This window comes from Humibacter soli (assembly GCF_054779035.1).
The window spans coordinates 1-87,716 of the sequence record NZ_BAAGYX010000004.1 but is presented as its reverse complement, the minus strand read 5'-3'; the positions used below and the strand labels follow the sequence as shown (position 1 = coordinate 87,716).

Annotated in this window: 65 protein-coding genes, 1 tRNA gene and 1 other RNA gene; 14 read left to right on the top strand and 53 right to left on the bottom strand. The window is 67.7% G+C overall.

Annotated features, from left to right (window positions below; translation table 11 throughout):
• Positions 1-81: 81 nt before the first annotated feature.
• Positions 82-1,275 (bottom strand): S1C family serine protease, encoded by a 1,194-nt coding sequence (locus ACYVDN_RS18210; RefSeq protein WP_460574019.1) that lies wholly within the window; start codon positions 1,273-1,275, stop codon positions 82-84.
• A gap of 137 nt (positions 1,276-1,412) precedes the next feature.
• Between ACYVDN_RS18210 and ACYVDN_RS18205 the strand changes: the two genes are divergently transcribed.
• Positions 1,413-2,306, top strand: coding sequence for an LLM class flavin-dependent oxidoreductase (locus tag ACYVDN_RS18205; protein WP_460574017.1), 894 nt, complete (start codon positions 1,413-1,415; stop codon positions 2,304-2,306).
• Between the two features lie 142 nt (positions 2,307-2,448).
• Here the strand turns inward: ACYVDN_RS18205 and ACYVDN_RS18200 are convergent, their stop codons facing one another.
• From ACYVDN_RS18200 to ACYVDN_RS18165, 8 genes are all read right to left on the bottom strand, one after another.
• Entirely contained in the window at positions 2,449-3,741 is a 1,293-nt protein-coding gene (locus ACYVDN_RS18200) for an alpha/beta hydrolase family protein (RefSeq protein WP_460574024.1), read from the bottom strand.
• 161 nt (positions 3,742-3,902) lie between these two features.
• Complete coding sequence (locus ACYVDN_RS18195; protein WP_460574015.1) at positions 3,903-4,733, bottom strand: carbohydrate ABC transporter permease; 831 nt, start codon at positions 4,731-4,733, stop codon at positions 3,903-3,905.
• On the bottom strand, positions 4,730-5,671 hold the full coding sequence (locus tag ACYVDN_RS18190) for a carbohydrate ABC transporter permease (RefSeq protein ID WP_460574013.1): 942 nt from the start codon (positions 5,669-5,671) through the stop codon (positions 4,730-4,732). The genes ACYVDN_RS18195 and ACYVDN_RS18190 overlap by 4 nt, the downstream gene beginning before the upstream one ends.
• Positions 5,668-6,936 (bottom strand): sugar ABC transporter substrate-binding protein, encoded by a 1,269-nt coding sequence (locus tag ACYVDN_RS18185; RefSeq protein WP_460574012.1) that lies wholly within the window; start codon positions 6,934-6,936, stop codon positions 5,668-5,670. Before ACYVDN_RS18185 ends, ACYVDN_RS18190 begins: the two co-directional genes overlap by 4 nt.
• 108 nt (positions 6,937-7,044) lie before the next feature.
• Positions 7,045-7,794 carry a sugar phosphate isomerase/epimerase family protein gene (locus ACYVDN_RS18180; protein WP_460574010.1) on the bottom strand — a complete coding sequence of 250 codons (750 nt, stop codon included), beginning with the start codon at positions 7,792-7,794 and terminating at the stop codon, positions 7,045-7,047.
• Complete coding sequence (locus ACYVDN_RS18175) at positions 7,791-8,795, bottom strand: Gfo/Idh/MocA family protein (protein ID WP_460574008.1); 1,005 nt, start codon at positions 8,793-8,795, stop codon at positions 7,791-7,793. Before ACYVDN_RS18175 ends, ACYVDN_RS18180 begins: the two co-directional genes overlap by 4 nt.
• The gene (locus ACYVDN_RS18170; RefSeq protein ID WP_460574006.1) at positions 8,792-9,250 is read right to left on the bottom strand and encodes a cupin domain-containing protein; all 459 of its coding nucleotides are present in this window, start codon (positions 9,248-9,250) and stop codon (positions 8,792-8,794) included. The genes ACYVDN_RS18175 and ACYVDN_RS18170 overlap by 4 nt, the downstream gene beginning before the upstream one ends.
• A gap of 90 nt (positions 9,251-9,340) precedes the next feature.
• The gene (locus ACYVDN_RS18165; RefSeq protein WP_460574004.1) at positions 9,341-10,792 is read right to left on the bottom strand and encodes an aminotransferase-like domain-containing protein; all 1,452 of its coding nucleotides are present in this window, start codon (positions 10,790-10,792) and stop codon (positions 9,341-9,343) included.
• 64 nt (positions 10,793-10,856) lie between these two features.
• On the opposite strand from ACYVDN_RS18165, the gene ACYVDN_RS18160 reads away from it, so the two are divergent.
• Positions 10,857-12,074 carry a Tm-1-like ATP-binding domain-containing protein gene (locus tag ACYVDN_RS18160; RefSeq protein WP_460574002.1) on the top strand — a complete coding sequence of 406 codons (1,218 nt, stop codon included), beginning with the start codon at positions 10,857-10,859 and terminating at the stop codon, positions 12,072-12,074.
• A gap of 34 nt (positions 12,075-12,108) precedes the next feature.
• Positions 12,109-12,942 (top strand): phosphoenolpyruvate hydrolase family protein, encoded by an 834-nt coding sequence (locus ACYVDN_RS18155; protein ID WP_460574000.1) that lies wholly within the window; start codon positions 12,109-12,111, stop codon positions 12,940-12,942.
• A gap of 152 nt (positions 12,943-13,094) precedes the next feature.
• Here ACYVDN_RS18155 and ACYVDN_RS18150 read toward each other — a convergent pair whose 3' ends face one another.
• A complete protein-coding gene (locus tag ACYVDN_RS18150) occupies positions 13,095-14,114 on the bottom strand; it encodes a LacI family DNA-binding transcriptional regulator (RefSeq protein ID WP_460573998.1) in 1,020 nt (339 codons plus the stop codon).
• 196 nt (positions 14,115-14,310) lie between these two features.
• On the opposite strand from ACYVDN_RS18150, the gene ACYVDN_RS18145 reads away from it, so the two are divergent.
• Positions 14,311-16,167: a glycoside hydrolase family 127 protein gene (locus ACYVDN_RS18145; protein ID WP_460573996.1), complete on the top strand. Its 1,857-nt coding sequence runs from the start codon at positions 14,311-14,313 to the stop codon at positions 16,165-16,167.
• A 182-nt stretch (positions 16,168-16,349) separates the two neighbouring features.
• Here ACYVDN_RS18145 and ACYVDN_RS18140 read toward each other — a convergent pair whose 3' ends face one another.
• The 9 genes from ACYVDN_RS18140 to ACYVDN_RS18100 form a co-directional block, all read right to left on the bottom strand.
• Complete coding sequence (locus ACYVDN_RS18140) at positions 16,350-17,351, bottom strand: proline racemase family protein (RefSeq protein WP_460573994.1); 1,002 nt, start codon at positions 17,349-17,351, stop codon at positions 16,350-16,352.
• A gap of 1 nt (position 17,352) precedes the next feature.
• Positions 17,353-18,279 (bottom strand): dihydrodipicolinate synthase family protein, encoded by a 927-nt coding sequence (locus tag ACYVDN_RS18135; RefSeq protein ID WP_460573993.1) that lies wholly within the window; start codon positions 18,277-18,279, stop codon positions 17,353-17,355.
• Between the two features lie 5 nt (positions 18,280-18,284).
• On the bottom strand, positions 18,285-19,826 hold the full coding sequence (locus ACYVDN_RS18130) for an FAD-dependent oxidoreductase (protein ID WP_460573991.1): 1,542 nt from the start codon (positions 19,824-19,826) through the stop codon (positions 18,285-18,287).
• Positions 19,823-20,164 carry a (2Fe-2S)-binding protein gene (locus tag ACYVDN_RS18125; protein ID WP_460573989.1) on the bottom strand — a complete coding sequence of 114 codons (342 nt, stop codon included), beginning with the start codon at positions 20,162-20,164 and terminating at the stop codon, positions 19,823-19,825. Before ACYVDN_RS18125 ends, ACYVDN_RS18130 begins: the two co-directional genes overlap by 4 nt.
• Positions 20,161-21,345: an NAD(P)/FAD-dependent oxidoreductase gene (locus ACYVDN_RS18120; protein ID WP_460573987.1), complete on the bottom strand. Its 1,185-nt coding sequence runs from the start codon at positions 21,343-21,345 to the stop codon at positions 20,161-20,163. The genes ACYVDN_RS18125 and ACYVDN_RS18120 overlap by 4 nt, the downstream gene beginning before the upstream one ends.
• 50 nt (positions 21,346-21,395) lie before the next feature.
• Positions 21,396-22,082: a GntR family transcriptional regulator gene (locus ACYVDN_RS18115; protein WP_460573985.1), complete on the bottom strand. Its 687-nt coding sequence runs from the start codon at positions 22,080-22,082 to the stop codon at positions 21,396-21,398.
• Positions 22,083-22,203: 121 nt separating this feature from the next.
• Complete coding sequence (recR, locus tag ACYVDN_RS18110) at positions 22,204-22,800, bottom strand: recombination mediator RecR (RefSeq protein ID WP_460573983.1); 597 nt, start codon at positions 22,798-22,800, stop codon at positions 22,204-22,206.
• Positions 22,801-22,806: 6 nt separating this feature from the next.
• Complete coding sequence (locus tag ACYVDN_RS18105; protein ID WP_460573981.1) at positions 22,807-25,545, bottom strand: DNA polymerase III subunit gamma and tau; 2,739 nt, start codon at positions 25,543-25,545, stop codon at positions 22,807-22,809.
• 79 nt (positions 25,546-25,624) lie between these two features.
• A complete protein-coding gene (locus ACYVDN_RS18100) occupies positions 25,625-31,222 on the bottom strand; it encodes an IPT/TIG domain-containing protein (RefSeq protein ID WP_460573979.1) in 5,598 nt (1,865 codons plus the stop codon).
• A 436-nt stretch (positions 31,223-31,658) separates the two neighbouring features.
• Here ACYVDN_RS18100 and ACYVDN_RS18095 point away from each other — a divergent pair, with 436 nt between their 5' ends.
• Complete coding sequence (locus tag ACYVDN_RS18095; RefSeq protein ID WP_460573977.1) at positions 31,659-32,489, top strand: hypothetical protein; 831 nt, start codon at positions 31,659-31,661, stop codon at positions 32,487-32,489.
• Positions 32,490-32,680: 191 nt separating this feature from the next.
• On the opposite strand, the gene ACYVDN_RS18090 is transcribed toward ACYVDN_RS18095, so the two are convergent.
• The 4 genes from ACYVDN_RS18090 to ffs all read right to left on the bottom strand — a co-directional run bounded on the left by ACYVDN_RS18090 (position 32,681) and on the right by ffs (position 39,198).
• Positions 32,681-33,865, bottom strand: coding sequence for an acetate/propionate family kinase (locus ACYVDN_RS18090; RefSeq protein ID WP_460573975.1), 1,185 nt, complete (start codon positions 33,863-33,865; stop codon positions 32,681-32,683).
• A gap of 53 nt (positions 33,866-33,918) precedes the next feature.
• On the bottom strand, positions 33,919-36,093 hold the full coding sequence (gene pta, locus ACYVDN_RS18085; protein ID WP_460573974.1) for a phosphate acetyltransferase: 2,175 nt from the start codon (positions 36,091-36,093) through the stop codon (positions 33,919-33,921).
• Positions 36,090-38,573, bottom strand: coding sequence for a phosphoketolase family protein (locus tag ACYVDN_RS18080; protein ID WP_460574021.1), 2,484 nt, complete (start codon positions 38,571-38,573; stop codon positions 36,090-36,092). The genes pta and ACYVDN_RS18080 overlap by 4 nt, the downstream gene beginning before the upstream one ends.
• Before the next feature lie 528 nt (positions 38,574-39,101).
• An RNA gene (ffs, locus tag ACYVDN_RS18075) (signal recognition particle sRNA small type) lies at positions 39,102-39,198 on the bottom strand.
• Between the two features lie 166 nt (positions 39,199-39,364).
• On the opposite strand from ffs, the gene ACYVDN_RS18070 reads away from it, so the two are divergent.
• Positions 39,365-39,452: transfer RNA gene (locus ACYVDN_RS18070), tRNA-Ser, on the top strand.
• A 120-nt stretch (positions 39,453-39,572) separates the two neighbouring features.
• Entirely contained in the window at positions 39,573-40,283 is a 711-nt protein-coding gene (locus tag ACYVDN_RS18065) for an alpha/beta hydrolase (protein WP_460573972.1), read from the top strand.
• Between the two features lie 10 nt (positions 40,284-40,293).
• On the opposite strand, the gene ACYVDN_RS18060 is transcribed toward ACYVDN_RS18065, so the two are convergent.
• From ACYVDN_RS18060 to ACYVDN_RS18020, 9 genes are all read right to left on the bottom strand, one after another.
• A complete protein-coding gene (locus tag ACYVDN_RS18060) occupies positions 40,294-41,739 on the bottom strand; it encodes a DUF3761 domain-containing protein (RefSeq protein WP_460573970.1) in 1,446 nt (481 codons plus the stop codon).
• A gap of 153 nt (positions 41,740-41,892) precedes the next feature.
• Positions 41,893-44,916 carry an InlB B-repeat-containing protein gene (locus ACYVDN_RS18055; protein ID WP_460573968.1) on the bottom strand — a complete coding sequence of 1,008 codons (3,024 nt, stop codon included), beginning with the start codon at positions 44,914-44,916 and terminating at the stop codon, positions 41,893-41,895.
• 3 nt (positions 44,917-44,919) lie between these two features.
• Complete coding sequence (locus ACYVDN_RS18050) at positions 44,920-47,067, bottom strand: phosphocholine-specific phospholipase C (RefSeq protein WP_460573966.1); 2,148 nt, start codon at positions 47,065-47,067, stop codon at positions 44,920-44,922.
• A gap of 205 nt (positions 47,068-47,272) precedes the next feature.
• On the bottom strand, positions 47,273-47,974 hold the full coding sequence (locus ACYVDN_RS18045; protein WP_460573964.1) for an L-threonylcarbamoyladenylate synthase: 702 nt from the start codon (positions 47,972-47,974) through the stop codon (positions 47,273-47,275).
• A gap of 10 nt (positions 47,975-47,984) precedes the next feature.
• Complete coding sequence (locus ACYVDN_RS18040; protein WP_460573962.1) at positions 47,985-48,737, bottom strand: GntR family transcriptional regulator; 753 nt, start codon at positions 48,735-48,737, stop codon at positions 47,985-47,987.
• Positions 48,738-48,885: 148 nt separating this feature from the next.
• Positions 48,886-49,335, bottom strand: a complete 450-nt coding sequence (locus ACYVDN_RS18035; RefSeq protein WP_460573960.1) for a GNAT family N-acetyltransferase — start codon at positions 49,333-49,335, stop codon at positions 48,886-48,888.
• A 46-nt stretch (positions 49,336-49,381) separates the two neighbouring features.
• Positions 49,382-49,855, bottom strand: coding sequence for a GNAT family N-acetyltransferase (locus ACYVDN_RS18030; RefSeq protein WP_460573958.1), 474 nt, complete (start codon positions 49,853-49,855; stop codon positions 49,382-49,384).
• A 20-nt stretch (positions 49,856-49,875) separates the two neighbouring features.
• Positions 49,876-50,790: an NADP-dependent oxidoreductase gene (locus tag ACYVDN_RS18025; protein WP_460573956.1), complete on the bottom strand. Its 915-nt coding sequence runs from the start codon at positions 50,788-50,790 to the stop codon at positions 49,876-49,878.
• A gap of 145 nt (positions 50,791-50,935) precedes the next feature.
• The gene (locus ACYVDN_RS18020) at positions 50,936-51,697 is read right to left on the bottom strand and encodes a class II glutamine amidotransferase (protein WP_460573954.1); all 762 of its coding nucleotides are present in this window, start codon (positions 51,695-51,697) and stop codon (positions 50,936-50,938) included.
• A 206-nt stretch (positions 51,698-51,903) separates the two neighbouring features.
• On the opposite strand from ACYVDN_RS18020, the gene ACYVDN_RS18015 reads away from it, so the two are divergent.
• Positions 51,904-53,049 carry a carboxylate-amine ligase gene (locus tag ACYVDN_RS18015; protein WP_460573952.1) on the top strand — a complete coding sequence of 382 codons (1,146 nt, stop codon included), beginning with the start codon at positions 51,904-51,906 and terminating at the stop codon, positions 53,047-53,049.
• On the opposite strand, the gene ACYVDN_RS18010 is transcribed toward ACYVDN_RS18015, so the two are convergent.
• The 3 genes from ACYVDN_RS18010 to ACYVDN_RS18000 all read right to left on the bottom strand — a co-directional run bounded on the left by ACYVDN_RS18010 (position 53,028) and on the right by ACYVDN_RS18000 (position 57,214).
• Positions 53,028-55,451 carry a glycoside hydrolase family 5 protein gene (locus tag ACYVDN_RS18010; RefSeq protein WP_460573950.1) on the bottom strand — a complete coding sequence of 808 codons (2,424 nt, stop codon included), beginning with the start codon at positions 55,449-55,451 and terminating at the stop codon, positions 53,028-53,030. The two genes, ACYVDN_RS18015 and ACYVDN_RS18010, sit on opposite strands and share 22 nt — an antisense overlap.
• A gap of 306 nt (positions 55,452-55,757) precedes the next feature.
• A complete protein-coding gene (locus tag ACYVDN_RS18005; protein ID WP_460573948.1) occupies positions 55,758-56,624 on the bottom strand; it encodes a sugar phosphate isomerase/epimerase family protein in 867 nt (288 codons plus the stop codon).
• Between the two features lie 116 nt (positions 56,625-56,740).
• The gene (locus ACYVDN_RS18000; protein ID WP_460573946.1) at positions 56,741-57,214 is read right to left on the bottom strand and encodes an SRPBCC family protein; all 474 of its coding nucleotides are present in this window, start codon (positions 57,212-57,214) and stop codon (positions 56,741-56,743) included.
• 16 nt (positions 57,215-57,230) lie between these two features.
• Here ACYVDN_RS18000 and ACYVDN_RS17995 point away from each other — a divergent pair, with 16 nt between their 5' ends.
• Both ACYVDN_RS17995 and ACYVDN_RS17990 read left to right on the top strand, forming a co-directional pair.
• Entirely contained in the window at positions 57,231-57,650 is a 420-nt protein-coding gene (locus ACYVDN_RS17995; protein ID WP_460573944.1) for an ArsR/SmtB family transcription factor, read from the top strand.
• A gap of 529 nt (positions 57,651-58,179) precedes the next feature.
• Entirely contained in the window at positions 58,180-60,351 is a 2,172-nt protein-coding gene (locus ACYVDN_RS17990) for an NEW3 domain-containing protein (protein WP_460573943.1), read from the top strand.
• Positions 60,352-60,421: 70 nt separating this feature from the next.
• Here ACYVDN_RS17990 and ACYVDN_RS17985 read toward each other — a convergent pair whose 3' ends face one another.
• Entirely contained in the window at positions 60,422-62,284 is a 1,863-nt protein-coding gene (locus tag ACYVDN_RS17985) for a glycoside hydrolase family 15 protein (RefSeq protein WP_460573941.1), read from the bottom strand.
• 221 nt (positions 62,285-62,505) lie between these two features.
• Between ACYVDN_RS17985 and ACYVDN_RS17980 the strand changes: the two genes are divergently transcribed.
• A complete protein-coding gene (locus tag ACYVDN_RS17980; protein WP_460573939.1) occupies positions 62,506-63,801 on the top strand; it encodes an MFS transporter in 1,296 nt (431 codons plus the stop codon).
• On the opposite strand, the gene ACYVDN_RS17975 is transcribed toward ACYVDN_RS17980, so the two are convergent.
• Both ACYVDN_RS17975 and ACYVDN_RS17970 read right to left on the bottom strand, forming a co-directional pair.
• Positions 63,779-64,132: a YciI family protein gene (locus ACYVDN_RS17975; protein ID WP_460573937.1), complete on the bottom strand. Its 354-nt coding sequence runs from the start codon at positions 64,130-64,132 to the stop codon at positions 63,779-63,781. The two genes, ACYVDN_RS17980 and ACYVDN_RS17975, sit on opposite strands and share 23 nt — an antisense overlap.
• A 94-nt stretch (positions 64,133-64,226) precedes the next feature.
• Positions 64,227-64,397, bottom strand: a complete 171-nt coding sequence (locus tag ACYVDN_RS17970; RefSeq protein ID WP_460573935.1) for a hypothetical protein — start codon at positions 64,395-64,397, stop codon at positions 64,227-64,229.
• 264 nt (positions 64,398-64,661) lie between these two features.
• Between ACYVDN_RS17970 and ACYVDN_RS17965 the strand changes: the two genes are divergently transcribed.
• A complete protein-coding gene (locus ACYVDN_RS17965; protein ID WP_460573933.1) occupies positions 64,662-65,219 on the top strand; it encodes a hypothetical protein in 558 nt (185 codons plus the stop codon).
• 37 nt (positions 65,220-65,256) lie between these two features.
• Here the strand turns inward: ACYVDN_RS17965 and ACYVDN_RS17960 are convergent, their stop codons facing one another.
• The 15 genes from ACYVDN_RS17960 to ACYVDN_RS17890 form a co-directional block, all read right to left on the bottom strand.
• Positions 65,257-65,859 carry a GNAT family N-acetyltransferase gene (locus tag ACYVDN_RS17960; protein WP_460573931.1) on the bottom strand — a complete coding sequence of 201 codons (603 nt, stop codon included), beginning with the start codon at positions 65,857-65,859 and terminating at the stop codon, positions 65,257-65,259.
• A 70-nt stretch (positions 65,860-65,929) separates the two neighbouring features.
• Positions 65,930-67,300: a multidrug effflux MFS transporter gene (locus tag ACYVDN_RS17955; RefSeq protein ID WP_460573929.1), complete on the bottom strand. Its 1,371-nt coding sequence runs from the start codon at positions 67,298-67,300 to the stop codon at positions 65,930-65,932.
• 298 nt (positions 67,301-67,598) lie between these two features.
• On the bottom strand, positions 67,599-68,501 hold the full coding sequence (locus ACYVDN_RS17950; protein ID WP_460573927.1) for a 1-phosphofructokinase family hexose kinase: 903 nt from the start codon (positions 68,499-68,501) through the stop codon (positions 67,599-67,601).
• Between the two features lie 61 nt (positions 68,502-68,562).
• Positions 68,563-69,765 (bottom strand): ROK family transcriptional regulator, encoded by a 1,203-nt coding sequence (locus ACYVDN_RS17945; protein ID WP_460573925.1) that lies wholly within the window; start codon positions 69,763-69,765, stop codon positions 68,563-68,565.
• A gap of 221 nt (positions 69,766-69,986) precedes the next feature.
• Positions 69,987-71,423 carry a glycoside hydrolase family 1 protein gene (locus ACYVDN_RS17940; protein ID WP_460573923.1) on the bottom strand — a complete coding sequence of 479 codons (1,437 nt, stop codon included), beginning with the start codon at positions 71,421-71,423 and terminating at the stop codon, positions 69,987-69,989.
• 155 nt (positions 71,424-71,578) lie between these two features.
• Positions 71,579-73,576 (bottom strand): beta-galactosidase, encoded by a 1,998-nt coding sequence (locus tag ACYVDN_RS17935; protein WP_460573922.1) that lies wholly within the window; start codon positions 73,574-73,576, stop codon positions 71,579-71,581.
• Positions 73,573-75,909: an alpha-xylosidase gene (gene yicI / locus ACYVDN_RS17930; protein ID WP_460573921.1), complete on the bottom strand. Its 2,337-nt coding sequence runs from the start codon at positions 75,907-75,909 to the stop codon at positions 73,573-73,575. The genes ACYVDN_RS17935 and yicI overlap by 4 nt, the downstream gene beginning before the upstream one ends.
• A 62-nt stretch (positions 75,910-75,971) precedes the next feature.
• On the bottom strand, positions 75,972-76,841 hold the full coding sequence (locus ACYVDN_RS17925; protein ID WP_460573919.1) for a carbohydrate ABC transporter permease: 870 nt from the start codon (positions 76,839-76,841) through the stop codon (positions 75,972-75,974).
• A complete protein-coding gene (locus ACYVDN_RS17920) occupies positions 76,838-77,725 on the bottom strand; it encodes a carbohydrate ABC transporter permease (protein WP_460573917.1) in 888 nt (295 codons plus the stop codon). Before ACYVDN_RS17920 ends, ACYVDN_RS17925 begins: the two co-directional genes overlap by 4 nt.
• A 162-nt stretch (positions 77,726-77,887) precedes the next feature.
• The gene (locus ACYVDN_RS17915) at positions 77,888-79,189 is read right to left on the bottom strand and encodes an ABC transporter substrate-binding protein (protein WP_460573915.1); all 1,302 of its coding nucleotides are present in this window, start codon (positions 79,187-79,189) and stop codon (positions 77,888-77,890) included.
• A 212-nt stretch (positions 79,190-79,401) separates the two neighbouring features.
• On the bottom strand, positions 79,402-80,547 hold the full coding sequence (locus ACYVDN_RS17910; RefSeq protein ID WP_460573913.1) for an ROK family transcriptional regulator: 1,146 nt from the start codon (positions 80,545-80,547) through the stop codon (positions 79,402-79,404).
• 71 nt (positions 80,548-80,618) lie between these two features.
• A complete protein-coding gene (locus ACYVDN_RS17905) occupies positions 80,619-81,713 on the bottom strand; it encodes a Gfo/Idh/MocA family protein (protein WP_460573911.1) in 1,095 nt (364 codons plus the stop codon).
• Positions 81,710-82,465 (bottom strand): ThuA domain-containing protein, encoded by a 756-nt coding sequence (locus ACYVDN_RS17900; RefSeq protein ID WP_460573909.1) that lies wholly within the window; start codon positions 82,463-82,465, stop codon positions 81,710-81,712. The genes ACYVDN_RS17905 and ACYVDN_RS17900 overlap by 4 nt, the downstream gene beginning before the upstream one ends.
• A 59-nt stretch (positions 82,466-82,524) precedes the next feature.
• The gene (locus tag ACYVDN_RS17895; protein ID WP_460573907.1) at positions 82,525-83,532 is read right to left on the bottom strand and encodes a sugar phosphate isomerase/epimerase family protein; all 1,008 of its coding nucleotides are present in this window, start codon (positions 83,530-83,532) and stop codon (positions 82,525-82,527) included.
• 21 nt (positions 83,533-83,553) lie between these two features.
• Positions 83,554-84,735: a Gfo/Idh/MocA family protein gene (locus ACYVDN_RS17890; protein ID WP_460573905.1), complete on the bottom strand. Its 1,182-nt coding sequence runs from the start codon at positions 84,733-84,735 to the stop codon at positions 83,554-83,556.
• Positions 84,736-84,864: 129 nt separating this feature from the next.
• Between ACYVDN_RS17890 and ACYVDN_RS17885 the strand changes: the two genes are divergently transcribed.
• Positions 84,865-85,935, top strand: coding sequence for a LacI family DNA-binding transcriptional regulator (locus ACYVDN_RS17885; RefSeq protein WP_460573903.1), 1,071 nt, complete (start codon positions 84,865-84,867; stop codon positions 85,933-85,935).
• Between the two features lie 253 nt (positions 85,936-86,188).
• Entirely contained in the window at positions 86,189-87,508 is a 1,320-nt protein-coding gene (locus tag ACYVDN_RS17880; RefSeq protein WP_460573901.1) for an ABC transporter substrate-binding protein, read from the top strand.
• Positions 87,509-87,716: the final 208 nt, after the last annotated feature.

Genomic DNA, 87,716 nt, shown 5'->3' with positions numbered 1-87,716 from the left:
GGGGGGGCGGGGGGGCGGCGGCGGGGCGGGGTGCCGGGGGCGGGGTGCGGCGGCGGTGCGGGACGCAGCGCCGCAGAACCCCTACGGCTGCCCGACCAGCGTCGCGGTCACGTTGTGCTCGGTGCCGTCGCGCACGTACGTGAGCTGCACCGTGTCGCCGGCCTTCCTGGTGAGCAACAGGGTCGTCAGCACGTCGGCGCGGTTCGCCGCCTGGCCGTCGATCTTCGTGATGATGTCGCCCTGTTGCAGGCCGGCCTTCGCGGCCGACCCCTGCGGATCGACGGACTGCACGTAGAGGCCGTCTTCGATACCCCACCGCTCGGCGACGGCCGGAGGGATCGGCGTCACCTGCACACCGAAGTACGGGTAGACGACCTTTCCGTTCGTGATCAGGTCATTCGCGATGCGGCTCGCGAAGTTGACCGGCACCGCGAAGCCGATACCGACGGAGCCGCCGCCGCCAGTCCCCTCTTCGTTCGGCACCGTCGCGATGGCCGTGTTCACACCGACGAGATGGCCGTCGCAGTCGACGAGGGCGCCACCCGAGTTGCCGGGGTTGATCGAGGCGTCCGTCTGGATGGCGCCGGCCAGGGTGGTGGTCTGGCCGTTGTCGGTCGGCACGGGCACGTTGCGGCCGAGGGCGCTCACGATGCCGGCGGTCACCGTGCTGGAAAGGCCGAGCGGTGCGCCGAGTGCGACGACCGGCTCGCCCACAGAGACGTTCTCACTGTTGCCGAGGTCGATGACGGGCAGTTCGGAGCTCGAGCTCACCTTGAGCACGGCCAGGTCGGACTGCGGATCGCGTCCGACGAGCTTCGCCGCCTCGGTGTGCCCGTTCGAGAATGTGACCGCGATGTCGCCTCCGTTCGCCGCTGAGGAGATCACGTGATTGTTGGTGACGATATATCCGTCCTTGCGGATGATCTCGCCACTTCCGACCCCGTTGCCGCCCGGCGCAGAGACGTTGATCGTCACGATGGTCGGCAGCACTTCGTTCGCGATGCGCACGGCGTCGCACGAACCCGGCCCCGTGGTGCCGGAGGCGTTCTGGGATGTCGAGCCCGTTGTGCCACCCCGTGCCAGCCATCCACCGAGCCATCCCGCGCCGATGCCGAGCACGATCGCGATGATCGCGGCGACCAGCCAGACGAGCCACGCCGGCAGACCGGGCCTGCGCGGTTCGGATGCCCCGGCATCCGACGAGACAGCGGATGACCCCGACGGGGTGTCCGCAGAGTCGTTCGTCGAACCCTGGCCTGCGTTCGGATCGGTCATCCCGCACCCCTGACGTGTCGGCCGTGAGCGGTGCTGACCCCGATCACGGCATCCTGGCGAGGCGTTGCAACGCCCGCACGACTCGACTGTATCCATGCGGCACGGTGTCGCGGGAGGGGCGCTCCTATGCTCGAACCATGCGCTTCGGAATCGTGATCCTTCCTCAAGAGACCTGGCCGGTGGCGCGGGAGCGCTGGCGGGCGGCCGAGGAGCTCGGCTTCGACAACGCGTGGACCTACGATCACCTCTCCTGGCGCGACCTCTCCGGCCAGCCCTGGGGCGCGACGATGCCGCTGCTCACCGCCGCCGCGACCGTGACGGAGCGCATCAAACTCGGCACGTTCGTGAGCAATCCGAACTTCCGTCATCCCGTGCTCTTCGCGAAAGAGCTCGCGACTCTGGATGACATCAGTGGCGGCCGCACTGTGCTCGGGGTGGGGTCGGGGTCGGCGACCGCACACGATGCGCTCGTGTTCGGCGAGCGCGAATACTCACCCCGCGAACGCCACGACCGGTTCGAGGAGTTCGTCGCGCTGCTGGATCGGCTGCTGCGCTTCGAACAGGATGGCCGGGGAATCGAGTTCGAGGGCACGTGGTACACCGCGCGCGGCGCCCGCATGGTCGGCATCCCCGCGCAGAAGCCACGGCTGCCGTTCGCTATCGCGGCGAACGGGCCGCGCGGCCTCGACCTCGTCGCCCGAACCGGCGACGCATGGATCACCAACGGCCCGGGCGGAACGACCGACGACGAGTGGTGGACGGCGATCGAGGGCCTGACCGGCCGCCTCGACGAGGCTCTGCTCCGGCACGGCCGTGACCCGCGCTCGATCGAGCGTCACCTCTCCGTCGACTCCATCGGGGGCGCCCGCTTCCCGCTGCACTCGGTCGACGAGTTCGAGGATGCCGTCGGCCGCGCCGACGCCCTCGGCTTCACGCACCTCGTGGTGCACTGGCCTCGCCGGGAGGGCGTCTACGCCGGCTCGGAGGCGATGCTCACCGAGATCGCGTCGCGCTTCGACCGCTACCGCTGAGCGACGCGCGCGTAACCCGAAGTCTTCGCCACTTGTTGCCGGTACCCAGCACAGGATTCCGCAACAAATGGCGACGACCTGAGGGTGGGGATGTGCGGGTGAGGGTGCGGATGTGAGGGTGGGGATGGTGGTGGGGCGGGCGTCACTCGTCGCGGAGAGGGCCTCCGCGCTGGGCGACCAGCTCCACGAGGCGCGGGAAGACCTGCGACCGGTGCACGCCGTCGTGCTCGAACTCGTTGGTGACCCATGCCTGCAGGTTGCCGACCGCGTTGGCCGTCTCCAGCTGCAGGCCGGAGTCGACGTACATGTCGTCGAAATACACCGCCGCCGCGACCGGTACCTCGTTCGCCGCGAGCCTGTCCAGGTCGTAGAGCCGAGACCACTCCGGCCGTGACGCCAACAGCTCGACCGCGCCGCGGAACGGTCGCAGAGCCCGGATCTCCTCGAACATCCAGGGGTAGATCATCTCGCCCGTCATGAGCAGCGGCCGGGCATCCTCGGCGAACTCCGGATGACGGTCCCTTTCGCGCTGCGCCGCCCACTCGGTCATCCCACTGTCGACATCGCCGTAGATCGACTCCTGCATCACGGCGAACAGCGGATTGTCGGCGTAGGAGCTGCGCGACTGCACTTGGTCGAGGAAGGTGTCGCTGAGCTCGTCCGCCACGAATGCCTCATCGATCAGGTAGTGCATCCGCTCGTATCCGGGCTTCATGCCGTAGTCGATGCCCAGCGACTGGAAGCGCCTGACCGTCAGCAGGTCCCCGTCGGGAAGCACCACGTCTCCCGCGGCGAGGCGGTCGGCGATGCGGGCCATCGTCGCGACGTGGTGCGGGTAGCGGGCGTAGAACTCGCGGTTCTTCCCCGCCGTGCGCGGGTAGGTGCGTCGATACACCTCCGCCGCGTCGGGGTGCAGCGATGCGAGACCGCCGGTCACGTAGCAGGCGGCCAGACCCTCCGGGGCCTGCGAGAGATACGTGAGGGTGAGGAATCCGCCGTAGCTCTGACCAAGCGTGCTCCAGCGGCGTCCGCCGAACACCGTCGTTCGCAGGTGCTCCGCGTCGCGCACGATCGAGTCGGCGCGGAAGAAGCCGAGATACTCCGCACGTGCGTGATGGCCGGGCAGGGCATCCATCGTGCTGCTCTGGATGCGGGATGACCGACCGGTGCCGCGCTGATCGAGAAGCAGTACCCGATGGGTCTGCAACGCTTCGCCGATCCAGCCTTCCGGCTCGGTCGGCCGCGGGCCTTTGCCGCCCGGGCCACCCTGCAGGTACAGCAGGATCGGCAGCTCCTCGTGGCGCCGCACCGGGTCGACGAGCTCGCGCGCGAAGACCTCGATCTCGCCGGGGACCTCACCCGTCCAATCCAGCGGCACCGTGACGAGGTGATCGCGCACGTGCATGCCGGGGATCGTGTACTCGGCAGCGATCATCGGCGGCCTCCTTGTCGTGGTGAGAGCGGAGACGGCGCCCTCGTCGGGCATCCCCGATTCGATCCTGGCGCGTGACCCGGAGTCGTCGCCACTTGTTGCGGGTACCCGGAATGGGATTCCGCAACAAGTGGCGACGACTTGGGGTGGGTGGGGCTGGCGACTCAGTCCTTCACGGAGCCGGCGGCCATGCCGTTCGTGATGAACCTCTGGAACACGATGAACAGCACGACGATGGGTATCGCAATCACCGTCGACGCCGCCATCAGCGGTCCCCACTGGGTGCCGTACTGCCCGATGAACGTGTTCAGCGCGACCGTCACCGGCTGCGCCTCCTGACGCGGGTTGAGCGTGATGCCCAGCGTGAACTCACCCCAGGTCATCACGAAGGCGAACGCCATCACGGTGACCAGACCGGGACGCACCACCGGGAGCACGATGCGCCAGAAGGATTGCCAGCGGTTGCAGCCATCCACCTCGGCAGCCTCTTCGAGCTCGCGCGGGATGCCCAGGTAGAACGGCCTCAGCACGATGACCGCGAACGGCAGCACCGTCACCGTGTCGCCCAGGATCAGGCCCCACGGGGAATTCGTCAGCCCTGCCTGGCTGAACAGAGCGAACATCGGGAGTGCGATGTTGATGGTCGGCAGCAGCTGCGCGAGCAGGAACGGCAGGAGCAGCAGGGCCGTCCAGCGCAGCTTCAGCCGCGCGAACCCGTACGCGGCTGGGGCCGCGATCAGCAGCGTGAGCACGGTGGTGCCGATGCTGATCACGAAGCTGTTGCCGAGCGACCGGATCATCTGCGAGTTCGCGAACACGGCCGTCACGTAGTTGCCGAAGTCGAGAGAGGTCGGGAACCAGGTCGGCGGACTCGTGAAGAGCTGAGACGGCGCCTTCAGCGAGGTCGTGACCATCCAGTAGAGCGGAAAGACGAAGACACCGACGATGAGCACACCGATGACCGTCAGCACCCAGCGATGACGCGTCAGGCTCATAGTCCCCGCTCCTCTCTGCGGCTGTAGAAGAGGTAGATGATCGACAGCACCAGCGGGATGACCAGCAGCACGTTCGCCGCCGCGGCACCGTCACCGAGCCGGAAGTACTCGAACGACAGCTTGTACACCGCGATCGACAGAACGTTCGTGGCATTCGCCGGGCCGCCAGACGTCATCACGTAGATGATGTCGAACGCCTTGAAGGTGTGCACGAACCCGAGCAGCAGAGCGGTCAGGATGACCGGCCGCATCATCGGCACCGTGATGCTCCAGTACCGGCGCCACGCCGAGGCACCGTCGATGGCCGCGGCCTCGTACAGCTGGGTCGGGATGGTCTGCAGCCCGGCGTAGATCATCATCATCTGGAACGGGATGCCCACCCAGATGTTCGCGATGATGACGGCGGGAAGCGCCGTGGACGGGTCGGCCAGCCAGGACTGCGTCGAGTGGATGCCCACCAAACCCAGAAGCGCGTTCAGCACGCCGTAACTGCCTGCGTACATCCAGCGCCAGAGACTCGCCGAGACGACCGCAGGCAGAACCCAGACGACCATCATGATCGCCCTCAGCAACCCGGAGAGCGGGAACCCGAGGTTGAAGAACATCGCGAGGGCGAAGCCGATCGCATGCTGGAAGAGCAGCGACCCGACGGTGAAGATCAGGGTGATCGCCAGCGAGGACGCGAAGTCCGGCGACGAGATGAAGTCGATGTAGTTCTGCAGCCCGACGAAGGGGGCCCCGCCCTGCACGAAGTTGCCCGCGTTGACGTCGAACACGCTGAGGTTGAACGTGTACAGCAGCGGATAGAACATGAACAGCGCGAGGTAGAGCAGCGCAGGCGCAACGAACAGGTAGCGCGTCGAGCGGCGGAAGAGACGCCGGCCGGCCGGCCGCCCCGTGAGGGACGACCGACCGATCGTAGAAGTGAACGACGTCATTGCTTCGGCAGCAGCGGCTTGATGGTCGTCGCCGCCTTGTCCAGCGCGTCCTGCGCCGAGCTGGACCCGGTGAGCGTCGACTGCATCGCGATGACGACCGCATCGGCCATCTCCGCGTAGTTGGCGCCGTACGCGCGAGGCCGTGCGACCTGGAGCTGATCCGTGAAGGTCGCGATGGCCGCGGAGTCATCGAACGGCTTCAGGTCGGTGCGCACCGGCAGGCTGCCGGCCGCCTTCGCCATCGACTCGAGGCGCTGCTTGTTCTGCAGCCACTTCACGACATCCCATCCGGCGTCCTGGTGCGGGCCCTTGATCACCATGTAGTTCTCGCCGCCGAGCGCCGATGCCGACTCCTTGTCCTTCGGCAGGAGCGCGACACCGTAGTCGAGGTTCGGGGCCTCTTTGGCGATCGTCGGGATCTGCCACGGACCGTTGATCATCATCGCGGCGCGGCCCTGGGCGAACTCCTGCTCGACCCCGGTCTGATCCCAGTTCAGCGCCTCCTTCGAGACGCTTCCGTCCTTCATCAGGTCGCTCCAGAGCTGCAGGGCACGAACGCCGTTCGCCGAGTTCACCTTGGTGAGGTCGCCTCCCGACTGCCAGAGGGTCGGCAGCCACTGGAAGACGGCCTGCTGGTTGTTGATGGCCGAGTACGCGAATCCGTACCGGTCCTTGGTGGTCAGCGCCTTGGCATCCGACTTGAGCTCGTCCCAGGTCGTCGGCGGCTTCAGGCCGGCGTCGGCGAGCGCCTTCTTGTCGTAGAACAGCGCGAGGCAGTTCGCGGTGATCGGCAGGCCGAAGTACTTGCCGTCGTACATCGCGGACTGGATGAGCCCCTTGGGGTACTTGTCGAGCTGTCCCCACGCCTTGAGCTGCTTCGTGAGATCGGCGGCGATGCCGGTCTCGGCGAACTGCTGCTGGTCTGGCGAGTTGATGATGACGACGTCGGGAAGCGAGTCGGCGCCGGCCGACTGCAGCAACGTCTTCTTCAGATCGTCGTAGGCGATGTACTGCCGGTCGATCGTGACGTTGGGATGCTCCTTCTGATACTCCTTCAGCTGGGCATCCAACTCGTCCGACGACGTCGTGCCCGGCTGGTAGTAGTCCCACCAGGTGAGCTTGACCGGGCCGGACGTGTCTTGTGCGGCATCCTTCGGGGCTCCGCTTCCGCCCGGCGCGCACGCCGCCAATCCGGCGACCGTGATGGCCGCCACTGCAAGTGCTGCGATTCGTGACCGCATCCGACCACGTCGTGATGCTGACATCGTTCCTCCTTCATCGTTGAAAGTCGCCCGCAGGGTGCGGGGTACCCACACCTACGGGTGCCGCAGGCGCAGGGGTGGTGCAGGTGTTGCAGGTGTGAGGAGGGCGCCTTAGCCCTCCGAGTGCGCGGTCATCCACTCCCTGGACAGCCGCAGTCCGTCCCCGAGGGACGTGGTGGACTCCTCGTCGACACAGATCCAGCCGTCGTATCCGGCGGTGCGAAGCGCGCCGAGGATGCCGTCGAGGTCGAGCCCGCCGCGGCCGACCAACCGCCACTCACCGTCGGCGTAGTCCTTGAGGTGGATGTTGTCGATGACGCCGGCGAACTCCGCGATGAACGCGGGGATGTCTGCGACGCCGGACTTCGCGAGGTGCGCAGTGTCGACGGTGAGGCCGACCGCGTCATCCTCGACGGCCCCGAAGAAGGCGCGCACGTCGTCCGGTGTCATGACGGGCTGGTCGAAGTGGTGGTGGAGCGAGAGGGCGACGCCCTTGTCGCGTGCACGACGACCGTGCGCGGAGAGCGACCGCGCGTACCCCCTGAGCACGTCGTCCGTGACGCCGTCGTGGGTGCGGTTCTGGCAGTAGACGACACGCTCCGAGCCGACCGCAGCGGCGAAGTCGATGACCTCGGCGAGGCGCTCTTCGCCCGCGGCATCCGGCACGTCGAAGAAGATCACAGCAGACGCGACGCCCGGCTCCTGCCAGCGGGAACGGAAGCCCTCCGGGTCGCCGAGCCACGGAGTGAACTGCGACATCTTGAGCTGCAGCCCGTCGTACCCGGCGGTGCGGAAGCCCTCGAGCAGTGTCGTCTGCTCGGCGTCGTCGCGGGTCGGCTTGCTGAAGGCGATGCGGTTCATGACAGGAGTCCCTTCTCGAGCGCGACCGGCTCACCGGTGCGCGCCGACTCGTAGGCGGCGAACAGCAGGGACAGCGTCTTGAGGTTGTCCTCGCCGGAGTTCTCCGGCTCGCCGCCGTTCTCGATGGCGTCGAGCAGCCGCTGCAGGCTGCGGTAGGCCGAGATCGGCTTGCCCTGGCCTGCGCACGGGTTCGACACGGTCTCGACGCCGTCCGCTGTGTGGGTCTCGAGCGCGCCGTACGTGAGGCGCAGCGTGCCGGTCTCGCCGAGCACGATGGTCTCCACGCGCTCGACGCGGCTCGCGAAGCTCTGCGTGTAGTTCACGGGGATGTCGCCGAAGTGCACCTGCACGAACGCGTCGGTCTCCCCGGCCGTGCTCATCGCGGGGTGGATGAACGTGCGCGCGACGAGCCAGTCGGCATCGGATCCGCCGGACGCGTCGACCAGGTAGCGGAACCCGTCGAACCAGTGCACGCCCATGACTGCCAGCGCGTGATGTCGTGCCTCGGCTCGCCATCCGAGGACCTCGCGCCACATCAGCTCGCTCTGGTCGATGCCGAGCACTCGCCCGATGCGGCCGGCCAGGATGGCGTCCCGTGCGAGCCCGAAGGCGTAGTGGTCGCGGAAGTTCTGGTCGACGGCGAGCAGCACCCCCGCATCGTTCGCGACGCGGACGATCTCGCGCGCCTCCGCCATGTCGTCGGCCATCGGCTTCTCGACGTGCATGTGCTTGCCCGCCGCGGCGAGCTCGCGCACCGCCTCCAGCCGAACCGTGCTCGGCGTGCACACCGCTGCGACCTCGAAGTCGGCGCCCTTCAGCAGGTCGTCGATGCTCGCGTACGTGTCGGTGACGCCGAAGTTCTCCGTCGCCCAGGCTCGGCGCTCCGGCGCCGGATCGACAGCGGCGACGATCTCGACGCGGTCCGGCCGCTCGAGGTAGCCGCGGAAGTGCATCTCGCTGACGTTGCCGCAACCGACGATCGCGACGCGATGGCGAGTCATTCGCCGACCACCTCGCGGCGGGCGGTCGAGAAGCAGATGACGAACTCGGCGACATCCTCACCGATGTTCTCGGCGTTGTGGATGGCTCCCTGCGGAATCGAGATGGTGTCGCCGGGACCCATCTGCACGTACTCGTCATCGACGCGATGCCGGATGGTGCCAGAGAGCACGTGCAGCACCTCGTCGCAGTTCGGGTGGTGGTGGGGCGGGTTGTGCTGACCCGGCTCGATGAAGCACTTGCCGATGGTCATCGTGTCGGAGTTGCCGATGGCGTCGGAGACCATCCACTCCAGTCGGCCCCAGCTCTGAGGCTCGACGACCGCCGACGACGCGGGGGTCACACCTCCCCGACCACGGTTCTGGGCGGCAGGGATCTCGGACATGGCGAACTCCTTCGAGTGGGATTCGCGCCAGGCGGATCCCGGGATGGGGGATGACGGCTGCTCTGCCGTCACTACGACATCCTCAAGGGCCACATTCGCCAGCGAGAGGGCCAATTATGATCAGGTGGCCTCCAATTGTCTGTGGGGCGCCAATGAAGACCGTCAGTGCTCCGTGGAGTCCCAGGTCTCGGCGAGGAGCTGGATGCCGCGCGCGACGAGCGCCGGATCGGCCGCGTACGAGAGCCGCACGTAGTCGTCGAGCTGATCCTCGGCTGAGAAGGTCGGACCGGGCAGAATCTGCACACCGACCCGCTCGGCCCGCTGTGCGAAGGCCGTTGCACCGTTCTGCGGGAGCCGGATCCACAGCGATCCTCCCCCGGTCGGCACCTGCGGCGTCCACTCGGGCAGCAGCTCCTCGAGTGCGGCGAGTGCGAGCCGGCGTCCCTCGACAAGAGTGCGGAATCGCTCATCCCTCGCCCGCTCGATCTGCGGCATCAGCTGGGTCGCGAGCAGCTGGGCGAGCACCGACGTGCCGAGGTCTTCGCCGCCCTTGAGCGCGATGAACTCGCCGATCAGCTCCGGCTGCGCCCGCACCCAGCCGAGCCGCAGGCCGCCCCAGAACGACTTGCTCATCGAGCCGACCGTGAGCACCAGATCGCTTCCGACAGCCAGGGGAAGGGGGCGACGCTCGCCGTCGATGATGGTGTCGGACAGCGTCGCGTCGTCGATGACCGGCACCCCGTACCGGTCGGCGATCGACGCGACGCGGCTGCGACGGAACCGGTCGAGCACCGAGCCGGTCGGATTGTGCACCGTGGACTGCAGCACGATCAACACCGGGTTGCGTGCTGCGACCTCGGAGGCGAGCGCGTCGACGTCGATGCCGTCGCCGCCCGACGGCACGCCGATCAGCCGCGCTCCGAGCGCCTTGAGCGACTCGATCGCGCCGCGGAACGACGGCTCCTCGATGAGCACCGTCGCCCCCGGGGTGATGTACGACGAGGCGACCAGGCGCAGCGCCTGCTGCGCCCCTGAGGTGATCAGGATGTGCTCTGGGGCGGTCGGCAGCCCGAGGTTGCTGTAGTAGGTGGCGACGGCCTCGCGGAGCTCGGGCAGTCCGGACGGGATGTACCCGTGGCTCGCGACGAGCTGGCGGGTGCGGGATCCGTCGAGCAGGTTGATCTCGTCGGCCACCATCGGCAGGCCTGGCATGGCGGCCGAACGCAGGTCGATGCGGTCGAGGCTCTGCGGAGCATCCGACACGAACGAGCGAAGCCGGTCATCCCCTCGCACCGGGCCGAGATGCCTGCGACTCACCATCACGTAGGTGCCGTCGCCCTGCCTGCTGACCAGAAGACCTTCGCCGCGGAGCAGGTCGAGCGACTTCGTCACGGTGTTCCTGCTCAGGTTCAGCGCCATGCCGAGGGAGCGCTCCGAGGGAAGCCGAGTGCCCGACGTGATGGCGCCCGCGCGCACCAGCTGCCGGATCTGCGCGGCGAGCTGCTCGTGCAGCGGACCGTCCCCGTGCGCCCAGTCTCCGAGCAGTCTCACCAGGCGATTCGCACCGATCGCCGCCAATCTGAAGGAATTGGCACTCGCAGTCTCCGTGGTCATCCGCACATTATTGGGGCGACCGAGCGTCGTGATCAACCCATCGACGAGGAAAGGATGATCATCCATGGCACCAACGGTGGTTCTGGTCGGCGCACTGGACACCAAGGCGGACGAGTACGCGTTCGTGCGGGATCGGCTCAACGCCGCGGGCGTCGACACCGTCGTCGTCGACACGGGCGTGCTCGGTTCCGCCGGCTTCGAGCCGGACATCTCGCGCGAGCAGGTGGCTGCGGCTGGCGGCGGCGATCTCGCGGCTCTGGTCGCCGCCGGAGACCGCGGCGCTGCGATGGCGATCATGGCGACCGGCGCGACGAGCATCGTCGCCGAGCTGCAGGGGTCGGGGCGCATTGACGGCGCCCTCGCGCTCGGCGGCACAGGTGGCACCTCGCTGGCCGCGACGGCGTTCCGCGGCCTCCCTGTCGGATTTCCCAAGCTCATCGTCTCGACCGCAGCATCCGGCAACACGGAGATGTACGTGGCCGAGACGGACCTCATCCTGATGCCCAGCATCGTCGACATCGCCGGGCTGAACCGCATCTCGTTGCGCATCCTGCGCAATGCCGCTGCCGCGATGGCCGGAATGGTCGGCGCACCGCCCGTCGACGAGAGCGCCGGCAAGCCGATGGTGGCGGCCAGCATGTTCGGGGTGACAACGCCGTGCGTCACCCGCGCGAGGGAGCGCCTGGAGTCGCTGGGCTACGAGGTGCTCGTCTTCCACATGACAGGAGCCGGCGGACGTGCAATGGAATCCCTGTGCGACCAGGGATTCTTCGCAGGGGTTCTCGACGTGACGACCACCGAGCTCGCCGATCACCTGGTCGGCGGCGTCTTCGACGCCGGCCCGAACCGGTTGACGGCCGCAGGACGAACCGGAACGCCGCAGGTGATCTCGGTCGGCGCACTCGACATGGTCAACTTCGGCCCGATGGACACCGTGCCGGAGCGATTCCGGCACAGGAACCTCTACGAGCACAACTCGAGCGTCACGCTGATGCGCACCACACCCGACGAGTGCGCCGAGCTCGGTGCCGAGGTCGCAGCGAAGGCCAAAGCGGCGACCGGGCCGACCACGGTGTTCCTTCCGCTGGGCGGCATCTCCGCGATCGCGGTCGATGGCGGGCCCTTCTACGACGCCGAGGCCGACCGGAGACTCTTCGACGCCATCCGCTCCGGCCTCGCCGACTCGCCGGTCTCCCTCGTCGAGGTCGACACCGACGTCAACGACCCCGCGTTCGCCGACACCGTCGTCGACGCACTGCACGCCGCAATCACCACCCGCTGATCGTCCGCGATCCCGACCATCCAGGAAACAAGAGATGCCGTTCATCCCCCGAGCCGACCTGCTCGAACGTTTCGCCCGCAAGATCGCCGATCGCCGTCCCATCGTCGGGGCAGGCGCAGGCACGGGTCTCTCCGCGAAATGCGAGGAAGAGGGAGGCGCCGACCTCATCATCATCTACAACTCGGGCCGGTTCAGGATGGCCGGGCGCGGGTCGCTCTCCGGGCTGCTCGCCTACGGCAATGCCAACGAGCTGGTGGTGGAGATGGGCCGCGAGGTGCTCCCGGTTCCGAAGCACACCCCGGTGCTCGCCGGCGTGAACGGCACGGACCCATTCCTCAACCCCGACCACTTTCTGAAGCAGTTGCGCGAACTCGGATTCTCGGGCATCCAGAACTTCCCCACCGTCGGGCTCATCGACGGCGTGTTCCGCGCCAACCTCGAAGAGACCGGCATGAGCTACCGGCTCGAGGTGGAGGTCGTGCAGCGTGCGCACGACCTCGATCTGCTCACCACCCCCTACGTGTTCTCGGTCGAGGATGCCGAGTCGATGACCAGGGCAGGCGCCGACATCGTCGTGTGCCACATGGGCCTCACCACCGGCGGCAGCATCGGAGCGGAGACCTCGCGCACCCTCGACGACTGCGTCGTCGCAGCAAGCGAGTGGGCGGCGGCCGCGAAGGCCATTCGCGACGATGTCATCGTGCTCGTGCACGGTGGCCCGGTGGCCGAGCCGGCGGATGCCCAGTATGTGCTGCAGCACGCGACGGGCCTGCACGGCTTCTACGGGGCATCCTCCATGGAGCGGCTCCCCACCGAGCGCGCACTGACCGCCGCAGTGCGGGAGTTCACCCAGGTGAGCTTCGCCTAGCCCGAAGTCGTCGCCACCGCCTCCAAGCATCGTCGCCACCACTACTCGAAGTCATCGCCACTTCGTGCGGAATCGCCCACCGAATAACCACACCAAGTGGCGACGACTTCGGGGTCGCGCGGGCGTGGGCGTGGTGGCGGGTGAGGCCGAGGTCAGACCGCGCCGAGGGTGGAGCCGCGGGTGACGAGCATCGGCTGCACGAACTCGACGCCCGGGTGCGGGGCTCCGCCGATGGCGTCGAGCAGCAGCTCCGCTGCGCGACGGCCGATCTCGCCTAGGCGGTTGTTCACGGTGGTGAGCGGCGGGCGGGTGCCCTCCACCACGACATCCCAGTCGTCGAATCCCGTGACGGCGATCTCGTCGGGGATGCCCACCCCGCGTTCGCGCAGCCGCTCGGCGACCCCGCGCGCGATCTGGTCGCTGCCGCACGTGATGGCATCCGGTGAGGTGCCGTCGGTGTGGTCGAGCAGGATGTCCACCGCGGCCCTCCCCCACGCCTCGGTCCACGCACCGTAGAGCGGTTCGTGCACGAGGGGTCGCCCGCCGGCCTCTGCCGCCGACGCCATGGCATCCGCTCGCACGCTGGCGCTGAAGTGGTCCCGCGGGCCGGTGACGTGGGCGATCCGAGTGCGGCCGAGGCTCGCGAGGTGCTCGTAGACGAGCAGGGCCCCTGCCGCGTCATCCGGCATGACCGAGATGCTGCCGGCATCCGACGCCGGAGCGTGCGCGTAGACCACGGGGAGGTCGACGTCGATCGGCAGTCGCGCATCGGTGCGCGGCCCTGTCACGATCAGCCCGTCGACGTGCTGGTCCACCAGGCGCTGCACGTAGTACTGCTCCCGCAGCGGGTCGTCACGGGTGTCGCACAGGAGCACGAGTATCTGGCCGAGGCTGAGCGCGTTCTCGGCGCCGAGCAGGATGGGCAGGCTGAACCGGCCGACGGAGTCGCCGGTGAGCAGAGCCACGGTCACCGTGTCGTCCGAGCCGGATCGGGGCGGGCGGGCGGTGAAGCCGAGGCTGTCTGCGGCATCCAGTACCCGCTGCCTGGTGCTCTCGCGCAGCTGGCCCGTGCCGTTCAGCGCCTTGGATGCCGTCGCCTGCGACACCCCGGCCGCCGCGGCGACATCGGCGACCCGCACAGAGGATGTCATGGCCAGTGTGGTCTTCGCCATGACCTCTCCTCCGTCGATGTGCGCGAGCTCCCGCCGCCGCGATTCCGCCACGATACCAAGGCGAAGCCCCTTGACCCGATGGAACCGGACACGTACCGTTGTACCCGATTCGGAATCATTCCGGAACATTTCCTCTACATTCCGGCGCGTCGCACGTTGCACCGCGTCATCCGCTCCCCACCGACGAGGATCGATCGTGACCGATACCACCACCATCTCCGCCCCCGACACGACGCACGTCGTCGACGGCCCGGCGCATCCGCTCGCCGACACCACACTGCGGCCTCTTCCGCTCTCCGCCGTACGTCTCGGCGAGGGCTTCTGGCTCGACCGCCAGCGCGTCAACCGCGACGTCTCCATCCCGGACGGCCTTCGCCAGCTGCACGACGCCGACAACCTGCGCAACTTCGAGATCGCCATCGGCCGCGTCGAGGGCGAGGCGGTCGGCCCGATCTTCGCCGATTCGGATGTCTACAAGTGGCTCGAGGCCGCCGCGTGGGAGTACGCGCGCGAGCACGACGAGCAGCTGCTGGCCGACCAGCTCGAGATCACCGCCCTCGTCGCCGAGGCGCAGGAGGATGACGGCTACCTCAACACCGTCGTGAAGCTTCGCGAGGGTCAGCGCTACCGCGATCCTTCCCGCAACCACGAGCACTACTGCGCCGGCCACCTCATCCAGGCGGGTGTCGCCCAGAAGCGCGCCACCGGACGGGACGACCTGCTGAAGGTCGCGATCGGCGTCGCCGACCACCTCGTGCGGGACTTCGGGCCCGGCTCGACGGGTGATGTCGACGGACATCCTGTCATCGAGACCGCGCTCGTCGAGCTCTACCGCGAGACCGGCGAGAAGAAGTACCTCGACCTCGCCGACTGGTTCATCACCGCCCGCGGCCACCGCACCCTGGAGAAGTACGACCACAACGCGACGTACCTCTCGGACCGCGTTCCGGTGCGCGAGGCGACCACCGTCGAGGGCCACGCCGTTCGCGCCGTCTACCTCACCACCGGTGTCACCGACGTCGCCATCGAGACCAAGGATGACGAGCTGCTGGCAGTGCTCGGCCGTCAATACGACCACATGGCCGTCACCAAGCAGTACCTCACGGGCGGCCTCGGATCCCGCTGGGAGGGCGAGGCGTTCGGTGATCCGTTCGAGCTGCCGTCCGACCGCGCGTACGCCGAGACGTGCGCAGCGATCGGCGCCGTGCAGTGGGCGTGGCGCATGCTGCTGGCCACCGGCCGGGCATCCTATGCCGACCAGATCGAGTTGCTGCTCTTCAACGGGTTCCTCGCCGGGGTCTCGCTCCGCGGCGGCGACTACTTCTACGTCAACCCACTGCAGGTTCGGCACGGGGCTCACGCCGACGACGAGCGCAACCCGGCAGGCGGCCGCCTGCGCTGGTTCGGCTGCGCCTGCTGCCCGCCGAACATCATGCGCACGCTCTCGACCCTCGGAGGCTATGTCGCGACGGATGACGACCACGGCGTCCAGCTGCACCAGTACGTGTCAGGCACCTACCGCGCCCAGACGGGGTCCGGCGAGGTCGAGCTCTCGGTGGAGACCGGCTATCCGTTCGACGGCGGCGTACACGTCACGATCGTGTCCGCCCCGCAGGCGCCCGTCACGCTGAGCCTGCGCGTTCCCGCCTGGGCCGAGGGTGCGACACTGGACGGCGCCTCGGTGCCGGCAGGCGAGTACGCCGAGGTCACCCGCCAGTTCTCCGCAGGTGACACGGTCGATCTGGCCCTGCCGCTCGCCCTGCGCGTGACCCGCCCGCACCCCCGCGTGGATGCCGTGCGCGACAGCATCGCGGTCGAGCGCGGCCCGCTGGTGTACGCGTTCGAGGCGGTGGACCAGCCGGACGGCGTCGTGCTCGACGACGTCACGGTCGACGGCGAGTCGGTCGCGGAGGGTAAGGCTCCGGCGCTTGTTCCCGGCCTGGTGGGCGTCACGGTGACCGGCAACGAGGGCGAGCAGCTCACGGGCATCCCGTATTTCGCATGGGCGAACCGCGAGGTGAGCGACATGCGGGTGTGGCTGCGCGAGCGCTAGGCCGCGACCGAACCGCAGCACTCCGCGAGGGGCGCACGCCGAGGCGTGCGCCCCTCGTCGTGGGTTGAGGAGCACCGCGGAGCGGCGCGTCTCGAAACCTGCCCACGATGACGGCGGGTTTCGAGACGCGCGCGGCTACGCCGCGAGCTCCTCAACCTGCGGAACGACGCGCGGGAGAGGCGTCAGAACTCGAAGCCCTCGGGGAACGGGTCGGTCGGGTCGAGCAGGTACTGGCCGATTCCGGTGATCCAGGCGCGGCCCGTGATGGTCGGGATGACCGCCCGGATGCCCTCGACCGAGGTCTCCTCGATCAGCCTGCCGGTGAACGTCGAGCCGATGAACGACTCGTTGACGAAGTCGTCGCCCAGCGACAGCTCGCCGCGCGCCCACAGCTCCGCCATCCGCGCGGACGTTCCCGTTCCGCACGGCGACCGGTCGAACCAACCCGGGTGGATCGCCATCGCGTGGCGCGAGTACGTGGCGTCCGATCCGGGCGCGATGAACTCGACGTGATGGCAGTGGTCGATGCCGTCGATCAGCGGATGCGACGGCGGATCCTGCTCGTTGATGGCCGCCATGATGCGGAGTCCCGCGTCCATGATCTGCTGTGCGGCCGAACGGTCGAAGGGCAGACCGATGTCATCCAGACGCACCATCGCGTAGAAGTTGCCGCCGAATGCCAGGCTGTACGGCACGTCTCCGAGCCCCGGCACGGTCACCGCCTGGTCCAACCGCTCGCAATACGACGGCACGTTCTCGATGGTCACCGAGCTGGCGTGGCCGTCCTCGACCGCCACGTTCGCCACCACCAGGCCCGCGGGGGTGTCGAGACGGATGCGCGTGACGGGCTCCGTCACCTCCACCATGCCCGTCTCGACCAGCACCGTCGCGACACCGATCGTTCCGTGACCGCACATGGGCAGGCATCCGGAGACCTCGATGTAGAGAACCCCGAAGTCGGCGTCCGGTCGCGTCGGCGGCTGCAGGATCGCCCCGCTCATGGCGCTGTGGCCGCGCGGCTCGTTCACCAGGAGCTTGCGGATGTGGTCGAAGTGCTCGATGAAGTACAGCCGCCGCTCGTTCATCGTGGAGCCGGGGATGACGCCCACTCCGCCCGTCACAACGCGGGTGGGCATCCCCTCGGTGTGGGAGTCGACCGCCGTGAAGAGCTTGCTCGACCGCATGTCAGACCGACACCGTCTCGCGTGAGCCGAGGTAGTCGATGGCGCGTTGCATGTCGGCGCGCACCTGCAGCTCCTGCTCGGGAGTGAGCGGTCCGCGCGGAGGACGGCACGGACCGCCGTAGCGACCGACCATGTCCATGCCCAGCTTGATCGCCTGCACGAACTCGGTGCGCGAGTCCCAGCGGAAGATCGCGACCAGGTGGCGGTAGAGCTCACGGGCTTCGTCGATGCGTCCGGCCTTCACGAGGTCGACGATCTCGACGGACTCGCGCGGGAACGCGTTGGGGAAGCCGGCGAACCAACCGACAGCGCCGTCGAGCAGCAGCTCGAAGAGCACGTCATCCGCTCCGGCGATCACCTCGATGTCGCACAGCTCGGCGATCTCGAAGGCCCGCCGAACGTCGCCGGAGAACTCTTTGACCGCGACGATGTTGTCGATCTGGGCGAGCTCGGCGACCAGCGAGGGCACCAGGTCGACCTTGGTGTCGATCGGGTTGTTGTAGACCATGACGGGCAGGCCGACCTCGGCGATGTGCGTGTAGTGCTCGATGACCTGGGACGGCGTCGCACGGTACATCGTCGGCGGGAGTGCCAGCACGGCGTGCGCACCGTCCTCGGCGGCACGCTGCGCCCATTCCTTGGCGAGGTGCCATCCTGGGGCGTGGACGCCCGCGATCACGATGCCGCGATCGCCCACTGCCTCGACCGCCACCTTGACGGCCGTTCGACGCTCGTCGTCGGTGAGCGACGAGTACTCGCCGAGCGATCCGTTCGGGCCGACCCCGTGACATCCCTCGGTCAGGAGCCAGTCGCAGTGCTCCGCATACTTGTCGAAGTCGACGGCAAGGCCGGCAGGGGCTGCCTGGTCCGCCTTGTACGGGAGCGCGGTCGCGACGACGACACCCCCGAGTGAAATACCGTTCGCCATCTGGTTCACCTTTCCTGTTGCTCGTGCTGAATCGTGTCGGCGGGTTCGGATGAGCCTGCCTGGTCGTCTGCGCAGCGGTCGAGTGCGGCGAGGTCGCCGATCCGCTGCGGGGTCACGATGGGACGCCTGTCCGTCGAGACCGTGTCGCGCAGCTCTCCGCCGGGCGCGAGCCGTGCGAGCAGCTGTTCGGCGTTGCGTCCGCAGATCCTGCCCTGACACGGGCCGAGCGAAACGCGCGTGGTCAGCTTCAGGGAACGCAGGCCTGCGGATGGCGTCGACTCGGCGACCGAGCGAAGCTGCCCATAGGTCACCTCTTCGCACCGGCAGATGACGGTGTCATCCGTGAGCTCGTCGCCCCATTCCTGCGGGATGCCATGCGCTGCGTCGAGACGTCGTGCGAAGTCGGTGAAAACGGCACGAGACCGACGCGCGCGCCGCAGCTCGGGGGTCTGGCCACCAGCAGCGTTCACAGCACCGTCAGCAGCGATCGCGGCAGCAGCCCCCGCAACGGTGCCCTCCGCCCAGGCGAGGTCCACACCGCCGATCCCGGTGATCTCGCCGGCAGCGAAGACGCCCGGGACCGAGGTCTGCTGGTCATCGCGGACGGCGACGAACCGGTCATCCGTCAGCTCGCAGCCCGCTGCGATGGCGAGCTCGAGCCGCGGCGTGAAGCCGTGGCTGACGCAGACCGCGTCCGCCTCGATGCGCCGCTCGGTTCCCGGGATGGGATGCCACTCCGGCGACAGCCGCGCCACGGTGACCGCATCCACGCGGTCAGTGCCGTGGGCGCTGACGATGCCCATGCCGAGTCGATACGGGATGCGCGAGCCTGCGAACGTGGCGGCGTATCCGGTCAGCTCGCCGAACTTGCCGGCGGTGCGCGTCAATCGCCATGGTGCGGGCCGCAGCCAGCCGCGCGCGGCGGCCCGCGTACTCGATGCCTCGAAGACGCCGACCACTCCGCCGCCCGCGCTCACGATCGAGCTCGCTACCGGCAACAGGAACGGACCGGCTCCCGCGACGACCACGCGGTCGCCCACCCGAACGCGTTCGGACTTCGCCAGCGCCTGCGCCGCTCCGCCCGTGAAGACGCCTGGCAGTTCCCACCCGGGAAACGGCAGTGTGCGGTCGTGGGCACCGGTGGCGAGGACCAGGGCATCGGGCGTCAGCCGCCTCATGGTCTGGCCGACGCCGTCAGCGGGCCCGATGGCGAGGTTGATGGCGAGGCCGCTCTGCGCGCCCGTGGGCGCGGGCTCGGTCCGGCCTTCGCCTTCGCCGACTGGCTCGATCGACCACACCTGAGCACTGGTGAGCACCTCGCACCCATCGTCGCTCTCCACACGGTCGCGAGCCGAGACGAACCGAGACCAGCCGTGGTGCAGCCGTGCCTCGTCGACCGCCTGGCGACTCCTCGGCAGTGACCGCCAGTACTGTCCACCGAGGTCGCGAGCCGAATCGATCAGGATGACCGATGCCCCGCCATCCAGCGCCGCGAGCGCCGCCGCAAGGCCGGCCGGCCCACCACCGATGATCGCCACCGACCTCATCGCGGCTCCTCCTCGACCTGCCCCGCCTGGTCAGCTGGTGCGCCCTGCGTCGTGACCACATCGCCGTCCTGGGCCTCGCGCTGGCAGAGCCGCACGTCGGGAACACCGTTCACTGTCGCGATGCAGTCGAAGCACACGCCGATTCCGCAGAAGACGCCGCGGGGCCTGCCTCCGCGTGCCGTCGAGCGCCAGCTCGTGCGTCCGGCACCGAGCAGCACCCCGGCGATCGTCTGTCCCTGGACACCTTCCATCGCCGAGCCGTCGACGACGATCGAGACCGCGGCGGATGACCGAGGCCGAGTCACGTCGTCGCTCGGACGAACGCCCGCGCTGCTCATCCGACCTCCTCCAGGAACGGCGCGAGGGAGGGCCGCGCAACGCTGAACGGTGTCGGGTCGATCGAGGTCTGACGCCCAGCGAGCAGGTCGGCGATCAGCGCAGAGGTCGCGACGGAGAGACCGACGCCCGCGCCCTCGTGACCGGTGGCGTGCCATAGCCCTTCGCGTCGGGGGTCGGGCCCGATGACGGGGAGATGGTCGGGCATGTACGGTCGGAAGCCCGAGTAGGCGCGCATCACCGCGATCGCCGCGAGGAACGGGAACAGTCGCAGGGACTTCTGCGCGAGCTGCCCGAGAGCGCCGGCGCTGAAGTCGTCGCGGAATCCGACCCGCTCGCGCGACGACCCGATCAGGACGGTTCCCGATGGCGTGGACTCGACGACGCTCGAAGTCTGCAAGGCCCCGGAATCGGAGCCGACAGCCCCCACGTAGTCGCCGTCGTAAACCTTGTGGTGCACCGACTGCGGCATGGGCGAGGTCACCAGAACCACGCCTCGCCTGGGCCGCACCGGAAGGGGCGCGCCGAGACGGGCGCCGACCTCACCGCTCCAGGGGCCGCTCGCGTTCACCACCACGGGGGCACGGAAGTCGCCCTCCTCGGTACGCACGCCCTGGATGCGCCCCGACGCGTCGTCGATCGCTCCGAGAACCTCGGTCGCGGCGAACACCTCGGCGCCCGCACGGCGCGCGGAGGCCAGGAACGCCTCCGTCGCGATCACGGGCTGCACCTGCGCGTCATCCGGATACCACACAGCACCGCCGATGCCCGGGTTCAGCCTCGGCTCGAGCGAGAGCGCCTCCTCGACCGAGAGTGCTGAGCAGGTCACACCCTCGTCCCGCTGGGTAGCGGCGAAGGAGAGCAGCGGCTCCACCGCGCTCTGCTGGGTCGCGACGACGATGCCGCCCTTCGACTGGAACTCGATGCTCGGGAACTCCGAGCCCAGTTCGTGGTCGAGTTCCGCTACGACCTCGTCCCATCTAGAGCGCGCCGCTCGCGCGAGATCCAGCTCCGCGCCTGGCCCCTTGTCGGAGACGAGGATGTTCCCCTCGCCCCTGCCGGAGGTGCCGGATGCCGATGCCGCGCGTTCCAGCACCGCGACCCGCCATCCATCTCGAGCGAGGTCGCGCGCGATGGATGCCCCGATGATGCCGGCACCGATGACGACGACGTCATAGCTCACGTATCGCTCTCCACTCGCTCGTGGCTCAATACTATGTCACATGTCGCACGTCAGAGAGCGTGGACGGGGGCCGCCTCGGTTCGCCCGGCCCACCACCCGAGCACGTGACTGATGTGACGACGCATGAGCTGCTCCGCGCCCTCTCCGTCACCGGAGGAGAGCAGCTCGATCAGCTCGAGGTGTTCGAGAGCTGAGCTGCGCAGCTCCTCCGTTGCGAGCATGCCGGCCAAGCCGGGGAGTCTGGTCTGCGCACGAAGCTCGGCGACGAGGTCCGTCAGCCGGGTATTCCCGAGCCGCGAGATCAGATTCGTATGAAAGACGGTGTCCGCCGCGAGGTAGGCGGCGAGATCGCCGCGCTCGGCACCCGATGTGATGTCGTCGGCGAGATGTCTGAGCCCGGGGAGATCGTCCAGGGGCCCCTGTTCGGCCAGCGTGCGCATCGAGGGCGGTTCGAGGAGCAGTCGTACCCCGACGATCTCGTTCAGCGACTCGTCGCTGACGGGCAGCACGCGAAAGCCCTTGTTCCTGACGATCTCGACGAAGCCCCGCTTCTCGAGGTTGATCATCGCCTCGCGAACGGGTGTCGCCGACACGGCGAACCGCTCGGCGAGCACCGGTGCGCTGAACAGCTCGCCGGGTTCCATCTCGCCGGTGATGATGGCCGTGGCGAGGGCATCCTCGACGAACTCGCGAAGGCTCTGCCTAGGAGCGATCGGGCCTACGACCGGCCCTGTCACTGGTCCTCGTACCTGAGTCACGCTGTCCTCGCCGTCCATCCATGTACCCCAACGGGGGATGTGCAATGTTACATCGCAGCTCGGAGACGAAGGCTGCGACGCGGCAGCCGACGACGTCGGATCAGCCGACGAGGCGGCGCCCCTCGAAGGCGCGACCCAGCGTGACCTCGTCGGCGTATTCGAGATCGCCGCCGACGGGCAGCCCTGACGCCAGCCGCGTCACGCGCACCTCCATCGCCTGAAGCATGCGGCTGAGGTATGCGGCTGTGGCCTCGCCCTCGACGTTCGGGTTCGTGGCGATGATGATCTCGCGCACCGTGGCATCCGACAGCCTCGTCATCAGCTGGCGGATGCGCAGCTGGTCGGGGCCGACGCCCTGGATGGGGCTGATCGCCCCGCCGAGCACGTGGTAGAGGCCGCGGAACTCCCTGGTGCGCTCGATCGCGACCACGTCCTTCGCCTCCTCGACCACACAGATCAGGGTCTGATCGCGTCGCGGGTCACGGCAGATCGAGCAGGTCGCCTGCTCGGTCACGTTGCCGCAGATCTCGCAGAAGCGCACCTTGTCGCGCACGGTGGTGAGCACCTCGGCGAGGTGCGACGGGTCGTAGCTCTCGGTCTGCAGGATGTAGAACGCGATGCGCTGCGCAGACTTCGGCCCCACTCCCGGCAGCCGGCCGAGCTCGTCGATCAGGTCTTGGACGACGCCTTCATACATGTCGGACTACCTCTGCCAACCGGAACCGGAACCGGAAGCAGAGCCCGAGCCGGGCGCCACCTGTTGCTCCTCGATGAACTTCGCACCCAGCAGCTCGCGCACCACCGCCTCGCCATAGCGGGCGGGCTCGCGGAAGCCGACCGAGGTCTTGGGCTTGGCCTGCTGGTCCTCGGGCGCGGCCGTCGGGGTGGTGCGCACTGACGCAGCATCCGCATTGGATGTCGCAGGTGACGCTCCCCGTCCGGCCGGTGTGCTCGGCGCCGTCTGCTGCGGGGCGGGCGCCGCGGCAGAATCGGACGGCGCTGCAGAAGCAGCCCAGTCGGCGCCGGGGTCATCCGGATAGGGCGGGTCGTCCTCGTCTGGAGCGTCGGCATCCGTGGGCGGCGGCGGAACCGACGGGGCGGACTCCGTGCGGGGAGCCGGACGATCGGCGGGCGCCTCGGTCACCGATGTCGACGGTGCCGGCGCGGTCGCCGACGCGGTTGGTGCTGGTGATGGTGACGATGCGGCCGGCGCCTCAGGGCGATCGAGCACGGCAGTCGCGGTTGCGCCGGGGATCGCCACGGTCGCCCAGCTGGTGGTCGCCGCGCTCGCGCGAGGAGTACCGGCGGGCGCACCGGCCGGTCTGCCGCCGTCACCCGAGCGTGCACGAGTTGCACCCACCGGCGTCTCGGGCACAGTGGGACGGGTGGGCTCCGGTCGTCCTCCGCCGGTCTGGCCTCCGCCGGGCTGCCCTCCGCCGGCTGGCCCGGCACTCGCTGAGATTGCGCCCGATCCACCAGCGCTAGGCGCGCCGGGTCCACCAGCGCCGGGTCCACCGGCGCCAGGACCACCGACGTCGGGACGTCCGCCGGACGGGCCACCCGCGGCGCCGCCGGCCGGCTTCGCCATGAACTTCACCCGGATGCCGAGTAGCTCGACGATCGCGCCCCGCAAGACCTCGCTCGCGGCATCCTTCGCCCCCGGCTTGCCGCGGAAGCTCTGCACGTCGTTCTCGCTCGGGAACGACAGCGAAAGAACGTCGCCGTCGAGCGATCGCACCGTTCCGGTGTAGACGACTGCCCAGGCGCTGCGGCTCGCCTCGGAGACCGCCTCGAGGATCTCGGGCCACGCGTCGCGGATCTGCTGAGTCGTCACCGGGCCGATGGTCGGTGCGGGAGTGTCATCTGTCACGCCGGGAGTCGCCCAGGCCGCCGCGGCAGCAGATGCGACCTCGCCCGGTGTCGCGGCTCCCGAGGAGCCCGCACCGGCCGTGCCGGCGGAACCCGCCTTCTTCGATGCGGCCGCAGCAGCAAACGCGGCGGCTTCGGCCACGGCGGCGCTCGGAGCACCCTCGGACGCCTCGCTCGCCGTCGTGGCGGGCGTCGCTCCGGCCGTCGACTCGCCGCTTGCCGCCGGTCGTGCGTGCGGCTCTTCAGCCGCAGCGTTCTCGCGCGCCGACTCCGATGCCGCGACGCGCTCCGAAAGAGGCGAAGCAGCCGGGCTCGGCGCTTCTCGGAAGGCCGCGCTCTGCGCCTCCCGAGCGGCGGCGGCTCCGGAAGTCTGCGTTGCCGTCGCCGCGGGCGTCGCTGACGCACCCTCGACGCCGACACGGCGCTCGAGCCGCTCGACGCGGGCAAGCGCGCCGCGGTCGGTCGCGTCCGAGGCGGGAACCAGCATGCGCGCGATCATCAGCTCGAGGTGCAGCCTCGGCGAGGTGGCACCGGTCATCTCCGTGAGCGCCGCGTTCGCGATGTCGGCGCATCGAGACAGCTCGGCCGACCCGTATGCGGACGCCTGCACCGACATGCGGTCCAGCTCTTCCTGCGGGGTGCCGCGTAGCACTGCGGCTGCGGCATCCGGGGAGGTGGCGGCCACGATGATGAGGTCGCGCAGCCGCTCGAGCAGGTCTTCGACGAAGCGTCTGGGGTCTTGCCCGGTCTGGATGACCCGGTCGACGGCCGAGAACGCGGAGGCGGCATCCTGCGCACCGATCGCGTCGACGACCTCATCGAGAAGCGCGGCGTGGGTGTAGCCGAGCAGGGCGACCGCCCGCTCGTACTCGATCGAATCGCCCTCGGACCCGGCGATGAGCTGGTCGAGCAGCGACAGCGTGTCGCGCGGCGACCCGCCACCTGCTCGCACGACGAGCGGCAGCACGCCTGGCGCGACCGACATTCCCTCGCTCTCGCAGAGCTGCTGCACGTAGTCGAGCATCTGAGCGGGCGGCACGAGGCGGAACGGATAGTGGTGCGTGCGGGAGCGGATGGTGCCGATCACTTTGTCGGGCTCCGTGGTCGCGAAGATGAACTTCACGTGCTCCGGCGGCTCCTCCACGATCTTGAGCAGCGCGTTGAAGCCCTGCGGCGTGACCATGTGCGCCTCGTCGAGGATGAAGATCTTGTAGCGGTCACGCGCGGGCGCGAAAATGGCACGTTCCCGGATGTCACGCGCATCGTCGACGCCGTTGTGGCTGGCCGCATCGATCTCCACGACGTCGAGCGAGCCCTGCCCGCCGCGGCCGAGCTCGACGCAGCTCTCACACGTGCCGCACGGGGTGTCGGTCGGGCCTTCGATGCAATTCAGGCAGCGGGCAAGGATACGCGCACTCGTGGTCTTGCCGCACCCTCGAGGGCCGCTGAAGAGATAGGCGTGGTTCACCCGATTGGTGCGCAGGGCCGTCATCAAGGGCTCGGTCACCTGCGACTGGCCGATCATCTCGGCGAACGTCTCTGGCCGGTATCGGCGGTATAGGGCGGTGACCACGGCTCAATCGTAATAGGGGGGTACGACAAGGACGGAGGGGTTGGGGATGGGCGCGAGCACCCATCCCCAACCCTCACGCTCACTCCGTGCGGCGGCGGCGTATCACCATCAGCGCGATGCCGGCGGCGACGATGCCGAGGGCCGTCAGGATGCCGGACCCGAGCCACTGCAGTCCGCCCGTCGCGGCCAGCGCCTGCACCGTCGTCAGGTAGCTGAACGCGCCCGGAAGCGTGGACGTCCCGCAGTCGCCGGCACCGACGACGGTCACGTCGACAGTGCCCGATCCGGCCGGGGTCACCGCCGTGATCGTCGTGTCGTCGACGACGGTGTAGCTGGTCGCCGCGGTCGTACCGAACAGCACCTGCGTCGTGCCGGTGAAGCACCTACCGCTGATCGTGACGGTCGTGCCGCCGGTGGTTGGCCCGCTGCTCGGATCGACGCTCGTCACATCGGACACCGCGAAGTAGGTGAACTCCCCGGCGTTCGAAGCGGCGAAGGTGGAGACGTCTGCGACAGATGTGATCGCGGCGGCGGCTGCGAAGACCATCGGTGCGTCATCCGTCACCTGGGCGCTCGGCGATGCCTGCACATTCGGACCCTGCACGATCACGTCGACCGTCTGCGGAACGTGCGGCGGCGAGGTCACCGTGATCTGGGTGTCGCTGTCCACATGGAACGAGGTGCCCTGCAGGCCGTCGAACGTCGCGCCCGTCGCACCCGTGAAGTTCGCACCGGTGATGGTCACGACCGTGCCGCCGGTCTCAGGCCCGCGGATCGGAGTGAGGCCGAAGATGATCGGCGTGGTCGACGGCTGGTAGGTGAACCCGCCCGGGTCGGTGCCCGTGCCGCACTCCCGCGAACCGATGACCACCACGTCGACCGTGCCCGTGCCTGCCGGGGTCACCGCGATGATCTCGGTGTCGCTGACCACCGTGAACGAGGTGGCTGCGACACCGCCGAACTCGACTCCCGTCGCCCCGGTGAGGCACTGCCCCGTGATGGTGACCTGCGTTCCACCGTCCTCAGGACCCTCAGATGGGCTGACGCCCGTGATGGTCGTGACCGGCGTGTACGTGAACGTGCCAGGCGTGCTGTCGCCGAAGGGGCTGAGCACCACGACGTCGACGGCTCCCGGCGCGTGCGGCGGCGTGTTCACGGTGATCGACGTGTCGCCGTTCACCACGAAGCTGCCGCCCGCCGTGCCGTCGAATGTCACGCCGGTCGCGTTCGTGAATCCGCTGCCGGTGATCGTCACGCTCGTTCCCCCGGTCTCTGGACCACTCGAAGGACTGATCGACGCGATGGACGCGGGCGGCACGAAGGTGAACGTGCCGGTACCGGATGTCCCTCCGGGGCCGCTCACCGTGACATCCACCGCTCCAGCGGCGTGCGCCGGAGTGACCGCGGTGATCTGCGTGTCGCTGTCGACCGTGAACGAGGTCGCGGCCGTCGCGCCGAATGTCACGCCCGTTGCACCCGCGAACCCCGTGCCCGTGATCACCACCGAGGTGCCACCGACGGTCGGACCCTGCACGGGAGTAAGCGACTGGATGACGGGCGCGGGCACGTACTGGTACGCATCCGGTGACGTGCCTGTTCCACAGGTGCCCGCTCCGATGACGCTCACGTCGACCGTCCCCGTGCCTGCAGGTGCGACCGCGACGATCTCCGTATCGCTTGTCACCGTGAAGCTGGTCGCGGGCGTCGTGCCGAAGAGCACCTGGGTCGCACCGGTGAAGCACTGGCCGGAGATGGTGACAGAGGTTCCGCCCGCCTCAGGACCGCTCCCCGGGTTCACACCGTCGATCTGGGTGACCGGGTCGAAGGTGAACGTGCCGGGTGCGGTCGGTCCCTGCGGGCTGTCGATCGTGACCTGGGCCGCTCCCGGATCGTGCACCGGAGTCGTCACCGTGATCTGCGTGTCACTGTCGACCGTGAAGTTCGTGCCGGGAACCCCGTCGAACGTCACGTCGGTCGCTCCGGTGAAGCTGGTGCCGGTGATCGTCACGACCGTGCCGCCGGTCTGCGGACCGTGATCGGGGCTCAGCGAGGTGATCGCCGGCGCGTCCGGCGCGACATAGGTGAAAGCGTTCGGCAGGGATGCCGTGCCGCAGTCCGTCGTGTCGACCTCGACGCTCACCACCCCGGTTCCGGCAGGCGCCAACGCGGTGATCTGCGTGTCGCTGTTCACCGTGAAGCTGGTGGCCGGCGTGGCGCCGAACAGTACGGCCGACGCAGTCGCGAAGCACTGGCCGGTGATGGTGACGGATGTCCCGCCTGCCTCAGGTCCGGAGCTCGGCGAGACCCCCGTGACCGCCACCACCGGGTCGAAGGTGTAGGTCTGCGGGTCTGAATCGCGAAGCGGGTCGGTGACCACGACATCCACGGGGCCAGGGGCATGCACCGGGGTCACCACAGTGATCTCGGTGTCGCTCACCTGCACGAAGGACGTGCCGGGGATGCCGTCGAAGGTGACGCCCGTCGCACTGCCGAAGCCGGTGCCGTCGATCGTCACCGTCGTGCCGCCGGTCTGCGGACCGTGGTTCGGGGTCAGCGACGAGATGACCGGCGTCGGTACGTAGTCGTACGCGCCCGGATCGGTTCCCGTTCCGCACGTGCCCGCTCCGACGACCGTCACGTCCACCGTGCCCGTTCCGGCAGGCGCTACAGCTGTGATCTGCGTGTCGCTGTCGACTGTGAAGCTCGTGGCCGGAGCGGTGCCGAACAGCACGCCGGTAGCTCCCGTGAAGCACTGGCCGGTGATCGTCACCGTCGTGCCGCCGAGCTCGGGACCCTGGCCCGGGCTCACCCCGCTCACCTGCGTGACCGGAGTGTAGGTGTAGGTGACGGGAGTGGAGTTGCCGCCAACGCCTTGCACGACCACATCGACCGGGCCTGGAGTGTGCGCCGGGGTCGTGACCTGGATCTCGGTGTCACTCACCACGGTGAGGTTGGTGCCGTCGATGCCGTCGAATGTCACGCCGGATGCTCCGGTGAAGCCGGTTCCCGTGATGGTCACCACCGTGCCTCCGGTCTGAGGCCCGCTGGACGGGTCGATGCTCGTCACCGACGGCACCGGATCGAAGGTGAAGGTCTGCGGCGCGGAGTCACCCGCTGGCGTCGAGACGACCACGTCGACCGCTCCGGGCGCGTGCACCGGGGAGTCGACGATGAGCTCGGTGTCACTCACGATCTGCAGGTTCGTGCCGGCGACGCCGCCCAAGGTCACAGCCGTCGCTCCGGTGAAGCCGGAACCGTCGATGGTCACCGTCGTGCCACCGGTCTGCGGACCGTGGTTCGGGTTGAGGGAGGAGATCGCCGGCGCCGGCTCGTAGGTGAACGCGCCGGGGTCGGTGGCCGTACCGCAGGCGACGCTACCCACCACCGTCACGTCGACGACTCCGGTCCCCGCCGGGGCGACCGCCGTGATCTGGCCGTCGCTGTCGACCGTGAAGCCGGTGGCCGGCGTGCTGCCGAAGAGTACCTGCGTGGCACCGGTGAAGCAGTGGCCCGAGATGGTCACGGATGTTCCGCCGGCCTCCGGACCGATAGCGGGGTCGATGCCGTCGATCGTCGTCACGGGGGTGTAGGTGAAGTTCTCGGGCGCCGAGTCGGCGTTCGGAGTGTGGACGACGACATCCACCGGTCCCGGCGCGTGCGGCGGCGAGGTGACGATGATCTCGGTGTCGCTCACGACGTCGAGAGCCGTGCCGTCGACACCGTCGAAGGTCACGCTCGTCGCGCCCGTGAAGCCGGTGCCGTTGATGGTCACCGGGGTGCCGCCGGTCTCAGGGCCGGTCGTCGGGTCGATGCCGCTGATGACGGGCACCGGGTCGAAGGTGAACGTCGCCGGATCCGAATTGCCGGTCGGCGAGTCGACCACCACCTGCGCTGCCCCCGGGTCGTGCGCCGGAGTCGTCACGGTGATGTGGCTGTCATCGACAACGGTGAAGTCGGTGCCAGGGGTGCCGTCGAACGTCACGCCCGTGGCATCAGTGAAGCCGGTGCCCGTGATGGTGACCACGGTGCCGCCGGTCTGCGGGCCATGGTCGGGATCGAGGCTGGAGATACTCGCCGGGATGGCGGCGTTCGGCCCGACCTCGGCTTCACCCAAGTCGACGGTCGCGCCCGCGCCGCTGAGAAGGGATAGCCGCAGGGCGACCTCGCGGTACGAACCCGCCGCCGAGCCCGGCTCCTGCACATTGAGCGTTGCGCCGATCACGGTGCTGATCGCCTGCAGCACTGGATCGAGCGCGTCGGTGAGCGTCGTCACGTCGGTGGCGACAGCCCCGCCGACCGTGCTGAGCACGTTCGTGATGACGGGGCTGACGACTCCGCCGAGGGCCGTGCCGAGAGCTCCGGTGAGGGTGTCCAGCACGGGCGTGAGCAGTCCGAGAACGGCACCCGTGCCGGTGAGGCCGATCTGCGCGTTGCCGGATGCGAGGTCGCCGAGCGTGCCGTTGTAGCTCAGCTGCAGCTGTCCGCCGAGCGGCGGGTCGCAGCCGAGCACCGCCTCGCAGATGCCGCCGGAGATCGTGACGTTCACGTTGTCGAGCGCGGTCGTCAAGGCCGTGTTGATGTTGCTCTGCAGCTGATCGAGGATGTCGCCGAGATCAGTCACCACCTGGTTGATGACCGTTGCATTGATGAGCGGAGTGTTCGGGCTCTGGTTGCTCAATGAGCCGACGACCGCAGCGAGGTCGACCGTGATCGTGCCGTTCGCAAGGTCGAGCGTGACGCCGCCCTGCGAGAGCGAGCTCGAGAGCACCGGTGCGAGTGCACTCCGCAGGTCAGCGTTGATCGTGACGTCGACCGTGCTGTCGCCGCCGCTCAGAGCGCTCAGGACACCCCCGACGGTGCCGAGGATCGTGCTGTTGATCGTGTCGGAGAGTCCGTTGACGGTACCGCTCGCGGTGTCGAGAGTGCCGTTGATCGAGCTGACGAGCTGACCGACCAGCGGTGATGTGAAGTTCAGGCCGGCATTCGCCACGTTGTAATCACGGCAGTTCACCGGGCTGGAGAGATCGGCACAGGATGTCGCGGGTGGCGCTTGCGGCGCGTTCAGCGCCGCGACCCCGGTGACCGCTCCGACGTTCAGGTTCGCCGTCGAGAGCACCCCGGTCGCCTGAGCGCCGAGCAGCTGCGTGAGGTCCACGGTGGCATCGGCGGGGAAAGCACCGCTGCCGTCGAGGGAGACGGCCCCATCGTTGCCCACGGCACCTGAGGCGGAACGCGACACACCGGCATCCGATGCCTGCGCGTACTGGTTGACGGCGCCGAGCTGGATGAAATTGCCGAACGGCAGGTTCAGGCCGCCCGGCAGCTGAACATTGACGGCGTTGAGTGCCGTGAGATCGAGCGTGCTGGTGTCGGTGACCGGGGTCGGGTTGCCCGGGTTCGTCGCGTTGGCGCCGCCGAGACCTGCGACATCGCCGAGCGGGATGCCTGACAACAACGAACCAGACAGGAACGTGCCGCTCGCGGTGGAGCTGTCACCGGGCGACGCGACCGCGACGAGCGCGCCGCCTGACATGAGAGCGGCGACGCCGAGCACGGCGGTCCAGCGGAACGCGCGCTTGCGCCATTGGGGACGACGATGACGAGCTCTGTCGTTGCGCTGCCTCCTCGAGGTGGTGTCGGACTGTTCCGATTCGGAACCCTCATCAGAGCGCAGCACAGATAGCGGCATCGCAGAAAACCCCCCGAAACGAGCGACTCTCGCACCCCCCGTGCGATGGTGAGCCGCTCACGTTCTTCGATCCATGGCAAGGCTGCCGTGCGGCTCAGCCAGGGGTCAATACCCGACGACGGATATACCCCCGAATGGGGGTGATAGGGGGTGAGGATACCTCGCGTAATCAGGGGTTCTTAACCCCTCTTCGGCGCGAGAATGCGGAGTTTTGCCGCGACACGCGGGGCATCCGGGCACTCACCCCGCGTGTCACCCCGAATCTCCGAAATCCAGCAGCGCGCGGCAGGACGGGATGGCACTGGGATGCCGACGGCGCGGTGACCCGACTGTCTCTCCGTCCCCACGTCGGCAGGAGCGGTCGAACTTCACACTTCGTGCCGGGTCGGCAGGACGCCCACGCCCACCTGGGCACGCTCGTCCCGTGCTGCTCTGCCGATTCGGACACGTCGCCACCACCGGGTCGCTCATCGCCGCAGGCATGAGTCGCGGCGAGGTCGCCCGGTTGGCGGCTGACCCGGGCGTGTGGCATCCGCGACGCGGCACGCTCGCTTGCAGTCATCTCGATGGGGACGCTCGCCTCGCCGTTCAGCTCGGCGCCAGGCTCGACTGCGTCAGCGTGCTGCGCGAGAAGGGAATCTGGATCGGCGACGATCAACGCTTGCATCTGCGGCTACCGCCGTCCGGCCGGCTGGCTCAGCCCGAGCTGCTCCCGAAGAATGCCTGTGTCCACTGGTCGTCACGAGCATCCGGCAACGATCGGCTCCGCACCAGCGTGCCCGCTGCACTCCGTCAAGCAATGAGTTGCCTGCCCGTCGACGATGTCATCGCGGCTCTCGAGTCTGCCGTCTACCGCAAGGCGATCTCATTCCGACAATTCGAGAAGTTGATCGCCGAATCGCCTGACCGGATTCGCCCCGTGCTGGGCGAGGCGGATCCCCGAGCCCAATCCGGATACGAGACGCACGCGCGGCTCAGGATGCGCCGGGCCGGTCATCGCGTGGAGCCACAGGTATTCGTTCCCGGTGCCGGCCGTGTGGACAACGTCATCGACGATCTCGTCGATCTTGAGACCGACGGCCGCAAGTTCCACGCAGAAACATTCGCCGAAGATCGACGGCGCGACATGGCATGCGAGTGGTTCGGACTCCGCGTGTTGCGCGTGCCCGCGACACTGGTGCTCACGGACTGGGATTACATCGGCGAGACCGTCGAGCGGATGCTCGAACAAGGGCCCCGATTCCACCATTGGTGACCAGCCTTCTGCCGCCCCGGGTGCTGGATTTCGGAGTTTCGCCGCGACACGCCGTGGCGCCGAGTCTCTCACTCGCGTGTCACCCCGAATCTCCGAAATCCGGCACATGGGACATGGGAAATCCGGCACATGGGACATGGGGACGGGAAGGGAGAGTCGGGAAGCGACGAGCGGGTGGGGCGGGCGCGCCCTCACACGACGGAGAGGGTCTGCCTTGCGATCTCGAGTTCCTCGTCGGTGGGCACGACGAGCACGGTGACGCGCGAGGCATCCGTCGAAATGACGCGGATGCCTCCCCCACGCTGGTCGTTGCGGTCCGGATCGATCTCGATGCCGAAGTGCTCGAGCCCCGCCATCGAACGGGCGCGGATGATCGCGCTGTTCTCGCCGACGCCCGCCGTGAACACGATGTCGTCGACGCCGCCCAGCTCGAAGGCGTACGCACCGACGTAGTGCTTGAGGCGGTGCAGGTACACATCGAGGGCGAGGCGCGCGTGCTGGTCATCCTCGTCCGACGCCTTCGTCACGTCGCGCATGTCCTTGCGTCCACTCAAGCCGAGAAGGCCGCTGCGCTGGTTGAGAAGGTCGTCGAGCTCATCGACGTTCATGCGAGTCTTGCGCTGCAGGTAGAGCAGAACGGCGGGGTCGATGTCGCCGGACCTTGTGCCCATCACGAGACCCTCCAGCGGGGTGAGCCCCATGCTCGTGTCGACGGAGCGTCCGCCGTCGATCGCCGTCATCGACGCCCCGTTGCCGAGGTGCAGAACAATCTGCTTGAGCTCGGAAAGAGGTCGCTGCAGGAATCGCGCCGCCGCCTCCGACACGTACTTGTGGCTCGTGCCGTGGAACCCGTAGCGCCGGATGCGCAGCCTCTCGGCCAGGTCGGCGTCGATCGCGTAGGTGAAGGCATCCGGCGCCATCGTCTGGTGGAAGGCCGTGTCGAACACCGCGACGTGGGGCAGCTCGGGGAACGCCTGCTGCGCCGCCTTGATGCCTTGCACGTTCGCGGGGTTGTGCAAGGGCGCCAGGTCGGAGAGGTCTTCGATGTTGATCAGCACCAACGGCGTCACGAGGGTGGGTTCGAAGAACCTCGCACCGCCGTGCACGACACGATGCCCGACGGCGACAGGCGGATTCGTCTCCAGGCTCGGCCCGTGCTCACCGAAAGCGTCGAGCATGGTGGCAAACCCGGCGGTGTGATCGGGGATTTCCAGCGAGCGCTCCCAGTGCCCATCCGGCGTGTCATGGGTGGCGTGACCGGTGGTCTCGCCGATGCGCTCCACCAAGCCGGATGCCAGCCGCTCCTCGCTGACGGCGTCGATCAGCTGGTACTTGAACGACGACGATCCGCTGTTCACGACCAAGACGGATGCCATTGCGGTGCTCCTTGCTTCGGGTGGGAGGTGCTCGGGGTCTCGCGGCGCGGCCACTACTGGGCCTGGATCGCGGTGATCGCGATCGTGTTCACGATGTCCTCGACGAGGGCGCCACGGGAGAGGTCGTTGATCGGCTTGCGCAGACCCTGCAGCACCGGACCGATCGCGACCGCGCCTGCGGAACGCTGCACCGCCTTGTACGTGTTGTTGCCCGTGTTGAGGTCGGGGAAGATGAACACCGTCGCACGGCCGGCCACCCTGGAACCGGGCATCTTCGCGCGCGCGACGGCAGCATCCGCCGCGGCGTCGTACTGGATCGGTCCCTCCACCAGCAGTTCGGGCGCCCGCGAACGAACGAGCGCCGTCGCCTCGCGCACCTTCTCCACATCGGCGCCCGACCCGGACTCCCCCGTCGAGTACGACAGCATCGCCACTCGCGGGTCGATGCCGAACTGGGCAGCCGTCGCGGACGACGAGATGGCGATGTCGGCGAGCTGATCGGCGGTCGGATCCGGAATGACCGCGCAGTCGCCGTACACCAGCACCCGGTCGGCGAGCGCCATCAGGAACACGCTGGAGACGACGGAGACCCCTGGCTTCGTCTTGATGATCTCGAATGCCGGCCGGATTGTGTGCGCTGTGGTGTGCGCGGCACCGGAGACCATGCCGTCGGCAAGCCCGAGCTGCACCATGAGGGTGCCGAAATAGGAGACGTCCGTGACGGTGTCTGCCGCTTGCACACGGGTGATGCCCTTGTGCGCGCGCAGCGCCGCGTACTCATCGGTGAATCGCTCGTGCAGGGTCGGGTCGAAAGGCGACAGGATGTTCGCACTCGCCAGCTCGAGGCCGAGCTCCGCAGCGCGGGCACGCACGTCCGCCTCTTCGCCGAGGATCGTCAGGTCGGCGATTCCCCGGGAGAGCACGATGTCGGCGGCGCGGAGGATGCGGTCATCCCCGCCCTCCGGCAGCACGATGCGCTTGCGGTCGCTGCGAGCCCGCTCGATGAGCTCGTACGCGAACATCAGCGGCGTGACGATCGGCGATCGGGTGACGTCGAGGGCGGCGAGCAGCCGCTCGGTGTCGACGTTCTCGGCGAACAGCTGCAAGGCGGTCTGACGCTTGCGGTCGGAGTCGGCGGCCAGGCGTCCTCTGGTGTGCGTGACGCGCACCGTGGTCTCGTAGCTGCCGTACGGCGACGCGATGATGGGCAGCGGCGAGCGCAGCCCGGAGAGCAGCCGGGTGATGGGCTCGCTCAGGTCGAACCCGCCGTTCAGCAGGATGCCCGCGATGGACGGAAACGTGCCTGCCGCGTTCGCCATCAGCACTGCGAGCAGCACCTCGGTGCGGTCGCCGGGCACGACCACGACGGATCCCTCGATCAGGCGAGGGAGCACGTTCTCCATGGACATCGCCGCGACGACGACACCGACCGCCTCGCGGTCGAGAAGTGCGTCATCCCCGCGCAGCAGGGTGCCGTCGACCGCCGCCATGATCGCGCGAACCGACGGCGCCACCAGCACCGGATCTTCGGGGATGGCCCACACCGGCGGCCTGCTCGCATCTGCCGACCGGTGGGAGGTAGGGGTTTCGAGACGCGCGCCTTCGGCGGGCTCCTCAACCTGCGGGGAACGCTCGACACCGACTGCGACGGCATCCTCGATCGCGGTGGTCGCCTCCGGGTCTGCGCGATTGACGACGACGCCGAGCAGGTCGGCGTGCTCCGCCCGCAGCGAGGTGGATGCCACTTCGGCGAGCTGCCGGAGCTCGTCGGCCGTGCGTGCATCCGCCTGTCCGAGTCGTTCGTCGACGCCGTGTCCGCTGCGTCCGCCGAGCACGAGCAGCACAGGAGCGCCCAGGTTCGCGGCGATGCGCGCGTTGTAGCCGAGCTCGGTGGGAGTGCCGACGTCGGTGTAGTCGCTGCCGACGATCACGACGACGTCGCTGGATGACTCAACCGCCTTGTACCGGTCGATGATGCGGGCGAGAGCGGCGTCGGCATCCGCGTGCACGTCGTCGTAGGTGACGCCGATGGAGTCGTCGTAGTCGCCGTGCACACCGTCGATGCCCAGCAGCAGGTCGAGCACGTAGTCGCGCTCGGAGGTCGACCGCGCGATCGGCCGGAACACTCCGACCTTGCGCCCCTGCCTCAGCAGCAGGTCGACGACGCCCAACGCTACCGTCGACTTTCCGCTGCGTCCCTCAGCCGAGGTGATGTACACCGACCTCACGCGTTGTCTCCTCCTGTGTCCGTCGAAAGGTTCACGGTCTCTTCCGCACTGTCTTGATCATGGCCCAGGCGACCTGAGCCCCACGTCCAGTTGGCGACCTCGGGGATGTCCTCGCCGTACTCACGCGTGTACTGGCGAGCCGCAAGGCGGGCATCCTGCATGCGTTGCCGCAGCTCGGCATACCGCTGCGACAGTCCAGGCACGCGGTCGATCACGTCGATGACGAGGTGGTAGCGATCGAGATCGTTCAGCATCACCATGTCGAACGGGGTGGTCGTCGTTCCGTTCTCCTTGTACCCGCGCACGTGCAGGTTGTCATGCCCATGCCTGCGGTAGGTGAGGCGATGGATGAGCCACGGATAGCCGTGGTACGCGAATACACACGGTCGGTCGGCCGGGAAGATCGCGTCGAACTCCCGATCGGAGAGCCCGTGCGGATGCTCCGACTCGGACTGCAGCCGCATGAGGTCCACGACGTTGACGACGCGCACCCTCAGGTTGGGGATCTCCTCGCGCAGCAGCTGAGCGGCGGCGAGCACCTCGAGGGTCGGGATGTCTCCGGCGGCCGCGAGCACGACGTCCGGCGACTCGCCGTCTGCCTCCGTGCCCGCCCACTCGAAGATGCCGAGCCCGCGCGTGCAGTGCGCGATCGCCTGCTCCATGGTGAGCCAGTTGGCGGTGGGCTGCTTGCCTGCGACGACGACGTTCACGTAGTCGACGGACCGCAGGCAGTGGTCGTAGGTGGAGAGCAGGGTGTTGGCGTCGAACGGCAGATACACGCGTACGACGTCTGCGCTCTTGTTGACGACGTGGTCGATGAACCCGGGGTCCTGGTGGCTGAAGCCGTTGTGGTCTTGCCGCCAGACGTGGCTGGAGAGCAGGTAGTTCAGCGACGAGATCGGCCTACGCCACGGGATCTCCCGCGTCACCTTGAGCCACTTCGCGTGCTGGTTGAACATCGAGTCGACGATGTGGATGAAGGCCTCGTAGCAGTTGAACAGGCCGTGCCGACCGGTGAGGAGGTACCCCTCCAGCCATCCCTCGCACTGATGCTCGCTGAGCATCTCCATGACGCGACCCGCCCTGGCGAGGTGGTCGTCTGTTGACCACAGCTCCGCGTTCCACTGCTTGCCGGTGTTCTCGTACACGGCGGGAGCGAGGCGATTGGATGCCGTCTCATCGGGCCCGAAGATGCGGAACGTCTTCGGGTTGTCCTCGATCACCGTCGACAGCCATTGACCGAGCACCCTCGTCGCCTCGTCGGCCGTCGCGCCGGGAGACGGCACATCGACGGCGAACTCGCGGAAGTCGCGCAGCAACAGCTCGGTGCGCAGCAGTCCTCCGTTCGCGACGGGGTTGGCGCTCATGCGGCGGTCACCGATGGGGGCGATCTGGGTCGCGAGGGCGACAGGTGCGCCATCCTCGTCGAACAGCTCGTCTGGCCGGTACTTCTTCAGCCAGTCCTCGAGGATCTTGGTGTGCTCCTCGGTGTCGCGCGCGTTCGCGAGCGGCACCTGGTGGGCCCGATAGGTGCCCTCGATCTGCACGCCGTCGACGAACTGCGGTCCGGTCCAGCCCTTCGGGGTGCGCAGGATGATCATCGGCCATGGTGGAGTGGGGCCGCCCTGCTCGTCGCCCGGCGATGCGTCGTAGAGGCCGGCTCGGGCATCCGCTTTGATCGTTGCGATGTCGTTGAGCACCTCGTCGAGCACGGTGGCGAAGCGCTTGTGCACCTCGATGGGGTCTTCGTTGTCGAAGCCGCCGGAGACCAGGTAGGGCTTGTGGCCGTATCCGCGGAACAGGGCGAGCAGTTCGTCCTCCGGGATGCGGGCGAGCACTGTCGGGTTGGCGATCTTGTATCCGTTGAGGTGCAGGATCGGCAGCACGACGCCGTCTTGGCGTGGGTCGATGAACTTGTTGGAGTGCCAGCTGGTGGCGAGCGGCCCGGTCTCTGCCTCGCCGTCGCCGACGACGCAGGCCACGAGCAGGTCCGGATTGTCGAACGCTGCGCCGTACGCGTGGCTGAGCGCGTAGCCGAGCTCGCCGCCTTCGTGGATGGAGCCCGGCGTTTCGGGGGCGACGTGACTCGGGATGCCGCCGGGGAACGAGAACTGACGAAAGAGCCTGCGCATGCCGTCTTCGTTCTGCGGAATGCCGGAGTAGATCTCGGAGTAGGTGCCGTCGAGGTAGGCGTTGGCGACCATGCCGGGGCCGCCGTGTCCTGGCCCGGTGATGTAGATGGCGTCGAGATCGCGCTCGCGGATGACCCTGTTGAGGTGCGCGTAGACGAGGTTGAGCCCTGGGACGGTGCCGAAGTGCCCGAGCAGGCGTGGCTTGATGTCGTCCCTGGTCAATGGACGTCTGACGAGGGGATTGTCGAGCAGATAGATCTGTCCGACGCTGAGGTAGTTGGCGGCGCGCCACCAGGCGTCCAGGGCTTGCAGCGTGGCCGGTTCGAGCTCTCGAACCGGGCGGTGCACGAATGCCGGGTCATCCCCCGTCGACCGGCGTGGGTCCTTCGTCGGGACGAGAGCCGTGGCGGATGCCACGACTTGCGCGGTCTCTTTGTTCTTCGCGGTCTTGCGGGTCTTCGTCGAAGCCGAAATGAATGGCACGAGTTGTCCTCCAGCCCGGTCGCGGATGCGCGACCGCTTCCCCTCCATCCTTGTAGCCCCGCCGCGCGACGCGCCAGGCCCCGCCCAGCCACCCACAAACGTTCACCCCGGCACCCCCTGTGGACGACGAGAGAAGACGCCCTGGGCGCATCGCGGATCGCGGAAGTGGCAGCCGCAGCAGCGGTGGCGGCAGCGCCAGCCAGCCAGCCGGCCAGCCCGCCAGCCCGCCGCAAAGACGATAACTAGCCACAAAGAGATGTCCAGGCACCAACGTGAACCAAGCCACGTCGACAACGTGACCCGCTCACCGATTCGGCGACCGCGTCGGCGAATCGCTACAGCCACCCACCCAGCCAACAGCGGCGCGCCGGGCGGGGACCGGCGCGCAAAAACAAAAGGGACCCCTCGCGCACCCGCCAGAGCCCGGTTACCCTTGCTACGTTTCCGTCCTGGGGGAGTTGGCCTGGATGGCGCCACGCGAGGAGCCTCCAACAGTGTACCGGCTCGCGGATGCCCCGCCTGCGCGTCTGCTGTTGGCCCGGTCTTCACCGGATGGAGCAGCCGCCGTCCGTTCCCCCGTCGGTGCCTCTACCGTCGGTCGGGAGGCGCCTCCGCGTCGGGTAAGATTCTCTGAGGCCGTTTGCGAACGGCCGACCGGAGGATTCGCCTAGTGGCCTATGGCGCACGCTTGGAAAGCGTGTTGGGTGAAAGCCCTCGGGGGTTCGAATCCCCCATCCTCCGCCACTTGCTCTGATGTCCCGACCCTTGACGTGGGATGGTGCCGGTTCGAGGATGACCCCATGGCGGTCTCCGCCTCGGGGCCTGTCATCCACCCATCTCATGAAACGGGAAAGGAGACGAGCCATGTCTGCTGAAGCCACGATTGTGCTCGTTCATGGCGCTTTCGCCGATGCGTCTGGTTTCGCCGGAGTCATAGGCGACCTCGAGGGATCCGGATACTCGGTGGTCGCGCCGCCGAACCCGCTCCGCAGTCTCACGACCGATTCCGCGACTATCGCCGCTGTCGTCGGAGCGATCGACGGGCCGGTGGTGCTGGTCGGCCACTCTTACGGAGGAGCGGTGATCAGCCAGGCGTCCGCGGGTATGGGCAACGTCAAGGCGCTCGTGTACCTTGCCGCGTTCGGACTCGATGTGGGCGAGAGCTGCGTCAGCGCCCAGGCGGCGTTCCCTCCGCCCCTGCTGGCCACGGAGAACACGCCAACGCCCTACGACGCTGTGGGGTCGCCGGGCGGGCCGGAGATCTACGTCAACAAGGGCCGCTTTCAGGAAGTCTTCTGCGCCGACTCGTCGACTGAGGTTGCTGCTGTGATGTACGCGACCCAGCGGCCATTGGCGGTCGCATCATTGACTGAGAACGCGACCGCCGCCGGATGGCACGACATTCCGAGCTGGTTCCTGGTCTCCGACCGGGACAATTCCATCTCGCCCGAAGCAGAGGCGTTCTGGGCCAACCGGATGGGCGCCACGACCGAGCACATCGACGGATCGCACACGGCATTCATTCCGCAGCACGAAAGGGTCGCCGCCTTCATCCGCGCCGCCGCCGAATCCTGATCGGCCGAATTTATGACGGATGGTGATACCAGATCTGCACGCCGCCGTGATGCGAACATGTGCCGGAGGCATGTTGCGAAAACGACAGCGAGCCGTCGTTGCATAACGCCGTCGCGGCATTGCCGGGATCGGCGGGCGCGGGAGCAGCAGGCGCAGGAGCAGCAGGTGCAGGAGCAGCAGGTGCAGGAGCAGCAGGTGCAGGAGCGGCCGGTGCCGGGGCTGCAGGCGCGGGAGCAGCAGGTGCCGGGGCGGGATCAACTGGCTTTGGAGCAGGCGGAGCTGATGTTGGACTCGGCGTCGCGGTGGGAGGCACCGGAGCAGTCACGACAGAGCCAGTTGCGAATGATGACACCGGCATTGTCTGGCCCGGGCATGTAGACAAGACCGACTTCATTTTGTCGTGCTCCGCCTGCGTCACCCAAAGGTCGTAGGCGGCCTTTACCGCGACCTGACGGGTGACATATGCGCAGCTGAACGAGCTATTCTGCGGCAACCACGCAGATGCGTCTTCGCCGCTCTTGGACTTGCTCGCCGGGCCGCCGACAAGCAGCAGGTTGAGGGGGTCGTTCGCCAGCGTCTCGCGTTGATCGAGGGTAAGCGCGGAGGCACCAGTCTCCCAGGCATCTTCCAGCCCGACGACATCGTCGATCTCCACCGCCTGCGCGGTGTCTGCGCCGCGCTTGTATTCGATCGTGGTGCCCGTGTATGGATCCGCCAAGGTACCGGACGTCACGACGCATGAGCCGTCCCTCACCACGGAGTGCAAGTCACGGGCAAGGATGTCGTCGCGAGTGTCACACCCGTTGGCGTCCATGTCCAACCATGGGGTGCCGAAGTCGATGACGCGGTCATAGCCGACCGTCGCTGACCGAGGTTTGACCGGCAACGCCGCCAAGACGTTCAGGGTGATCTGGCCACTTGCGGGGTTGGCGGCAGTAGTCGCGGGCCCCACCGGTGTCGACGTCGGTGTCGGACTTGTTGTCCCTGCCTCTGCTGGCGCGCTCTGCGACGGCTGCGGAGCCACCCGCCGATGATTCTGGGCAGCAGAGCTGGCTGCCACTTGCGCCGGCGTGGACACTGCACCCACGAATACGACCGCAGACGCAACGATCAGAGCGACCAGAGTGCCGCTTGGGCCCACATTCAGCCAGGTTCGACGACGGCGGCGTAGGCCGATGATCGCGGTGATGAGAACCGGCAACGAACCACAGATCACGAATCCGGCGAAGCCAGCCGAAACCCCACCGATCACGGCCAGGACCAGACTGCCGAGGATGCCTAGCACTAACCAGGCAATCGCGCTGTCGGATGTTCTCGCCGCTGCAGGTTGGCTCGCCGGCGGATATGGGGCATAGTGCGCTGTCCACTGAGTGCCATCCCACCAACGTTGACGCCCATGTCCGTCGTCGTACCAGCCGGGTGGAGCCTGATCTGGATGTGGGTCGCCGATCGTCACCGGCAGAGTCTATGAATTCGCTCAGCTGCGTCGCTGTCCCCAGAACGGGTATAGGCGACGACCTCTGCCACCAGACCCGTCGAGACCCCCGCACCCTTGCTCAAGCAATGATGCGGGGGTCTCGCGTCACGGGGGTGTGATCGCCGATAGGCCCTACCCGACGTCGAACGTGGTGACGACCGCCTTGTGGTCGCTGGCCCACGAGTTGCCCGCCGGGCTCGTCGACGACGGCCAGCCGAGGTAGAGCGTGTCGGAGTCCACCGCGTCGAGCGCCTTCGATGCTGCGTAGTCCACGAAGTCGACCCGGTCGCTCGGGCTCACGAACAGCAGCGTGTCACCAGGGTTCGCGGTGGCGTTGCGGTTCCCGGCACGGTACGAGTCCGTGAGGCCCACCTTGGCAAATGCACCCTCGACGGATGACGCCCCGAAGTCGCCCAGCAGGATCTCCGGCTCCGCGTTCTTCCCCGACTCAGGCCTCGCGGCTCGCGCGACGGCCGCAGCCTGGGCTTCCCTCGTGGCCGGCGCGTCGGCGAGGAGGGCATCCCACACCCGCACCGACTGGTCGCCGACCTTCACCGTCGCAGCCGTCGCCGGAACGGCCGCGGTCGGCTGCGTCTGCTGTGCGGAGGTGAACGGATATGCGGACAGGATGCCCAGATCACCGGCAACACGCGCATTCCACCCCAGCGCCGACGCGAGCTGTGTCGCCATCGCACCGCCGCCGCTCTGGAATCCGATCACGCCGATGCCGCGCGACGCGACGACCGCGAGGTTCTTGCCGACCGCATCCGTCACGTTCGCCCCGTCGTTCCACGCGTTCCACGTCGCGGCCTTCATCTGAACGCCCTTCCCGTTTGGCGCGCTGACCTCGACCAGGATCGTCGACGTCGTCGTGCCGTTGTCGGCGGTGACGGTGATGGTGTCATCCGACCCGGTCTTGCGTGGCACGCTGCCGGTGACCACGCCGGTCGAGCTGACTTTCAGCCACGATGCGCCGGCCGTCTTCGCGTAACTCGTCGGCGCTGCACCATTCCACAGGCCGGCGAGCTGCTGATGGATGTCGCCCGTCGGGCTCTCCGGCAGCTTGAACGTGTCCGTCACGAAACCCGGCTTCAAGCTCGGCCACGAGCCGGCGGATGCTACCTGCTGCGTCCACTTCGCGTACAGGGTCACCACGCCGTTGTTCGTCGCCGTGAGGTTCTTCACGGAGGCGCCGGGCGCGAACGCGACGTCGCCATTCGCGGTCGTCGCCCATCCTGCGAGCATGTAGCCGTCGCGGATGAAGCCGACCGCGGGCAACGTCGCGGCGGCGTCATAGGTGGCCGCGAGGTCATCCATCGAACCCACCGTCGCCTTGTTGCCGTCGAACTTCACCGTGTAGGTGTTGGCTGCGAAGTCCGCCTCGACAGTGACGCCCTGGTCTGGCATGACGAACGATCCGTTGGACGCGACGCTGACGCTGCCGTCAGCCGGCGCCGTCACCTTCCACGCGGCGAAGTGGTAGCCGGTGTCGGGCTTCGCGGTGAGCGCGACACGGTCGCCGGGCACCGCACCACGCACCGCAGCGCCGGCCGTTCCGTGGCCGCCGGAGTTCACCACGATGAGGTGCGAGCCCACCGGGATCCACACCGCGTACAGCGTGATCGTGTCGCCGTCCTTCGCCGACAGGTTCGAGACCTGCGCGCCATCCGAGTAGGCCGGGTTGCCCGTCGGGGTCGTCGTCCAGCCGGCGAACTCGTCGCCGGACTTGGTGAAGCCGTCCGCCGTGAGCGCTGCCTGCTGGTCGTAGGAGAAGGACTCGTCCGCCGTCGCGCCGCCGTCCGCGCCGTTCCCGTCGAAGTGCACGGTGTAGGCGTTCGGCGCGAACGGAACGGCGATCGTGACGGGTACCGACGGCATGGTGAACGTGCCGTCGCTGCCGATCGTGACACTGCCGTCCGCAGGACTCGTCACCTGCCATCCACCGAAGTGATAGCCGGTCGCCGGCGTCTCGGTCAGCGTCACCGTCTGGCCGGCTCCCGCGTTGGCGGGCGTCGCCGCCGCCATGCCCTTTCCGGTCTGCTGCAGAGTGACGCTGTTGGCCGACATGGCGTAGAGCGCGCCGACCTGCGTCGCGGTGAGCGACGTGTTCCAGATGCGGGATGCCGCAAGGCTCACAGGAGCCTCAGCCTCGATGCCTCCGCTGCCGTTCACATCCGCGCCCAGCGTCCACTTCTGCGACACGGATGCCGGCAGCGTCAGAGTGCCGGCGGCCGCAGTCGAGGCGGCGAGCGCGCCGTTGAGGTACAGGCTCAGGGTCGAGCCGTTCCACGTCGCGACCGCGTCGTACCAGGTGCCGGGGGTGACGGCATCCGCCGCTGCGTAGGCGTACTTGTATCCGCCGACGTCGATGCTCGCGTTGAGCTTGTTGTTGTACACCTCGATGTTCATGCCGCCGCTCTGCTCGCCGGAGCAGATGGACGGGAACGCGCCGGCTGAGAGCGTCGAGAGTGCGGCGCCGTTCCAGCGGAACGTGCATTCGACAGTGAGCGCGCTGGCCAGCTTGCTGTACTGGCTCGAGAAGTCGAACTGGTATGCGTCGGTGGTGCCGTTGAAGGTCGCGGCCTGCTGCCCGCCGAGGGCGGGATCGGCTGCGACCTTGGGAGCGCCGTAGGTGGTCGCGGCCAGGCCCTGGGCGTGGTCGACGGGAGCTCCCGACGCGAAGTCCGCGTTCAGGATGCCCGGCGCGGGCAGCACCGTCACCGTGATGGCGGTGCCCACCTTGGTGTAGCCGTCGTTGTAGCAGAGGTAGACGGCGTAGTTGCCTGCGGCCCACCCGTGCGTGTCGAACGTGAGGGTTCCCGTTGCCGGCGCGGGTGTGCCTGCGGCGGGCTCGCTCGTGCCGCCGGTCGACGTGTACTGCCAGTACGTCGACGGCGACGGGCACGAGGCACCCGGTGTCTGGTTGTAGTAGAAACCGACCCAGTTCGTGACGCTGACCTGGCTCGACGGCGCCCCGAAGTCCACCTCGAGCGGTGTTCCGGCCTGGATGACCGGGGTCGACGTCACGACCCCGGTCACGGCTGTCGCATCGGCGGCCGCAGCACCGGAAGCCGGCACGGCGATGAAGAGCGTGAGGATCAGCGCCGCAGCAGCAAGCACGGCAGCGGTCAGTCTTGCGCGGACATCCTTGATCATCGGTCAGTTCCTCTGCGCGTTGCCGGTGGCCGTGGCGACGCGACCTGCGAAGCGCTGGGTCCAGCCGTTGCCGGTGTCGGCCGTGATGATGACGTCGTAGTAGCCGTCCTGCGTGTCCCACTGCAGCGTCTTGTGCTTCGAGCCGTCGAGCTCGACGACTGTGGTCTCACCGGCGTAGTCGTTCGCGGTCAGCGTGAGACGCACCGGCTGCGCACCGTCGTTGTGCAGCGTGAACTTGATGCGGGCGTTCGGGCCCTTCTCGAGCTTCGCCTCGACGCGCGGGATGCCCACCTGCGACTCATCGGCAGGCACGAGCTGTCCGGCGAAGGAGCGCACGAAGCCGTCGTTGCTGTAGATCGAGAACGCGTACTTGCCGTCGGTCGTCGTCGCATCCCAGACGTAGGGTGCGGTTGCTCCGGCTGCCACCGTGACCGGCGTGTTCGAGAACGGCAGGTAGGCATCCGGGAAGACCTGGAAGCTCAGCGCCTTGCCCTTGGGGCCTTCAGCGGACAGCGTCGCGGTGACCTTCCCCGTCGTGCGGTCCTCGGTCAGGGTCGCGTGCCCGTGGAACGGCAGCGCGCGGTGCTTCATGTGGTCGTCAGCAACGGTCACAGCGACCTCAGCGACCGGGTCCGGGAACGTCGCCGGACCGAACTGCGGGTGCGCGAAGTCGAGCGCGCTTGTCAGGTCGCCGACGATGGATCGACGCCAGTCGCTGATGTTCGGCGAGGTGAACGGCTTGCCGAGGTGCGATGCCCAGGTCTCGAGGAACTTGATGATCGACGTGTGGTCGAAGACCTCGGAGGCCACCCATCCACCGCGGGTCCACGGGGAGACCATCACCAGAGGAACGCGCGGCCCGAGGCCGATCGGCGATCCGCCCGTCGTGACGATGTTCGATACGTTGATCTTCTCCGCCTTGTTCGTGTACTCGCCGGGGGTTCCGGGCTCCGCGTACGGAGGCAGCACGTGGTCGAACTTGCCGTCGTTCTCGTCGTAGTTGATGAGGAACAGGGTGCTGTTCCAGATCTCCGGGTTGCTCTGCAGTGCCTGCAGGATGCGCGCGACATAGCGCTCACCGTGCTGGGAATCGGCAGCGGGGTGCTCGCACCAGCCGTAGGGGGCTGTGATCCACGAGACCGCGGGGAGCGGATGCTCGGCATCGGGTGCGCACGCCGCGATGAAGTCCTTCAGCACGTAGTCGAGGTTCGCCGCCGAGTCGGTGTTCGCGACGACGCTCGATGCCGGGCTGGGCAGGTAGTACTGCGCGTTGGCGCGCCAGATCAGGCCGGTCCCTTCGGCGAGCTTGGGGTCGGAGGCGGCGAGTCCGTTCGGCTCGAAACCCTTGAAGTACTTGAGCTCGTTGTCGCCGTAGTCGCCGAGCCAGTCGCTGCGGTAGGCCTGGCGGCCGCCGTTTCCCGAACCGCTGTTGTCGGAGAACATGCGCCAGTCGATGCCGACCTGCTGAAGCTGCTCGGCCACCGTGATCCAGTTGCGGTCGTAGTTCGCCTCGTCGGAGTTGCCGATCTCGCCGTTCGACATGCCGCTCCAGTGGTACTTGCGGTTGCAGTCGGTCGGTCCGAGGATCGAGCAGAAGTACTGGTCTCCGACGGCGAACTGCGAGGCGAGCGACCAGTAGAAGGACATGTAGGCGGGCGAGTGGTAGTTCATCGCCTCCGCCCCTTTCTCCTTCACCCAGGTGTTCCACTGGCGCCCGCCCAGGGTGGTGAAGCTGTGGTCGGTGCCCCAGGCACTGTCATCCACCTGAGGGGTGTGGATGGCCCCGGCGGCGTCCCGCTGCTGGAACACCGACGTGCCGTCCTGGAACTTCAGCGCCTGCTTGTCGTTGTGACCGCGCGCGCCCGGGAGCTCGCCGAAGTAGTGGTCGAACGAGCGGTTCTCCTGCATCAGGATGACCACGTGCTTGAGGTCGGACATGGTGCGCGTGATGCCCTTCGGGGCTGCGTGCGCGGCCTCCGCCGCATCTGCGGCAGAGCTGTCCAGCGGCGATGTGAGGGCGACGCCTGCAACACCGGCACTGACGGCGGCTGCTCCGGTCACCTTCAGGAAGCCGCGACGGTCAACGCCCTTCGCCTCGGTGCTCTCCGCACCGAGGTCCTGCGATTCGGGCTGGTCGGACTCGATGGTCATGGGGGATCTCCTGTCTCGTCGAGGAGGCCAGGCGGTGCTCGCGGATTCGCGGCCCGGCCGTGAGGCCCAACCGCGATGCCAATCGCCGAGGGTGACATCCGGGTGAACGGCGACCGATCAAGTGGCGGCGGCACGCCGTGACACCCCGAATCCGGACCCCTCGACTGTGCACAGTGATGGGTTCAGTGACCCCCGATTGGGTGGATCAGTCGGTCGGCACCGGCTCCTCGGAGCCGGCGGTCGCGTCGATGACGGCGTCGTCGCCCAGCACGATGCGCAGCCTTTCGATGCTGATCGCGCCGTGCCGCAGAACCCGGAAGTGGCCGGTGCCGGCCTCGGGTGTGGCATCCAGGATCGTGGACGGGAGGGCGAGCTCGGTCCCGACATCACCGCCGTCGAGATAGACCGCAACCGTGTCACCCAGCGCTTCGAAGGCTGCCAGCGTCGACGTCGCCGCGGGGGTCCCGGCGGTGTTGGCGCTCGAGACCGCGAGCGGTCCGGTGTCGCGCAGCAGCTCGAGCGCCAACTCGTCGGCGGGCATTCGCACGGCGATGGTGCCGTTGCTGTCGCCCAAGTCCCATCCGAGCGTCGGCAGTGCCTGAAGCACCACCGTGAGTGCCCCCGGCCAGAACCGGGGCGTGAGCTGGTGCACGGCCCCCGGAACGCGGGACGCCACCGAGTTGATGGCCACCGGCTCGGACACGAGAACGGCGGGAGGTGCGCTGCGGCCGCTGCCCTTCGCATCCCGAAGCCGCTGCACCGCCGCGGCGTCGGACGCGTCGGCGGCGATGCCGTACACCGTGTCCGTCGGGATGACGACGAGCTCGCCGCGCGAGATCGCCTCCCGCGCGGCGGCAAGGCCGTCGACGCGCTGCTCGGGGTCGTTGCAGTCGTAGATGGTGGTCATCGCTCGCTCGTCATAGGAAGGGGTGGCCGACCCTCGCGTTCGTGGCGGAGGAGTCGACCTCGAACTTGATGGTGTCGGGAAGGTAGCGGTCCTCACCGTGCTCGATGGCGCGACCGTCGTGACCGAAGGTCTCGCGCTCGATCCGCAGCAGGGGGCTGGACCTGCGGATGCGGAGCAACCGCGCATCATCGCTCGACGCCGAGACCGCATCGATGTGGTGCTTGCCGAACTGAACGGTGATCCCCGCCTCTTCGAGCGCGGCGACGACCGACGGCGCGTCCGGCGGCAGTCCCTCGATCACGTCGGCCACCCACGGCGTGTAGGTCGTGCGCTCGAGCATGACCGGACGATCATCAAGGGTGCGCATGCGGGTGACGCGCAGAACCTCGCTCCCCAGCGGCAGGTGCAGTGCGCGTGCTTCGGCGGCGTCGGCGGCCGAGCGCTCCTGCGCGATGCGCTGGCCTCCCGCCGCGAGCCCGCGATCCTCTGCCCACTGCGCGAACGAGCGCAGAACACCGAAGGGCTGCGTGTGGAGGGACGACTGCACCATCCAGCCGACGCCGTGCCGTGCATCCACGATGCCGCGCAGCTGCAGCCGCTCGAGCGCCTTGCGCACCGTGTCGCGCGACACCCCGAAGTGCTCGGCCAGCGCGTGCTCCGAGGGCAGGGATGACCCGAGCTCGACGCTTCCGTCGGCGATGCGGCGCCGCAGTTCCGAGGCGACCTCGTGATAGCGCGGCTGGGTGGCGGCTCGCTCGTTCACGGTCATCCATCGGTGTCGCAGGTGGTTCTCACGTCTCATCGAGTGTGACAGCGACCGAGGTGCCACGAAGCGGATTCCACGAGGGCTTCAGCGGCTGTTCACCTGCCTGCGATTCGCGACTTTTCGCGGAGAAGAAGACGAGGGTCGCTCAGTGCCCGCCCCTGCTCAGGACGCCGGGGCTGTCCGGATCGATGAGGTCCTCGTACTGCGGGTGCTTGTCGATGAAGGTGCGAACGATCGGGCAGAGGTTCGTCACCTTCTTGCCCTGCTCGCGCACGTCGTCGAGCGTCTGACGGATCATCTCCGTCGCGACGCCCTGTCGGCGGAACTCCGGGTACACCGCGGCCGCCAGCAGCACGATGTGGTCGGGCGTGCGGCTGTACGTGATGGCGCCGAGAGCGGTGTCACCGACGATGGCGGTGTAGACCTCGTTCTCCTCCTCGTTGATGACCGTGATGTCCATGTCGACCGTCTCGTCACCGTCGAGCACCTGATCGATGAGGATGACCTGGTCCTCGGTCAGGGTGCCGACCCCGTCGGGGTAGCCGGCCTGATCCGGGTACTCGAACCGGTAGCGGTCCGCGTGCTGGCTGGTCATGTCATTGCTCCTTGGAGAGGTTCGATCGTGGAGAAGATGTCCACGTTCAGCCGAGGTCCTGTTCGAAGGTGGTCAGCTGGTCATCCGCGTCACCGGCGGCCGGACGCCCCGACGGGTACGCACCCGAGCCGGGATGCACGTCGTCGATGAGGTCAGCGTATTCCGGGTTGCGCGCGATGAACGCGCCGACCACGGGGCAGATGATCGTGATCTTCTTGCCCGTGCCGCGAATCTCGTCCAGCACGCGCGCGATGAGCTCGGTGGCCACGCGCTGCTGACGGTAGGGATGCGCGACCCAGGTCGAGAGCAGAACGATGCGGCCGCCGACGTACCGGTACGGCAACTCGGCGACGGTGTCCTCGTTCAGCACGGCCTCCCAGCGACCGTGCTCGGTGTCGTCGTTGATGTCCAGTTCCCAGTCGGATCGGATGTCGGCGAGCTTGGTGCTCCCGACGGCGGCGATGAGGGTCGCGTTCCGCTCGTCCTGCGCGCCGGCTTCGGCGTTGAGGTCGATGGCCATGTTGTGCTCCTTACCGGCGCCTACGAACGCACGCTGATGATCGTCTTGCCCTTGTGGCGCACCGTCGGATTGAGTGCCGAGAGTGCGTCATCCAGGCTCGCAACGGTGCCGATGTTCGTGCGGAAACGGCCGTCGCCCACCCGCCGCACGATCTCGGTCAGCTGAGCCCGGTCCGACTCGACGACGAAGTCGACGACGCGCACACCCGCCGGCGGCTGCTCCGGTCCGCCCACGATCGTCACGAGAGTGCCGCCGCCGCGGATCAGCTCCGCGGACTTCGCCTGGATGTCACCGCCGATCACGTCGAAGACCAGGTCGACCTGTCCGACGTCGCCGAGGTCGTCGGCGGCGAGGTCGAGGAACTCGTTGGCGCCGAAGTCCAGCGCGGTCTGACGGTCTGCGGCCCTGCCTGTTCCGATCACGTAGGCGCCGAACTCCCTGGCGAGCTGCGTGACGGCCGACCCGACAGCCCCTGCAGCGCCGTGCGCGATGACGGTCTGGCCCGCTCGGAGTCCGCCGTGCAGCAGACCCTGCCATGCGGTGAGGCCGGAGATCGGCAGGCTCGCGCCCACCACGAAGTCTACGGATCCCGGCAGCGGTGCGAGGTTGCGCGACTCCACCGCCGTGTACTCGGCCAGGGTGCCGTCACGGTGCCAGTCCGTGATGCCGAAAACGCGCTGCCCCACGGTAAGGCCCGTCGTGCCGTAGCCCAGAGCGGAGACGACTCCGGCGAACTCGTGCCCGATCACCGCGGGAGCGCGGTCCCGCCCTGCACGATCCACCCAGGTGGACGGCCATTCCCACTCGGCGGGAACGAACCCGGATGCATGCACCTCGACGACGACGTCGTTGATCGCGGGTCTCGGCTCCGGCCGCTCCGCCAAGGTGATGCCGGACGCTACTGCGGCACGATCCGTCGCGATGATCGCCTTCATCAGTTCCTCCTCGTATCGGTGATTCGTCGCCGAGGAACCCGCTCCCGACTGCGCAACAACGCTGCCTCATGCCCAGCTGCCCACCGCGTTCTTCGACGCCGCATCATGGTATCCATAAGTGGACGAAAAGGTCCACTTGCTGACGTCATGCCGCGTCGAGGAACGGCCGGTGCTCGTAGGTCCCGTCGCGCAGGATGACCGCCGTGGACTCCGGCACCTCCTTGAACAACCCGGGGAGGTCGTTCAACGGCTCGGAGACGACCAGCTGCGCCTTCTCTCCGAACACCTCGAACTGCTTCATGTCCGGGTACATCTCGCGCACGGTCGGAGCGTCGACCGAGTGGAAGAGCGAACGCGACCGCCCCGCCGATGAGTAGCGCACCGCCCAGATGGACGCGCCGTCGGACATCGCCACGGTTCCCTGCATCGGGAAGGCGATGCCGGCGTCACGGCCCACCTTCTCGACCATCTGGATGGCAGCGCCGAGGCCGGCGATCGGGTCATCCTGCATGCCCAGCGTGATGGCGAGATAGAAAAGAACCTCAGAATCGGTCGTTCCGAGGATCTCGGGATACAACGACGGGTCGACGGCGAAGGTCAGCTCCCGTTTGATCTTGTGGAAGTCGACGATGGCGCCGTTGTGCATGAACAGCCAGTTGTCATGCCGGAACGGATGACAGTTCGACTGCTGGATCGGCGGCGCCGCAGCAGCGCGCACGTGGCTGAAGAACATCGGGCTCTCGATCGCGCTCGTGAGCTCCCGCAGGTTGATGTCGTTCCACGCCGGGTCGGTGCTATGGAAGATGGCGGGCGTCGGGTCTTTGGTTCCCGTCGGATACCAGCCGAATCCGAACCCATCGCCGTTCACGGTCTCCGCGCCGAGCGGCGAGTTCAGGGACTGTTTCACGAGCGAATGTTTGGCATCGAGAATCACCAGCGAGGGTCGGAGAGGTTCACCTGAATAAGCCAGCCATCGGCACATGATGGGCTCCCTTTGACAGGCGAAATACTAGTGAGCCTCCCCCTCCCGCGGTAGCCATCCGACGTTTTTCACACAGGCTCGATCCGGTCGCGCATACTTCCAGTTATGAGGAAGTTGGGGGTCTTCCGCTCATGAGGACGCTCGGGGTCGAAGAGGAGCTGCTCCTCGTCGACACGCACACCGGCGTTCCGCTTCCCGTTGCTCCTCTCGCTCTCGCGACGGCGCGCGCCAGGAGGCACGGCTCCGAGGTCGACGCGGAGATCCATCAGGAGATGCTGGAGGTGAAATCCCGGCCGCACGCGTCGACTTCCGAACTGCTCGCCGACGTGGCTACCGGTCGCGAGCTGGTCGACTCGCTGGTCGTACCGCTCGGCGCACGCGCCGTTGCGCTCGGGATGTCGCCCCTGCCGTTCATCCCGCACCCGACCAGGAACCCTCGGTACGAAGAGATGGTGAAGCGGTACGGGTATGTCGGGCGCAGCACACTCGTGTGCGGGCTGCACGTTCACGTGAGCATCGAGTCCCGTGACGAGGGCGTCGCCATCCTGGATCGCATCCGCAACTGGCTTCCCGTCCTGCTGGCATTGAGCGCCAACTCCCCCTTCGCCAACGGCGTCGACACCGGGTACGCCAGCTACCGGTTCTGCGCCTGGCACCAGTGGCCGAGCGCCAGCCCGGCCGAGTTGTTCGGCTCAGCCGAGGCGTACGACGCGTTCGAGCGCGAACTGCTCGCGACCGACGTCATCATGGACACCGGAATGCTCTATCTCGATGCGCGCCTGTCGCACAGGTACCCGACGATCGAGGTGCGTGTCGCCGACGTGTGCATGGATGCCCGTGACACCGTCTTCATCGCGACACTGGTTCGCGCGCTCGCCGACACCGCCTCAGCCGAATGGCAGCTCGGCACTCCGCCCGAGGCGACCTCCGGTGCCGCGCTCCGGCTGGCGGAGTGGCAAGCCGCGCTCACCGCGACCACCGGTCGCCTCCCGAATCCCAAGGGTTCCGGGTCGGCCCAGGGCCCGGAGGTCGCCGGAGCTCTGCTTGCTCATGTCGAGGCCGCACTCGCTCTCAACGGCGATCTCGGGATGGCGCAGGCGAGTCTGCGCCGCGTGCTGCAGAACGGCGGCGGGTCCCAGAGACAACGGGCGTCGTATGCAAGGGGCGCCAGCTTCAGGGACGTGATCGACGATGCGCTCGCGGTGACCCACGCGGGACGGCGTAATCGCTCGGAGGAGCCGACGAGAAGGACGGCTCAGTCCGCGTCGACCGCGTAGCGCCCTGTTGCACATCCGGTCAGCTCCCACCCTCCGGGCCGGCTAATGACGTCCACGTGCGAGACGCCGGTGGTGGTCACCTGAGGCCGGGTGGTTCCCGGCAGCCAGACATCCATGCCGCACTTCGCACCCGCGCCGCCGGCATCGCCGGTCATCCTCAGCCTCGCGCCGTCGGCGCTCAGATGGGTGATCCTGCCGGGCACTGCTCGCGGGTAGGCACGGCTCAGGGTGCCGAGGAGCACGGCATCTCCCGGAACGTCGGCGCCGGTGGAGCAATCTTCGCGCACGAGGGACGACGACACGTCGGTGATGCCGTTCTGCGGGTCGCCGCACGCCTGCTTCCACACCCAGTACGCGCTGCCGAGGGCGTTCGCGTCTTCGAGGCCCGCGTATTCGGCCATGCGCGAGTCGACGGAGTCGTCGGATCCCCAGTACCCGTACTCCCCCGACCAGAGCGGGGCGCCGTACTGCTGGGCCACTCGCTCGGCCAGCGTGAACTGGCGCTGCATGCTGATGATCGTCGGCAGCCCGAGGGAGTAGTCCATCGTGATCGACTCCGCGTAGAGGTGCGGTGAGAACACGATGTTGCGGTCGCTCGTGAAGCCCGGCTCGGGTCCGCTGTCGAAGCCGAGACCCGACCACAGGATGCTCGGCTCGACGAACACGATCTGCGGGGCGCCTGCTGCGCGGATCGCGTCGATGGCACGCGACGAGTACTGCCCCAGCAGGTACGACGTCGTCACCGGTGCCGTCTCGCCGAAGCCCGGCTCGTTGATCAGGTCGTATCCCGCGACCGTCGGGTCGTTGCGGAAGACCTTCGCGATCCTTCCCCAGGTGTCGACGAGTTGCTGCTGCACGCCGTCGGTGTCGAACCAGAAGTTCTGGAAAGCGCGGTCGCCGGCCGGCGAGATGTCGCGACCAGTGAACTGGCACCGCGGGGTGCCGTCGGTGAGGGTCGCCCAGGACGGCGCGCCGTCGTATCCCCAGGTCGGATCGGTGCCCGGGCGACAGGTCGTGCCGGGCTGCGTCGGCTCGTTCGACCAGGCATCCTGATGCATGTCGAGAACCACGCGGAGGTCGTGCGCTCCTGCCCAGCGAACAGCCTGTCGGATGCGCGCAAGGTAGCTCTGCGAGAAGACACCGCGTTGCGGCTCCAGGGACGACCACGACAGGTTCAGTCGCACCACGTCGAAACCGTAGGCAGCGATCTGAGCGAAGTCGTTCTCGGTGAGGGGCCGGGTTGCGGGTATATCAGCGCGCGGCCGGTAGAAGTCGACGAGCTGGTTCACGTTCACGCCGCGCAGCAGCACGGTGTTGCCGTGACCGTCGACGATCCGGGTGCCGTCGGACCGTAGGAAGTCCGAGGGGATGGCGACGCCGGTGCCGTCCGGCCCCGTTGTGGTGCGGAGGGCGGATGCCTGTCCGCTGCTGCGCGATTCGCGCGCGACCTGCGCCGTGGCATCCGCCACCCCGGGCATCGCGAGGCCGACGACGAGCGCCACCACCGCGACAACGGCGGTCGTCCACACGACTCGTCCGGCCGCGATGCCTCGCTGCGTCGCGGTGCGGCGGGCCAGCACGGCGTCGACCACCACGGCGAGCGCCGCGGGGATCCAGCCAACGCACGCCCCGAAAGCCAAGCCGTCGGCCACATGCACGTAGGCGGCCATCAGGGGCCAGAAATCGCCCGCGAACCCGTTGTCGGCGAAGACTCCGACGACGGCCTGCACGAGCCCGAGCATCCCTCCCCCGACGACGGCTCCGAGCCACACGCCGAGCACGCCGGGCACACGGCGACGCATCCACCGCATCGCGAGGCCGCTGCACACGACGAGCACGGCGACGCCCAGCAGCATCGTCACCGCTCCCCGGTCCGGACGCGGCGCGGGGATGACCGGGGTGTATGCAGCACCCGTCCACCACAGTCCGCTGAGCAGGGGCGCGATCGCGCCGAACAGCACTGCGGCCGGCCACACCGTGCCGAGGAACACCCGCGGCGAGCGCTCCCCCGTGCGTCGTCCACCGGCGAGCCTCGTCACTGCGGCGACGATCAGCGCTGCGGGAATCGCCTTTGCCGTGACGTACCCGGATGACCACCCCGCCACGATCGGGTTGCCGGTCATCGCAAGACAGGTCGCCGCCTGGGCGAGCAGAACCGCCAGGGTGGTGCCGGCAGCCATGGTCCAGAAGCGTGCGCCCGCGCGCACCGCCGACCACCACACCACCGCAAGCAGCACGGGAACGAAGACGACATACGGAGCCCACTGCCACCACAGCGCCTCGAGGTGTCCGCCCGGCCATCCGACGAGCGCCAGCAGTCCGGTGGGATCGGCGATCGCCTCTGCGATGACCAGCACGGCCGTCGTGCCGAGGGCGACGAGGGGACGACGGACAGAGCTCATGGCACCTCTTCGTGCGGTCGGAGCGGGTTCTGACGACTGGCGCGGGATGCCGTGGTGTGGTCACGTCAATGTTGGTCACTTGACCCAGTTGTCGCTCTAGCATCCACGCAGACGTCGTGGCGCGCAAGTCCGCGGGCGTGGCTTCATAGCCGTCGCACCGAAAGCTGTCAGCTATCGGTCGACACCGCTGGTCGAGTAGCGCCGACCGCAGGTCGAGTAGCGCCGACCGCAGGTCGAGTGGCGCCGACCGCAGGTCGACGCGTATCGAGACCCGTTTGCACTGTCTCTATATGCAGGTCCAGCGCGTTACGCGAACACCGTTCCCGTGACCCCGTGCTGGCGGTCGAGCATCGCCCATTCGTCGGGGTCCGCACCGTCGTAGACAAGGGCGAGCGAGCCGGAGAAGCCGACACCGCGAATCGCTCCGAGCGCATCCAGGTAGTCGCGCACTCCGGTCGACTCCTCCGCGAATCCGACATCACCCACGTGACACTTCGCGTGGCAGGTCTCTGCGCGGCCGCCGATGGCGGCGAGTTCGTCGCAGGTGGTCGGTCCCGTCCAGTTCGCGAGATCGACCAGCAGTCCGAGGTCGTCGCCCGCGGCATCCAGGATCGCGTTCACCGATCGCGCGTCGGGCGTCAGCTCGTGCCAGTTCTCGATGACGATCCTGAGGTCGGGATGCCGGGCAGCGAGCCTGCGCAGCCCAGCAGCGCTCTGCGAGATCGTCTCGGCGGAGGGCGCCGACCGACCGGCGATGACCCGCGCCCGCGTGGCGCCGAGGGCCTCGGCGTCCGTCAGCCACTCGCTGATCCAGTCTTCGTTCGCCTCGGGATCCGACGGATGCGTGAGATCGCCGTCATCGACGAGGAACGTGTCGAGCCGCACGTCGTTCTCCTCCAGGGCCGCGCGCAGAGCCGCCAGGTACTCCGGCGAGCGGCTCGGGAGGTGGAAGTGCACCAGCTGCACCCCGTCGAAGCCGCGTCGACGCAGCTCGGCGGGCAGGGCAAGCAGTTCCAGAGCGCCGTCGGCGGCATCCGAGGCCTCGATGCGACCCACGAAGCGGTCGGCTGGCCGTTCGCCGGATGCGCCGCGAGTCGCCCTCAGATCACCGGCCGTGAACCTGCCGAGTGTGCGGTGCAACGACCAGCTCGAAACGACCTTGTCCGTACTCATCGCTCACGACCCCTTCGCTCGGATACACAGAAAGCTACCACCGTACGATTTTGGTGTGGGGCTGAGAACACAGTGCGCGAGCGGCGCTTGACCCGACGGCTCGGCTCTACCTCGCTCTACGCATAGAACCCTTCGCGCAGGTTGATCCCGTGCTCGAGCCAAGCCTTCATCGCGGCCAGCATGCCTGTCCACCCCTCGCAGTTGCCGAACGCGCTCTTCGCACCGTCCGGCGTTGCGCGCCAGGACGCTTCCGTGATCGTCACGAGCGTTCGCGATCCGCCGTCGACCGGTTCGAACTCGAACGTCGTCGTCGTGTGCCCGCTCTCGTCGGTCGTCTCGCGACCCGCCCACCGGATGACGATCCGTCGTGGCGGCATAGCCTCGACGACGGTCACGGGGAACGCCCCGGGAAAGTCGTGGAAGTCCCAGGAGACGACAGCCCCGGCTTCGAGCCTGCCCGCTGCGCCACCCGTCGTGAAGTAGTGGGACAGCTGCTCCGGATCGGCGACCGCCTCGTAGACCTCTGAAGGCGGCCTGCTGATCCGGCCCGACACGGTGAAGACGAGTTCTTCAAGCTGATCTTCGTTCATGTGATACTTTTACAACATGATTCCGGATCGCGTCAACACCGACGACGATCTCGTGTTCAAGGCGCTCGCCTCCGCCACTCGCCGGCGCATGCTCGATGTGCTCAAGGTCGCCTCGTGCACGACGGGTCAGCTTTGCGATGCCTTTCCCGACCTCGATCGCACGACGGTCTTGCAGCACCTGAGGGTGCTCGAACGAGCCGACCTGGTGACGGGTCGCAAGATCGGACGGGAGCGCCATCTCGCGCTGGCGCCTCTGCCCATCAAGCGCATCCACGATCGCTGGATCGACGAGTACGCCAGGGCCGCCGTCGAACTCCTGGAGCGGCTGGACGCCACCGCCGCCGCCGCCACCGCCAACGCGACCCCCACCGCCACCGCCGCGACCTCCACCGACACCGACACCGACACCGACACCGACGACCGTTCAGCCGGCTGAGCGCGGCGCCGCCTCGGCGCCCAACCCGTCGCCGCCGACCGCCGCCGAGCCGGCCGAGGTCGTCGCCACCTCGCCCCGACCCCACCCCATCCCACCGACCCCAAAGCCGTCGCCACTTTCTGCGGGAACCAACACCCCGATTCCGCACCAAGTGGCGACGACCTGCGCGAGAGGAGGCTCCGGGTGGGGAATGTCGGGGCATGGCCCGACGGGGATGACTCGGGGCATGGCCCGACGGGGATGACCCGGGTATGGCCCGAGGGAACAGCTCAGCGTGGGGAATGCGGGGATGACCCAGGCCCAAAGTCGTCGCCACTTGTTGCGGAATCGCCGCGCGGCATTCCGCGAAATGTGGCGACGACTTTGGGTGCGTCGTGGGGTGGGAGGCAGGGAGGCACCCACCGCACCTGACACTTTCGAGCACAAAACTGATCGAAAGTGACTGCAAAACCCCCTATTCAATCACTTCTTCGCGGCGTAGCGTGAAACGGCCCCCGCACAGGGGGCATCGAACGAAGAAGGAGATCGCATGAGAAAGGGTCGTGCTGCTGCGCTTGCGGGGGCAAGCGCAGCGCTGATCATCGCCGGCTTGCTGGCAGCCCCCAGTGCGGTGATGGCTGCGACGGTGCAGAGTTCGAGCGCCGCAACCGGAGCTGCGTCGACGTCATACAACGGTCTGGCGCTCACCCCACCGATGGGGTGGAACGACTGGTCGTACTACCAGTGCAACATCGACGAAAAGCTGATCCTCGATCAGGGCGCCGCCCTCGTCTCGAGCGGCCTCGCGAAGAAGGGCTACAACACCGTCACGATCGACGACTGCTGGATGCAGTCTCGAGACGCGAACGGCGTGCTCGTCGCGAATCCGACCACCTTTCCGGACGGCATCAAGTACCTGGCCGACAAGCTGCACGCCATGGGCTTGAAATTCGGCATCTACGAGGACTCCGGCACGACGACGTGCGGTGGCTTTCCGGGCAGCTACGGCCACTACCAGCAGGATGCCGACACCTTCGCATCCTGGGGTGTCGACTACGTCAAGCTCGACGGCTGCAACGTGCCGTCCATCGCCGGACAGACCAGTGCGCAGACCTACATCCAGCTGTACAACCAGTTCAGCCAGGCGCTGCTGAACACCGGCCGGCCCATTGTGTTCTCGGACTCCGCGCCCGCGTACTTCCAGGGCGGATCGGACTGGCAGAACGTCATCTCCGCCTCGAGCAAGGTCGCGAACCTGTGGCGCGAGGGCGCTGACACCGCACTCGGCCAGGAGAGCGGCGCCGCCAAGTGGAGTGCGATCGCCTACAACTACTCCTACAACGTGCCACTCGGACAGTACGCGGGCCCTGGCCACTGGAACGATCCCGACTTCCTGCTCACCGGCGACTCGGGTCTGTCCACCACCGAGATGCAGAGCCAGATGTCGCTCTGGGCAGAGATGGCGGCGCCGCTCATCAGCAGCACCGACCTCACCCAGTTGTCGCCTGAGGCGCTCGCCATCCTCGGCAACGACAGGATCATCGCCGTCGACCAGGACGCGCTCGGCGCGCAGGGCCACATCGCCCAGCAGGGCACCGGATACGACGTGCTGACCAAGCCGCTGAAGAACGGCGACGTGTCGGTCGTGCTCTTCAACAAGGGCACCTCATCGCAGACCATCAGCACGACGGCGAGCGCCGTCGGCATGACGGGATCCGGTCCGTTCACCCTCACCGATCTGGTCAGCGGCCAGGGCTCGGTGACCAACGGCGTCATCTCTGCGGATGTCCCGGCACACGGCACCGTGATGTACCGCGTGCACCAGGGCGCGACCAAGGGCCTGCCATCCACGCTCGCCGTCTCGCTCCGGAACAACCAGGGCAAGGACGGCACCACGAGCTCCGTCGATGTGACCGTCTCGAACAACGGCCCGCTCATGGTGAGCAAGGCGGATGTCACCCTCTCCGTTCCGAAGGGATGGACGGTCTCCGGGTCGCGGCAGACCGTGCACGCGCTCAAGCCGGGGGCATCGGACACCGTGTCATTCGCGGTGACGGCTCCTACTCCCCCGCCCGGTCCGCACACCGAGGAGCTGACGGCATCCGTCGCCTACAAGTCGCAGAGCGCAACCGCGACGGTGACCGGCGCTGACGACGTCTACACCAACGTGCCGTACCCGAACCTGGCTGCAGCGTTCAACAACGTGGGCATCACCGACTCGACGAACTATGCCGACGGCGACTTCGACGGAACCGGCAACAGCTTCTCCGCGGAGCAGCTGCAGTCCGTCGGCGTCACCCCGGGCAGCACGGTGAACTTCGGTGGAGCGTCATTCACGTGGCCGTCTGCGGCGGCCGGAACGAACGACAACGTCCAGGCCAACGGCCAGACCGTCGTGATGTCCGGCTCGGGCACGAAGCTCGCCTTCCTCGGCTCCGAGGCCGGCGACGTGCAGGGCACCGTGACCGTCGCCTACACCGACGGCACGACCTCGACCGGCCAGGTCGGATTCCCGAACTGGTCGTTCTCGTCGGCGACCGAGTTCGGCTCGCAGGTGGCCATCTCCACACAGGGACGCAACACCCCGACCGGGTATGGCGACTCGGCGTACGCGTACCGCGTGTTCTACAACTCGATCCCGCTCACCGCGGGCAAGACGGTGGAAACGGTGACCCTGCCGACCAACGCCTCGATCCACGTGTTCGCGGTCGCGACGCAGTAACCACGAGTGCGGTTCCTCGTGGGTTGAGGAGCGCGCCGTGGGCGCGCTCCTCAACCCACGGGGTCTACGCTCACCACCCCACGGGGCGCCCTGCGGGTGACGCCGCGTCGAGCGCCTTGTCGAGCACGAGGGCCGCGTTGATCAGCGAAAGATGCGTGAACGCCTGCGGGAAGTTGCCGAGCTGTTCGCCGGTGAGACCGATCTCCTCCGCGTAAAGGCCGAGGCTGCTGGAGTAGGTCAGCATCTTCTCGAAGGTGAGCCGCGCATCGTTGAGGCGTCCAGCCCGAGCGAGCGACTCGACGTACCAGAACGTGCACAGCGAGAACGTGCCGTCCGACCCGCGCAGTCCGTCCGGCGACGCCGAGGGGTTGTAGCGATAGACGAGGCTGTCGGAGACGAGCTCCTGCTCCATGGCCGCGAGAGTGGATGACCACATCGGGTCATCCGCCGCGATCATCCCCACTGTGACCATGCGCAGTACAGATGCGTCGAGCACGTCGGTCGCGTAGTGCTGTGTGAACGCTCCCCGCTTCTCGTTCCAGCCGCGCGTCATCACCTGGTCGTAGATCTTGTCGCGCTCGATCGTCCACTGCTCGATGTTGCCGGGACGTCCGTGCGCCATGGCCAGTCGGATGCCCCGATCGAACGCCGCCCAGGAGTTGATGCGTGCGTAGGTGAAGTTCTGCCGCCCGCCCCTTGTCTCCCACACGCCTTCGTCGGGCTGATCCCAGTGCTCGGTCAGCCAGTCGAGCATCGCCGACAGCTCGGTCCAGGTCTGATGGCCGATGCTGACGCCGTGCTGGTCGGCGAAGTAGACCGCGTCGAGCGCCTCGCCGTAGATGTCGAGCTGCAGCTGATCCGACGCACCGTTCCCGATGCGCACCGGTTTCGACCCGCGGTACCCGGTCATGTTGTCGAGGGACTCCTCGTCGAGGTTCGACGAGCCATCCACCCGGTACATGATCTTCAGCGGGCCTGAGCCCGAGCCGACGTGCTCGTGCATGCGATCGGAGAGCCAGTCGATGTAGGAGCGCGCCTCACTCACGAAGCCGAGGCCGAGCAGCGCGGACACGGAGAACGACGCGTCGCGGATCCAGGTGTAGCGGTAGTCCCAGTTGCGCTCGCCACCGACCTGCTCTGGTAGCCCGGCGGTCGGTGCCGCGACGAGCGCACCCGAGGGCGCGTACGTGAGCAGCTTGAGCGTGATCGCCGACCGGTTGATCTGCTCGCGCCAGCGTCCGCGATAGGTGGACTGTCCGAGCCAGCCTCGCCAGAACCCGACGGTCTCGTCGAACAGCCTGCGTCCCTCCTCTACGGTGAAGCGACGCGGCGCCCCGACGGGGCCGAACTCGAGGATGCCCCCGCCCAGGTCTCCGACCTTCAGCGTTCCGGATGCCCGAAGTCGCGGCCCGTTCGGCCCGTCGCTCTGCTCGAGCTTCAGCTCGTCGAGCAGGCTGCCTGCCATATGCACCGTGAGCTGCTCGTCACCCGAGCCGTACACGACGCCCTCGTCGGTGATCTCCATCGTGTGCTTGCGGCGCGCGTAGTCGAACGCCGGCGAGATCTCGAAGGAGAGACCCATCTGTCCGCGAACGACTCGCACGATGCGCACCAGACGGTGATGCTTCGACGACTCCTCCTGGTCGGTGACCGGCATGAAGTCGATGACCTCCGCCACACCCTCCTCGGTCATGAACCGGGTCACCAGCACCGCGGTGTCCGGCAGGTAGAGCTGTCTGGTGACGTAGTCATCGGTGGTCGGGCGGATCTGGCAGAAGCCGCCGCCGTCGGCATCCACCAGCGATCCGAAGACCGATGGCGAATCGAATCGCGGCAGGCAGAGCCAGTCGACGCTGCCGTCGGTCGACACGAGCGCAGCGGTCTGCAGGTCGCCGATCAAGCCGTGGTGTGAGATCAGGGGTTGCTTCGCCATCGCGGATCCTCTCGAACGGGTCGTAAGAAGGAGTCGATCTCGGGCAGGTCAGGCATCCGGTTTCTTTCTAGCACGCGGCGGCTCGCTGCAGGAGTGCCGAGAACGCCGACCAGGGCGGCCGCCATCGCCATGGGAGAATGGATGTCAACCACGTGTATCTACCTGGCCGGCGTTCTCGCACGGTCGGTCAAGGCGGCACGCATCGCCGCCTTGGAGAACACATGAGCACGCCGACCGACGAACGCCCCGTCACGCTTCTGCGCGCGACCGGGTTCGCGTACTTCCCCATCGCCCTGCTCGCGCGGCTGCCGTTCGCGATGATGGTCGTCGGCGTGATGACGCTTATCGTCTCCGCTCGCGGCAACCTCGCGCTCGGCGGTCTGGTCTCCGCCATGACCGGGATCGGCACGGCCATCTTCGGCCCGCTGATCGGAGCCGCAGCGGACCGGTTCGGACAGCGCCCGGTGATGCTGCTGAGCGGAGTGGTGAGCAGTCTCGCCCTTCTGACCATGGCGTGGGTGGCGTTCAGCTCGCTCCCTGATGCCGTGGTGCTCGTGATCGCGTTCGTGATCGGCGCGACCGCGCCCCAGGTGTCGCCGATGTCGCGGAGCCGGCTCGTCGAGATGATCTCCCGGCACATCCCTGCCGAGCGACGACCTGACACGCTCAACGGCACGATGGCGTACGAGTCGGCGGCCGACGAGAGCGTCTTCGTCTTCGGGCCGTTCATCGTCGGGCTGCTCGCCACGACGCTGAACCCCGCAGCCCCGGTGATCGGCGCCGCGGTGCTGACGCTCGTCTTCGTCACGGCGTTTGCGTGGCATCCGACCGCGAAGACGGTGAGGCACGGCGGCGACGGCCAGGTGAAGCCGGCTCCGACTTCCGAGCTGTTCCGGCCGGGCATCCTCGTCGTCGCGGTCGGCGTGCTCGGCATGGGGCTGTTCTTCGGCGCCATGCTCACGGCGCTCACGGCGTTCCTCACCGACCGCAACACCCCGGAGTCCGCCGGCCTGATCTACGGCGTGATGGGAATCGGTTCCGCCGCCCTTGCGCTCAGCGTCGCGTGGTTCCCGCGGCGCTTCCGGCTCCGTGCGCGGTGGCTGATGTTCGCGGTCATCCTTCTCGTCGGCTCGGCGTTGCTGCCCCTGATGCACTCGGTGTTCACCGTGGCGATCGCGCTCTTCGTCGCAGGGATCGGAGTCGGACCGACGCTGGTCACCCAGTACAGCCTGGCTGCCGAGAGGAGCCCGGCCGGCCGCTCTGCGACCGTCATGACGATTCTCGGATCAGCCGTGATCGTCGGTCAGTCGGCCTCCTCCGCCATCGTCGGAGCCGTCGCTCAGTCGTCGGGCGCCTACGTGGCGGCGTTCGCACCGCTGGTGGCCGCGCTCGTCGTCGTCGGAGCCGGTGCTGCCAACGCGGTGCTCGAACGGCTCGCCTCGCGACGAGCGGGGGTCGCCGCGAGGCACGAGCGCACAGCGCCGCACGCCGACGTCAGTGCACGACGAGCGGAATGACCTCGACGCCGCTGTGGTCCGCGCGGGTCTCGGCGAGCTCCCTCGCCAACGACACGGCGGCTTCGCGGTCGGGCACGTCGATCACGTAGAACCCGCCGATCATCTCCTTCGTCTCCGCGAAGGGTCCGTCGACGGCGGTCTGAACGCCGGCCTCGCCCGTGCGCACCGTCGTCCACTTCGCCGAGCCCTCGAGCTGCCCGTCCGCGAGGATCGCACTGCCTGCGCGCTCCCGCAGCGTGCGGTGACCGTCGTCGATCGCGCGCCAGTCCTCTTCGGTCATCCGGTCCCAACGCTGTTCGTTGCCGACCATCACCAGCAGATACTTCGCCATGTTCGTCCTCGTCTCGTGAGCTGCGGCGCTGATGCGCCCTCACCAGCACGTCGAACGGCGGCCCCTGGTTTCGACACCCGCCTCGCGCGAGGCTCTATTCGGTCTTGCCCAGCACGTGCACCGGGATGGCGAAGGCGAGCGCGATGCAGATGATGCCGCTGAAGAATGCGAGGGCTTCCCATCCGGCAGCCTGGGAGGCGTAGCCCATGATGACCATGCCACCGAGGAACAGCACGAACGACACGATCAATGCAATGACATTCACTGCCGGAACACCTTTCCCATCAACGGGCACCGGCTCCGGCACCACGACTACCAACCTACTCGTAAGGATGTGTTGCGTGATCGAACAAAAACGAGCAAAAGGGCGGAATGGGGGTTCTATCCGCAGGCGATCCCCGCTAGTGTGACGAAGACGGCGACTTGACCGGGCAAATACACCTTCCGTCGATTCAAGGTCGAGCTCATGGCCGACCGGCGTCGTCAAGCTGGAACGGACGCTGATCGTCAGCGGGGTGAGGGGACGTCTGTGCTATCCGAGCAGGTGATCACGACCAGCACTCGTGTGCTGCATCCGCACCGTCACCTGCTCGTGAACGGGGTGATCGCCACCCTCGCGCTCACCACCCCGGTGTTCGCGGTGGCGTACTGGCTCACGATCCCCGAGGGCTCGTGGCCGTGGGTCGTGGCTCTGCACGTTCTGACCGCGGTGGTGGTGCTGCTGCTCATCCTGCGTTTCAGGCGCACGTCGGTCACGGTCTCGCCTCGCGGGGTGCGCGAGCGCGGATTCCTCGGCCAGGTCAACGAGATCTCCAACGATGAGATCGGCACCATCTGCCTCATCGAGCTCTACCGCGACAACACCCTCGACACCCAGCCGAATCTGTTCGTGCTCGACCGGGCGGGAGTGGTGCGCGTGCGGCTGCGGGGTCAGTACTGGCCGCGATCGACGATGGAAGACGTCGCCGAGGTGCTCGATCGGCCGATCGTGAATGTTTCGGACTCGATTACGCTGTCGGAGATGCGGTCCTCGCGGCCGGAGTGGCTGTACTGGTTCGAGCGCGTCTCGCTGCTCTCCTGGCTCTGAGCCGCGACACAGCCGTCGGCCGCTCAGACCCGGCCGCTCAGACCTCGGCGTCGGTGCGCAGTCCGACCACGGTGCCGTCCGTGCTCGACGGCAGCGGGGTGAATCCCAGCCGCCGGTAGAACGCACCGGCTCCGACGTTGTCGGCCGCGTACCCCAACCACACGCCAGGAACGCCTTCGGCGTTCAGCCGTGCGATCAGCGTGCGCATGAGCATGCGTCCGAGACCCTGCCCCTGAAGCTCGGGCAGCAGGTCGATGTGCAGGTGCGCCGGGTACTCCGCAAGCTCGGGGATGAGCATGCGTTCCGGATTCCGGCCGTCGCGGATGAACCGCTGGGTCGGTGTGTCCTCGCCCGTGAGCGGATACTTCGCATCGAAGGCGGGCAGCCGCTCGCGCCGCACCTCGTCGACGAACGCGGCCGTGTCCGGCACCCCGAGGATGTACCCGCGGGCCTTGCCGTCGACGTCGGCCACGAACGCGAAGTCGGGCTCGAGGTCCACATACGGCAGAGCGTAGATGTCAGGAAGCAGGTCGTCGGTGTCCAGCCATCCCGTGGCGTCCGTTCCCGACTTGCCCGTCTTCACGCAGATCTCGTAGACGTCGTCGCGATCGGTCGGGCGATAGGGGCGGATGTCTGCCAAGGCCTGTTCCTGTCTGTCGTGTGAGCTTCGTGGGGTGCGCCGAGGTGCGGCCCGGGGAACCTCCGAGGGGCTAGCGCGCGAGCGGCGGCACGGTCTTGGGCCGCACGACGAACCACAACGCGCACACCGACACCAGCGAGCAGCCGAGCATCACGATACCCATCGGCGCGGCGCTGGCCACGCCGAGCAGGCCGACGAGCGGCGACAGCAGGCCCGCGATCGAGAAGTTGGCGGCACCCTGCAGGGACGCGGCGGTTCCGGCCTGAGCCCCGTGCCCGTTGAGGGCCAGAACCTGAACACAGGGGAAGCCGAAGCCCGCAGCACAGATGAAGAACCAGAGCGGGATGATGACCCCCCAGATGCCGACGCCGGAGCTGCCGAGCACGACGATGAGCGCCGCGGCGACGGTCATCACCGCCGTAGACCCTGCCAGCACCCACTGCGGGCCGATCCGCTTCGCCAGTCGCGCCGCGGATTGAACGCCGATGATGATGCCGACCGAGTTGGCGGCGAAGAGCGCGCCGTACTGCTGAGCGCTGAACGAGTACACCGTCTGGAAGACGAACGAGCTCGACGACAGATAGGCGAAGAGACCGGAGAAGTTCATCGCGCTGACGATGACGACACCGATGTAGACCCGGTCACTGAGCACCACTTTGAAGCGCTGGAGCACACCCGATTGACCCGAGGCGATGCGCGCTTCTTTCGGCCGCGTCTCCCTGATCCAGAGCACGAGGCAGACGAGCATGACCGCGCCGTACGTGGCGATGACCCAGAAGATTCCGCGCCAGGGCATGATCAGCAGCAGCTGCGAACCCAGCACGGGCGCGATCACCGGAGCGAGGCCGTTCACCAGCGCGAGGCGCGAGAGCATCGTGACGAGCCGGTGCCCGCTGAACAGGTCGCGCACCATCGCCATGGCGACGACACCGCTGGCTGCGGCGCCGAGGCCCTGCAGCAGGCGGAACACGCTCAGCACCTCGACGTTCGGCGCCATGGCGACGCCGACAGAAGCGAGGATGTGCACCGCCGTCGCGAGGATGAGCGGCATGCGCCGCCCGACCTTGTCGCTCCACGGGCCCACGATGAGCTGCCCGAGACCGAATCCGATGGTCGTCGCGGTCAGGGTGAGCTGGATGACCGCCGTCGAGACCCCGAAGTCCGACTCGAGCTTCGGCATCGACGGAAGGTAGGTGTCCATCGTGAACGGCCCGAGCGCCGTGAGCGCGCCGAGGATCAGGATGTACGCCACGCGCCGGCTGGACGGCAGGGCGTCACCGGGGTGCACGACCGGGTTGGCCGCGGTGCGAGGCGCCCTCTCGGCTTTCGATGCACGGCGCGACTTGCGAGGCTCGACGATCTCGATGCCGCCGGTGGGCATGCCGGCCGTGACGCCGACCACGGTGATGCCGGCCGTCGAAGTATCGACGTCGTCTGACATCAGTTCATCGTTGATGGAGGGGTCCTTGAGGACAGGAAGCGGCTGGGTGGCGGTAGACATTCGTATCCGGGCGAGGTCGACGTGTGACGGAGTGCTCTAACTGCGGGACCGGCTGCGAGGTGCAAGCATCCGATCACCGTGAGGAGGGGTGGGAGACGAATCGCGTCGATCTCGAGCCCTGTGGACTCGGGCCTTGCAGACAACGGCCAACTCGAATCGATTCGAAACCCATCTTATCGGATGCCGCCTGGGTGAACGCCAGTCCCCGTGGCGAGTTTTTGCAGACTGTTTTCTCGGGTCAGCTCCGGTCAGGGGCGAGCCGACCCTGACCGGGCACCATGGCGTTCCGCTCCCCCGCTTCGGCGGCCGCGGCGAGCGCCTGCAGCGGGTCCGCTGCGCGGTCGAAGGCGGCGAGCAACCCACCGAGGAAGGCATCGCCGCTGCCCGCCGGGAAGCGGCCGAAGGTGCGTGGCGCAGGCACCGAGCCTGCGATCTCTCCGATCAGTGCTGCGGACCCCTCGACTCCATCGGTGACCACAGCGTCGAGGCGGTAACGCTCGCGCAGCGCACGACAGGCATCGGCGGCGGTCGCGAGCCCGACGCCGAGCAGCTCTGACGCTTCGCGCCGGTTGACCTTCACGAGATCCGCCACGCCCGCTGTTACTCTGAGGCCCTCGCCGGAGCCGTCCACGACGATCCGCGCACCGGCAGCGCTGAGGCGCTCCAGCAGCGAGCTGAGCTCGCCAAGCGGCACACCGCGCGGGATCGATCCGGAGAGAGCCACCCAGGGTGACACGCCGCGGGTGACGGCCTCGGTGACGGTCGTCTCTGCTGCCCGCGCGTAGGCATCCCACTCATTCCGTTCGAGCGGGGTCGCCGGTTCGTAGACGTCGGTGCTCGTCGCCGATCCGGCCGCTTCGACGATCGCGATGCAGGTGCGGGTCACGCTCCGTAGCGGAACTACGGTGGCCGAGACCCCGTCGTCGGCCAGCATGGCCGACACCCACTCCCCGGTTGCACCGCCGAGTGCGGCGACTGCGTGAACGTGCGCCCCGAGCGCCGAGGCGGCGCGTGAGACGTTCAGCGCCTTGCCCCCTGCGACTCGAGTGACGGCCGCCGGACGGGTGATGTCGCCGAGATGCAGCACGTCGACCTCGTAGGTCACGTCGAGGCTGGCGGAGAGTGCGAGCGCGATGATCACGCTGGCAGCCTACGGGCTGGCGGCTGAGGCTCCTCGTTCGTGCAGTCGTGTGACGATTCGCTCAGCGCTGCAGCACTGTCGGCTCGGCGATCAGCCTGGTGAAGGCCAGTTCGGCGGCTCCGATCGTGAGCACGTCGGCTCCCAGCTCGGCGCGCACGATGTCGACGTTCTCCGCCGACGCCTTGAGCGACTGAGCACGCACCTCTTCTTCGAGGAGCCCTGGCGCGGCGTCGAGCAGCACGCCGAGGAATCCGCCGAGCACCACGCGCTTCGGGTTGAGGATGTTCACGGCGTTACGGATGCCGACCGCGAGGTATCCGAGCTGTCGCTCGACCTCGGCACGACCCTTCCCGTCGAGATGCCGAACGGCCTCGTCGAGGATGTGCGGGTCGTGCATGCCGAGCGCCTCGAGCAGGCGGGCCTGCGAGACCTCGGTCTCGAGGCATCCGATCGCGCCGCAGTGGCACCGACCGCCCGCCGAGTTCACGAGCGTGTGCCCGAGCTCGCCCGCGTACCCCGAGCCGCCGAGCAGCGGAAGGCCGCGTGTGATCACGCCGCTGCCGATGCCGCCCGCACCGCCGTTGAGGTAGATCAGGTCGTCGATGCCGCGGCCCGCGCCGAAGAGGTGCTCGGCGTTTGCACCGAGGCTCGCGTCGTTGGCGACCAGTGCGGGAAGTCCTGTTGCGTCCTCGAGCAGTTCCGCGAAGGGCTCGTCGAGCCACTCGAGGTGCGGCGCCATGCGCACGACGCCGTCGACCTCACGGACGCTCCCAGGCACCGCAGCGCCGACCGCGACCCTGCGCAGGCCGGAGTCGATCACGGCGCGCAGCCCGTCCAGCACGGTCGAGACGATGCGCGCGGCCTCTTGCGCGCTGGGGGGAGCGTCGGTGGGGTGTTTCACCTGCCGGTGCACGGTTCCGTCGAGCCCGACGACTCCGACGGAGACGCCGTCGACCTCCGGGTTGACAGTCACCGCGACAACGGAGGGGTTGGCCCGCACGACGGGGCTCGGTCGTCCGACGCCCGTCGACTCGCGGGGCTCCGTCTCGGAGACCAGGCCCAGTGCCGAGAGCTCTCCGACGAGCGCACCGATGGTCGAACGGCTCAGCCCGGTCGCGCGGGTGAGCTCTGAACGGGAGCGGCCTTGCATGCCGTGCACCAGCCTGAGCACGGTGCCGAGGTTGTGCTGGCGCACGCCGTCGAGGTTGCTCCCGAGCAGGCCGCGGGTCGGCATGGCGTCCGGCGCCTGGAGAGCTTCAGTCACGCTGGGAAGCATAACGGCATTCACGTTCACGGCTCGAACTTATTCGCCCGGCCTGTTCATCCGACAGTCACAATGCGGCCACCAGTCGGCCACGCCGACTGCACCTGCTTTGCTCGCGAGGCGCCCACCCCACGACACCCCCGCAAGTGCGCCATGTGCGCTCTATCGCGCCAGCAGAAGTGGCGCGATAGAGCGCACATGGCGCTGTTACCCGCGTGGGGTTACTCGGGGAGGCGACGGGAGGCGGCCAGCTCGGCGTACCAGGAGGCGCTGTCCTTCGGCAGACGCTCAAGGGTGTCGTAGTCGACGCGAACGATGCCGAAGCGCTTGGAGTATCCGAAGCCCCACTCGAAGTTGTCCATCAGGGACCACACGAAGTACCCGCGCAGGTCGACGCCGTCCTGCAGCGCCCGGTGCGCCGCCGTGAGGTGGCGGCGTAGATAGTCGATGCGATCGAGATCGTGAACGGCGGCGCCGCCCTCGTCGTGGGAGACGACATCCGCGAAGGCCGCTCCGTTCTCGGTGATCATCAGGGCTTGCTCGGGGAACTCGTCGCGCAGCGAGACGAGCAGGTCGTAGAGACCGGACGGCTCGATGTTCCAGCCCATCTCGGTGTAGGGGCCGGGCTGCTCCAGGAACTCGACACGATCCGCCCCCGGCCACGGCGAGGCACCGACATCCTTGTGGCCATCGGCGTGCTGCCGCTCGCCACGACCGTCCCACAGCCGCACCCGGTTGGTCGAGTAGTAGTTGACGCCGAGAACGTCGATCTTCTGGTTGATGTCGTCCAGGTCGCCAGGGCGCACGAACGACCAGTCGGTGAGCGACTTGGTGTCTTCGATCAGGTCCGCCGGGTACTCGCCCTTCAGCAGCGGATGCGTGAACGCCCGGTTTCCGAGCGCGTCGATCTGGCGCGCAGCCTCCTGCCCGGTCTCGCCCTCTGGACGGATGACGTGCAGGTTCAGCGTGATCGAGTACTCGGCACTGTCGTTCGCCACCGTTGCCTTGAGCGCCTGCACCGCGAGCCCATGCGCGAGGTTCAGGTGGTGCACGGAGCGAAGGGCGTCTGCACCGTCGGTGCGGCCGGGCGCGTGCGCACCCGAGGCATAGCCGAGGTACGCCGAGCACCACGGCTCGTTGAGTGTCGTCCACACGGCGACGCGGTCGCCGAGCCGCTCGCCGATCGCGGCTGCGTAATCCGCGAACGTGTAGGCGGTCTCGCGATTCGGCCAGCCGCCCTCGTCTTCGAGCACCTGCGGCAGGTCCCAGTGGTAGAGCGTGGCGACCGGCGTGATGTCACGCTCGAGGAGTCCGTCGACGAGGCGCGAGTAGAAATCGACTCCCTTGTGGTTCACCTGTCCCCGGCCGTTCGGGATGATCCGCGGCCAGGCGATCGAGAACCTGTAGGCGTGCAGTCCCAGGTCCTTCATGAGGTCCAGGTCCGACTCGAGCCGGTGGTAGTGGTCGTCGGCGACGTCGCCGGTGTCGCCGTTCCATACCTTGCCGGGGGTGTGGCTGAACGTGTCCCAGATGGACGGCAAACGGCCGTCATCCTTCACCGCCCCCTCGACCTGGTACGACGCGGTGGCCGAACCGAACACGAACGAATCCGGAAATTGCAGACCGCTGTCGCGGTAGTCGTCACTGCCCTGAGTCATGTCTTCCTGCCTGATCGACGTGCGAAAGCGGCGCGGACGCCGCACTCCTGGTTGCTGGGTGAGCGAACACGCAACCGTGAGAGCGGTTGCACCACGTCACCATAGCGCGGCGGCGGCCGCGCGAAAGAGTTTCGCCCTCGCACCCACGTCGCATCTCAGCTGGTCCTGAGCACGAGGATCTCACCGGGCGCGACAGTGATCGGTCCACCGAACTCGCGGCCGGTCAGGATGTCCGTTCCTTCACCGACCGTCGCGCGCTCGCACGAATCGTGGTTGATCAGCACGAGGTAGGAGTGCGAGCCAGCGAATCGTCGGATCGCCTCGAGCCCGGCACCGGCTCCCACGGCATCCGGTTCGACGCCGGCGCCTTCGAGCACGAGTCGCAGGAACTCGCCGAGCCCCTGGTCGTCGAGTTCGGTCGACACATACCAGGCAGCGCCGGCGCCGACACCATTGCGGGTGATCGCGGGTCCCCCTGCCGCGGCGCCCGTGCGATACGAAGCGTGCGCCTCGGCGCCCCTCAATTCGATGCGCTCGGTCCATTCCGATCCGACAGCACCGTCGGTCAGCTCGACGGTGCTCGTCGGCTCGAGCGGAAGCAGCCCCTCGATCCGCACCCCGAGCAGTTCTGCGAACGCTCCGCTGTAGCCGCCGGGGATGACGTGCAGGTTGTCGTCGAACGTGCCGCTGAAGTACGCGACGACGGCATGCCCGCCATCGTGCACGAAGCGGGCCAGCGATTCGGACTGATCTCTCGCGACGAGCAGCTGGTTCGGCACGACCACGAGGTCGTAAGCAGAGAGGTCGTGGTCGAGGCGGACGAAGTCGCAGTTCACCCCGAGGTTCCAGAGCGCGCGGTGCATCCGACGTGCGGATCGCAGCAGAGAGAACGCATCGCTGGGAAGGCCGGCCGTCTCCGCCGCCCACCACGCATCGGGGTCCCACGCGATCGCCACTCGAGGCCGATTGACGGCGTTCGCCGGGGCATCGGCCAGCTCCCCGACGCGCGCGAGAGCGTCGCCGAGCCGAGTGACCTCGCGGAACGTCCTGCTGTCCTCGCCGACGTGCGGAACCATCGTCGAGTGGAAGAACTCCGCGCCGGCATACGGTGCCCGCCACTGGAAGAACAGGATGCCGAGAGCTCCGCGCGCCACGTGCTGCATGCTCGTCCGCATGAGCTGCCCCGTGTCGTTGGCCAGCACGCGACCACCTCGGATCGTCGTGCTCACCGCCTGTTCCATGAGCAGCCACGGCCTGCCGTGGCCGAACGAACGCGCGAGGTCGGCGCCGAACGCTGCGTGCGCGGCGCCCTCCGGGCCGGACGAGTCCAGGTAGTGATCGATCGCCACCACGTCGCTGTCGTCGGCGAAGTCCCACTGGTCGTAGTGGAGCCAATCGGGGAGGATGAAGTTGGTCGTCACGGGCGCGCCACTGAGTTCCCGAACGACAGCGATCTGATCGCGATAGCAGTCCCTGAGCAGGTCGGCGGTGAACCGGCGGAAGTCGAGCACCTGCGTGGGGTTCGGCAGGTATTGCGTGCGCTGGGGAGCGATGATCTCGTCCCACCTGCTGTACCCCTGCGACCAGAACGCCGTGTGCCACGCCCGGTTGAGCGCCTCGAGGGTTCGGTAGCGCCCACGAAGCCAGGTGCGGAACTCCGCGTCGACGAGCGGGCCGTAGCTCACGGTGCCGTATTCGTTGTGCAGGTGCCACGCGCGCAGGGCTGGATGCCTGCCGTAGCGTGCCGCCAGCACACGGGCGACGCGTGTCGCCGCGACGCGGTACGCGGGCGCCGCCGGGTTGTAGGTGTCCCTGCTCCCGTGCATGAGCCGCACGCCGTCTTCCGTGATCGGCAGCGCCTCGGGATGAGCTTTGCTGAACCATGGCGGCGGTGAAGCGGTCGGTGTCGCGAGGATGATGCCGATGCCGTTGTCGCTCAGCAATCGGAACACGCGATCGAGCCATCCGAACTCGTAGCGGCCCTCCTCCGGCTCGATCGACGACCATGCGAAGACGCCGACGGTCACGGTGTTCACGCCCGCCTGCTTCATCAGCCGGATGTCGTCGCGCCAGACTTCCTCCGGCCACTGCTCCGGGTTGTAGTCACCGCCGAAGAGCAGTCCCGTGCCGCGATCCGCCAGCGGCGCGGTCACTGCGCTCCTCCGACGGCCTCGTGTCTCCCGATGGTCTCGTGGCTCCACGTGGCATCTCCCGACACGTTGATGGTGGATGTCCCTCCCGTACGCACGATGCTGAACGTGGCCGACGAGCCATCCGGCGTCACCACTGTCAGGTCCCTCGTCGCCTCGGGCTCGCCCGGGTAGTCGCGCAGCACGAGAGCGTCGAGATAGTCGTAGTCCGGCCGATCGACCCGGTTGCCGATCGGCAGCACCGCGCCGGGTCGCACGTACAGGGGAAGGGTGTCGAACTCGTGCACCTCACGGCGCCAGCAACCACCGGCGACCTGCTCGCCGGTGAAGAACTCGGTCCACGTGCCCTGCGGCAGATAGAACTCGACGCTCCCGTCCTCGGTGAACACCGGAGCCACGAGGAGCTCGCGCCCGAGCATGTACTGGCGGTCGAGATAGGCGACGGCGGGGTCATCCGGGAACTCGAACTGCATTGGGCGCATCACCGGCGCGCCCGACACGGATGCCTCGACCCCGGCCGCATAGAGATAGGGCATCAGCGAGTTCTTCAGCCGCGCGAAGCGGCGGGCCACTGCGACCGCGCTCTGCTCGCTTGTGTCGATGTCGCCCGTGATCGCGTCAGCGTCGAATGCCCACGGCACCCGGTACGAGTTGCTCCCGTGGAAGCGCGAGTGGCTCGACAACAGACCGAACGCGGTCCACCGCTTGAACACCGCTGCGTCGGGCGTTCCCTCGAAGCCACCGATGTCGTGACTCCAGAACGCGAAGCCGCTGAGCGCGAGCGAGAGACCGCCGCGAAGGGTCTCAGCCATCGATTCGAACGACGACGTGCTGTCTCCGCCCCAATGCACGGGCATCTTCTGCCCGCCGGCTGTCGCACTACGGGCGAACACCACTGAGTCGTCGCCGCGCACATCGCGCAGCAGGTCGAAGACCGCCGCGTTGTAGAGCTGCGTGTAGTAGTTGTGCATGCGCTCGGGGCTCGAGCGGTCGAAGTAGTCGATGTCGAGCGGGATGCGCTCGCCGAAGTCCGTCTTGAAGGCGTCGACTCCCATGTCGAGCAGTCGACGAAGGTGGCCCTGAAACCACGCCGTCGCCGCCGGATTCGTGAAGTCGACGAGACCCATTCCGGCCTGCCACAGGTCCCACTGCCACACATCGCCGTACGGCTTCTTGACCAGATATCCCGCAGCAGCGGCTTCCGCGAAGAGCGGTGATCGTTGCGCGATGTAGGGGTTGATCCAGACGCAGACGCGCAGGTCTTTGTCGTGCAGACGCGCGAGCATGCCCTTCGGATCCGGAAAGGTACGGGCATCCCACTCGAAGTCGCACCAGTTGAACTCGCGCATCCAGAAGCAGTCGAAGTGGAAGACGGAGAGCGGCAGGTCGTGTTCGGCCATCGCGTCGATGAAGCTGGTGACGGTCGCCTCGTTGTAGTCGGTCGTGAAGCTCGTCGAGAGCCACAGCCCGTACGACCAGGCGGGCACACTGGCAGGTCGACCGGTGAGGGCGGTGTATCGCTCGAGGATCTCTGCAGGTGTCGGACCGTAGATGATGAAGTACTCGATGCTCTCGCCCGACACCGAGAACTGCACCCGCTCGACGGCTTCGGTGCCGATCTCGTACGAGACGTGGCCGGGGTCGTTGACCAGCACGCCGTATCCGCGATTCGTCAGATAGAACGGCACGTTCTTGTATGCGTGCTCGCTCGCGGTTCCGCCGTCCGCGTTCCAGATGTCGACGCTCTGCCCGTTCTTCACCAGCGGCCCGAACCGCTCACCGAGCCCATAGACGAGCTCGCCGACCCCGAGGGAGAGCTGCACGTTCAGATAGTTGTGCGGGCGGCGCGGATGCCCGGCCGCATCGACCGGCGACGTGCCGACGATCCCCCGGCTGAGGTCCGTTCCGTCGGCGATCCTCATGGAGGAGATCGACTTGTGGCCGCTCGAGGTGATGACCCGACCGTCCGCGCTGAACGAGAGATCCCACGGAGCGCCGCGTCCGATGGTGGCCGACAGCGCGCCGCTGGAGAGCGTGCCGCCGGCCTCCGTCACCGCCGCCTCGCCGTGACCTGTCTCCGCCCCGACGAGGTCGAAGCGAAGAGGGTCACGAACCCCCGTGAAATGGTCGACCCTCACCCCGATCACGTTCTCGAGCGGAGAGCTGAGGGTGACCGTCAGCACCGGCCTATTGAGGGTGTCGCCTCGGTGTGCGACGACCTTCGTCGGTGCCGTGATGGTCAGCGACCGGTCGCCGGCGATGATGTCGTATGCCTCGAGCGCGTAGAGCGGCTCGACTCCCGGTCTGGTCAGCCAGAACCCGTCAGTGAATTTCATGCGGTGCTTTCGGTAGTGCGATGGTGCGGTGGTACGTCGGTCTGGTCGCGCGAGACGGATGATCAGCCCTTGAGACCTCCCGAGATCAGGTCGAGCCGCCAGAACCGCTGAAGGAAGAGCATCAGGATGATCAACGGGATGATCGACACCGCGGCTCCCGTGATGGCGAGCGAGTACAGCGACGGCGACCCCGACCCCTTCGCGAGCAGGGTGTACAGACCGACGGTGAGCGGATAGTTGTTCTGGTCGGACAGCATCACGAAGGGCAGCAGGAAGTTGTTCCAGATGCCGACGAACTGGAGCATGAAGACCGTCACCATGCCAGGCACCATCAACGGCACGCTGATGGTGCGGAAGATCCGCCACTCGTTCGCACCGTCGATCCTCGCCGCCTCCAGAGTGTCGGACGGAATCGCGGCCGCTGCGTAGACACGGGAGAGGTAGATGCCGAACGGGCTGATGATCACAGGCAGGAGCACGGAGAGGTATCCACCGGCCATCCCGACCTGCGACAACAGCAGATACTGCGGAATCGCGAGGGTGATGCCCGGAATGAGCACGCCACCGAGGATCGAGTAGAAGATCACCGACCGGCCCTTGAACTCGTACTTCGCCAGCGCGTACCCGGCCATCGTCGACACGAACGTGGAGAGCACGGCGCCGAGACCCGCGTAGATCACCGAGTTCAGTGCCCACAATCCGAACTGCCCGCCTCCGTAGGTGAACAGGGACCGCAGGTTGTCGAAGAGCCCGTCGCCCGGCGTGAAGGTGAAGGTCGTGAACAGTTGGCTGCGGGACTTGGTGCTGGCGACGAACACCCATGCGACGGGGATGAGGCAGTAGATGGCGCCGATCAGCAGCACGACTGTGGGCAGGACCTTGCCTCGGTCGGCCTTCTTGCGGGGACCGGATCGAGTGGCGATCGTGCTCATGCGACTCCTCCCGAGTTGCGACGGTTGGCGAGAAGCAGCACGACCGCCGACACGACGACCGTTCCTAAGGCCAGCACCACGGACAGCGCTGCCGCGCTGGGCAGGTTGTCGGTGAGGAAGGCGTCGCGGTAGATCATCATGAGCGGAACCCAGCTCTGACTGATCACGTTGGTCATCGGCTTCAAGGTCGTCGGCTCGCCGTAGACCTGAAGCGTGCCGATCAACGAGAAGATCGCCGTCAGCACCAGCGCGGGCGTCGCCAACGGAATCTTGACGCGCAGGGCGATCTGGAGCTCGTTGGCACCGTCGAGCCGTGCCGCTTCGTACATCTCGCTCGGGATGCCACGCAGCGACGTGTAGATGATGATCATGTTGAACCCGACGACGCCCCAGATCGCGATGTTGGCAAGCGATCCGAAGATGCCGGGGTTCTCGAGGAACGGGATGTCGCCCCAGCCGAGCGACTGGGTGATGTACGAGAAGGGGCTCGTCCCCGGCAAGTACATGAAGCCCCACAGCAGCGCAGCGACGACGCCGGGAACCGCGTACGGCACGAAGATCGCCGTGCGCGAGAAGCGCTTGGCCCGCGACGCCGGGGCATCCAACAGCAGTGCGAACAGCAGAGCGAGGCCCAGATTGAGCGGAACCGCGATCAGGCCGTAGATGCCCAGTCGGCCGAACCCGGCGATCAGGTTAGGATCCCCGAGAACCGAGCCGTAGTTCTCGAATCCCGCGAACACCTGCTCCCTGTGGCCGAGGATGCCTCCGCCGACCAGGTGATACGTCTGGAAGCTCAGCCAGATCGCGTAGACGATCGGCACCAGCATGAACACGACGAAGAGCACGACCGCCGGTGCGACGAACAGATAGGGCGCGAGGTGCACGTGGCGACGACGGCCTCTGGTGCGCGCAGACCTTGACCGAAGTGGGACTGCGGGTGTGGTCGCCCCTGACTCGGGCGATGTCACGAGTGGCATAACGAAGTTCTCATCTCCCTCGAGCCGCTCCGAGCCGGGGCGGGGTCGCCCACCCCGGCTCAGAGGCGGCTACTGGTTCGTGACCTTGTAGCCCGACTGCTTCATGTCCTTGATGACGGCGTTCTGCGTGGCGATGAAGGCGTCGCGCCACGGAGTGCCGTTCTGGATCGCCTTGTTCAGCGCGTCGGTGAACGTGGTCTGCGCGACGTTGAAGTCGGGACCCCACGTGACCGGGATGGTGTTCGACGCGATCTTCGCTGCCACCGAGTAGTAGTCCGTCTGCTGCGGCATCAGCGCCGGGGGCTTGCTCGACTTCGCCGCTTCCTGACCGGAGATCGCCGCAGGGTAGACGTTTCCGACGTTGAGCAGCAGCGTCGCGCCCTCCTCGCTCGCGTTGTACCACTTCGCGAACTCCGCGGCCTGCTTCGGGTGCTTGGAGTCCTTCGTCACGATGACACCCGAGCCACCTTGGTACGCCACGGCCGTGTTGCCGGCGGTCCACTGGGGCAACGGAGCGAGCTCCCACTTTCCATCGGTCTCGGGCGCGACGCCCTGGATGACCCCGGGAGCCCAGAGTGCGGACGGCCACGACAGCATGGTTCCGTCGTTGACCTGCTTGTTCCACTCGGGGGTGAGAAGCGGCTCGGTCGTGATGGCGCCGTCCTTCGACATCTTCTCGAAGAAGTCCGCGACCTTCAGCGACGCCTCGTCAGCGATGCCGACAGTCCACTTTCCGTCCTTGATCGACCACCACGAGCCTCCGGCCTGGGTCGCGACCCCGCCGTAGAAGCCGAACTGGTCGGCAGGGAGCGAGGCGAGCGACACATTCGGGTCGGCCTTGTGGATCGCGACACCGGCCTTGTCGAAGTCTTCCCACGTCGTGGGAACCGGAATGTTGTACTCCTTCAGCTTGTCCCAGCGGTACGGGAACGCCATCGGCCCGACATCCTGCGGAACCGCGTAGACGTGGCCGTCGAACGTGGTCTGGTCCCAGGTGCCCTTCGTGTAGTTCTTCTTGACGTCCGTGACGTAGCGGGTGATGTCGAGCGGAACATCCGCGACGATCATCGCCGGCAGCGTCGTGTACTCGACCGCGGAGAGGTCGGGCGCGTTCCCGGCCCTACTGGCGGTGAGGAGCTTCGCGGAGGAGTCGTTCCCGCCTCCCGCGTCGGTGTACTTGACCTGGATGTCCGGGTGCGACTTGTTCCACGTGTCGACGATCTGCTTGGTGCCGGGCGCCCACGACCAGAAGGTCAGAGTGACCGGGCCGGAGTCGGAGGCGTGGCTATCGCCTCCGCCGGAGCTGCAGCCTGTGAGCGCGAGGCCGGCCACCGCCAGCGTCGCGAGCGAAGCAATGATTCGTGAGCGCAAGAGTCCATCTCCTTTGATGCGTAGCTGGGTGCATTCACCCGGACGGTGCGTCCGCCGTTGGCGGTTCCCGGATGAGTGGTCCTCAGCATGCAGGCCGCTGTCCGTTTTTGTCAACACGTGACACAAAACGGATAAGCAGGATGCCTTTTTGCCTCTTTTCGACGTACGATGAGATGGCTGCGACCACCGACGGGCCGCACAAGGATGCCCGGCTAGATCAGCGCGCGGATGGTTCCGACCGCCGCGGCCCACGCGTAGTCGGCGAACCGGAATGCCTGTACCTCGACGGCGATGGGAGCATCGGAAGGATCAAGGCGAGCGGCGATCGCCTCGTCGACCGCGGCGCGCGCGAAGTCGAAGATGCCGAGGCCCTCACCCGTCACGATCACCTTCTGCGGATCGATCAGGTTGACGATCTGCGCGATGACGACGCCGAGCGCCGTTCCCGCTGCACGGAAGGCCGCGACCGCCTCTTCGTCACCGGCGTGCGCCCGTCGCACCACCTCGTCGTACCCGCCAGACTCGACCTTGGCGTTACGCACGATCGCCGGCATGGTCACGAACGACGATGCGCATCCGACATGGCCGCGATCGCAACGCGGACCGGTGTCGACGACCGGGATGTGGCTGACCTTGCCGGGATGCCCGTTCGCACCCGTCACGAGCTCGTCGCCCACGACGATGCCCGCTCCGATTCCGGCTCCCAGCCCGATCAGAGCGAGAGAGGAGCAGCCGACGCCCGCGCCGAACCAGTGATGCGCGGCAGTCAGTGCTTGGACATCGTTTGCGACCGAGGTCGGCAGTCCCGTTGCGGAGGAGACGAGGCTCGCGAGGGGCACGGATTCCCACCCGAGAAACCACGAGCCTTCGACGACCGCCGCGCCATCGACCTCATGCACGTCGCCGGCGAGGCACACCCCGACGGCGGTCAGCCGTGAGAATCGGGCCCGCAGACCGTTCACGGTCGAGGCGATCAGATCGACAACAGCGTCGACATCCCGCGACTGCAACGGATGTTCCTCGGTGTGGATGGTCGTCGCGCGCAGATCGACCACGGCGGCGTAGAGAGCGTCGCCGGTGAGCTTGATGCCGGCGAAGTGCGCGGCGTCCGGTAGCAGCTCGAGCATCTCCGGAGGCCTGCCCCTGCCGCTGGGCATGAGGATCTCGCCTTCGCGCACGAATCCGAGTTCCACCAGATCTCTGGTGAGCCGGGTCAGGCTCGTTCGCGACAGGCCGACACGACGTGCAAGTTCGGCGCGTGACCGAGACCCGTGGAAGAGCACCTCGAGCAGCACAGCACGCTGCCCTTCGTGGAGCGCAGGCCAGGACCACGCATCATCTGCGGCGCTGGCGGTCACAGAGCCAGAGTCTAACCGCGCTCCGGAATGCGCCTGCCTCCGACTCGTGCCGGAGGCAGGCGCGCGACGACTTACCAGGTGGCGGGCGTCGAGTCGAGCGGCACAGGCGCGGGACGCTCGACGGTGCTGGCGATCTCGATGACGGCGTGGTCTGCGGCCGCTCGAAGGATGCTGTCCATCACCTCGAGCACGTGGAACGCCAGCTCACCGCTCGCCCGGTGCGGCCTGTCGGTCTCGATCGCACGAGCCATGTCGGCGAGACCGAAGCCGCGACCGGAGTCCGCCCAGCCCGCAGAGGTCGGCACGGTCTCCCACTCGCGGGTGGCTGCGGGCGCGATCTCGACGTCGCCGTCGAACCGGTTGGGGTCGGGTACCGCCAGCGTTCCCTGGGTACCGAAGACCTCGAACAGCGGCGCGCGCGACTTCCACACGTCGAAGCTCACCGTGAGGGTGGTGGTCAGCCCGTTCTCGTGCTCGAGCAGCGCGCTGACGTGAGTCGCGACATCCACAGGGATCGGCTGACCGGCAAGCGGTCCGGTGGCGACGGTGCGCTCGCGGTTCGACGTCGTCGCGACTCCTGAGACGCGCGCGATCGGGCCGAACAGCGTGACGATGCTGCTCAGGTAATAGGGAGCCATGTCGAACAGCGGTCCGCCGCCCGGCTGGTAGTAGAAGGCGGGCGCCGGATGCCACAGCTCGTGGCCGGGGGCGCTCCAGTGGATGGCCGCCGCGATCGGTTCGCCGATCGTGCCGGCGTCGAGCACCTGACGAGCGGTCTGGATGCCCGTGCCGAGCACCGTGTCCGGCGCGCTTCCGACGCGCAGACCCCGCTCCACAGCGAGCGCCAGCATCGGCTCGGCCTCTGCCGGGTTCAGCGCGAGCGGCTTCTCGCCGTAGACGTGCTTGCCCGCCTCGAGTGCGCGGATGCCGATGGCGGCGTGTACGGCGGGGATGGTCAGGTTGAGCACCGCGTCGATGCCGTCATCGGCGAGCAGCTCGTCGACAGTGAGCGCACGCACTCCCTGTTCGGCCGCGACTTCTCGGGCACGTTCTTCGTTCACGTCGGCGACCGCGACGAGCTGGAGGTTCGGAAGAGACGGGATGTGCGCGAAGTACTGCGCGCTGATGTTGCCGACGCCGATCACGCCGATGCGGAGCGCGCTCATTCCGCGGCCTCCGCAACGTCGGCGGCCGACGGCGCGGGCTGACCGGAGCCACGGGCCGCCCAGAGCAGTCCGCGCTCGATGATCGTGCGCACGTTGGGGTCGTCGACGACCTCGAGCTTGTGACCGGGAGCGGAGACGAAGATGCGTCCTTCACCCCACAGGCGGGTCCAGATCGCCGGCGCGGTGACGGGCCGGTGCCAGGCATCCCACGGGCGCACGCTCTGGGTTGTGGTGGCGAGCACGTCGTTCAGCTCGTCGCTCAGCACCCAGTACTGCTCGGTGACCAGGTCGAAGTCCTCGATGCCCTGCGTGATCGGGTGCACCTTGCCGAGTTCCGTGATGTGCACGGTATAGGGGATGTAGTTGTCGGACTGCTCCCCCGCCAGCTGGTCCTTCGGCGCCTTGTTCGCGTGGTGCGCGAACTGGCCGCCGATCATGTGCAGGTAGTCGGCCTCGTTGCGGTAGGAGTCCGCGATGCCGCCGTGCCAGCCCGCCATGCCCATGCCGCCCCGCACAGCACGGTCAAGGCCCGCCATCTGGTCCTTTTCGATGGTGTTCATGGTGTTGACCTGCACCAGCAGGTCGACGGTGTCCATGTAGTCGGCGTCGGTGTAGATGGCCGGCGACTCCTCGACCCGCACCTCGAAACCGTTCTCGGTGAGGAAAGGGATGAACGAGTCGGTGGTCTGAACGGGCTCGTGCCCGTCCCAGCCGCCGCGCACGATGAGGGCGCGGCGTGTGGCGTCAGTCATGTCTGTCTTTCGATTGGTGCGTATTTAACTGTTCTTGGTACTGACCACCGCGAAGGCGGTCAGCGGCTCTGAGAGAACGCGGCGTCGAAGGCCGCGGCCGGCGGGGTGATCGTGGCGAGCTTTCGCACGAAGGCGAGCGCCTCAGGTCCGCCGACCAGGCGGTCCATTCCGGCGTCTTCCCACTCCACGCTCGTCGGGCCCTCGTAGCCGATCCAGTTGAGCGTGCGGAAGATGGGCTCCCACGGAACCTCGCCATGCCCGGTGGAGACGAAGTCCCAGCCGCGGCGCGGGTCGCCCCACGGCAGGTGCGACGCGAGGCGGCCGTTGCGGCCGTTGAGCTGTGTCACCGACTCCTTGCAGTGCACGTGGTAGATCTTGTCGGCGAAGTCCTGCAAGAAGGTGACCGGGTCGATCTGCTGCCACACGAAATGCGAGGGGTCGAAGTTGAACCCGAAGGCGTCCCGGTTGCCGATCGCCTCGAGCGTTCGCTTCGACGACCAGTAGTCGAAAGCCACCTCGCTCGGGTGCGCCTCAAGGGCGAACCGCACACCCACCTCGTCGAACACGTCGAGGATCGGGTTCCAGCGGTCGGCGAAGTCCTGATAGCCGTCGTCGATCATCGAGTCGGGCACCGGCGGGAAGCCCGCGATGGTCTTCCAGATCTTCGATCCGGTGAAGCCGGTGACGGTCTTGACGCCCAGGGCGGCTGCGGCGCGCGCCGTCTGCTTGAGCTCCTCCGCCGCGCGCTGGCGCACGCCCTCGGGGTCGCCGTCGCCCCACACGTGAGGAGGAACGATGTCCTGGTGCCGCTGGTCGATGGGGTCGTCGCAGACCGCCTGCCCGACGAGGTGGTTCGAGATGGTGAAGACCTGCAGGCCGTTGCGCTCGAGGATCTCCAGCCGGTTCGCCACGTACGCGGGGTCGGAGGCGGCACGGTTCACATCGAGGTGGTCGCCCCAGCTGGCGATCTCGAGGCCGTCGTAGCCCCACTCGCCCGCGAGTCGCGCGACCTCTTCGAATGGCAGATCGGCCCACTGGCCGGTGAACAGGGTGATCGGACGGGTCATCGTTCTTCCTCCTTCTGACTTCTACGCGATCTCGTGCCAGGCCGAACGGTCGCCGGCCGACGTCTCGACGGTGGCCAGCACTCGTTGCACCTGGAGCGCGTCGTCGAACGACGGGTGCGGCTGATCTCCAGCGGCGATCGCGTTCACGAGATCGACGACCTGATGCGTGAAGCCGTGCTCGTAGCCGAGACCGTGACCGGCCGGCCACCAGTTGGCGACATAGGGATGCACTGGCTCGGTCACGATGATGCGCCGGAAACCCTGTGCCTCGGCGTCATCCGTTCCGTCGAAGTAGTTGAGGATGTTCGACTCCTCGAAGTCGAACGCGATCGAGCCCTTCGAGCCGTTGATCTCGAGCCGGATGGCGTTCTTGCGGCCCAGGGCGAAGCGGGTCGCCTCGAAGACGCCGATGGCGCCGTTGTCGAAGCGAGCGGTGAACGCCGCAGCGTCATCCACGGTGACGGGGCCCTTTGCGCCGTCGGCCGATCCCTTGCCGCCGAGGCCGACGAGGTCGCCGCCGACCGGCCTCTCGGTGACGAACGTGTTCATGATCGCGGAGAGCCCGACGATGTCCGACCCGGTCACCCACTGCGCCATATCGATCACGTGCGCTCCGATGTCGCCGAGAGCGCCGCTGCCTGCCTTGGACTTGTCCATGCGCCAGGTGAGCGGGGCGTCCGCGTTGCTCAGCCAGTCCTGCAGGTACTGGGCACGAACGTGACGGATCTCGCCGAGACGACCCTCGTCGACGAAGCGCTTGGCGAGCGTGATGGCCGGCGTGCGACGGTAGGTGAACCCGCACATCGCGAAGACACCGTTCGCAGCCGCCGCTCGGGCGGCATCCGCCATCTCGACGGCCTCGTCGACCGAGTTGGCCAGCGGCTTCTCGCACAGCACGTGCTTTCCGGCCTGCAGAGCGGCGACGGCGATCTCGCGGTGCGTGTCGCCGGGGGTGCAGATGTCGATCAGGTCGATGTCGTCGCGCTCGATCAGCCGACGCCAGTCCGTCTCGACACTCAGCCAGCCCTGCCGCTCCGCCGCGGCGGTGACCCCTGCGAGGTTGCGCCCGGCGACAGCTGTCAACTCGGGCGTGATCGGCAGATCGAAGAATCGGTGTGCGGTCCGCCACGCGTGTGAGTGCACTGCGCCCATGAACGCATAACCCACCATGCCGACCCGCAGCTGCGGCGTCGTTTCGGCCATCGCGACCTCCTTGTTGCGCAAATTGAAGAGACCGCAGGCGCGGCTTCTTCGATCCTCGCACCAAAGGCCACGGCAATCAAGGCGATCACGCCGCTCGTAAGTTGCGCAACTTGTCAGTATGATGCCGTCATGAGCGATCCGGCAGGAATCGCACCCTCAGATGTGCGCGGCAGCAGCGCCGAGCGAGGCGGCCGCGTCACGATGGCTCAGCTCGCACGCCTCGCGGGAACGACCGTGCCGACGGTGTCGAAGGTGCTCAACGGCCGTTCAGACGTGTCTGCCGCGACGCGCGAGCGCGTCATGAGTCTCGTGGAACAGACCGGGTATCACCGACGTCCCCGCGCCGGCCGCCCGAGGGAACGCGAGACAGGCGGGCTCGTCGACCTCGTCATCAGCACGGTGCGCGGCTCGTGGGCCAACCTCGTCATGAGCGGCGCCGAGAGTGCAGCGGCGGCGGCCGGACTCGATCTCGTCGTCACGGTCTCGCGCCCTGGGCAGGATGCCGGGTCGGACTGGGTCGCGCGTCTGCTCGCCCGCCGTTCGAGGGGTGCGACCCTCGCACTCCTGACCCCGACGAGCGCCCAGCTGCAGACGCTCGACGCGGCAGGCATCCCACTCGTGCTTCTCGACCCGTCTGCGGACTCCGCCGCGGGGGTTCCGAGCATCGGCACGACCGACTGGGCGGGCGGCTACGCGGCGGCGACGCACCTCGCGGCACTCGGCCATCGACGGATCGGCCTGATCGCGGGCGAGGGCGACTACCGCTACGGCCGGGCGCGGGTGGATGGCTTCAGGGCCGGCCTCGAGCAGTCCGGCATCGAACTGCCGGAGAGCCGGGTGGCGCACTCGGCGTGGAGTCGCGACGGCGCGGCATCCATCGCGGAACGGATGCTCGCGACGAGCACACCTCCGACGGCGCTCTTCACGTGCTCAGACGAGATGGCCCTCGGCGTCTACCGGGCGGCCCGTTCGCTGGGGGTCTCGATACCGGGCGATCTCAGTGTGATCGGGTTCGACGACCTGCCTGAGTCGTCCTGGATCACACCCGCCATGACCACCGTCCGACAGCCGATCGAGGAGATGGCGGCGGCCGCGATGCGCATGCTTCTGCGGGTGAGAGCCGGCACTCCCGCGGGGTCCGCCCGCGAGGAGCTATCTACCGAGCTGGTCGTGAGGGGCTCAACGGCAACGGCTCGGTAACGGGTTTGGTTACGCGAGTTTTTGTCGTATAGCGTGTGCGTGAGAGCGCTCCCACACTTTCATCACATCTTGATCTCAGTTCGTGGTGACACGCGTGGACAGGGCCTCGAAAATGTTGACACGCCCAACAAAAGACTGAAAGATAACAGCACGGCCGTGGAAGGCGTGGCCACGATCGAAGCACCAACACCTGACATTCGACGAAGAATCTCCGGTCGGCACACCCGTGCGGACCGGGCGAAAGGATCTGATAATGGCATCGGAATCCACAGGCGCAGCCTTCACCCGACGAGGCTTTCTCGGCCTCGCGGGCGGTGTAGCTGCGACGACTCTCTTGGCGGCCTGCTCCGGCGGCTCCGGCGGAGGCGGCGGCAGCAGCTCACCGCTGAAGTTCTGGAACATGCCGTGGGGCGGCACAGCCTTCAACCCGCTCGACAAGCAGATCACGCTGGCCTACAAGCCCGCGAGCGGCCTGCCCAAGGCGACGTACCAGGAGATCCAGTGGGCGAACTTCACCCAGACGTTCTCCTCCGCGGTCGCCTCCAACACGGGACCCGCAGTCAGCTCGGGCGGTGGAACGCAGGCGTTCCAGTTCGCGCACCAGGACAAGATCGCGTACGCGGATGACCTGCTCAACTCTTGGAAGAGCGGCAGCCTGTACGACGACTTCCTTCCTGGCCTGCTCGACGCCATGAAGACGGACCAGGGTTACGCGGCCGTGCCGTACAACCTCGACGTCCGCTGCTCCTGGTACAACAAGGCCCTGATGCAGCAGGCCGGCGTTGAGTCGCCGACCACGTGGGACGAGTACAAGAACGTCTGCGCCGCTCTCAAGAAGATCGGTGTCTACGGCTTCGGACTCGGCGCGGGTGCCGGTAACTTCACCGGCAGCCACATCCTCACTGCGTTCATGATCAACAACGGCGGAGGCCTGTTCAACGCGAACAAGGAGCCGGAGTGCGTCACGGACAAGAACGTCGAGGCGATGGAGTACGTGCTCGAGCTCGTCAAGAACGGGTACTCCGACCCGGCGGCGGCAACCTACACGAGTGCGAACGTTCAGTCGCAGTGGAAGGCGAAGAAGTTCGGCTTCGGCTGGGACGGCGCGGGCCTGGTGGCCAGCGTCGGTGACGTCGCCTCCGACATGGTGGTCGGCGACCCGCTCACGGGCCCGCACGGCACGAAGGGTGGTCTGTACTTCCCGAACAACATCATGATGTACAAGAACACCCCGACCCAGAAGGGCTCTGAGGCGTTCCTCACCTATTACTACAAGAACATGGCTCCGCTGTGGACCAAGCAGACCGGCATCGGCCTGCCGCCGCTCAAGTCCATCGCGGACACCTCGCAGCTCAAGGCTGACCCGGTGACGGTGAAGATCATCGCCGACTGGATCCCGGTCTACGGCACGTGGGCTGCCCCCGGTGGAAAGGGCCTGTTCTACAACATTGCGAACACCGTTGACGGCACTCAGCCGATGACGACCTTCTCGCAGTCGATCCTTGGTGGTAAGACGGATGCAAAGACTGCGTTGACGCAGTTGCAGAACCAGATCGAGCCGTTGATGAAGTAAGGCTGGTGGGCGGGTGGGTCCGGTTCATGTGGTGTCGGGCTCACCCGCCTTTCTGGTTTTCGCAGTGTTGTTCTTTTAGCTGTCGAGGGAGTTGTGGAATGTCCACGGAGTCCGTGTCTGGTTTGAAGCGGGCGCGTCAGGGTGTGGGTGTCGCGGGGTCGGGTCGTTCGCCTGGTAGGGGCAAGCGTCGTCGTGCGATGTCGTATAC

What these genes read in the sequence shown, in the direction of transcription:
- ACYVDN_RS18015 (WP_460573952.1), top strand. Translation starts at nt 51,904, where the DNA reads ATGAGGACGCTCGGGGTCGAAGAGGAGCTGCTCCTCGTCGACACGCAC.
- yicI (WP_460573921.1), bottom strand. Translation starts at nt 75,909, where the DNA reads ATGAAATTCACTGACGGGTTCTGGCTGACCAGACCGGGAGTCGAGCCG.
- ACYVDN_RS17885 (WP_460573903.1), top strand. Translation starts at nt 84,865, where the DNA reads ATGAGCGATCCGGCAGGAATCGCACCCTCAGATGTGCGCGGCAGCAGC.
- ACYVDN_RS17880 (WP_460573901.1), top strand. Translation starts at nt 86,189, where the DNA reads ATGGCATCGGAATCCACAGGCGCAGCCTTCACCCGACGAGGCTTTCTC.
- ACYVDN_RS18090 (WP_460573975.1), bottom strand. Translation starts at nt 33,865, where the DNA reads ATGGCATCCGTCTTGGTCGTGAACAGCGGATCGTCGTCGTTCAAGTAC.
- ACYVDN_RS18210 (WP_460574019.1), bottom strand. Translation starts at nt 1,275, where the DNA reads ATGACCGATCCGAACGCAGGCCAGGGTTCGACGAACGACTCTGCGGAC.
- ACYVDN_RS17995 (WP_460573944.1), top strand. Translation starts at nt 57,231, where the DNA reads ATGATTCCGGATCGCGTCAACACCGACGACGATCTCGTGTTCAAGGCG.
- recR (WP_460573983.1), bottom strand. Translation starts at nt 22,800, where the DNA reads ATGTATGAAGGCGTCGTCCAAGACCTGATCGACGAGCTCGGCCGGCTG.
- ACYVDN_RS17895 (WP_460573907.1), bottom strand. Translation starts at nt 83,532, where the DNA reads ATGACCCGTCCGATCACCCTGTTCACCGGCCAGTGGGCCGATCTGCCA.
- ACYVDN_RS18055 (WP_460573968.1), bottom strand. Translation starts at nt 44,916, where the DNA reads ATGATCAAGGATGTCCGCGCAAGACTGACCGCTGCCGTGCTTGCTGCT.
- ACYVDN_RS18190 (WP_460574013.1), bottom strand. Translation starts at nt 5,671, where the DNA reads ATGACGTCGTTCACTTCTACGATCGGTCGGTCGTCCCTCACGGGGCGG.
- ACYVDN_RS18005 (WP_460573948.1), bottom strand. Translation starts at nt 56,624, where the DNA reads ATGAGTACGGACAAGGTCGTTTCGAGCTGGTCGTTGCACCGCACACTC.
- ACYVDN_RS18195 (WP_460574015.1), bottom strand. Translation starts at nt 4,733, where the DNA reads ATGAGCCTGACGCGTCATCGCTGGGTGCTGACGGTCATCGGTGTGCTC.
- ACYVDN_RS18160 (WP_460574002.1), top strand. Translation starts at nt 10,857, where the DNA reads ATGGCACCAACGGTGGTTCTGGTCGGCGCACTGGACACCAAGGCGGAC.
- ACYVDN_RS17980 (WP_460573939.1), top strand. Translation starts at nt 62,506, where the DNA reads ATGAGCACGCCGACCGACGAACGCCCCGTCACGCTTCTGCGCGCGACC.
- ACYVDN_RS17890 (WP_460573905.1), bottom strand. Translation starts at nt 84,735, where the DNA reads ATGGCCGAAACGACGCCGCAGCTGCGGGTCGGCATGGTGGGTTATGCG.
- ACYVDN_RS18025 (WP_460573956.1), bottom strand. Translation starts at nt 50,790, where the DNA reads ATGAAGGCGATCATCGCGACGGATCGTGCCGCAGTAGCGTCCGGCATC.
- ACYVDN_RS18050 (WP_460573966.1), bottom strand. Translation starts at nt 47,067, where the DNA reads ATGACCATCGAGTCCGACCAGCCCGAATCGCAGGACCTCGGTGCGGAG.
- ACYVDN_RS18125 (WP_460573989.1), bottom strand. Translation starts at nt 20,164, where the DNA reads ATGAGCAGCGCGGGCGTTCGTCCGAGCGACGACGTGACTCGGCCTCGG.
- ACYVDN_RS17975 (WP_460573937.1), bottom strand. Translation starts at nt 64,132, where the DNA reads ATGGCGAAGTATCTGCTGGTGATGGTCGGCAACGAACAGCGTTGGGAC.
- ACYVDN_RS18165 (WP_460574004.1), bottom strand. Translation starts at nt 10,792, where the DNA reads ATGACCACGGAGACTGCGAGTGCCAATTCCTTCAGATTGGCGGCGATC.
- ACYVDN_RS17905 (WP_460573911.1), bottom strand. Translation starts at nt 81,713, where the DNA reads ATGAGCGCGCTCCGCATCGGCGTGATCGGCGTCGGCAACATCAGCGCG.
- ACYVDN_RS18140 (WP_460573994.1), bottom strand. Translation starts at nt 17,351, where the DNA reads ATGCGGTCGAGCAAGCTCTTCACGGCGGTCGACTCCCACACCGAGGGG.
- ACYVDN_RS18175 (WP_460574008.1), bottom strand. Translation starts at nt 8,795, where the DNA reads ATGACTCGCCATCGCGTCGCGATCGTCGGTTGCGGCAACGTCAGCGAG.
- ACYVDN_RS18030 (WP_460573958.1), bottom strand. Translation starts at nt 49,855, where the DNA reads ATGGCCATCGACCTCAACGCCGAAGCCGGCGCGCAGGACGAGCGGAAC.
- ACYVDN_RS17985 (WP_460573941.1), bottom strand. Translation starts at nt 62,284, where the DNA reads ATGGCGAAGCAACCCCTGATCTCACACCACGGCTTGATCGGCGACCTG.
- ACYVDN_RS17990 (WP_460573943.1), top strand. Translation starts at nt 58,180, where the DNA reads ATGAGAAAGGGTCGTGCTGCTGCGCTTGCGGGGGCAAGCGCAGCGCTG.
- ACYVDN_RS18150 (WP_460573998.1), bottom strand. Translation starts at nt 14,114, where the DNA reads ATGGCGAAGACCACACTGGCCATGACATCCTCTGTGCGGGTCGCCGAT.
- ACYVDN_RS18130 (WP_460573991.1), bottom strand. Translation starts at nt 19,826, where the DNA reads ATGAGGTCGGTGGCGATCATCGGTGGTGGGCCGGCCGGCCTTGCGGCG.
- ACYVDN_RS18035 (WP_460573960.1), bottom strand. Translation starts at nt 49,335, where the DNA reads ATGACCAGCCAGCACGCGGACCGCTACCGGTTCGAGTACCCGGATCAG.
- ACYVDN_RS17940 (WP_460573923.1), bottom strand. Translation starts at nt 71,423, where the DNA reads ATGACTCAGGGCAGTGACGACTACCGCGACAGCGGTCTGCAATTTCCG.
- ACYVDN_RS18185 (WP_460574012.1), bottom strand. Translation starts at nt 6,936, where the DNA reads ATGTCAGCATCACGACGTGGTCGGATGCGGTCACGAATCGCAGCACTT.
- ACYVDN_RS17900 (WP_460573909.1), bottom strand. Translation starts at nt 82,465, where the DNA reads ATGACTGACGCCACACGCCGCGCCCTCATCGTGCGCGGCGGCTGGGAC.
- ACYVDN_RS18155 (WP_460574000.1), top strand. Translation starts at nt 12,109, where the DNA reads ATGCCGTTCATCCCCCGAGCCGACCTGCTCGAACGTTTCGCCCGCAAG.
- ACYVDN_RS18065 (WP_460573972.1), top strand. Translation starts at nt 39,573, where the DNA reads ATGTCTGCTGAAGCCACGATTGTGCTCGTTCATGGCGCTTTCGCCGAT.
- ACYVDN_RS18135 (WP_460573993.1), bottom strand. Translation starts at nt 18,279, where the DNA reads ATGGCGAACGGTATTTCACTCGGGGGTGTCGTCGTCGCGACCGCGCTC.
- ACYVDN_RS17955 (WP_460573929.1), bottom strand. Translation starts at nt 67,300, where the DNA reads ATGTCAGACGACGTCGATACTTCGACGGCCGGCATCACCGTGGTCGGC.
- ACYVDN_RS18180 (WP_460574010.1), bottom strand. Translation starts at nt 7,794, where the DNA reads ATGAACCGCATCGCCTTCAGCAAGCCGACCCGCGACGACGCCGAGCAG.
- ACYVDN_RS18045 (WP_460573964.1), bottom strand. Translation starts at nt 47,974, where the DNA reads ATGACCACCATCTACGACTGCAACGACCCCGAGCAGCGCGTCGACGGC.
- ACYVDN_RS18000 (WP_460573946.1), bottom strand. Translation starts at nt 57,214, where the DNA reads ATGAACGAAGATCAGCTTGAAGAACTCGTCTTCACCGTGTCGGGCCGG.
- ACYVDN_RS18010 (WP_460573950.1), bottom strand. Translation starts at nt 55,451, where the DNA reads ATGAGCTCTGTCCGTCGTCCCCTCGTCGCCCTCGGCACGACGGCCGTG.
- ACYVDN_RS18205 (WP_460574017.1), top strand. Translation starts at nt 1,413, where the DNA reads ATGCGCTTCGGAATCGTGATCCTTCCTCAAGAGACCTGGCCGGTGGCG.
- ACYVDN_RS18200 (WP_460574024.1), bottom strand. Translation starts at nt 3,741, where the DNA reads ATGATCGCTGCCGAGTACACGATCCCCGGCATGCACGTGCGCGATCAC.
- ACYVDN_RS17925 (WP_460573919.1), bottom strand. Translation starts at nt 76,841, where the DNA reads ATGAGCACGATCGCCACTCGATCCGGTCCCCGCAAGAAGGCCGACCGA.